This window comes from Sporosarcina ureae DSM 2281 (assembly GCF_000425545.1).
GTDB lineage: Bacteria > Bacillota > Bacilli > Bacillales_A > Planococcaceae > Sporosarcina > Sporosarcina ureae.
Window position 1 is genome coordinate 230,686 of record NZ_AUDQ01000001.1, and the last position, 115,343, is coordinate 346,028.

The 115,343-nt window shown below is 42.7% G+C and carries 101 protein-coding genes and 2 pseudogenes (2 of these 103 only partly in view); 40 read left to right on the top strand and 63 right to left on the bottom strand.

Annotated features, from left to right (window positions below; translation table 11 throughout):
• The 7 genes from secA to flaG all read right to left on the bottom strand — a co-directional run.
• Positions 1-731, bottom strand: the 5' portion of a protein-coding gene (secA, locus tag H605_RS0101145) for a preprotein translocase subunit SecA (protein ID WP_029052506.1). The gene continues 1,768 nt to the left of window position 1, outside the view; the window shows 731 of its 2,499 coding nt (coding positions 1-731); it begins with the start codon at positions 729-731; its stop codon lies beyond the left edge, outside the window.
• 699 nt (positions 732-1,430) lie between these two features.
• The gene (gene hpf, locus H605_RS0101150) at positions 1,431-1,985 is read right to left on the bottom strand and encodes a ribosome hibernation-promoting factor, HPF/YfiA family (protein WP_029052507.1); all 555 of its coding nucleotides are present in this window, start codon (positions 1,983-1,985) and stop codon (positions 1,431-1,433) included.
• Between the two features lie 118 nt (positions 1,986-2,103).
• Positions 2,104-2,475, bottom strand: a complete 372-nt coding sequence (locus H605_RS0101155) for a PilZ domain-containing protein (RefSeq protein ID WP_029052508.1) — start codon at positions 2,473-2,475, stop codon at positions 2,104-2,106.
• A 67-nt stretch (positions 2,476-2,542) separates the two neighbouring features.
• Positions 2,543-2,896: a flagellar protein FliT gene (fliT, locus tag H605_RS0101160; protein ID WP_029052509.1), complete on the bottom strand. Its 354-nt coding sequence runs from the start codon at positions 2,894-2,896 to the stop codon at positions 2,543-2,545.
• Complete coding sequence (gene fliS, locus H605_RS0101165) at positions 2,893-3,294, bottom strand: flagellar export chaperone FliS (RefSeq protein ID WP_029052510.1); 402 nt, start codon at positions 3,292-3,294, stop codon at positions 2,893-2,895. Before fliS ends, fliT begins: the two co-directional genes overlap by 4 nt.
• A 34-nt stretch (positions 3,295-3,328) precedes the next feature.
• Positions 3,329-4,897, bottom strand: a complete 1,569-nt coding sequence (gene fliD, locus H605_RS0101170; RefSeq protein WP_029052511.1) for a flagellar filament capping protein FliD — start codon at positions 4,895-4,897, stop codon at positions 3,329-3,331.
• Between the two features lie 20 nt (positions 4,898-4,917).
• Entirely contained in the window at positions 4,918-5,292 is a 375-nt protein-coding gene (gene flaG, locus H605_RS0101175; protein ID WP_029052512.1) for a flagellar protein FlaG, read from the bottom strand.
• Positions 5,293-5,550: 258 nt separating this feature from the next.
• On the opposite strand from flaG, the gene H605_RS0101180 reads away from it, so the two are divergent.
• The 5 genes and pseudogenes from H605_RS0101180 (at position 5,551) to H605_RS0101205 (ending at position 11,310) form a co-directional block, all read left to right on the top strand.
• Positions 5,551-7,518: a methyl-accepting chemotaxis protein gene (locus H605_RS0101180; protein WP_029052513.1), complete on the top strand. Its 1,968-nt coding sequence runs from the start codon at positions 5,551-5,553 to the stop codon at positions 7,516-7,518.
• A 113-nt stretch (positions 7,519-7,631) separates the two neighbouring features.
• Positions 7,632-7,760, top strand: coding sequence for a YjcZ family sporulation protein (locus tag H605_RS18535; protein WP_081657803.1), 129 nt, complete (start codon positions 7,632-7,634; stop codon positions 7,758-7,760).
• 118 nt (positions 7,761-7,878) lie between these two features.
• A pseudogene (locus tag H605_RS19330) lies at positions 7,879-7,956 on the top strand (YjcZ family sporulation protein); the annotation flags it as partial.
• A gap of 138 nt (positions 7,957-8,094) precedes the next feature.
• On the top strand, positions 8,095-10,077 hold the full coding sequence (locus H605_RS0101195; protein ID WP_037561344.1) for a methyl-accepting chemotaxis protein: 1,983 nt from the start codon (positions 8,095-8,097) through the stop codon (positions 10,075-10,077).
• Positions 10,078-10,797: 720 nt separating this feature from the next.
• A complete protein-coding gene (locus H605_RS0101205) occupies positions 10,798-11,310 on the top strand; it encodes a sigma-70 family RNA polymerase sigma factor (protein WP_029052515.1) in 513 nt (170 codons plus the stop codon).
• 452 nt (positions 11,311-11,762) lie between these two features.
• On the opposite strand, the gene H605_RS17160 is transcribed toward H605_RS0101205, so the two are convergent.
• Complete coding sequence (locus H605_RS17160; protein WP_051210420.1) at positions 11,763-12,317, bottom strand: competence protein ComK; 555 nt, start codon at positions 12,315-12,317, stop codon at positions 11,763-11,765.
• Positions 12,318-12,791: 474 nt separating this feature from the next.
• On the opposite strand from H605_RS17160, the gene H605_RS0101225 reads away from it, so the two are divergent.
• From H605_RS0101225 to H605_RS0101235, 3 genes are all read left to right on the top strand, one after another.
• Positions 12,792-14,126 (top strand): sigma-54 interaction domain-containing protein, encoded by a 1,335-nt coding sequence (locus H605_RS0101225; RefSeq protein ID WP_029052516.1) that lies wholly within the window; start codon positions 12,792-12,794, stop codon positions 14,124-14,126.
• Positions 14,127-14,350: 224 nt separating this feature from the next.
• Entirely contained in the window at positions 14,351-15,673 is a 1,323-nt protein-coding gene (locus tag H605_RS0101230; RefSeq protein WP_029052517.1) for a GntP family permease, read from the top strand.
• 21 nt (positions 15,674-15,694) lie between these two features.
• On the top strand, positions 15,695-16,462 hold the full coding sequence (locus H605_RS0101235) for a 3-hydroxybutyrate dehydrogenase (RefSeq protein WP_029052518.1): 768 nt from the start codon (positions 15,695-15,697) through the stop codon (positions 16,460-16,462).
• Between the two features lie 91 nt (positions 16,463-16,553).
• Here H605_RS0101235 and H605_RS0101240 read toward each other — a convergent pair whose 3' ends face one another.
• From H605_RS0101240 to H605_RS0101250, 3 genes are read right to left on the bottom strand one after another with little or no spacing between them, the layout of a single operon-like run.
• Positions 16,554-17,345 (bottom strand): putative hydro-lyase, encoded by a 792-nt coding sequence (locus H605_RS0101240; protein ID WP_029052519.1) that lies wholly within the window; start codon positions 17,343-17,345, stop codon positions 16,554-16,556.
• A 20-nt stretch (positions 17,346-17,365) separates the two neighbouring features.
• Positions 17,366-18,592, bottom strand: coding sequence for an NRAMP family divalent metal transporter (locus tag H605_RS0101245; RefSeq protein ID WP_037561346.1), 1,227 nt, complete (start codon positions 18,590-18,592; stop codon positions 17,366-17,368).
• Positions 18,589-19,365, bottom strand: a complete 777-nt coding sequence (locus H605_RS0101250) for a LamB/YcsF family protein (protein WP_029052521.1) — start codon at positions 19,363-19,365, stop codon at positions 18,589-18,591. The genes H605_RS0101245 and H605_RS0101250 overlap by 4 nt, the downstream gene beginning before the upstream one ends.
• Before the next feature lie 307 nt (positions 19,366-19,672).
• On the opposite strand from H605_RS0101250, the gene pxpB reads away from it, so the two are divergent.
• Both pxpB and H605_RS0101260 read left to right on the top strand, forming a co-directional pair.
• Positions 19,673-20,413, top strand: a complete 741-nt coding sequence (gene pxpB, locus H605_RS0101255) for a 5-oxoprolinase subunit PxpB (protein ID WP_029052522.1) — start codon at positions 19,673-19,675, stop codon at positions 20,411-20,413.
• Positions 20,404-21,393 carry a 5-oxoprolinase subunit C family protein gene (locus tag H605_RS0101260; RefSeq protein ID WP_029052523.1) on the top strand — a complete coding sequence of 330 codons (990 nt, stop codon included), beginning with the start codon at positions 20,404-20,406 and terminating at the stop codon, positions 21,391-21,393. Before pxpB ends, H605_RS0101260 begins: the two co-directional genes overlap by 10 nt.
• 56 nt (positions 21,394-21,449) lie before the next feature.
• On the opposite strand, the gene H605_RS0101265 is transcribed toward H605_RS0101260, so the two are convergent.
• Positions 21,450-22,205 carry an IclR family transcriptional regulator gene (locus H605_RS0101265; protein WP_029052524.1) on the bottom strand — a complete coding sequence of 252 codons (756 nt, stop codon included), beginning with the start codon at positions 22,203-22,205 and terminating at the stop codon, positions 21,450-21,452.
• Positions 22,206-22,402: 197 nt separating this feature from the next.
• Here H605_RS0101265 and H605_RS17165 point away from each other — a divergent pair, with 197 nt between their 5' ends.
• Entirely contained in the window at positions 22,403-23,101 is a 699-nt protein-coding gene (locus H605_RS17165) for a YjjG family noncanonical pyrimidine nucleotidase (RefSeq protein WP_051210421.1), read from the top strand.
• Positions 23,102-23,202: 101 nt separating this feature from the next.
• On the opposite strand, the gene H605_RS0101275 is transcribed toward H605_RS17165, so the two are convergent.
• The gene (locus H605_RS0101275; protein WP_029052525.1) at positions 23,203-23,910 is read right to left on the bottom strand and encodes a gamma-glutamyl-gamma-aminobutyrate hydrolase family protein; all 708 of its coding nucleotides are present in this window, start codon (positions 23,908-23,910) and stop codon (positions 23,203-23,205) included.
• Between the two features lie 435 nt (positions 23,911-24,345).
• Positions 24,346-24,810 (bottom strand): Lrp/AsnC family transcriptional regulator, encoded by a 465-nt coding sequence (locus H605_RS0101280; protein ID WP_029052526.1) that lies wholly within the window; start codon positions 24,808-24,810, stop codon positions 24,346-24,348.
• Positions 24,811-25,088: 278 nt separating this feature from the next.
• Between H605_RS0101280 and H605_RS0101285 the strand changes: the two genes are divergently transcribed.
• Genes H605_RS0101285 through H605_RS0101305 form a run of 5 tightly spaced genes read left to right on the top strand, consistent with a single transcriptional unit; the run spans position 25,089 to position 31,022 of the window.
• Positions 25,089-26,444: a sodium-dependent transporter gene (locus H605_RS0101285; protein WP_029052527.1), complete on the top strand. Its 1,356-nt coding sequence runs from the start codon at positions 25,089-25,091 to the stop codon at positions 26,442-26,444.
• A gap of 56 nt (positions 26,445-26,500) precedes the next feature.
• Positions 26,501-27,640 (top strand): Glu/Leu/Phe/Val dehydrogenase dimerization domain-containing protein, encoded by a 1,140-nt coding sequence (locus H605_RS0101290; protein WP_029052528.1) that lies wholly within the window; start codon positions 26,501-26,503, stop codon positions 27,638-27,640.
• Positions 27,641-27,669: 29 nt separating this feature from the next.
• On the top strand, positions 27,670-28,734 hold the full coding sequence (gene pdhA / locus H605_RS0101295) for a pyruvate dehydrogenase (acetyl-transferring) E1 component subunit alpha (RefSeq protein ID WP_029052529.1): 1,065 nt from the start codon (positions 27,670-27,672) through the stop codon (positions 28,732-28,734).
• Positions 28,735-28,760: 26 nt separating this feature from the next.
• The gene (locus tag H605_RS0101300; protein WP_029052530.1) at positions 28,761-29,756 is read left to right on the top strand and encodes an alpha-ketoacid dehydrogenase subunit beta; all 996 of its coding nucleotides are present in this window, start codon (positions 28,761-28,763) and stop codon (positions 29,754-29,756) included.
• A 12-nt stretch (positions 29,757-29,768) separates the two neighbouring features.
• On the top strand, positions 29,769-31,022 hold the full coding sequence (locus H605_RS0101305) for a dihydrolipoamide acetyltransferase family protein (protein ID WP_029052531.1): 1,254 nt from the start codon (positions 29,769-29,771) through the stop codon (positions 31,020-31,022).
• A 244-nt stretch (positions 31,023-31,266) separates the two neighbouring features.
• Here H605_RS0101305 and H605_RS0101315 read toward each other — a convergent pair whose 3' ends face one another.
• Both H605_RS0101315 and H605_RS0101320 read right to left on the bottom strand, forming a co-directional pair.
• Positions 31,267-31,686 (bottom strand): PaaI family thioesterase, encoded by a 420-nt coding sequence (locus H605_RS0101315; RefSeq protein WP_029052532.1) that lies wholly within the window; start codon positions 31,684-31,686, stop codon positions 31,267-31,269.
• 33 nt (positions 31,687-31,719) lie between these two features.
• A complete protein-coding gene (locus H605_RS0101320) occupies positions 31,720-32,538 on the bottom strand; it encodes a choline kinase family protein (protein WP_029052533.1) in 819 nt (272 codons plus the stop codon).
• Positions 32,539-33,646: 1,108 nt separating this feature from the next.
• Between H605_RS0101320 and tnpC the strand changes: the two genes are divergently transcribed.
• Positions 33,647-34,408 (top strand): IS66 family transposase, encoded by a 762-nt coding sequence (gene tnpC / locus H605_RS17170; protein WP_051210422.1) that lies wholly within the window; start codon positions 33,647-33,649, stop codon positions 34,406-34,408.
• Positions 34,409-34,420: 12 nt separating this feature from the next.
• Positions 34,421-34,576 (top strand): annotated as a pseudogene (locus H605_RS18545) (transposase domain-containing protein); the annotation flags it as partial.
• A 133-nt stretch (positions 34,577-34,709) separates the two neighbouring features.
• Here H605_RS18545 and H605_RS0101335 read toward each other — a convergent pair.
• The 3 genes from H605_RS0101335 to H605_RS0101345 are packed head-to-tail and all read right to left on the bottom strand — an operon-like array spanning position 34,710 to position 36,680.
• Positions 34,710-35,114: a hypothetical protein gene (locus H605_RS0101335; RefSeq protein ID WP_029052535.1), complete on the bottom strand. Its 405-nt coding sequence runs from the start codon at positions 35,112-35,114 to the stop codon at positions 34,710-34,712.
• A gap of 50 nt (positions 35,115-35,164) precedes the next feature.
• Positions 35,165-35,569: a hypothetical protein gene (locus tag H605_RS0101340; RefSeq protein ID WP_029052536.1), complete on the bottom strand. Its 405-nt coding sequence runs from the start codon at positions 35,567-35,569 to the stop codon at positions 35,165-35,167.
• A gap of 37 nt (positions 35,570-35,606) precedes the next feature.
• Positions 35,607-36,680, bottom strand: coding sequence for a hypothetical protein (locus H605_RS0101345; RefSeq protein ID WP_029052537.1), 1,074 nt, complete (start codon positions 36,678-36,680; stop codon positions 35,607-35,609).
• Between the two features lie 407 nt (positions 36,681-37,087).
• On the opposite strand from H605_RS0101345, the gene tnpA reads away from it, so the two are divergent.
• Entirely contained in the window at positions 37,088-37,324 is a 237-nt protein-coding gene (tnpA, locus tag H605_RS17175; protein ID WP_037561349.1) for an IS66 family insertion sequence element accessory protein TnpA, read from the top strand.
• A gap of 138 nt (positions 37,325-37,462) precedes the next feature.
• Here tnpA and H605_RS0101355 read toward each other — a convergent pair whose 3' ends face one another.
• Together H605_RS0101355 and H605_RS0101360 are read right to left on the bottom strand one after the other, a co-directional pair.
• On the bottom strand, positions 37,463-38,122 hold the full coding sequence (locus tag H605_RS0101355; RefSeq protein WP_029052538.1) for a hypothetical protein: 660 nt from the start codon (positions 38,120-38,122) through the stop codon (positions 37,463-37,465).
• A gap of 298 nt (positions 38,123-38,420) precedes the next feature.
• Positions 38,421-38,648 carry a hypothetical protein gene (locus tag H605_RS0101360; protein ID WP_029052539.1) on the bottom strand — a complete coding sequence of 76 codons (228 nt, stop codon included), beginning with the start codon at positions 38,646-38,648 and terminating at the stop codon, positions 38,421-38,423.
• Between the two features lie 116 nt (positions 38,649-38,764).
• Here H605_RS0101360 and H605_RS18295 point away from each other — a divergent pair, with 116 nt between their 5' ends.
• The gene (locus tag H605_RS18295; protein WP_051210423.1) at positions 38,765-40,666 is read left to right on the top strand and encodes a hypothetical protein; all 1,902 of its coding nucleotides are present in this window, start codon (positions 38,765-38,767) and stop codon (positions 40,664-40,666) included.
• Between the two features lie 439 nt (positions 40,667-41,105).
• Here H605_RS18295 and H605_RS0101370 read toward each other — a convergent pair whose 3' ends face one another.
• The 12 genes from H605_RS0101370 to H605_RS0101425 all read right to left on the bottom strand — a co-directional run bounded on the left by H605_RS0101370 (position 41,106) and on the right by H605_RS0101425 (position 50,872).
• The gene (locus H605_RS0101370) at positions 41,106-42,602 is read right to left on the bottom strand and encodes a flagellin N-terminal helical domain-containing protein (protein ID WP_029052541.1); all 1,497 of its coding nucleotides are present in this window, start codon (positions 42,600-42,602) and stop codon (positions 41,106-41,108) included.
• 262 nt (positions 42,603-42,864) lie between these two features.
• Positions 42,865-43,086 (bottom strand): carbon storage regulator CsrA, encoded by a 222-nt coding sequence (gene csrA, locus H605_RS0101375; protein ID WP_029052542.1) that lies wholly within the window; start codon positions 43,084-43,086, stop codon positions 42,865-42,867.
• A 1-nt stretch (position 43,087) separates the two neighbouring features.
• On the bottom strand, positions 43,088-43,519 hold the full coding sequence (gene fliW / locus H605_RS0101380) for a flagellar assembly protein FliW (protein ID WP_029052543.1): 432 nt from the start codon (positions 43,517-43,519) through the stop codon (positions 43,088-43,090).
• Between the two features lie 79 nt (positions 43,520-43,598).
• Complete coding sequence (locus tag H605_RS0101385) at positions 43,599-44,153, bottom strand: DUF6470 family protein (protein WP_029052544.1); 555 nt, start codon at positions 44,151-44,153, stop codon at positions 43,599-43,601.
• Positions 44,154-44,220: 67 nt separating this feature from the next.
• Positions 44,221-45,096, bottom strand: a complete 876-nt coding sequence (gene flgL, locus H605_RS0101390; RefSeq protein ID WP_029052545.1) for a flagellar hook-associated protein FlgL — start codon at positions 45,094-45,096, stop codon at positions 44,221-44,223.
• A 16-nt stretch (positions 45,097-45,112) separates the two neighbouring features.
• Positions 45,113-46,675: a flagellar hook-associated protein FlgK gene (gene flgK / locus H605_RS0101395; protein WP_029052546.1), complete on the bottom strand. Its 1,563-nt coding sequence runs from the start codon at positions 46,673-46,675 to the stop codon at positions 45,113-45,115.
• A gap of 12 nt (positions 46,676-46,687) precedes the next feature.
• The gene (locus H605_RS0101400; RefSeq protein ID WP_029052547.1) at positions 46,688-47,194 is read right to left on the bottom strand and encodes a flagellar protein FlgN; all 507 of its coding nucleotides are present in this window, start codon (positions 47,192-47,194) and stop codon (positions 46,688-46,690) included.
• 8 nt (positions 47,195-47,202) lie between these two features.
• A complete protein-coding gene (gene flgM / locus H605_RS0101405; RefSeq protein ID WP_029052548.1) occupies positions 47,203-47,478 on the bottom strand; it encodes a flagellar biosynthesis anti-sigma factor FlgM in 276 nt (91 codons plus the stop codon).
• A gap of 127 nt (positions 47,479-47,605) precedes the next feature.
• Entirely contained in the window at positions 47,606-48,022 is a 417-nt protein-coding gene (locus H605_RS0101410; protein WP_029052549.1) for a TIGR03826 family flagellar region protein, read from the bottom strand.
• Positions 48,023-48,027: 5 nt separating this feature from the next.
• Entirely contained in the window at positions 48,028-48,642 is a 615-nt protein-coding gene (locus H605_RS19530; RefSeq protein ID WP_029052550.1) for a ComF family protein, read from the bottom strand.
• On the bottom strand, positions 48,639-50,009 hold the full coding sequence (locus tag H605_RS0101420; protein WP_029052551.1) for an ATP-dependent helicase ComFA: 1,371 nt from the start codon (positions 50,007-50,009) through the stop codon (positions 48,639-48,641). Before H605_RS0101420 ends, H605_RS19530 begins: the two co-directional genes overlap by 4 nt.
• 14 nt (positions 50,010-50,023) lie before the next feature.
• A complete protein-coding gene (locus H605_RS0101425; RefSeq protein WP_029052552.1) occupies positions 50,024-50,872 on the bottom strand; it encodes a DegV family protein in 849 nt (282 codons plus the stop codon).
• Positions 50,873-51,681: 809 nt separating this feature from the next.
• Between H605_RS0101425 and H605_RS0101435 the strand changes: the two genes are divergently transcribed.
• Positions 51,682-52,458, top strand: a complete 777-nt coding sequence (locus H605_RS0101435; RefSeq protein WP_029052553.1) for an enoyl-CoA hydratase-related protein — start codon at positions 51,682-51,684, stop codon at positions 52,456-52,458.
• Positions 52,459-53,515: 1,057 nt separating this feature from the next.
• Here the strand turns inward: H605_RS0101435 and H605_RS0101440 are convergent.
• From H605_RS0101440 to H605_RS0101485, 9 genes are all read right to left on the bottom strand, one after another.
• Complete coding sequence (locus H605_RS0101440; RefSeq protein WP_037561352.1) at positions 53,516-53,806, bottom strand: late competence development ComFB family protein; 291 nt, start codon at positions 53,804-53,806, stop codon at positions 53,516-53,518.
• Positions 53,807-54,166: 360 nt separating this feature from the next.
• Positions 54,167-55,612, bottom strand: a complete 1,446-nt coding sequence (aspA, locus tag H605_RS0101445) for an aspartate ammonia-lyase (protein WP_029052555.1) — start codon at positions 55,610-55,612, stop codon at positions 54,167-54,169.
• A 103-nt stretch (positions 55,613-55,715) separates the two neighbouring features.
• Positions 55,716-57,686 carry a S9 family peptidase gene (locus H605_RS0101450; RefSeq protein WP_029052556.1) on the bottom strand — a complete coding sequence of 657 codons (1,971 nt, stop codon included), beginning with the start codon at positions 57,684-57,686 and terminating at the stop codon, positions 55,716-55,718.
• A 123-nt stretch (positions 57,687-57,809) separates the two neighbouring features.
• Complete coding sequence (locus H605_RS0101455) at positions 57,810-59,363, bottom strand: fatty acid--CoA ligase family protein (protein WP_029052557.1); 1,554 nt, start codon at positions 59,361-59,363, stop codon at positions 57,810-57,812.
• A 670-nt stretch (positions 59,364-60,033) separates the two neighbouring features.
• Positions 60,034-61,968, bottom strand: coding sequence for an FtsX-like permease family protein (locus H605_RS0101465; RefSeq protein WP_029052559.1), 1,935 nt, complete (start codon positions 61,966-61,968; stop codon positions 60,034-60,036).
• Positions 61,940-62,719 carry an ABC transporter ATP-binding protein gene (locus tag H605_RS0101470; protein ID WP_037561354.1) on the bottom strand — a complete coding sequence of 260 codons (780 nt, stop codon included), beginning with the start codon at positions 62,717-62,719 and terminating at the stop codon, positions 61,940-61,942. Before H605_RS0101470 ends, H605_RS0101465 begins: the two co-directional genes overlap by 29 nt.
• Positions 62,700-63,722: a sensor histidine kinase gene (locus H605_RS0101475; protein WP_029052561.1), complete on the bottom strand. Its 1,023-nt coding sequence runs from the start codon at positions 63,720-63,722 to the stop codon at positions 62,700-62,702. The genes H605_RS0101470 and H605_RS0101475 overlap by 20 nt, the downstream gene beginning before the upstream one ends.
• The gene (locus tag H605_RS0101480) at positions 63,722-64,420 is read right to left on the bottom strand and encodes a response regulator transcription factor (protein WP_029052562.1); all 699 of its coding nucleotides are present in this window, start codon (positions 64,418-64,420) and stop codon (positions 63,722-63,724) included. Before H605_RS0101480 ends, H605_RS0101475 begins: the two co-directional genes overlap by 1 nt.
• Before the next feature lie 106 nt (positions 64,421-64,526).
• Positions 64,527-65,519 carry a lipoate--protein ligase gene (locus H605_RS0101485; protein ID WP_029052563.1) on the bottom strand — a complete coding sequence of 331 codons (993 nt, stop codon included), beginning with the start codon at positions 65,517-65,519 and terminating at the stop codon, positions 64,527-64,529.
• A 207-nt stretch (positions 65,520-65,726) separates the two neighbouring features.
• Here H605_RS0101485 and yhfH point away from each other — a divergent pair, with 207 nt between their 5' ends.
• Positions 65,727-65,852 carry a protein YhfH gene (gene yhfH / locus H605_RS18550; RefSeq protein WP_081657806.1) on the top strand — a complete coding sequence of 42 codons (126 nt, stop codon included), beginning with the start codon at positions 65,727-65,729 and terminating at the stop codon, positions 65,850-65,852.
• Between the two features lie 173 nt (positions 65,853-66,025).
• Here yhfH and hemY read toward each other — a convergent pair whose 3' ends face one another.
• The 3 genes from hemY to hemE are packed head-to-tail and all read right to left on the bottom strand — an operon-like array spanning position 66,026 to position 69,473.
• Complete coding sequence (gene hemY / locus H605_RS0101490) at positions 66,026-67,441, bottom strand: protoporphyrinogen oxidase (RefSeq protein WP_029052564.1); 1,416 nt, start codon at positions 67,439-67,441, stop codon at positions 66,026-66,028.
• A 28-nt stretch (positions 67,442-67,469) separates the two neighbouring features.
• Positions 67,470-68,405, bottom strand: a complete 936-nt coding sequence (gene hemH / locus H605_RS0101495) for a ferrochelatase (protein WP_029052565.1) — start codon at positions 68,403-68,405, stop codon at positions 67,470-67,472.
• Between the two features lie 24 nt (positions 68,406-68,429).
• The gene (gene hemE / locus H605_RS0101500; RefSeq protein WP_029052566.1) at positions 68,430-69,473 is read right to left on the bottom strand and encodes a uroporphyrinogen decarboxylase; all 1,044 of its coding nucleotides are present in this window, start codon (positions 69,471-69,473) and stop codon (positions 68,430-68,432) included.
• A gap of 295 nt (positions 69,474-69,768) precedes the next feature.
• Here hemE and H605_RS0101505 point away from each other — a divergent pair, with 295 nt between their 5' ends.
• The 3 genes from H605_RS0101505 (at position 69,769) to H605_RS0101515 (ending at position 72,719) form a co-directional block, all read left to right on the top strand.
• A complete protein-coding gene (locus H605_RS0101505; protein WP_029052567.1) occupies positions 69,769-70,278 on the top strand; it encodes an antibiotic biosynthesis monooxygenase family protein in 510 nt (169 codons plus the stop codon).
• A gap of 169 nt (positions 70,279-70,447) precedes the next feature.
• Positions 70,448-71,611: a M20 family metallopeptidase gene (locus tag H605_RS0101510; protein ID WP_029052568.1), complete on the top strand. Its 1,164-nt coding sequence runs from the start codon at positions 70,448-70,450 to the stop codon at positions 71,609-71,611.
• Positions 71,612-72,182: 571 nt separating this feature from the next.
• Entirely contained in the window at positions 72,183-72,719 is a 537-nt protein-coding gene (locus H605_RS0101515) for a competence protein ComK (RefSeq protein ID WP_029052569.1), read from the top strand.
• Here the strand turns inward: H605_RS0101515 and H605_RS0101520 are convergent.
• The 4 genes from H605_RS0101520 to H605_RS0101535 form a co-directional block, all read right to left on the bottom strand.
• Positions 72,682-73,059, bottom strand: a complete 378-nt coding sequence (locus tag H605_RS0101520; RefSeq protein WP_029052570.1) for a YhjD family protein — start codon at positions 73,057-73,059, stop codon at positions 72,682-72,684. The two genes, H605_RS0101515 and H605_RS0101520, sit on opposite strands and share 38 nt — an antisense overlap.
• 155 nt (positions 73,060-73,214) lie before the next feature.
• The gene (locus H605_RS0101525; RefSeq protein ID WP_029052571.1) at positions 73,215-73,781 is read right to left on the bottom strand and encodes a nuclear transport factor 2 family protein; all 567 of its coding nucleotides are present in this window, start codon (positions 73,779-73,781) and stop codon (positions 73,215-73,217) included.
• Positions 73,782-73,840: 59 nt separating this feature from the next.
• Complete coding sequence (locus H605_RS0101530) at positions 73,841-74,521, bottom strand: response regulator (protein ID WP_029052572.1); 681 nt, start codon at positions 74,519-74,521, stop codon at positions 73,841-73,843.
• Positions 74,522-74,549: 28 nt separating this feature from the next.
• Complete coding sequence (locus H605_RS0101535) at positions 74,550-75,698, bottom strand: sensor histidine kinase (protein WP_029052573.1); 1,149 nt, start codon at positions 75,696-75,698, stop codon at positions 74,550-74,552.
• 150 nt (positions 75,699-75,848) lie between these two features.
• Between H605_RS0101535 and H605_RS0101540 the strand changes: the two genes are divergently transcribed.
• Both H605_RS0101540 and H605_RS0101545 read left to right on the top strand, forming a co-directional pair.
• Entirely contained in the window at positions 75,849-76,481 is a 633-nt protein-coding gene (locus H605_RS0101540; protein WP_029052574.1) for a YigZ family protein, read from the top strand.
• A 144-nt stretch (positions 76,482-76,625) separates the two neighbouring features.
• Complete coding sequence (locus tag H605_RS0101545) at positions 76,626-77,657, top strand: LCP family protein (protein ID WP_029052575.1); 1,032 nt, start codon at positions 76,626-76,628, stop codon at positions 77,655-77,657.
• Between the two features lie 218 nt (positions 77,658-77,875).
• Here the strand turns inward: H605_RS0101545 and H605_RS0101550 are convergent, their stop codons facing one another.
• Complete coding sequence (locus tag H605_RS0101550; RefSeq protein ID WP_029052576.1) at positions 77,876-78,919, bottom strand: glycosyltransferase family 4 protein; 1,044 nt, start codon at positions 78,917-78,919, stop codon at positions 77,876-77,878.
• A gap of 288 nt (positions 78,920-79,207) precedes the next feature.
• Between H605_RS0101550 and secA2 the strand changes: the two genes are divergently transcribed.
• The gene (gene secA2 / locus H605_RS0101555) at positions 79,208-81,571 is read left to right on the top strand and encodes an accessory Sec system translocase SecA2 (RefSeq protein WP_029052577.1); all 2,364 of its coding nucleotides are present in this window, start codon (positions 79,208-79,210) and stop codon (positions 81,569-81,571) included.
• A complete protein-coding gene (locus tag H605_RS0101560) occupies positions 81,568-82,476 on the top strand; it encodes an accessory Sec system S-layer assembly protein (protein WP_029052578.1) in 909 nt (302 codons plus the stop codon). The genes secA2 and H605_RS0101560 overlap by 4 nt, the downstream gene beginning before the upstream one ends.
• Before the next feature lie 96 nt (positions 82,477-82,572).
• Here H605_RS0101560 and H605_RS0101565 read toward each other — a convergent pair whose 3' ends face one another.
• Together H605_RS0101565 and H605_RS0101575 are read right to left on the bottom strand one after the other, a co-directional pair.
• Positions 82,573-83,031, bottom strand: coding sequence for a C40 family peptidase (locus tag H605_RS0101565; protein WP_029052579.1), 459 nt, complete (start codon positions 83,029-83,031; stop codon positions 82,573-82,575).
• 999 nt (positions 83,032-84,030) lie between these two features.
• Complete coding sequence (locus tag H605_RS0101575; RefSeq protein WP_037561358.1) at positions 84,031-84,735, bottom strand: glucosamine-6-phosphate deaminase; 705 nt, start codon at positions 84,733-84,735, stop codon at positions 84,031-84,033.
• Between the two features lie 339 nt (positions 84,736-85,074).
• Between H605_RS0101575 and H605_RS19340 the strand changes: the two genes are divergently transcribed.
• The 4 genes from H605_RS19340 to H605_RS17180 all read left to right on the top strand — a co-directional run bounded on the left by H605_RS19340 (position 85,075) and on the right by H605_RS17180 (position 88,437).
• Positions 85,075-85,212 carry a cytochrome c oxidase subunit 2A gene (locus H605_RS19340; RefSeq protein WP_232321209.1) on the top strand — a complete coding sequence of 46 codons (138 nt, stop codon included), beginning with the start codon at positions 85,075-85,077 and terminating at the stop codon, positions 85,210-85,212.
• 26 nt (positions 85,213-85,238) lie between these two features.
• Positions 85,239-85,739, top strand: a complete 501-nt coding sequence (locus H605_RS0101585) for a cytochrome c oxidase subunit II (protein WP_029052583.1) — start codon at positions 85,239-85,241, stop codon at positions 85,737-85,739.
• 3 nt (positions 85,740-85,742) lie between these two features.
• Positions 85,743-87,395: a b(o/a)3-type cytochrome-c oxidase subunit 1 gene (locus H605_RS0101590; RefSeq protein ID WP_029052584.1), complete on the top strand. Its 1,653-nt coding sequence runs from the start codon at positions 85,743-85,745 to the stop codon at positions 87,393-87,395.
• A 352-nt stretch (positions 87,396-87,747) separates the two neighbouring features.
• Positions 87,748-88,437, top strand: coding sequence for a C40 family peptidase (locus tag H605_RS17180; protein WP_051210424.1), 690 nt, complete (start codon positions 87,748-87,750; stop codon positions 88,435-88,437).
• 70 nt (positions 88,438-88,507) lie between these two features.
• On the opposite strand, the gene H605_RS0101600 is transcribed toward H605_RS17180, so the two are convergent.
• A complete protein-coding gene (locus tag H605_RS0101600) occupies positions 88,508-89,245 on the bottom strand; it encodes an SDR family NAD(P)-dependent oxidoreductase (RefSeq protein ID WP_029052585.1) in 738 nt (245 codons plus the stop codon).
• Positions 89,246-89,447: 202 nt separating this feature from the next.
• On the opposite strand from H605_RS0101600, the gene H605_RS0101605 reads away from it, so the two are divergent.
• Positions 89,448-91,040, top strand: a complete 1,593-nt coding sequence (locus tag H605_RS0101605) for a SulP family inorganic anion transporter (protein ID WP_029052586.1) — start codon at positions 89,448-89,450, stop codon at positions 91,038-91,040.
• 537 nt (positions 91,041-91,577) lie between these two features.
• Positions 91,578-91,769, top strand: a complete 192-nt coding sequence (locus tag H605_RS18810) for a hypothetical protein (protein ID WP_155979449.1) — start codon at positions 91,578-91,580, stop codon at positions 91,767-91,769.
• Positions 91,770-92,236: 467 nt separating this feature from the next.
• Here H605_RS18810 and murJ read toward each other — a convergent pair whose 3' ends face one another.
• Together murJ and H605_RS0101620 are read right to left on the bottom strand one after the other, a co-directional pair.
• Positions 92,237-93,520, bottom strand: a complete 1,284-nt coding sequence (murJ, locus tag H605_RS0101615; RefSeq protein WP_029052588.1) for a murein biosynthesis integral membrane protein MurJ — start codon at positions 93,518-93,520, stop codon at positions 92,237-92,239.
• On the bottom strand, positions 93,517-94,614 hold the full coding sequence (locus H605_RS0101620) for a glycosyltransferase (RefSeq protein WP_029052589.1): 1,098 nt from the start codon (positions 94,612-94,614) through the stop codon (positions 93,517-93,519). Before H605_RS0101620 ends, murJ begins: the two co-directional genes overlap by 4 nt.
• 292 nt (positions 94,615-94,906) lie before the next feature.
• On the opposite strand from H605_RS0101620, the gene H605_RS0101625 reads away from it, so the two are divergent.
• Positions 94,907-95,818, top strand: coding sequence for a C40 family peptidase (locus H605_RS0101625; protein WP_029052590.1), 912 nt, complete (start codon positions 94,907-94,909; stop codon positions 95,816-95,818).
• 216 nt (positions 95,819-96,034) lie between these two features.
• Positions 96,035-97,696, top strand: a complete 1,662-nt coding sequence (locus H605_RS17185; RefSeq protein WP_051210425.1) for an N-acetylmuramoyl-L-alanine amidase — start codon at positions 96,035-96,037, stop codon at positions 97,694-97,696.
• Between the two features lie 1,030 nt (positions 97,697-98,726).
• Here the strand turns inward: H605_RS17185 and H605_RS0101635 are convergent.
• Complete coding sequence (locus tag H605_RS0101635; protein ID WP_029052591.1) at positions 98,727-99,896, bottom strand: pyridoxal-phosphate-dependent aminotransferase family protein; 1,170 nt, start codon at positions 99,894-99,896, stop codon at positions 98,727-98,729.
• Positions 99,897-100,123: 227 nt separating this feature from the next.
• Positions 100,124-101,404 (bottom strand): isocitrate lyase, encoded by a 1,281-nt coding sequence (gene aceA / locus H605_RS0101640; protein WP_029052592.1) that lies wholly within the window; start codon positions 101,402-101,404, stop codon positions 100,124-100,126.
• Positions 101,405-101,605: 201 nt separating this feature from the next.
• Between aceA and H605_RS0101645 the strand changes: the two genes are divergently transcribed.
• Positions 101,606-102,280: a LytTR family DNA-binding domain-containing protein gene (locus H605_RS0101645; RefSeq protein ID WP_232321208.1), complete on the top strand. Its 675-nt coding sequence runs from the start codon at positions 101,606-101,608 to the stop codon at positions 102,278-102,280.
• 75 nt (positions 102,281-102,355) lie between these two features.
• Here the strand turns inward: H605_RS0101645 and H605_RS0101650 are convergent, their stop codons facing one another.
• Both H605_RS0101650 and H605_RS17190 read right to left on the bottom strand, forming a co-directional pair.
• A complete protein-coding gene (locus tag H605_RS0101650) occupies positions 102,356-103,504 on the bottom strand; it encodes a polysaccharide pyruvyl transferase family protein (RefSeq protein ID WP_029052594.1) in 1,149 nt (382 codons plus the stop codon).
• Positions 103,505-103,626: 122 nt separating this feature from the next.
• Positions 103,627-105,903: an S-layer homology domain-containing protein gene (locus tag H605_RS17190; RefSeq protein ID WP_155979450.1), complete on the bottom strand. Its 2,277-nt coding sequence runs from the start codon at positions 105,901-105,903 to the stop codon at positions 103,627-103,629.
• 482 nt (positions 105,904-106,385) lie between these two features.
• Here H605_RS17190 and H605_RS0101660 point away from each other — a divergent pair, with 482 nt between their 5' ends.
• The gene (locus H605_RS0101660) at positions 106,386-106,670 is read left to right on the top strand and encodes a hypothetical protein (RefSeq protein ID WP_211225421.1); all 285 of its coding nucleotides are present in this window, start codon (positions 106,386-106,388) and stop codon (positions 106,668-106,670) included.
• A gap of 16 nt (positions 106,671-106,686) precedes the next feature.
• Here the strand turns inward: H605_RS0101660 and H605_RS0101665 are convergent, their stop codons facing one another.
• Positions 106,687-108,156 carry an O-antigen ligase family protein gene (locus tag H605_RS0101665; RefSeq protein WP_029052596.1) on the bottom strand — a complete coding sequence of 490 codons (1,470 nt, stop codon included), beginning with the start codon at positions 108,154-108,156 and terminating at the stop codon, positions 106,687-106,689.
• Positions 108,157-108,465: 309 nt separating this feature from the next.
• Here H605_RS0101665 and H605_RS0101670 point away from each other — a divergent pair, with 309 nt between their 5' ends.
• Positions 108,466-110,490, top strand: coding sequence for an S-layer homology domain-containing protein (locus H605_RS0101670; RefSeq protein ID WP_037561361.1), 2,025 nt, complete (start codon positions 108,466-108,468; stop codon positions 110,488-110,490).
• Positions 110,491-110,838: 348 nt separating this feature from the next.
• Here the strand turns inward: H605_RS0101670 and H605_RS0101675 are convergent, their stop codons facing one another.
• The 3 genes from H605_RS0101675 to leuC form a co-directional block, all read right to left on the bottom strand.
• Positions 110,839-113,124, bottom strand: a complete 2,286-nt coding sequence (locus H605_RS0101675; RefSeq protein WP_232321207.1) for an S-layer homology domain-containing protein — start codon at positions 113,122-113,124, stop codon at positions 110,839-110,841.
• Positions 113,125-113,376: 252 nt separating this feature from the next.
• A complete protein-coding gene (gene leuD / locus H605_RS0101680) occupies positions 113,377-113,961 on the bottom strand; it encodes a 3-isopropylmalate dehydratase small subunit (protein WP_029052599.1) in 585 nt (194 codons plus the stop codon).
• 13 nt (positions 113,962-113,974) lie between these two features.
• Positions 113,975-115,343, bottom strand: partial view of a 3-isopropylmalate dehydratase large subunit gene (gene leuC / locus H605_RS0101685; protein ID WP_029052600.1) — the 3' portion only. 44 nt of this gene lie beyond the right edge of the window; 1,369 of the gene's 1,413 nt are visible here — the last part of the coding sequence; its start codon lies off the right edge, out of view; it ends in the stop codon at positions 113,975-113,977.

Below are 115,343 nucleotides of genomic sequence, written 5' to 3' on the forward strand. Positions count from 1 at the left end.
AACGTGATCACAAAGCGGTTAGCTAAGCGATATAATTCTTGCGCTTTCGCCGCCTGACCGGAAATAATTAATGGTGTCCGTGCTTCATCGACTAAGATCGAGTCGACTTCGTCAATTACGGCAAAATGAAGCGGGCGCTGTACTTTATGTTCATTATACAACACCATGTTGTCACGCAAATAGTCGAAACCGAGTTCGTTGTTCGTACTGTATGTGATGTCAGCTTCATACGCTTCACGTTTCTCTTCTTTACTGAGACTGTTCAAGTTCAAACCTACGTTCATGCCGAGGAATGAATACAACTGCCCCATCTCTTCCGCGTCACGGCTAGCCAAGTATTCGTTGACTGTTACTACGTGGACGCCTTTGGAAGTCAGTGCATTTAAATAAACGGCGAGTGTAGAAGTCAATGTCTTCCCCTCACCGGTCTTCATCTCTGCGATATTCCCTTCGTTAAGCGCAGCAGCACCCATAATTTGCACGCGGAATGGGTAGAGTCCGAGCACGCGTCGTGAGGCCTCACGCACGACAGCAAACGCTTCAGGTTGCAGGTCTTCGATTGTTTCGCCTTGTTGGTAGCGCTCTTTGAATTCATCTGTTTTGGCTGTCAGTTGTTCGTCAGACAGCTTTTCCATATCGTCAGCCAATAGTTCTACTTGATCGGCAACTTTCTCAAGTCGTTTTAGGTCACGTTTGTTTGGGTCGAACATTTTATTTAATACGCCAAGCATTTATTGTCACTTCCTCATAGCTTCTTTAATTAGCAGGACGCGCCTGCTAGTTGTAAGTTCGTTGTCTAAGTATTTTTGAGTCACAGTCCATTTTAGCATTGTAAAAAGCTAGGTGCAAATGGTGCGCTGTATCTTTTTTCCTAAATTTGATTTGGGTTCAGCTGGAGGTGCTGTTGGGGTTGGGGATTGGTGCTTCGGAGGGGACGCTTTCCTGAGGGCTCGCGGTGAGCCAACCAGTTCGCGTTGCTCTCTTTGGTTGTCTCACCTGTCGAGCTGATCCTCTGGGAGTCGCCCCTCCTACGCGCCAATCCCTTGCAATCTGAGTGGGTGACACTAATTGTTGTGCATTGAAGTTAGGATTGTAATCGTTTCTATATTGGCTCTTGACCCGCCTTTGAACTAAACCAGGTTCAAGTTGTTTTACCCATTCCCATGCTATTAACAGTGAATGATATACGTCTTTCCACTATATTGTTAGGATTGTAACGGAAGCTGGGGGCGACTCTGAGAGGATCAGTGCGAGTTCGAGACCCCGCAGGGAGCGCAGCGGACGAGGAGGCTCGGGCCGCACCCATAAGACAAGCGTCCCCCAGCTGGAGTGGAAATCCTTTCGTACTCACTGATTGTGTTCCATAGTTATTATTTTTGTTCAAGAACAAAAAACAAGCCCAGCCTAAGCTGGACTTGTTTGGGTGCTTATTAATTTGTTTCGATTAGGCCGTATTTGCCGTCTTTACGCTTGTAGACGATGTGCGTGCCGTCGGAATCTGCATCTGTGAAGATGAAGAAACTGTGGCCTAGCATGTTCATTTGAAGGATCGCTTCCTCTTGATCCATTGGCTTCAAATCGAACTGCTTTGTACGTACTACGTCGAACTCATTGTCGTCCTCAAGCTCTTCGGTATTATTGCTTTCAACTGACTGGAAGAAAGCTGCTACGCCTTCGCGCTCACGTGATTTACGATTTACACGTGTTTTATATTTACGAATTTGACGCTCGAGCTTGTCGACGATTAAATCAACCGCTGCATACATATCGTTGTGACGCTCCTCTGCGCGAAGTGTCAAATTCTTCATTGGAATCGTAATTTCCACTTTTGTTTGTTTATCACTATAAACTTTCAAGTTAACATTAGCTGTAGCGTTTACACCTTCAGTGAAATAACGCTCCAGTTTCTCAACTTTCTTTTCAACGTACTCTCTGATCGCCGGAGTAACCTCGACGTTTTCACCGCGAATATTGAAGTCTAACATATGAACTCCTCCTTTGTTTAAACCCTCACTACCTTACTTCTTCATAGTACCCTTAAATCCCTTTCTAAAACTTATGAAATATGCGGAATTGTAAAGAAACTTCTGGTATTTGTTGATTTCACTCTGCTTCTTTCTCTTTTCGGGCATGATGTTTTAATTCTTCCGTAATCAGCGCATCTACTTGTTGATCTTCACCAAACTCGAATCCATACTCAAAGCCAAATTCGGTCTCATTTTTCCAAGCCACATTCCCTAAGATTTCAAAGGGGTGGTTAACGATTGTAAATACTAATTGCAATGCAAGAATTTCTGAACGAACAGGCAGATCTAGATGCGTCACAAACTTTACTCCGCCTGTGCTAATATCTAAAATTTCACATTGGCCTTCATTAGATAGGCTTTTCTCTTCATTATTTAATTGAATTCGGAATGTGGCCGGTATGTATGAATTGAATGAATACCGAAAGTAATCATGGCGATTATAACGCATAGGTTAATTCCCCTCTTCTGAATACCTATATGTAAAAAAACCGAAAGAGATTCCTCTCTTCCGGTCATCAGTGCTTCGAATCAAAATAGGCACCGTCTTGAGACATCTTACCATATGGATTTACATAGCTATTCATGTTTTCTTTTTTGGCTTGGGATTGTGAAATATTTGTGCGTATCGTATTGGTGAAGTGTTCCAGACTAGTCTGTACATCTTTCTCCAAACGAATCAATTCCTTACCAAATTCATCTTCTTCCGCTGTGAATGGCTGGACTATTTGTGACTGCAACACGTCTCGTTCATTCAGTATCTTGTCGATTTGTTCGATGACGTCATCACGCTTTTCTTCCTCTACTACTTGTACAAGCCCAATCAATTGAAGTGAACGGTCTCGCCACATCGTCATTGCAGGTCGAATCATATCTCACTCACGTTGGAGTATTGCTTCGTACGATTAATCTGGATGACTTGTTTCCACGTATCGCGAAATTCTGTAATGATCCCTGCTGCTTCCTCGAACATTGCTGGATCATTTTGGATATTGCCATCGATCAAGCGACTATTTACGAATTCATACAGAACAAGCATGTTTTTGGACACGTCATAGGATGTATCCAATGTCAGCATCAATTCAGTCACGATTGCTTGTGCTTTTTGAATCGCAATATTCTTTTGCTCCAAATTACCTTTAGCCAGCTCCATCTTCGCTTGCTGAATAAATTTGAGGCATCCGTTATAAAGCATTAATGTTAACTCACCTGGAGTTGAAGTAATTACTGAATTATTTTGATATGTTGCATAAGGGTTATTAGTAGCCAATTTATGTTATTCTCCTTTTTTCAAAAAAGTCTCGTTACATACCACCAAGTGAATTCATTAACTGTGTAGATTGGTCGTTAGCTCGTTGGAACGCCTTCTCCATTGCAGTAAACTGCTTCCAGTAACGGTCTTCCATCATCTGCAATTTCCTTTCAAATCGTTCAATTTGTTGATCCATACTTTTCATAGAACGACCAAGTGCATAATTATCATTCACTGTTGTTGAACTACCTGCTTTTACGGTAATCTTTTTTTGAGCGTCTTGTAATTCTGTACGGTACTTCTGTGCAATTCCATTGTCTTTTCCACCAATTAAATCATAGACTGCGTTTGGATTTTCTGAAATCTTAGCACGTAACTTATCTTCATTTATCGTCAATTTACCGTTATCTAAATAATTACTCGTTGTTTCAATTCCTAAATCATGTAGACTGATTGTAATTTGTTTTCCTTCTTTGTCGAGACTCTTACCGTCTTTATCAGTAGTGTTTACAGATGCAGACATAATAGAACGTAAATTATTTAACATAGAAGAGAGTGCTGGGTCACCTTTTAACGTACCGCTCATAGCTTTTTCTTCCCACAGCTCAATTTCCTTTTCTTTCATATCGGCTTTTTGTTCAGCTGATAGTGGATGGAAAGACTTGAATTGTTTCTCTTTAATTTTACTGTTCAATTTTTCAATCATTTCATTATAGTCATTGACGAATTCTACAACTGAATCAAGAACCTGATCAGTATCTGTAGAGGAACTAAATGTTACTGGGGATGTTGTAGCTTGTTTAAGTGAAACTTCAAATCCATTTATAGTGAATGTGTTAGAAGGTCGTGTTGTTTCCAAACCATTAAAGGTGAATTTTGCATCTGCTCCATACGATGCTCTAGGTCCTTCGGGTTCAAAAAGAGGAACTAAAGCATCTGGATTATCAGGATCAGGTGGCTTCGGAGCATTTAATTTTAGGTTCTCTACTAGGTTTGTTTTACTTGAAATCTTGATTATACCTTTCCCGCTATCTTTAGCACTCATGGCAATTTTTCCAGTTCCAGAGTCAAAAAATGCGCTAACTCCTGATTTCTCATTAATCTTAGCTAAGAGAGAATCAATAGTATCTGTTTCAAGTACTTCAATATCTACTGCATCTTTTCCAGGTGCTGTAATCGTTAATGTGTCTTTGCCTGAAATCATGAATTGGTCTTTTTTAATTTCCATATCTTTAAATTGTAATGTTTTTGCCTGTGCATCTGTAATTTTTTCATCGCCATGCTTCAGTACACCACTCTGTAAAGTAGCCTGCGTAGCTAACCGCTTCACTTCAATCGTCCCCGAAAAGTCAGAAGTAGAACCTTTCGCTGTAATACTAACCGCCTTCTCATCAGATACGCTGACGTTTTTCTTCATATACGTACTCTGCTTCATGACGGTATCAAATAGCTTGTCGCTTGATTTTCTTAAGTCACGGTTCGTGGAACGGTAGTCGTCCAGTTGCCATTGTGTGTATTGTTTCTTTTGTGTAATTTTATCAAGAGGGATTCGATGCGCTTTCATCATGTCTCTGATAATTGATTCTGTATCGATTCCCGATGCTAATCCACCGATTCTCATCGTACCTCACACCTTTTTCGTTAAATTTTATGATCAATTAGTAATCCAATGAAGTCTTTCATGGCTGCGTGTATGTCGAGCAATTTTTTTGGCGGTATTTCACGAACTACCTCTTCTGTATCTGGGTCCACAATCGTTACGTAATATTCATTCAGCTGTTCATGAAATTTAAATCGTAACTGGACATTCGCACTTTCAAGGAATTTGTTCATGCCATCCGTTAATTCTTTCGTTTCACTCTTTGACAACTCCGCTTTTCGTTCTGGTGTCGTCTGTTGAGTTGGCTGACCAATGGGTTGAGTGTTTGAAACTTCTCGTTTGTTTTCAACGGACCCACTCTCGTAAGATGTTTGCACTGGTTGCGTTGCGGGACCATCGCCTATTCGGCTGATCATACTGGTTCCCCCCGTCCTCAATGAACAATCGTTACGTATAGTATCGGATTAATTAATCGGATGTTGAGCATTGCACTAGTTTTTCTTCTATAGACTCATAGCTGATGTGTATTTTAGCTGATCACGATGAATGGAAAACCCCTACCATTTCCTTCTCGTGCGTATAAATATTTTCAACGTTATGAAAATCAGACTATTAGAATAGTCGAAAGTAATGTATGATAAGAACAATCTATAAGAGTAAAGGAGCACACACCCATGTTTCATTCCATTAAAACGAAAATGATTTTTCTTGTCGTCGTGCTAGTTGCATGCGGAGTTTTGACCATGACGGGTATTAGTAGCTGGCTAGTCAAGGAACGGACAGAGGAAAACCTCACAGAATCGAGCAGTACGCTGCTAGCTGAAATGAGTGCTTCCATTGAAGCGGATTTGCAGCAATACAGTAAAGGGTTAGAGTTGCTGACCGATTCGTCGGACTATACGAATGCGACCGCCACAAAAGGCGAAGCAGAAGTCGCGAAAGCACTCAATAATACGTTAGAAACGTACCCTGACGTATCTAGTACATATCTTAGCTTTGCGACTAAAGAAACGATGATTCGCCCTTACGTAGATTTGACAGAATTTGATCCAACGGGACGTGAATGGTATCAAAATGCCGTGACAGAAACGGAACAAGTGCATTGGACCAAACCGTATATTGACGAAGCGACAGGTAATTTCGTCATTAGTGCTTCAAAAGCCGTGATGAACGGCAACGAACTAGTGGGTGTAGCTGGAATTGATATTCAGTTATCGACCATGTCTGAAGATATCTCAGCGACTGCTATCCCCCACGGCGGTTATGCATTCATTCTCGATTCTGAAGGAACAGCTATCGCCCACCCTTCTCTTGTTGGAGAGAATATCATGGATCGTGACTATGTAGCTGAAATGTACAAAGAGTCAGCTGGTCATCATACGTTCGAGCAAGATGGTGTCAAAAAGGTCGATATGTTCACGACGATTCCGAATTTTGACTGGAAACTTGGTGTTATCTATGATCAGAAAAATATGCAATCCCTCGCAACAGGTTTACGAAACGTCATGATGATAGCGGCTGTTGTGACATTGGCAATACTAGCAATCATTTTATTCATTTTCATCAGTCGAGTACTGAAGCCAATTTTCCGTTTACAAGAGACCGTGCAGCAAGTTGCAGACGGCGACTTGACGGTTAGAGCTAATATCCATTCTTCTGATGAAATTGGAGATCTCGGTACAGGTTTTGATCAAATGCTCAACCAAATGAACGGTTTGATTACGACCGTCACGCATTCCGCTTCCAATGTACTTGCTAGCTCACAAAACTTGAGTGCAGTATCCGAAGAAACGAATGCGACCAGCGAAGAAATTGCAAGTGCTTTAGCGGAAATCACTAGAGGGGCTGTACAGTCTGCGGAAAATGCGGAAACGGTGACTACTCGTGCGGAGTTATTAAATCAGCAAATTCAAATAGCCAATGATACCGCGAGCGAAATGGCAAGCTTGGCAACAGAAGCTGTAACCTATAACGCAGAGGGCCGCGCACAGATGAGTATATTAAGCTCTTCGTTCAATAACTGGAATCAAGATTTGCAACAAATGGGCGGTATAATCGGATCATTGGAAGATAAAGTAAAAGCGATCAGTTCCGTTATTGACGCCATCACAACGATTTCTTCCCAGACCAATCTACTCGCGTTAAACGCTAGTATTGAAGCAGCGAGAGCCGGTGAACACGGGAAAGGCTTCGCTGTAGTAGCAAATGAAGTCCGTCAATTAGCGGAACAGTCTGCGAGATCAGCGGAACAAGTACGTTCGACAATCCAGGAATTGCAAAACGGTACGCAGCATGTCATCGAGCAGATGGACAATACGCGGAATACATTTGAACGCCAAAGCACCGTCGTACAAGACACAGAAGGCATTTTCGAAAGTATTTCTAGTTTCATTGGCGATATGCAATCCCGGATCAATCAAGTCACTACCGCTCTGCAAGAAATGGACGTTCATAAAAATGATGTGTCCGAGCAAATTCAAATTTTATTGTCGACGACAGAAGCATCAGCAGCTGCTTGCGAAGAAGTGAATGCTTCTTCTGATGAACAGCTCCACGCAATCGGCTCGGTTGCCGAAGCGGCTGAAGCCTTGACGCAGTTGAGTGAAGACTTGAGTTATGCTGTAGAACGATTCAAAATCTAACAAGATCCGCCTCTCCTTTTCGAAGGATTGGCGGATTTTTTTATAAAAGCCAAGGCACTCTGAGAATCTTTGCATAGAATAAGGGTAGTTCCACATTTGGAGGTGAAATCAATATGGGAGAATCAGTTAAAGGATATGGACACGGTGGCGGTTATGATGGTGGCTTCGGCTTTTCAATGATCGTTGTTCTGTTTATCTTATTGATCATTGTCGGTGCAGGATTTATGGGTCACGGTTGCTAATTACTTAAAAAATGGAGGTGGAGACATGTTTGGATTCGGTGGATATGGACACGGTGGCGGCGGCCACGGAGGACATGGAGGACACGGCTGTGAGTCTGGTGGATCGTACGGCTCAGGCGGTTCTTATGGTAACGGATTTGCATTAATTGTCGTACTATTTATCTTACTCATCATTGTAGGCGCAGCTTGTCTATAAAATGAGTAAAAGAAACCTGTCGATTTTCGACAGGTTTCTTTATTTTTCTTTATAAAACAATGAACATATAGGAATTTTAGCCGATATCAAGTTAGGCACAATATATCATCACACATCTATGAAGGAGCTGAACACCACGTGTTACGGTCAATCAAAACAAAGATTATCCTAACCGCTATCACTGTATTCATTCTAGGTATTGCATTAATGACTTGGATGACCAATGATCAAGCGAACAAACACTCCATGGCCAATGCCATTGATTCAAGTAATGCGATCATCAATGAAATGAGTTTCGGAGTTTATCAATTTATGGACAAGTATGAAAAAGGATTGGCATTGTTGGCGACAACCGATGCAATCACTGAATTTACCGGAGAAAACGGGAAAGAAGTATCTGTTACAGAAATAGAGGAACGTTTACAAGCTTTCTTGTCTATGTATCCCAGTGCAGATGCGGTCTATTATTCATTGACATCCAAATATACTGTCATCAAACCGGATGATGATTTAACGGATTACGATCCAACGACGAGAAACTGGTATAAACTAGCACAAGAAAACCCAGACGATGTGCAATGGACGGAGCCGTATTTGGATGATACAACCAATCAGTTTGTCATCACGGCTTCCAAAGCGATTACGAAGGACGGTATGTTTATCGGTGCTCTTGGACTTGATATTGAATTGAGTGCTTTGACAGACGAAATCGCGAGCCGTGATATCGGGTATAACGGCTATCCTGTGCTACTCGATGACCAAGGACTGGCTATCGTTCATCCTTCTAAAACAGGAGAAGATGTAACTAACGAAGTACTCTTTAAAAAAATGTACGATGCGGATAGTGGCGTCATCCAATATACCGACGATCAAGGTAACGACAAGCGCAATATCTATACGACAATTCCCAACTATAACTGGAAAGTTGGCGCAATCTATGAAGAACGCGATTTAAGTGCGATGGCGCGTGTATTACGTAACTCCATGTTACTCATTGCAGTCCTTACGTTGATTCTCACATTCGTCGGTCTATCTATTACGATCAGTCGGATGTTGAAGCCACTCGATACACTCAAAGATTTGATGGCCAAAGTGTCTAGCGGAGATTTGACAGTACGTTCAGATAACCAAAGTACAGATGAAATCGGTGAACTGAGTCGTGACTTCAATCATATGGTGCAAAATATGAACGACATCATCACAGTCGTCCACACATCAGCAGATCATGTCCGATCGAATTCCGAGAGCTTAAGTGCCGTATCAGAAGAAACGAGTGCTTCGAGCAATGAAGTCGCAATGGCTGTCGGAGAAATTGCACAAGGTGCCGCAAAATCTGCCGAAGACGCAGAAACCGTTACAGAACGTACTGACCTTCTCGGACAGGAAATCAATGAAATTCGAGAAAAAGCAGAAATTATGCTGGATATTGCGAGACAAACCGGCATTCAAAACACCAATGGCCAGCAACAAATGCATGCACTGAAGACTTCGTTTGCGACTACCGGTAAAACGCTAGAAGAGATGTCCAACGACATTGATTCACTCGGTGGAAGAGTACAAGCAATCGGTAGTGTCATGGAAACGATCATGAATATTTCCAAACAAACCAATCTCTTGGCACTAAACGCAAGCATTGAAGCGGCTAGAGCAGGCGAACACGGCAAAGGCTTTGCAGTCGTAGCAGAAGAAGTCCGCACTCTTGCCGAGCAATCCGCCCGTGCAACAGACGATGTCAAAGTAACTATAGAAGAATTACAAAAAGAATCATCCATCGTCTCTGAACAAATGCAACAAACGATCAACACATTCCGCGACCAAGGCGTAGTCGTCGGAGATACGGAAAATACGTTTGAAGAACTCTCTTCACTGATGGACACGATGCAAGAATCGATCCATACCGTATCACATGAAATCCAGTTAATCGTCACACATAAAGACGACGTGTCCTTAACCGTTCAAACCATGTCCGCCACTTCTCAAGAAACCGCAGCGGCATGCGAAGAAGTGAGTGCATCGTCAGATGAACAACTCCGCGCAATCCAATCGGTTACAGAAGCAGCCGAAACATTGACTGAACTGAGCGAGAAGCTATCCGAAGTGATTGCACAATTTAAAATGTAATTTTTTAGAGATGATCCCCGTCATGTTTGTGGCGGGGGTCTTCTTTTTTGTTTGTGCGCTCATAGTTTGGGTGCGAGCGCTCTATTGGGCATGAGATTCGCTCATAGTTGTTGGGTGGCCGCTTTATTGGGTGTGGTATCCGCTCATAGCTGTCGCGTGACCGCTCTATTGGACTTGGTACCCGCTCATAGCTGTCGCGTAACCGCTCAATCAAACGCGGCATCCGCTCTTACTTAACGCGCGAGCGCTCTATCCAACACGATATCCGCTCATACTCAACACGCAACCGCTCTATCCAACACGATATCCGCTCATACACTCCCCACAACCGCTCAATCTAACACGACATCACACCCGCTCATAGTCATCGCGTAACCGCTCAATCAAACGCGTCATCCGCTCATACACAACACGCAACCGCTCTATCCAACACGATATCCGCTCATACACACCCCACAACCGCTCTATCTAACACAACATCCGCTCATTCCCACCCCGAAAACGCTCTATCCAACATAATATCCGCCCAATCCCACCCATTAAAAACAACCAAATCCCAAAACTTCCACCAATCAAACCACATCCTTTCCCCTATCAAAAGCACCCGCTTTTCCCATATAAAGCAACAACAGAACGATTCGATATCTCCTTCAAAACTTTCTATTATAGACATACCCAGGGAATACAAAGTGTCGTGCACGACCTGAAGAGGTCGCTTTTATGGAAATCAGGAAGAATGAAAACTTTGAAAAGGTAATGGAACAATACGAACCGATGATCTCAGCCATCATTAGAAAATTACACATCTACCGTGACTTCGACAACTTCCGCCAAACAGGACGCTTCGCACTTTACCAAGCATGGACGCGATTTGACGAAACAAAAGGACACTTCACTCCCTTTGCCTACCGCTCCATCTACGGTGCCATGCTTGATGACCTAAAAAAAGAAAGCCGCTTCAGCGAAGTCAATACATCAGTCGAAACCGAAACCTTGGAAAACCTAACACAGAACGACTTCGCCGAAGACCCAAACAGCGAACTACACGAAATCCTTACCGCTCTCCCAACAAATGAACGCGAACTACTAATCAAACTATACGTAGAAAACAAAACCCAAGCTGAATGCGCCACCCACTTCGGCATATCCATTTCAGGAGTCAAAAAACGTCGAGAAAAGCTACTGAAGAAACTAAAAGATCAACTGACAGCAAAACGAAACGTAGTGATCTAAAAAAGCAAGAGCCGCCCTAATGGGTAGCTCTTGCTTTCGTTTGCTCTATTGAACTTGTCTTTGTCTCTACTCTTTAAAAATAATTTTATGTTCGAAAACGATTCCAGTTGAACGTAAGTAGTAGGCGAGGCCTCACTACTCACCCCTTCCACTTCCGAAACCCACGACGCTGTGCAAAACGCGCGCAAGACGAACACACCTTAATCTTCTTATCATTCGGCAAATAATATCCCTGATAAACAGACGTCCGCTTCTTACAATATTCACACTTCGGCTTAAAGAAATCAAACAACATACTCTTCCCTCCTGACCGCTGACGAACACAATTCCCAACCAAACGATTCATAATTACACTGATTATACCACCCCGCCAACCAAAACAGTGAATATTTCACAAAACCATTCGACAGAAAAAGCGCTCCTCCAAAGAGGAACGCTATGTATAATTCTATTTACTCATCCGATATTTCATAATTCCCACGCTTATGATTCTTTCGGATCAAATACGTCTTATATCCTTTCCTTACACCGAGCGCCATCTGCGTGAACCTGGCCGACAATCCATTCTTCAACATGCATGCCCGCTGGTATCTTGTCTGAAATACTGAATAACTACAATTCACAGTGAAGACATTCCCATCACGGAATATCACTTTTGTATGTTTTTTATCGAATGGCAAGAACGTTAGGATGTGTGACAATGAAAACCACACGCATTCATTACTAGAAGGCGAATTACTTGGGAAAAAGTACATATCCAATCGCTCATTGACCATCACGGGCGTCATATGGATTTTGCCCATCAACGCCTTACCACCGTCGATCCCACCACGCAAACTTGTCCCATAAAACTGCATACTCAAATCCACTATCTCAGTCGGACTTTTATCCACCCGTATAAAATCACCGTCTTTTAATAACACCGCACACAACTTTCCCTCATCATCATAATACGGATATACCAGACTCGTCCCCGGTGAAATCACTGACTTTGTTTCTTCATCCATGCCCCATTAACCCCCTCTTTTATAGAAACTTCTTTCGATTAGTAGAATAAAGGGGTATACTTACGATATGTTGGTATACACCAGCTATTAAATCCTCGAGTCTGTCTCCCATGACATGAAGCACTCGGGGATTTTCTCTATCCACTAGGTAACGCATTACGATCTCACCTCCCTTCAGATACTTACGTTAACGCACAAAAAACAGGCCAATAAATAGAGCTTTAGTTATCGACCTGCACTCATTCATTTTTAAAGATAGTAAGCGTTTACATGGCGCACCTCGTACAAAATACCTGTCTTAAGGACTAGTATATAGTACTATAATGATTTCGTCTACCTTCTTTTCCATTATTCTGATTTTATTGTTTAACTACTATATAATTTGACATATTCTGTATTTATATAGCCGGTTTTGTTGAAGCATTGTATATTATTTCTGAAGAACAATAAAAACTGACAGGACGGTGTTTTGTTTTGGATCGTTTAATCACTAATCTCCCTGAATATGTACTGACTCAAATAGTAGAAAATGCATTTCAATGGTTTGTTGTAGTGGACCAAGATGCGAGGATTCTTTACATGAATCAAGACTATTGTAAATTCCTTCATATTGATCAGCAAGAAACCATAGGCCGTCCTGTAAATGAAGTGATTGAGAACACCCGTATGCATGAGGTGGTGAAATCTGGTGAAGAACATATCGCCTCTCCTCATTATATTAAAGGAACGTATATGCTGGCGAATCGAATACCTATCAGGGTGGATGGTGTGGTGGTCGGCGCATTCGGTAGCGTAGTGTTCCGGGATCTACACGACTGGCATCATCTTAGTTCTCATGTAAAACAGACTTTAGAGAAAATTAATATGGGGGAAGTCGCACATGAGCCAAACTCCTATCAAATGACGGATATAAAAGGATCTTCGGCAAGTATTCTTTCGATAAAAGAGACGATACATATGATCGCACCGAGTGACTTGCCTGTGCTGATCCAAGGAGAAAGCGGAACAGGGAAAACATTATTCGCTCACAGTATCCACCAATTATCGAATCGTTCAGATGAGCCGTTAATTACAGTGAACTGTGCTGCAATTCCACCTGATCTATTGGAAGCCGAACTGTTTGGACAAGGAAGTACTAGTGATCGAAAAAGCAGAATTCAACTAGCTGACGGAGGTACCTTGTTTATAGATGATATCGGCAGCCTTCCCTTACCTGTTCAAGTGAAGCTTCTTCGATTATTAAATGATGGTGTTGTAGAATCATTGAATTCCCACCATGCAGAGCCAGTGAATGTTCGGATTATCGCTTCTTCTAGCCAGCCATTAACTGAACTTATCGAAATGAATCAATTCCGAACGGATCTCTACTACCGTATACAAGCGATCACTCTGAATGTGCCGCCACTGCGTGAACGGATGGAAGATTTCTCTGAGATCATCAGTTTCATATTCCATAAGACCATTAGCCAAACAGGAAAAAGAAGCTTAGAGTTTTCGAAAGAGACATGGGACTACTTGAACAATTACCGATGGCCAGGCAATATACGTGAACTTCAAAACGTCATTCAGGCGGCTGTTTATTTAACAAGCGGTGATACAATTACACCCGATGCCCTGCCGCCACAAGTTAAACAGCGCAAGATTAAGTATTCCCCTAGCTCAAGGACACTTGCCGAATCAGTAGAAGAAGTGGAACGAACGATTCTTCTCGAGACGTTAGCACAATGTCCGAATAAAAAAGAGGCCGCACTCATACTAGGATTGAGTAAAAGTACGCTTTACGAAAAATTAAAAAAATATGATATATGAACTATTTTCCAACAAACCGGAATTTATTCCGATAATCCGGACTACCACTCTATTATTTTCAAGCTATAATTCCGAATATCCGGAATTCATTTCAATAAAAAACATGCAAACCTTGCTATTTAGCGGTTTGCATGTTTTTTTATAATCTGTTTTAATACATGAAAGCGCTTCACTTGTAACATTTTAGACAAACTATTAAACAAAATGGAGGTAGACGAATGGGCATATTAGGGATGATTGGACTTATCGGTGGTTTGGCCTTGCTTATTGTTTTAACGATGAGAGGTGTGAACATTTTAATCGCTGGACCGGTTTCTGCTTTATTTGTAGCATTAATGAGTGGTATGACATTATTTCCTCAACTTGCTGGCGAAGGTGAAGAGAACTTCGTCACTAGTTATATGACAGGATTCACAAGTTTTATCATGTCGTGGTATTTAATGTTCCTGCTTGGGGCAATATTTGGTAAAGTAATGGAAGATAGCGGAGCAGCGGACGCTGTTGCAAAATGGTTCGTAGAAAAGCTCGGTATGAAGTTCGCTGTACTCGCTATTGTGATGGCCTGTGCAATCCTGACGTATGGTGGCGTGAGCTTGTTCGTCGTAGCCTTCTCTGTATATCCAATGGCTATTTCATTATTTAAGCAAGCGGATTTACCAAGACGTTTCATACCTGCGACATTAGGACTCGGCTCCGTCACGTTCACGATGACGTCTGCGGGATCACCTGAAATTCAAAACTGGATTCCAATCGAATTCCTTGGAACCAATGCTTATGCAGGCTGGGAAGTGAGTCTCCTTGTCGCATTGTTCATGGCCTTCTTCGGCTACTGGTGGCTCAAGCGAATCATCACAAAAGCAGTCAAAAAAGGCGAACGTTTCATTGATAGATCATCAGACCCTACATTCGATACGACTCGTGCATTGCCGAACCCTTTCCTTTCCATGATTCCGTTGGCAATCGTATTGATCATTTCGTATGTATTCCATGATAAACTAGCACAATCTGCATTAATTATAGCTTTACTAGGCGGGATCATCTCCACATATTTCGTTGGCAAAAGGTATTCACAGAACTACAGTGCAGCTGTTTCAGCGGGTACACTCGGCGCAATGGTCGCAATCGGGAATACAGCAGCTGTAGTTGGATTCGGTGGCGTAGCAAAAGCCGTACCAGCATTTCAAGACGCAGTCGCAGTGATGACCAATATCCCTGGATCTCCGTTAATCGGGACAGCGATCGCAGTATCTGTTATCGCCGGTATGACAGGATCCGCTTCTGGCGGGCAAGCTATTGCTCTGCCGCTGATCGCACCACACTATATGGATATGGGTGTTGATCCGGAAGCCCTTCACCGCGTCGTTGCAATTTCATCCGGAGCCCTGGATTCATTGCCACATAACGGCTATGTTGTCACGACGATTCAGTCTATCGCTGGAGAAACGCATCGTGCAGCTTACGGCGCAATGGCGGCTGTTACAGTCATTGTACCCGTCATCGGTGTCATCATCGCAATCGTTTTATTCTCACTAGGATTCGGTATTTAATAGATCAAGGAGGAAGTCATCATGGTAAAAGATCGAGTACTACTCATCACTGGCGCTGCTCAAGGAATCGGATTCGAAATATCAAAAGCTTTCGCTGAAGCTGGCGCCATCGTCGTGTTGACGGATGTGAATGAAGAAAAGGTAAAAGATGCGGCTGTCACGTTAGGTCGCCGCGCAATCGGCTTGAAATGTGATGTGACGAAAGAAGAAGATATTCAACAAGCAATCGATGGGGCGATCTCCCACTTCGGCAGAATCGACATCTTGATTAACAATGCAGGTTTGCAGCACGTCGCAAAGCTCGAAGACTTCCCTACTGCACGATTTGAACTGCTTGTAAAAGTGATGCTCACTGCCCCATTCATTGCGACTAAGCTTGTCTTACCTCATATGAAGAAACAGCAATTCGGCCGAATTTTAAATATGGCATCGATCAACGGGTTGGTCGGATTCGCAGGTAAAGCTGCTTACAACTCTTCCAAACACGGCGTCATCGGATTGACGAAAGTAGCTGCACTTGAAACGGCAGCTGACGGGATTACCGTAAATGCGATTTGCCCTGGCTACGTGGACACCCCCCTCGTCCGCAATCAATTTGAAGACTTAGCGGAAGTTCGTGGTGTGCCGCTCGAATCTGTACTAGAGGAAATTATTTATCCCCTAGTGCCACAGAAACGTTTGTTGGACGTAAAAGAAGTCGCGGATCTAGCGCTATATCTTTCAAGTGATAGCGCAAAAGGGATTACCGGCCAAGCCGTTGTGCTCGACGGTGGATATACCGTGCAATAGGGTCTAAATAAGTAGGTCTTGAATGAATACTAGCCAATAAAAACCAAAAAAGTTCTCAACCGATGACTAGTCGAGTTGAGAACTTTTTACATTACAAAACACTAAGCTCCGAATCTTTCCTATCACTAATAAACATACAACCTGGAGAATGCGTAATCATAATCGATGGCTTACTTTGCATCGCTACCGCTTGCGGCGTCACACCACACGCCCAGAACACGGGGATCTCGCCTTCATTAATCGTAACGGCATCTCCAAAGTCCGGTGCGGAAACATCATCAATTCCAATCAAACTAGGATCCCCGAGATGAATCGGTGCCCCATGAACGTCAGGGAAGCGCGTTGTAATTTGAATTGCTCGAATCGCGTCTTGCGCCTTCATCGGTCGCATGCTGACGACGGTCGGTCCTTCGAAAATACCAGACTTCGTGCAAGCAATATTCGTCTTATACATCGGAACATTGCGATTTTCTTCGATATGCCGAATAGGAATTCCGCCCGCCAGTAACGGTGCCTCAAACGTGAAACTGCAGCCGATTAAAAAGCCGACCATATCATCTTCCCAGTAGTCTGTAATATCATTCACTTCTTCAGCCAGCACACCATCTCTATAAATACGGTAACTCGGTAGTTCACTGCGAATATCTGCACCTTCAGCAAGCTTAGCCGGACGATACGAACCCGGCTCTGTCACATCTAGTAACGGACAAGACTTCGGATTACGTTGGCAAAACAGCAGGAAATCAAGGGCGTGCTCCTGTTTTAATATGACCAAATTCGCTTGCGTAAAGCCCGTCGCCATCCCAGACGTCTGCCCGGTAATGACTTGCTCTCGGATCAACTTCCGAACTTCTTGCGCTTTCATAGAACAATAGGCTTCCATTAATTACAACCTCCTACCCATCAATCAAAAAGTAATGGAATCTGTTCGATCAACGTGATGACACTCAACACACCCATTACGACGACAACGACCACGCCGCCAATCGTAAGCCATAGTGGATGTTTGTATTCACCGACAATATTCTTCTTATACGCCGCAACGAGCAACGTACCTAGTGCTAGTGGCAGAATCAACGCATTCAATGCCCCTACTAATAATAGAATCGTGACCGGCTTTCCAACGAATGCGAACGTTGACGTCGAGACGATGATGAATAAAATAATAATCCAGTTGTGATACTTTTCGATGAATGGGTGGAATGATCGGATGAATGAAACCGATGTATACGCTGCACCGACAACGGACGTGATCGCTGCTACCCACATGATGACACCGAATAATCTCAACCCAAGTTCTCCTGCACCTAGCTGGAACACAGATGCTGGTGGATTGTCTGGATCAATTTGCAAACCTTGTGAAACGATGCCGAGTACCGCTAAGAATAATGCCACTCGGATGATCCCCGTAACGACAATACCTGTAACAGAACTTCTCGTAACCAATGGAACGGAATCAATGCCTTTAATTCCTGCGTCTAATAAACGGTGTCCACCCGCGAACGTAATGTACCCACCGACTGTACCTCCGACTAACGTAACGATCGCGAAGAAGCTGATTTCAGAAGGATTAAACGTTCGGACGATTGCCTCTCCGACTGGCGGAGACGTTTTGAAAGCAACGAATACGACCAAGATAATCATGATCACACCCGCAACGGCAACGACCTTGTCCATTACCTTGCCTGCTTCTTTTACCATGAAAATCAAAATCGCAAAGACCGCACTGATGACCGCACCCATGATCGGATCGATTCCAACCATCGCGTTAAGCCCCAAACCTGCACCCGCCACGTTTCCTATATTGAATGCAAGACCTCCCGCGACAATGAGGAACGCTAACACGAAACCTAGACCTGGCAACACTTTATTGGCAATTTCCTGTCCACGTAATCCAGAAACCGCAATAACTCGCCAAATATTCATTTGAGCAAAGACATCTAGAATTAATGAAATTAAAATAACGAAACCAAAACTTGCGGCCAGTTGCTCAGTAAATACAGTCGTCTGCGTTAAAAATCCTGGCCCAACAGACGAAGTGGCCATCAGGAAGGCGGCGCCAAGCAAGACGCCACGGGTTACTTTTTTCTGTTCCTGCTCATGAGTCAATCCTAATTTTTCATTTTTCATACAGACTCCTCCCGATCAGCAATAGCCGTCACAGTAATTTCCTCACCGTTCAGCCGGTCTGTAATGTATTTTGCGAATTCGACTGCATGCTCTCCATCTCCATGGATGCAAATCGTGTCAGCGCGTAGAGCAACATCCGTCCCTTGTTGAGAACGCACTTTTCCTTCTTTTACCATCGTAATAACTTGCGCTGCAGACTGTTCTTGATCGGTAATCATCGCATCATCTTGCGAACGCGAAGTGAGCATGCCGTTTGATTGATACGTACGATCGGCAAATACTTCATGCGCCGTCACGAGTCCAATCGCTTCCCCTGCTTTTGACAATTCACTATCCGCAAGAGCGAACAATACAAGTGAAGGTGAGACATCATAGACAGCTTTGGCGATCGCTTCTGCAATTCCTTGATCTCTTGACGCCATCTGATACAGTGCGCCATGCGGTTTCACATGTTGCATCGGCTCTTGATGTACAGCGAGGAAGGCTTGCAGTGCGCCGATTTGATAAACAACCATATCGTACGCTTCTTCGGGAGTAATGTTCATATCTCTACGTCCGAATCCAACTAAATCAGGCAACCCCGGATGTGCGCCGATTCGTACTCCGTTATCGATCGCAAGTTGTACCGTTTCCCGCATCACGGAAGGATCTCCCGCGTGGAATCCGCACGCTATATTGGCAGAGGTTACATATTTCAATATCTCTTTTTGTTCCCCTAATGTATACCGACCAAAGCTTTCTCCTAAATCACTATTCAAATCTACTTTTACCATGTGTATGCCCCCCTTTATTTTTAAAAATGAATCAAACCCATCAAACTCTAAATGATTCATCTAATTTACCGACATGAAGTAAGCGTTTGCATATCGCTTAGTTTCGAAATTCGAAACCGAGGTTTTGAACTTGAAACTTAGTCTATCATAAAATTCTTTTGTTGAATAGACTATTGTCGAAATATGGTGAGTATTTTTATTAACTGAATAATAAGCTTGTATTTTCTTATTAGAAATCTATAATAGAACTACGATTCGTTTTTCAGAATAACGGTTTCGAATTTCGGAATTTGAAGGAGATGTTACGATGAGTGATCAGAAATCTCTCGATATAAAAGTACTTGGCGATTCGGCCATCATTATAAAACTAGGGGAAGGCATCCATCCTTCCATCCACCAACAAGTGAAAAACCTGTCTTTCCTTTTGGATAAATACCCATTTGACGGATTCATCGAGTCGGTTCCTGCCTATAATAGCTTGGCGGTATATTACTCTCCGTATCTCGTCTATCAATCAAAAAATGGATTTCAGATTGACGGCACACCTATTGAAAAAGTGACTCATTATATCAATACGCTAGCTACCCAAATATCCGAAATTCCTGTTACGGAAGGAAGGTTAGTAGAAATTCCTGTTCTTTACGGTGGAGAATTCGGTCCTGATTTGGAAATCGTGGCGGAGACCCATGGCATGTCTATCGAAGAAGTTATTGAAATTCATACGACACCTGAATACCTCGTCTACATGATTGGCTTCGCACCAGGATTTCCGTTTCTCGGCGGTCTCGATGAACGAATTGCGACACCGAGAAAATTGACACCACGGACATCAATTCCTCCTGGCTCTGTCGGGATCGCTGGCAAACAAACCGGTGTCTATCCACTCGAAACGCCAGGCGGCTGGCAAATCATCGGACGCACACCAACGGATCTATTCGTTCCGGATATGTCTCCCCCGTCTTTATTGCAGTCTGGAGATAAAATTAAATTTTGTCCGATGACACAAGAACAGTATGATGAGCAAAAGAAGGTGACGACATGTCAGTAAACGTACTAAATGCTGGACTCTTGACTACTATTCAAGATATTGGTCGGACCGGTTCACAAAAGTTCGGTGTTCTTGTAAGCGGTGCCATGGATAGCTATTCCATGCGAATTGCGAACTTACTTGTAGGCAATGATGAGCGTGAAGGCGTTCTAGAAATCACGTTATTTGGAACGAAGCTTGAGTTTGAAGAAGATACACTGATCGCGATTACGGGCGGCGATCTTCAAACGACGATTGACGGGATACCGGTGGCGAATTGGCGGCCTCTCATTGTCAAAAAAGGCTCGATTCTGAAATTCGGCTTTGCGATTGAAGGTTGCCGAGCGTATTTGGCTATTGCGGGCGGGCTAGACATTCCGGTTGTGATGGAAAGTAAAAGTACGTATATGGTGGCGGGTATTGGCGGATTCAAAGGTAGAGCTTTGAAACAAAACGATCAGCTTTCATTTGGTCAATTAACGGAATCAAACAAGAAAGTCTTTGCGTTGATTGAACAAGTAGGAACGCCAGACTGGGCTGTACCGCATCATCCGCTAATCAGTCTGTCATCTACGCAAACTATACGAATAATTGAAGGCACTGAATATAAGCACTTTGATGATGCCAGTAAACAACTACTTGTACGCGAGCCGTATGTTGTCACGCCGCAATCGAACCGAATGGGCTTACGACTCGAAGGACAAGCACTTGCATTAACAGAAAAACTGGAACTACTTTCGGAAGGCGTGACGTTCGGAACGATTCAAATCCCCCCTAACGGCAAGCCGATTATTTTAATGGCGGACAGACAAACGGCTGGCGGCTATCCGAAAATCGGACAAGTCATCACCGCCGACTTAGGCAGCCTGTCGCAAGTGAAACCTAACGCAAAACTCTATTTCAAGCTCATCACACATGCAGAAGCAGAACGTGAACTCATCGCAAAAGAAGAGCTGATCAACCAAATTAAAATCGGTGTCCAACATACACTTCAGTATTGAAGCATAATAAAAAACCTTGCGTTTCAGTATCACTCTACTGAAATACAAGGTTTCACTCATTCTGTATACCCGAGCTGCCTAGAAATCTCCAAGGCAGCTTCTTTCACTTTTGGAACGAGTATTTTTACATTCTCTTCCTGATAATTCGCTTCAATACCCGCGATACTAATCCCTGCAATCACATCACCACTAAAATCAAAGATCGGTGCCGCAACAGCAGATGTAAAATTCTCAAGCTCCGAATTACTAAGCGTATAGCCATTCCGTCGCGTCTCCTCAATAGATGCGAGCAGCAACTCCCGATCCGTAAACGTACCGTTACCAAACCGCTGTAATTCCGTCTTATCCAAATACTCGGCAATATAGCGATCTGAAAGATGGGACAAAATGATCCGCGAACAAGCCCCTGCATATAACGGACTACTTCTACCAATCGCCGTATACAAACGCACCTTCTGGAACGTATCGATCTTCTCCACATAAATCGCCTGATCCCCTTGCCGGACAATCAAATTAATCGCTTCCTTCACATCCTGGTGAAGCTCTTCCATAATCGGATACGCAATCTTGCGAATATCCAACCGTTTCGAAACGAGACTGCCATATTTCAAAAACAACAGACCTAGACGATACCGTGAATCCGCGCCCTTTTCGAGGAACTTCATTTCTTCGAGTGATGATAGCATGCGGTAGACAGAGGACTTTGGAATACCGGATAGGTCGATGATTTCTTGGAATGTTAGGGCTGGATGATCGACGAATAAGTTTAGTATGTCCAGGGAGCGGACGACTGTTTTGTTGTTTGTGCTCATTTTGGCTCCTTTCCAAACGTAATATTTTATATAGATTCTATGGACGAGTATACCATTATTATCCTACCTACGCATTACACTCTTTCGATCATCTCATTCCCTTGGAGCGTCATTTTCCATTCATAATCGGCAGTCCTTCCACCTATCGTTCACATCATGTTATACTAGTACTTATTGTAAAAAAAGGAGTTTTCTTTATGCCATACGACGTATTATTATTCGATCTAGACGATACATTATTCGATTTTGCTGAAACAGAAAAACATGCTCTTGGCAATACATTCAACACATTCGGCCTACCAAACGGCTTAGAAGCTTACCGCGATACGTACCGTGCGATCAGCTCCGTCATCTGGGATGATCTCGAACAAGGACGCATTACCATTGAAGAATTAAAAGTGGAACGCTTTCGTCGGTTATTCGCACATCACGAACTACAACTAGATGCAGCACACTTCGGTGAGCTATACATCGAAAACTTAGGCCATGAATCACATATGATCGACGGCGTAGAAGAGATGATTTCAAAGCTATCTGATTACAGATTGGCGATCTTAACGAACGGCTTCACAATTGCTCAACACGCTCGCATAGCTGGCTCGCCTTTACGCAATACATTCGAAGCGATTATTGCTTCCGAAGAAACAGGCTACAAGAAGCCACAACCTGAAATTTTTGACTATACGTTTCAGAAACTAGGCATCACCGATCCGTCTCGTGTACTCATGATCGGCGACTCTCTAACTTCCGACATTCAAGGCGGAATCAACGCGGGTATCGACACGTGCTGGTTCAACCGAGATCGTCGCGAAAACCATATAGGAATCCAGCCGACATATGAAATTCATTCATGGGCAGAATTCAGTGTTGGCCGTACAACAGTAAAGAACAACTAATCCAAAACGAACAACCCCTCCAATACATTTCGTTGGAGGGGCTTCTCATATATCTATTAAGCTAGCAATGAAATGACCCAAAGACTTCGACAGAAATCCCATCACCTTTTCTCTCTTGCCGCCTCAATAAACTGCTCAAATAACTTCAACGACAACGGATCTTCCCTCTTCACCATCGCTTCAGGATGCCACTGAACGCCTACGACAAAACGATGCGCAGTACTCTCAAAAGCTTCAATGACCCCATCCTTCGCAACCGCGGTCACAACAAGTGGTGCATGTACTTCCCTCACAGCCTGGTGATGCAGTGAATTCACGCGGACTTCCGAAGTGCCTGCCCACTCCGCCAACTTACTATCCCCTACTATATCTATTGAATGAAACGCAAAGTCTAAATCGGTCAGCTGATGATGCTGCAACAAATCCTCTGATAGCTGCGCATATATGTCCTGATAAATCGTTCCACCAAACGCCACATTGATCAACTGATACCCTCGGCAAATCCCAAACACCGGCTTATCTTGATCCGCCATTCTTTTAATTAACGCAAGCTCCGACTCATCCCGCTCCGGCAATACTTTTCCAAGCTGCCGATGTGGTTCTTCACCATACAAATACGGATCCACATCTTCCCCACCGATTAGCAATACCCCATCTATTCGATCGCACACTTCTTCAATTGCTTCCAGTCCTACCGGCAAAATGACGGGTACGCCACCTGCTTGTCGAACCGCCCGTATAAATCTAGTCTGAACCAGTATATCCCCGTTTTGATCTATATCTGACGTTACACCAATTAATGGTTTCATGTAATGCACTCTCCCTTTTACATTCCTACAAGTGATGAAATATGGTATACCCGAATTTGTGAGAAGTTACTCAGGGATCGTTACATTACTATACATGTAAACAGAAAAACCAGGTTTCGATTCATGTAGCGAATGGAAGTCTGGGATAGATGGAGTATGGTTATTATTTTGTTAAAAGATGTTTTTGTGTATATGTGAATTAAATTAAAAATAAAAAATCAGCCGGATCCCTGTTGAAATGATTGGTCTGCGTACTATTTTGTTATCAAACACAACGCTTTCACAAAGACGTTGATTACATAGTCTCTTCTAAAGAATTAATCGATATTTTTCTTCTATTCTATAATACTAGCCTCTAGTTTGAAAGCGCATACAAATAGAGCGTATACATATGCTTATATAGAAGAGATTCAACACATTCTCATCAGGTACCCGTTACAGCAAACAGTTTTCTTCTACTACCTCTTCTTCCGGCAGAATAATCGTATACGGAATAGGCGACGACAATACAATAGAAGTTGTTAACGTACCGAATGGGATTAGCCGGTCGATTAGCTCACTCATTTTGGCCATGCTAGACGTTGCGGCTTTCAAGATATAATTAGTCGTTCCGGTCACACGGTGACATTCAAGAATCGAATTTTCTACTTTAATTTGTTCCTCAAACTCATTGGGCCTCTTTTTCAATTCACTTACTTGGATGAATAGTAATGTGTCCAGTCCAAGTGCCTGCAATGATATTCGCGCAGTAAATTCTTCTATAATGCCTTTTTCCTGCAGACGTAGCAAACGTTCCGAAACACTAGGGCGACTGAGAGATAGTTGTTTAGAAAGATCGCTGATTGTCACACGGCTGTTTTCTTGCAATAGTTTCAATAATGTAATGTCCGTTTTGTTCAAAACCACACCTCTTTCCAAAATGAAGGATAAATGCTCTAAAGTTATTCAAAGTTGTGTCTCTTTTGTGAAAATCACTTTTTTCTGATATGTAAATAAATTATAACTTACTCTATTATTAAGTCAAAGGGAAAACAGCAACCGAGGGAGGTACGAAGCAGACCACTTGCATCCCAAAACCTATGTATAAATATTTTTTTACACGGTCTTGTAAGCGGTTTCAATTTCTAAAAAATTATCTTCCAATCAGTAAAAACTATAACACAAAAGGAACGTGACGCATGCATACGAACAATCAGTGGTCTTCTAAATTAGGTTTTATTTTAGCAGCAGCGGGCTCAGCGATAGGTTTAGGTGCCATATGGAAATTTCCTTATGTAGCAGGCACAAGTGGCGGTGGAGCTTTTTTATTAATCTTTTTACTTTTCACCTTCCTAATCGGACTTCCGCTACTCATGGGAGAATTCATTATTGGACGAAGTACTCAGAAGGATGCAATTGATTCATATAAAACAATCGCGCCAGGTACATCCTGGCATCTGATCGGAAGACTGGGAATTATTACGTGTTTCATCCTTCTATCATTTTACAGCGTGGTGGGCGGCTGGGTGCTCATCTACATTTGGAAAGCTGCAACGGGCAGTCTAAGTGGTCTAACGCAGGCTGACTATGGAGATTTATTCGGCAGCATTGTATCCAGTCCCTACGTGAGTGTAGGTGCTCAGCTCCTATTCATGATGATGACAACATTTGTCATAGCTAGAGGGGTTACAAGCGGTATAGAAAAGGCCAGTAAATATATGATGCCTGCACTGTTCGTCTTGTTTATCATCTTGACTATACGATCATTCACTCTCGACGGAGCGATGGCGGGTGTTAGCTTCTTCCTAAAACCTGACTTCGGCAATATTACTTCTGAAACCATTTTGTTCGCGATGGGGCAATCCTTCTTTGCACTTAGTATCGGTGTTTCCGTCATGGTGACATACAGTTCGTATTTATCCAAGAAGGAGAGTTTGCCACAATCCGCTATTTCCATCGTATTAATGAACTTGCTCGTGGCCGTTCTAGCCGGATTGGTTATTTTCCCAGCGGTCTTTGCATTCGGTCTCGAACCAGACGCAGGCCCTACATTACTCTTTAATGTATTGCCCACCATTTTTGGGCAACTGCCGTTTGGCACATTGTTCTTCCTAGCATTCCTGATTCTGTTCCTGTTTGCCGCGTTGACTTCTGCATTTTCCATGTTGGAAATAATTGTAGCAGCCACTTCCAAAGGGGATCACAAGAAGAGGAAACATCACGCCTGGATGATTGGCGCAGCCATCTTTATAGTCGGTGTCCCATCCGCGTTATCGTACGGCATATTATCAGACTTTACAATTTTCGGTATGATTCTGTTTGACGCCTTCGACTTTTTAGTAAGTAATATTCTCATGCCACTCGGTGCGTTGTTGATCGCCCTATTCATCCCAATAAAAATACCGAAAGAAAAGCTCTATAAAGAATTGAAGGCTGGCTCCAACATCAGCACAAAATTATTTTCTGCCTGGTTTTTATTAATTCGTTACCTCGCACCGGTAGCTATTCTCATTGTGTTTGCAGACGTACTTGGACTATTGAACTTCTTGAAATAACTAGATAGATTGCTGATGCCCTCTTATAGGTTCACAGCAATAAAATAGAGGAGGAAATGATTTTGGTAACTTTAGAACAGACTTTACAAGACGACAAGGCAAGTGTATTGGATAAAATGGTCGAGCATGAACAAATTCTATTTTGTCATGATAAAGCAACCGGTCTTCAAGCCATCATTGCACTCCACGATACGACGATGGGACCTGCACTTGGTGGATGTCGCATGGCGCCGTATAAAACGATGGATCTCGCATTACAAGATGTTCTTCGCCTTTCTAAAGGGATGACCTATAAATGCGCGGCAGCTGATGTAGACTTTGGTGGCGGAAAATCCGTCATCATCGGAGATCCGTTAAAAGATAAAACGCCTGAGAAATTCCGTGCTTTCGGGCAATTCATCGAATCACTGAACGGACGCTTCTATACAGGAACAGACATGGGCACAACGCTTGAAGACTTTGTGCAAGCTATGAAAGAAACAAACTACATCGTGGGCAAGCCGGTTGAATATGGCGGCGGTGGAGACTCATCCATCCCTACTGCACTCGGAGTCTTCTATGGTATTAAAGCGACAAACCAGAATGTGTTTGGTGACGACAAAGTAGAAGGTCGAACATACAGTATTCAAGGTCTTGGAAAAGTAGGTTACAAAGTAGCGGAACATATTATCAATGAAGGCGGAAACGTGATCGTCACAGATATTCATGAGCAAGCGATTGCAGATATACAGAAGCTCGGTGGAAGCGCTGTCAAGGTCGTCTCAAGTGATGAGATTTACAGCCAGCAAGCAGATATTTTTGTTCCTTGTGCATTTGGTGGCGTGATCAATGACGACACGCTCAACGTACTGAAAGTCCGAGGAATCTCGGGCTCCGCAAACAATCAGCTCGCAGAAAGTCGTCACGGAGAACTGCTTCGTGAAAAAGGTATTCTGTACGCACCCGACTATATCGTTAACGGTGGCGGACTGATCCAAGTGGCGGATGAACTGTACGGAACGAATCCTGCACGTGTACTCGCTAAAACTGAAAACATCTACAACTCACTGCTTGAAGTATTCCATCAGGCGGAACAGGATCATATTACCACTGCTACTGCTGCAGACCGTATGTGCGAAAAGCGTATTGCGGATGCCAAGAACCGCAACAGCTTCTTCACGCAGTCAAACCGACCGAAATGGAATTTTCATCAGTAATAAAAATAGCCGAATGAGGTGATGAATTCATGGAAGAATTATATCCAATTACACAATATGTGAATGAAGAAGGTAAGTTTACGGATGACTCGATTAAAGAAGAGATCACAGCCGAATTAGTTCATTCATTTTACTATAATATGCTGCGGATCCGAACGTTTGACCGTAAAGCGAAGAGCCTGCAACGTCAAGGTCGCCTCGGAACGTATGCCCTTTTCGAAGGGCAGGAGGCTGCACAAGTAGGAAGCGCGCTTTCTTTGAAAAAAGATGACTGGGTGTTTCCAACCTACCGTGACCATGGCGCTATATTGACGTTCGGCGCGAATATGCCGAAAGTGCTGCTGTACTGGAACGGGCGAGCGGAAGGTAATCTGCATCCCGACCGCAATATCTTCCCTCCAGCGGTTCCCATTGCTACACAGCTTCCGCATGCAGCAGGTGCTGCGTGGGCAGATAAGCGTAAAGGCAATAAAAATGTTTCTATCGCCTATTTTGGCGACGGAGCTACGTCTGAAGGTGACTTCCACGAAGGCATGAACTTTGCCAGCGTATTCAAGTTACCAGTCGTTTTCTTTAACCAGAACAATGGGTATGCTATCTCGATGCCAATCGAGAAGCAAATGAACTCCAAAACAATTGCTCAAAAAAGTGTCGCGTACGGCATGCCTGGCATCCGTATTGATGGGAACGATATTTTCGCCGTGTATTTCGAAACAAAAAAAGCATTCGACAGAGCGAGAAATGGTGACGGTCCGACATTAATCGAAGCCGTTACCCAGCGGTTCGGTGCGCATACAACAGCTGACGATCCGACAAAATACCGCGATCAATACGAAGTGGATTCCACACGTGACCAATTAGATCCCCTATTGCGCTTAGAACGTTTCATGAAAGAACAAAAATACTGGGACGGCAAATGGGAACAGGAAATCAGTACACAGATCAACAAGGAAATCGAAGAAGCCATCGTAGAAATGGAAAACTTCCCTAAAGCGAATGTAGAAGATTTATTCGACCACGTATTTGCCGAAATGCCGTGGCCATTACGGGAGCAGAAAGAACAGTATCTACAATCAGTTAGGAGGGATCAGTAATGAATCCAGTCGCTGAAACATCAACAATGGAAACCATTCAAACGACACGTTCATTAACGCTAGTGCAGGCTGTGACAGATGCACTAGGCACGATGCTTGCGGAAGACGACCGGGTCATGCTGCTCGGAGAAGACATCGGAAAAAATGGCGGTGTATTCCGCGCAACCGAAGGCCTGCAAGAAAAATTTGGCGAAGATCGTGTCATTGACACACCGTTAAGTGAAGCTGGTATTGTCGGCTCCTCTGTTGGGCTGGCAGTGAACGGGATGATTCCGATCGTGGAAATACAATTTCTCGGCTTTGTCTATCCGGCATATGAACAAATTGCCACGCATGTGACCCGTGTCAGAATGCGAACGATGAGCAAATATACAGTGCCAATGGTGATTCGTGCGCCGTACGGAGCGGGAGTGCGCGCACCCGAAATTCACTCAGACAGTCCGGAATCACTTTTCACACATATGCCAGGCATTAAAGTCGTCTGCCCTTCATCCCCTGCCGATGCTAAGGGCTTGCTAATCGCAGCGATTAAAGACCCCGACCCGGTCTTGTTCATGGAGCCGATGCGCTTATACCGCGCTGTTCGTGAAGAGGTTCCAGAAGGGATGTATGAAGTCGAAATCGGAAAAGGTAAGAAAGTGACTGAAGGTGATGATGTAACCGTCATCACCTGGGGCGCTATGGTACCTGTCGCGAAGAAAGCGGTTGAAAAAGCGAAAGCCAAAGGAATTCAGTGTGACTTCATTGATATGCGCACTCTATTCCCACTAGATCGAGATATCATCGCAGAATCTGTACAAAAAACCGGCCGCGTAGTAGTCGTGCACGAATCACATGAAACGACAGGCGTCGGAAACGATATTCTTTCTATTATCAATAAAACGTCATTCTTATATATGAAAGCACCGATTGAAAAAGTAACAGGATTTGATGTACCAGTACCCTTCTTCGCACTGGAAGATGAGTATCTGCCAACACCTAAACGGGTAGAAGAAGCAATCGAAAAAGTGTATACATTCTAAGGGGGTCTTCAATTGTTAGAAGTGAAACTGCATGATATTGGAGAAGGAATGACAGAAGCCGAGATTCTTCACTACTTCGTGAAGCCCGGTGACTCTGTTGTTGCTGATCAAGCACTTGTAGAAGTACAGACGGATAAAATGGTGGCGGAATTACCGTCACCCGCAACTGGAATTGTAAGAGAACTATTAATCGAACCTGCCTCTACTGTAGGAGTAGGGACCACGATCTTGCTGATAGAAGCGGAAAACCGTTCAGGGCGGGTGGAACATGTAGCCGCCACTGCTGCTGCCGAGACGGTACCAACAATTAAGGCTACACAGGTTGCAACGAAATTCAAAGGACCACACCGGGTCATGGCAGCTCCGTACACACGGAAAATTGCCAGAGAAAATGGTGTCGACATTACACGTGTCAATGGCACGGGTCCTGCAGGCCGTATTTTAGAACAGGACGTGTTCCACTTTATGGAAGAAGTCCATAACCAAACTTCCGTAGCACAGGAAACGGCTGCAACGGACACCACAGAGCCCGCTCCCCCTTCCCCTGCAGCTAAAGTAGCGTCGGTTCGGACAGAAGCAGAGACGATCCCTTTCACAGGCATCCGCAAGCAGATCGCGAAGAAAATGACACAGTCACTGACGACGATCCCGCATGTTACGCATTTCGAGGAAATCGATATGATGAATCTCCTTGCGCTACGTCAGGAATTAAAAGCAGACGGCGTCTCTATTTCCGCGGTCGCATTTTTCATCAAGGCTCTCGTCGTTGCCTTGAAAGACTTCCCTGTTTTCAACGCTAAGTTGGATGAGGAAAATGAAGTCATCATTTTGGAAAAAGACTATCATATCGGACTTGCTGTTGATTCAACACTCGGACTGCTAGTGCCTGTTTTGAAAAACGCTCACAAAAAAACGTTGCTAGAAGTCCACACTGAAATGAAAGAGCTGAATGAAAAAGCACGTCTCGGTACATTGTCTGGTAATGAAATGCGAGGTGGCACCATGACGATCACGAACGTCGGACCACTCGGAAGTACTGGAGCAACGCCGATCATCAACCATCCTGAAACGGCAATTATCGCATTCCATAAGACGAAGAAATGTGCAGTAGTCACGGATGATGACGAAATTGTGATCCGCTCGATGATGAATATTTCCATGTCATTTGACCACCGAGTAGCAGACGGTGCAACGGCGGTAGCCTTTACAAATCGCTTTGCAGAATTGATTGAAAATCCTAAAAAGCTTTGGCTGGAGTTGATATAATTAGTAGTAGGTGAAATCATCCTAGAAAAAGAGCTGATTATAATGGGTGGCGGTCCGGGTGGCTATACGGCTGCAAACCGTGCCGCTCAGCTCGTTGTGTATGCCACAACAAAGGACGCATCAAAAAATCTTTCCCGTGTTACCGGAAAAGATTTTTAGAAAGCGTTTTCACAACGCAATAAAACTGCTTAAATAATTTGTACATAAGGGCTAAGTTGACTTCTCTTTGCAGTACTAGTTCAACTTACTTAGCCAAAATCATGACAGAAGAAACGACGTCCCCGACTTTCTTATCCTGTTGATAAAGGCTAGCCACAACGTAAGCCATCTTGCGTCCGAGCCGCTCAACACGCGCTTCTACCTCCACCATCCCCGCGAATACAGGTCGGTGAAACGTCGTATGTATATCCACAGAAGCAAATGTCTGATCTTCGGTAATTTTTGAAGCCACCGCATAAGCCATCATAATATCTGCCGCAGATGTTAAAAAGCCGCCCATCGACACTCCGTTTCCGTTCATGAACTTCTCATCCACTGTCCACACACCACGGGCCACTCCATCCTCTGCTGACACTACTTCAATCTGCAATGTTCCATCACAATTCGGTGGAGTCGCTTCCCCCCTTACTACCTCCATTAAATCTACTGTTTTCGACTGTGCCATCCATTCATTCACTCCTTTCCTTTAATCTACTATCTAATTATTCCCATACACACGATAATATTGTTCCAACCCCTCGAGCAAGCGTTCCGTTCGCTTCGCTGTATACTGTTCAAACGAAGGATCTTCTATTTCTTTAACGAGCGACCATAACGACCAAAGAAAATCTGACTTCAACTTTTGCAGATCAAGCGACTGTTTCGAAGTAGCCGGCAAACCGTAATAACTGAGTAACTCTTGCTCCTGCTGCTCATTTAACTCACGTTCCAAAATAAACGCCGCCAAATCCCATTCTGGCAAATAATTCGCACTGTACTCCCAGTCGATCAACAACAACTGCTTCGCATCATTCTGAATAAAATTAGCCGTCACCGAATCCATATGACACGGCACATACTCCTGCCGCTCCCCTTGCATCAACTTCCTCAGCCGCTCCTCCAACAACACATACAGCGAAGGGATTTCAGTTAACGCAATCTTATACTTCTCCACCTCACCCCAATAGTTAAAACGATTCGGAAACTCCCTTTTCGACGAATGAAGCGTAGACAACACACCCGCAATCTTCTCCAAATACTCCGACGACACAATCAGATCTCGCGTTAAACTAGCCGTCGCATCATAATACGGAGTCATTTTAATGCCTTCATCGGTAAACACCACATTACCGACTGTTACCTCGATTTCAGCCGCAATTCGCTGGTTTTCTTTTTCATGGTGGCGGTTAATAATATCCTCAAACTCATGCGCTGGAAAACGTAAGACGTATTTTTGTCCTTTGTGTGCAACGAGGAAGTTTAAGTTCGTGAGACCGCCTAGTCTTTTGATGTATATTAGTTCTTCGATTAGAAACACTTTTCACACCTCTGTTTTTCATACTATAGTATGTACAGTTCTTCTAGTAGATTTCCGATTTCAACATACTGATTAATTATTCGGAAAATTAATCAGGTAATCCGTTATTTCAAATCAAACGTATTACCAAATATATCTTTTCTTATCATTCTATATATCAAGCATCCACTGACGAATGACGACACACCTATTACGTTATTATCTTTCAACACTCCATTTAAATCAATAGTAATACTAGATTCACGATAGTCCCATTGAATATTGGATCGGCAATATCTATTCACATAGGCTTGCAGAATCTACCGCACTCTGTGTGGATTCACTTTGCATGTCCTCTCTCACTTGTCATATAGAGCTTTTTTCCGAAAAGGATACACACGGTAACAATTATTTTTGAAATCGATATGATTTCTAATGTTGTCACTCACGTACTGCATAGAAAACTGTGCGACGTCGAGATTCATCTCGACACTATTCTTATTTCTTAAGATTCTTTAAGTTATTTGGTTATTGGCCTGGCAGGTTTAGGCAAGTGCACTTGCTCAATGTCGTCAGGTACACCTGTCGACTTTAGGCAGACCACCTGTAACTATTGGGCAGTGCTTTTTTGTTTATCTGTGCATCATACAACTCCAAAACAATGCACAGTAAATTATATTATTGACACATAATTCTTGACGATCTCATAACCTCCACCCCCCCTCTAATTGGATGGCCTTCGAAAATGTTTTATGTGATATGATTATAACGTATGCAACAAAGGAATTTATTTTTTAAAAGGAGGACTTCATCAACTTGGGCCTTATTGTAGCCATGATTCTCGTTATTATTGTTTTGGTTGTCGGACTGATTTTGACTCTCTCTATTGCTAATTCCAGTACGGATTCTAAGAAAAAAAAGTACAGCAGCAAAAAATCTTTTTCCAATTTAATGTGGATTTATGTTTTATCATTACCCGTGATTATTATATTGACTGTTATTGCTATATTTATATTTTATTGATACTGGAAGATGACTTGGGAGTAAAGAAAGTACATATTTTTTCGATCTTGTCTATCTATAAATCACACAATCCTGACACTATTTAGACTCGTTTCTAAGTTGTGTGATGCACAGGTGCTCAATAATTACGACGCGATGGCTCAAGCCGTTCTATGATGAACTCTATCAGCGCCTTCGTGAAGAAAAGGTGCTGCATGCGGACGAAACTGTCCTGCAAGTTCTAGACGAACCAGGGAAAAAGGCAGAATCAAAATCCTATATGTGGCTATATCGGACAGGTAGAGACTCTAAGACACCGATTGTGCTCTTTGATTATCAAGCAAGTCGTGCCAAAGAGAATCCGCAAAAGTTTTTAAATGGCTACCAAGGTTATCTTCATGTGGATGGCTATGCAGCCTACGAATCTATTCAAAACGTGGAGCTCGCTGGCTGTTGGGCTCATGCGCGCCGTAAATTTGATGAGGCACTCAAGGCATTAAAAGGTGCGCCAGCTAGTGCAGATCGAACGACGGTCGCTAAAAAGGGACTTAATTTCTGCAACCGATTGTTCGCAATTGAACGCAAAATGAAAGATAAAACGCCTGAAGAACGGCTTGAAATAAGGAAAAACGACAGTCAGCCTGTGCTGGATGCTTTTTTGATATGGCTAAAAGAACAGAAGGAAGTTGTCGCTCCGAAGACCGCAACTGGAACTGCCATCTCCTATACGCTAAAACAATGGCCTAAATTGAGGACATTTATGAAAGATAGTCGTATAGAGATCGACAATAACCGAGCAGAACTATCAATAAAGCCTTTCGTAATCGGTAGAAAAGCCTGGCTTTTCGCAGTTTCCACAAGGGGTGCGACTTCAAGTGCCATCGCCTAGAGTCTCGTAGAGACCGCAAAAGAGAATGGCGTCAACCCCTTCTTCTACTTGCAGTTCCTTTTCGAAGAACTTCCTCAACGCAATCTAGAAAAAATCGCGGAGTTTGACGACTTAATGCCTTGGTCGAAGACCTTACCAAAGAATTGTTATATCCAGTCAAAGAAATAGAATATGCCACGAAGAATCTTACGGTCGATCTTCGTGGCATTTTCATTTATAAGAAACAATGTGTTCACTATTTGACGCTTACAAAAAAATAAGCCCATCACCCTTTATTAAGGCAATGAGCTATATTACTATATTAAAGGGTTAATCCTGGAATACCAAAACCAAAGAAACTTGCTATAGTCATAAGAGACCCTGTGTTACCAATAAAGCTACTTAGCTTTTTTAGGCACGTTTTAATTTTTTCAGAGTCATTTTTTTGAATGTTATCAGTTAAAGATTGAAAATATATTTCCGCATCACTTTTTTCTTCGATGTCTTTCAGTTTGCTTATTTCTTGCTCAATATTCTTTAAGGCCTCTTTTATTTCAGTATTAGTTTGTATGTTAATTTGATGAACCTCATTGTTATCCCCAATAGAACTGTTCTGTGCTTCAACTTTAATATCTCTGTACTTATTTTTTTCTCCCACTATTAAATCCCCCATTATTTGTAAGGTTACTTTTTGATCCGCGCCCATCAGTTCAGCAATTTCATCCATAGTAAGGCTTGTCCATAATTTTGAATTACCTAGGGAGCCTTCATTAAGATCTACAGAGTTATTGCTCTCCTTAATCCGACTTTTTTTTTTACTTGAACATTTTTTTGTTGTTGCTTTTTATAAGCCTCACTTATATAGAAGACTGGAAAAATATTTTCTCGATTAAACGTGCTTTCTTCACCACAATATTTGCATATAATTTCATCGTTTAAAAAAGGAATTACATCCTCTACAGTTTTAAGAGTGCGGTAGCATTCTTCACATCTTAACTCCCACGATAATCTAATCCTTCCCTTTTTAGCCATTTCACTTAAATACTTAAAAGTAATATCCAGAGGGAGCGACGTAGCTTTTGAAACATAAGTTGGATAGAATTTGTTCAACCTACTAACAGCCAAACCATTGACGGTATTAAGTACCATGTCTTCTATTTGCCAATCTTCAAATTGTTCCATGCCATATCCCCTCCTTTAATTACTATATGCAGTAATTTTAAATAGTTGCTATTTTTTCTCTAACAAAATCTAATGCCTTTTCTGTTGCTGGTGTGTTAAATTTAACTGTTTTTGTTTTAATACCTACTTTTATAGAATACTCTTGTACAACACCATTTTCAACTACATCAAACAGAATTGATCCATTTTGCTTTTGGATATAGGGTTCTATATAATCATATAACGGCAACCCCCTCAACTCCCTGATACTGCCCAAACCTACAGTCTCAAGCCCACTCAATAGCAACGTAGTGAATGGTGTGGAAGAAAGAACTTCATTTAGCTCTTCATGATTTAACTTACTTTCAAGAGCATTTATGTCCTTATCGTTAAAGTAATCATCAAGTGCAGAAAGTACATTAACGATTGATTCTCCTTCCTCTTCCTTAAACTCAGTATCAGAACCTTCTGGTCTTCCAACTGTATCGATTAATTGCCCATCTAATGCATCTGCGAATCTCTCTACAGCATGTCCATATGGTGCTAAGGCATCCGTTTGTTCAAAAGCTATTTGTTGTTGTATTAAAATTGCCAAACTAGAGGCTACTTTCCTTGCATTTGTCGAGTTTGATCTTATTTCTACTATTCCTTCTTCCTCATCTATGTAAACAGTAGTAATTTCTTGTCTACTCCGTACATGTTGAGTATTTGCAAAATAACTTGTAGTTGTTCCGGTACTATGTATAAATCTTAAGTAATATAATTTATCATTCCCTAAAGTTGCCCCACATATAATCTTAGGCTCAGAAGTTATCTCATTCTCATTAGGAATTCTGACTTCGCTAAAAGGGTCAAAATTCATTCCGGCTACAATTTTGTCCTTTGTACCAACTAAACTTTCATTAGTACTTAGATGAAACCATGCAAGAGAAGTATTTCCTACTAAAGCTTGTTCTTTTAATTTATCAAAAGCTTCTTGAGGTATACGAGCATAATTTGACCATATTTTATTAGTTAAAACCCCTGATGAACCTGTACTGTCTATTCCAATATCAGTACATATTTCCCTCAAGGACCTGTTTGGTAATCTGTTTATATCTTGCGGAAATATTATATCTTTAACAGAGTTCATAGTAAAAACCACCTTTTATTTATATACTCATTTTAACAAAGATAGGCTAGGAAGTGTTAGTTTAATTATTAATTTTTCTGATTTATTTTACTCCTCTTCACTTTTAGGTAGTTCTAAGAAAATGAAATGGCCTATATGAAATCCTCAAAACTAAAATAAAAAATAACCCACCAAGCGGCTCATACATCAGCCTACTCAGTAGGTCTCTTCATTAAAAGCGTTACCTATGCATGACACAACTTAAGAACCATTCACGATAGTACCTAAGCTATATGATACACAGGTAGGCTATTTTTCAGTTTCTCATACAGGCACCATTTACGTAAGCGTCAAAACGTGAACACATATTAATAGAAGAAGATTCGTGAGATACTCCTCCCATAGAACATATTTTGGGAGGTATTTATTTGAAAAGAAAAGAGAAAGAAGCATACTGGTCTACGAAGATCGATGAATATCAAAAAAGTGGACTAGCACTTTCTGAATGGTGTGAAACTGCAGAGGTTGCCGTCCACAATATGAAGTATTGGTTAAGGAAGCAGTCACCAGTTAATCATACCGCACATCAGGAGACCCAACTTATTTTTTGTTTACCTGTGCACTACACAAATCTGACATTACTCAGAGTTTTTCTTATGTTGTAAGATGCACAAGTAATTTGTATCATCATATATAAATCACCTGTTGCAGTTTATTAATTTATTTTCCCAAAATAATAAATAACGAGCCTGTAAATGATATCTTATTAGCACAAGTAATTCTGCAACGACTCAATCGCCTTCTTAAATCTTATTTACCTGTGCATCATACAAATCTAGAACAATTCTGAATAGTGTCTGATTTGTTTGATACACAGGCAGACAAAAATTTAACATCTTATCTATTTCATTGGTTTTATAAGAATTAAACTTTCTCAAAGCCATTTGATGGCTTTCGTATAACCTTTTATCGTTATAATGTATATAACTTGATGTCCAACTATTATTCCCTTCTAGTGCCTGAGTATTAGATAAACGCTTTATTCTTCCGTTAAAACTCCAAGGGACCATCCAATTAAACTTATCTCTAATATTTTCATCGCAAATTGAATATGTATTTTTAATTCTTTCATTGGTGTCGAACCATTCACCTATAATAAGCACAATTGTTGCCCATAAGACTTGGTATTTAAAAGGGAAAGACACTTTAGGCCTCATCCTTACTTCATCGTTCGCCCCGTTCGATTTCGGGAAGAAATAAAGGTAACCTTTCATAAGCTTAATTTCTTGTAATAATTTCTCAGGGTTCTCTAGCAGTTCGTATAAATCATCAATATTCGATTTCAAATCTTTTTCAAATAATAGTATATCTACTGGATCCGTGAAACTCGTTTCTATAGTCACAAAATGCTTGGCTTTTTTATAGCCAAAGTACAAATAATCTATATATGTTCTTTTTTCCACAAGATGCCGCCCCCCGCTAACATTATTAGTTTTCCATAAAATTATCGCCCTCTACACACAGATAATAGTTAATTAAAATCTATATTTAAATAGACGGAAAATATCAAGCAAATAATTTATATTTATTTATGGAAATATATTTAACTACAAGATAACTAATTTGCAATTTTTTATTGATCATTTTAATAGGAATACATAGTACTAGTATTGTATCGGTTAGAAATGAATAAATTGAACTAATGCTCAAGTATTTAATAGTGCATTTTTTTAACTGGTTTATGTCCAAAACATTTAAGATTTAAGACTTCAAATAATTCTGCAACGACTCAATCGCTGCCTCATGCTCCCCTATCTGCTTCTCCAACTCCCGCGTCTCTTCCCCACTAAGCCGATACTTAGATGCATACTCCGCAATCTCTTTCATTTTATACAAACGCTTCTCTATCTCTTCCAAAACCCGATCCTGCTGTTTAACTTGCTCCAGTTGTTGTTTCAACCGCTCGATTTCTTCTGAGTTATCCCTCATTTGTTGTACCTCCTTTACACTTTCATACCAGTTCTGCTTTTTAATTATAATTGGCTATCTATCCTCAAACATAATATAATAAGAACACACATTCTTATCTTATAGGAGGGCTTACTATGACGATTGGAAAATTGATATACTCTACGAATTCACGATCTTACAGCTTTTTACTGGAAGATGGTAAAGCGGCAAAGGAACAATACACTGCTAATTGTAAGAACAGCGACCTGAAGATAAATTCACTACCTTCTTCCAATGTAAAATTAAATAGCCTGCTCTGCGCATTGCTGCTTAGCAGCGGGCGTATTATGTCTTCTGCAACTAACCACAAATATTTTCGATTCACTTTTCATACAAAACACAGTGAATGGGCTCATTCCTGCCACCGACAGTTACAATCCTATGTTCCAGACTTTCTTATAGAGAAGGAACAAACTACGGATTCACGGAGTAAATTCGGCTTTACAGAGCGCGTGGTGATTGAATCTGCCCCTTGTGCTAATGCTGAAGCATTATACTGCGATTGGTATAGGAACGGCTCTAAGGGCATGCCTCTGCAGTTTGTTGAACAGCATATGAACACTCAGACACTCGCTTGGTGGTACCAGGAATGCGGTCACTTGAAAGTTAAAGAAAACGGCACGCTGGAGAAACTGATTCTCTCCACCGAGCATTGGACCGAGGACGAGCTTCCGTTACTTCAATACGCACTAAATATCAATTTCAATTTCCTATTTGCAATAGATGGTCAACGAAGACTTATTTTGTATGACCAACTGCAAATCAAATACTTTATAGGTATGGTTGCACCTTGGATCCATCCTATGTTCTCCTATAAAATTAAGAATGTAGAAGTTCGAAAACCTGTTGCGAAGCGAACCACTATACGGCTTCCCAATCAGATATCTATTCCCTCTCCTACTGAAGAAATTAATCAAATGATTCAGCAATACGCTTCCTCTATAAAAGTAACAACAGAGAACTTTCAAAGATTCAACTACGCCAGGCAAGAGGACAATGAATCCAAACGCTATCAAGTGAGCCTTACTGAAGAAAATCGAGACTTTCTTTGTTCCGTCCAAGCATCAACAGGCTTAACTTTAGGTGAGATTGTACAAGAGTGTTTCCATCGGCAGAACTGCATTTCACCGCGACCACTGAATACATTGAATGATCTTTCTACTACACAGCAAAACATTATGCTTGGTTCTATTATTGGAGATGGCATGCTTACGCACATACAAACAAAATTTAAAGGGATCAGAAGTAATTACAGTGAACACTTTTCTATCCAGCAGAAGGATTATCGAGCTTGGAAAGTCATGAAACTCGAGCCATACCTTTCTTTTACCCTAAAAGGCAATACCATTAGTTCACGAGTTGACAATCTGTGGAGCGCGTTAGAAGCTGATTTTTATGGTGGTACTAAAAAAGGCAAATCCAGAGTTAAAATACTACCGAAAAATAGACTTTTCAATTTAAATGATTTGCACAGTATAGCAACTGTCTACATGGATGATGGGTCACTAATGCTTACAACCCGTGTGAATGACAATAATAAAAAAATATATATTACTCCTCACATAGCTCTGTATCTACAAAACTTCACATATGAAGAATTAAAATGCTTCATAGTACAAATCAAAAGTTTAACTCTAGCTGAATTTACACTTACGAAACGACCTGATGGAAATGGTTATTATTTGCGCACAAACCGTACTGCAGATACATTATTGTTTCTTCAAGACATTCAACCTGTTACAATCACATGCCCTGCAATGAGCTATAAAACTAACTGGCAATATCGCTTCTATATGGAAACTCAAAAATGGCTACACAAATATCCCGAATATGAACTTATTACTAGTTCTAGGGAGAGAATGCGACCTTATACACTAAAAGAAATAGCAACATTAATAGACATGAAACAAAAAGGCTCTACCATTCAACAAATTGCCGATCAGCTCGAACGTAGTTATTGGTCGATAGTTCACAAAACGAAAGAACTCCAAGATTAAATTTTTATGTAAGCAAAAGAGACTTCTAAAAAAGAAGTCTCTTTTATTTCAAAGGTCCTATTAACGTAATAGTTGTAGAACGCCCTGAGGCTGTTGATTTGCTTGCGAGTAGTCCTATTGTCTCTAATAGGCTCAGATTATATCTTCACCCACAGCATAACCTGTTTGGGGCTGGGCGCTTCGGACGCTGTTGCTTGTCCTACGGATTTCATCATCATAGCCGTGAAGCCTTAGACGGTATATCCTAGTCGTTGAACCTTCTCCAGGGTTTCCCCACAGGAGCTTGGCTGCTGATTATCCATTGTATCATCCTCATCATTTTCAAACCATCACGCTGACCGTTTCCAGTTACGTTGTGGTTGATGAAGCTTTAGGAAGTTCCAGCAATTCACCCAGTTGTGCTCTTACCCGTTACCAGATAAGACGCCCGTTCACAACATTACCGAAGAAGTTGTAATACTCCTTGCGGGGTTTGCTGTGCTTGAGCCAACATTGCTTGTGCTGCTTGAGAAAGAATTGAATTCTTTGTTTGTTCCATCATTTCTTTCGCCATATCTACGTCACGGATACGGGATTCCGCTGCAGTTAGGTTTTCAGAAGATGTACCAAGGTTATTGATTGTGTGATCTAAACGGTTTTGTATAGCACCTAGTTTAGAACGTTCAGCAGATACAGTTTCAATAGCTTCATTTATTTTCCCAATTGCATCACTTGCTGAACCTTGTGTTGAAACGTTAATACCAGCATTGGCTTTAGCTGCATTAGTTAATTTACCTGTTGAATCGAAAGTTGCTGCCGCTGCTTGATCACTGGAAACAGTTACACTCCCAGATAAACTAGTAGTAGTTCCTGCATTCTTTTCAATCTTCACTCCAGTATTATTGAAAGAAACCTCAGTAGCATTTAATGCAACTCCAGTAACAGTTTCATATGTTGTTGTATTTGTACTATCTTTCAAAGTAAATGTAAGAGAAGCATCATTTCCTTTGTGTTCACCAGTAGATAGTCCTAATCCAGTAAGAACGCCAGCATTTGAAGCAGATTCAATGGTGATGTTTTGAGCAGCGCCTGTAGCTGAACTTTCAAGTTTTAATTGTCCAGAATCTGGTGAAGCTAATCCAGTAAATTGAGCATTAATATTAGTAACTAAATCACCAATTTTATCAGTTGCAGCTACTGTGATGGTTTTAGTTACGCCATTCACAGTTAGCACTAGGTCTCCAGCTGCTCCAACTTCATCAGTACCAGCACCAGCCGCAAAGCCTGTAGCCCCAGTCACACTCGCTTTACCAGCGGAGACGTCGGCAGAAGCAATATTATATGTTCCATCAATAAGTGAAGCTCCAGCAGTAAGGGTTGCTCCACTAATTCCTGAAGCACCACTATCTAATGCAACTGATTTTTCATCGCGAGCAATCCCTAGAGATTTTGCATCCATAGCTTTGATATCTACTGAAATATTTTGATTAGAGTTTGCTCCAACATGAAACTTAACAGCACCTTTTTTTCCATCTTGAATACCACCATTGAGAAGGGTCTGTGTATTAAACTCTGTATTATTCGCTATTCGTGTAATTTCTTCAGCTAATTGATCAACTTCTTTTTGAATCTCACCACGGTCACTCGTTGTATTAGTATCGTTTGCTGATTGAGTGGCTAGTTCACGCATACGTTGAAGAATATCGTGAGTTTCATTTAAAGCACCTTCAGCAGTAGCAATCATTGAAATACCATCTTGAGCATTTTTAGAAGCTTGGTCTAACCCGCGAATCTGTCCACGCATTTTTTCAGAAATTGCAAGACCCGCTGCATCGTCCCCAGCCTTGTTAATACGAAGACCTGAAGCCAATTTCTCCATGGATTTTGATTGGTTAGTAGTTGCAGTGTTCAACTGACGATGTGTATTCAACGCCGCGATATTATGATTAATTCTCATTTTAATTTCCTCCTTGAGTGTGTGTAGGGTACACTTCCTTGTGCCCCTGAATTTTGTGGCGGTGTACAGAGCCGGCCGAACCCTTTCTCCCGCTTACACTAGTAATATCGGATAGGCGGGTAAAGAGTTTAGTATATTTTTCAAGTTATTTAAAATCCGTAGAATTAGGTAGCGTATATATGTCATAAGTTTGTCTAAACAAAATCCCACATAAAAAAGCACCGCCACAGAACTTCTATAGCGATACTTTACTAATTGAATACTATTCTTTTTTCATCAACTGCGTGAACAGATCCATGTCGATTGTCAGTGCCTCTTGATTCGTCTCTGTAATTGACTGAACTAATTCCCCTCTTAGAATTTCAATAGATTTCGGTGCGTCAATACCAATTCGCACAGTATCACCTTTGACCTCTAGTATCCGTATTTCTATATTGTCTGCAATTTGAATGACTTCGTTTACTTTACGTGACAAGACGAGCATGTCAGTTCCCTCCTTTGTCGAGTGGGTGTCTGACTGTGAAACGCGGGTCGTTCAAAATCATTTGTTTGGCCTTTTTATTTAGAACTTGAAAGATCAGTGGGGCCTGTAAGTTGATTGTCGACTGGTGATAGGGCTGTTTCATAGATAGGATGCCAAGCACCATGATTTCTTCTGGCTGACTAATATCAAGCAAGTCTATCGTCGCGTGATCGAGTTCAAATGTATAATCGGTTACTAGTGTATAGGGGCTAGCTACAATAAACGCCACTTCTTGCTGCTTCGTTGATTGCAATACTTGTAACGAGTCACTGCCTTCAATCGGTAGCAATACGAAATCGGTTTCGTTTTCAAAGCCTGGGATTCCTTTTGGAAAATACCACTTTTCTGCTGGATCTATTTCAATGGTTGCATGAAATTTAGTTTCAATTCTCATGGTGTACGTTGCTCCTCTACGTAATGTCTTGTTTACTATAATGTTATTGATTACAAAGATACTTTACGTTCATTCTTCGTTATACTTTCCAGTCGATTTCTATAGATGAATGTTGCTCCAGATTGGCGGTTACGGTCCCTGGCGTATAGTGATGGATTGGTTTGTTGATCTGCGCATCTATTATGGGCTTCTGTGGTGTTACGTTTATATTCACTTGACCTGGTGTAAAGCTTCTTTTTAATTGCAATGAATTCCCCACAAAGCGGATACCTAGCTCAGCTACTGGTCGATCAGTGTTTTGTTTAATAATATCAGCTAAGGGGTTACCGCCATTTTCAATTTTCACGAGCTGTTGCCCTTCCTGAGCTCTGCGCGCAATGCCTTCTTGCACTTTTTGCTGGCTGTACTGAGCGACTTCGTCTCCCCGTCTGAACATGCTCATTAAGTCTAGGGCCGCTCGATTTTCTGTCGTATCGATTGTAAGTTCCGATGGTGTAGTGGACATTTCAATAATCGCTGCAGGTTGTTCGATAGTCAGAGTAGCTTTCGGCTGCTCAATCTCTTGTATAGGTTTATTTATTTGTAAGCCTAGCTTAGCTGATGTCGTCTGGACTTGCAGCTGAGGGATATTCACACCTATCACCTTCCTTTGCTTTCCTATATAAAAATAGCGGACACTATCAACGTGTCCGCACTACTTTTCACCGCAAGAAATCCGTTAAAGAAGGCTGGATAATACGCGCTCCTACCGATAATGTGGCCCGGTGGATGGACTCTGAAGTAATCAAATCCGTGATCGTTTTTTCATAATCGATATCTTCGTTTTCGGAACGTTGCTTTTTCGCGGCACCTTCCTGCATTTGAAGACGATTATCCATAAGCTCTGCACGATTGGAACGCGCACCAATATCCGCGCGTTTTATTAAAACATCATCCAGCAACCCGTCAATTTTTTCTAGCGCAGAACTAAAATCATACTTGTCGTCTTTATCGTTTTTTATATCGGTGAACAATTGATTGATATTGTTAAACATATCTGACACATTCGTACTTACACGTAAGTCTACTCCATCAAATACTTCAATGGATACATTCTCTTTAAAAGATGCGCCCGATTGATATTTACCCGTTGTTTTATCGAATAACGGTTGATCGGTCATCTTCCCGCTGAATATATGTTTGTCGCCGACTTTCGTATTCGCTAGGTCATGCAGTTGATTTTGCAGTTGCTCTAATTCAACTTTGATCATCTTTCTATCATTTTCTGTCATCGCACCTGTATTCGCAGCATTTGCGGCTAATTCTCTGGCACGATGAAGGACTTGACCTACTCCGTCCAACGCGTCATCTGAACTATCCAGCCAGTTATTGACTTCGCCTAAGTTCTTCTGATATTGCTCTACCCTGTTGACCTGCATACCGTAGCCGAGGCTTTTCATAATGACAACGGGATCATCAGATGGACGAGTAACTCTTTTCCCTGTATTTAGTTGTTCTTGTAATTTTCCCATATTGTTATAACTGCTTGATAAGTTCCGCAGCATATTTTGAGATAGCATAGATTGTGTTACACGCATGAAGATTCCTCCTAAATTATCTGCCGACTGTACCCATTCCATTAATGATTTTATCTAATGCTTCATCCATTACGGTGATCATGCGGGCAGAAGCGTTATATGCTTGTTGGAAACGGATCATGTCGGTCATTTCTTCGTCTAGTGAGACGGAGCTGATGGAGTCGCGACGATTAGAAACCGCAAGTAGAAGTGTTCCTGAGCTTCCGGTCATTTTTATTGCTTGCTGTCCGGATACTCCCAGTTCCCCAATGATTTGAGCGAAGAATCCTTGGACGCTTGAACCACCTAGTCCGTCAGGTCCACTGAGTTTGTTGAACAGTGCATTACTTAGGTTTTTGGCATTTTGTCCATTCCCTACTTCGGGATTAGTGTCTGGATCGCCTACCTGCTTGGAAGTAGACGCCGCCAATTTATTCGGTTCTTTAGCTATACTCTCGTTTACTTTGATGTTGCTTGCAGAAATACTTCCGCCATTGACCACTACAAAAAAATCAGCACCTGTATTTCCCTCTAGATCCGTACCCTCTTTGTGAATTTTATTGAATTCCGTAGCAAAAGCATTCGCCATCTTGTCCAATTTCGCGAGCATGTCAGGATAAAGACCTTTCACATCTCCGCCTGGTGCATCACTATAACCATACGAATCTACGAGTGACTTTAATTCCCCACTTTTCTTCATTTCTGTCATCGTTAGTTTTGCGTCTTCAGCAGGTGCACCGCCGAATGTAAAGCCTGTGATGGCAGCCGGGAGTTCGCCGGTTGCTAAGTCTTTTCCATCTATCGATATTTCCGAGAATTGATCTTTCTGTAAAACGGTAATCGAATCACCATTTGTCTTGATTTTAATCGTAACGGTACCTTCAGCTATTGCCAGTGCACGTCCGCCAGTTTTATCGTAACTGACTTCAATGGGCAAGTAGCCGGATAATTGATCTAGCAAACCATCACGTGCATCATAGAGGTCGTTTGGCAAATAACCATTCGGTTCGACCTCTGCAATTTGTTTATTCAGTTCAGTAATTTGGCTGAAAATTGAGTTGATATTGATTGCGGAGACATTTATTTCGTCTCCCAGGTTTGTTTTTATTTCAGAAATGGATTTGGAGATATATTTGAATGAGTCAGCTACCGCCACGCCGCGTTCTACGACAACTGCACGCGCTCCACCGTTTTCTGGACTCGTCGCAAGCGTCTGCAATGATTGCCAGAAATCTGTCAGAGTTTGCTGTAAGCCAAATTCAGAAGGCTCGCCTATTGCATCCTCCATTTGAGAAATCGCTTTTGTCTGAGATTCCCAATACCCAAGCTTCGTCGATTCACTACGAAACTGATGATCCACAAACGTATCACGAATCCGCTGAATACTTCCCGCTTCTACCCCTGTCCCAAGAAAGCCAGGAGTCGTTCCAGCATTTAATCCTACCCCAGGAAATCCAGAAGTCGCTTGCATGTTCACGCGCTGGCGTGAGTAGCCGGGTGTATTTGCGTTCCCTACGTTATGCCCAGTCGTATAAAGAGCGGATTGCTGTGTGTACAATCCGCGTTTGCTAGTTTCTAGTCCCATGAATGTCGAGCGCATGTTGTGTCCTCCTTATGCTTGGGAGTCGAATGAGGAGAGCTTCGTTTTGGCTCTGCTTTGTGACTGCCCTTGTACTTCGTTTTTTGAATAGTTGACGGTTTCCGGACGCGGACGGACCATGTCCAGCGATAGATTCACAAATTGAAGAGATTGATAGGTCAGTTGCTGATTGAGTTCATTCTGTTGTTTCAACTCATGAATCGCATGCAGGAGACGGTCCCTCGCCTCTGCTAACTGTTCTTTGTCCGGTTCGTTTGCTACATCGATCAATTGCGTCATCGTCGGTTCAGCAGGCACTGCACTTCCTTGTGCGATTATATACTGCTTCACTTCCTGCAGGCGCTTCTGGTCCATTTGTACGATAGCTGCTAGGTGAGCTTGCTCCTCCTTCAACAGTTGGTCAATCCCGTCGACGTCACCGCTTTTTAGCAGTGCGGTCTTGTCGTTCGACAGACGGAGCAAGCTCGTATGCAGTTTTTCTAGGTGATTGAGCGTTGTCAAAATTGGTTCAATGGACATGTATAACCCTACTTTCCTTCTGGCTTATTAAAATACGACAGCATACTGGAAGCGAGTTTGCTCGCATCTACTTGATATTCTCCAGATTGCACTTGCGCTTTCAATTCCTGTACACGCTGTTGTCTTGCCGATTCAATCGGTGAAGAGGCGGATAATTTTTTCGCTTCTGATGAAATTTCGAGCTTATCCGTTTTCACTTGCGCGGCTTGCTTCGCCTGATCTACTTTCATTTGCTGATTGCGGTACGGGTTGACGGCTTGTGTTTTAAATCCATCTATTTTCATACGTCTCGCTCCTTTCAATTCTTCTGGCAGATTTGGGTCTTACTCTTTACTTCGGCAGAATTCAAGATTTTTTTAGAGGCTTTTGTACGAAAAAACGAGCAGTACGAACTGCTCGTTTCGTATGTCCTCATCTGCCGTCTTTTTGTGTGTAATATGTGCCTCGCTCTTGCGCCTTCACGGCTTCACGAAGCTCTTGTGCTGCATCAAATGTCCGTAAGTCGGATTGAATCTCATCCGTACATTTGGCACAGAGTTTACCGGTCGATGTTAATGCGCCACATTTATCACATGGATAGCCAAGATTCGGGAACAATGCCGGTTGCAGTCTCCCTTTACGCACCCAGCGATACAGTAATTCGGATGTGACGCCTGTTACTTCCACGATCCGATCGATATTCGCCGCACGGTTCTCCCGTTTGCGTAAAAATCGATAGACCGTTTCATACATTTGCTCTTCCGCTTGCGCACACGTACCACATACGTCTCGAAGGCCCGTGTAATTAAACATACCACCACATGTCGGACAATTTCTAACTTCCGCCATTTCTCTCACTTCTCTCTAATAGGTCTGAACAAAGTCACAGCTTCCACCCGTTGTACGCCGCGCTGTTTCAACGCTTCAGCTGCGTGACGCAATGTCGTGCCGGTCGTGTAAATATCGTCAACAAGCACGTAGACTGCTTCATTACTACATATATCGGCTGTAACACGAAATAGTTCAGTCATCGCAAGACGTTCGCTACGAGATTTTTCCCCCATGACCGATTCCGTCGTTTTTTCAAGGAGCGATTGATACGGAATCTTCGCTGCTTCTAGTAACGCATCCACTTGAGAAAAGGTTCGTTTCCTTTTATTGATTGGATGCATCGGAATCGGTACGATGATCTTTTTTGAGTCGTTCAGTACGCTACGTAATGAAGTCGCGAAGATTTGCGCAAGCGCGATGTCTTGCATGAACTTAAACTGGTGCAAGTACTCTTTCGCTGCTTCATTATATGCATAGAGTGAATGAACAGAATCAAGGACATCGTCTTCTATGACATGGTCGATGCGTTCGAATTTTTCAAGACAAATTGGACAGGCGGACATGTCCTTTTGAATACCGAGGAAGTGTTGCCAAGTGGGCTGGTCATCTAGGGCTTTATCGCAAAGTAAGCACGTCATTGCGGCACCTCGGTATCGTTCAGCTTGCGGATTTCTCGTTTCGCCTCGTCCATCGCACGTGTAATTCCTTGATGAAACAGTACGAAGTCACCTGACGTATTCGGTACAGAGCGCCCCACTCGACCACCGATTTGAATTAAGGCACCTTTATTGAAAATCGTTTGCTCTGCCCCCACAACCGCCACTTGCACGTTCGGTATCGTAATCCCCCGCTCAAGAATCGTCGTCGTCAGCAATCCAGGAGTTTCTTTTTGCCTCAGTAACTGCACTCGTTCTTTTCGATCATCATGTTCCGCATGCACTGCACAAATTCGCTCATCCAGTTTTTGAAATAACGGTTCGGCCAGCTCCATCAGTTCAATCTGATGAAAGAAAATGAGAAACGGCTGTTGTTTGTCGAGACGTTCGGTTGTCCAGCGCAGTAATTTCTCTGGAATCCGTTTCTTTTTTAGTTGCTTCTCGTAATTCCATAGCGCTTCGTTGCGTGGTACAGGTAGTGGCTGACCGTGATAACGTCTCGCTAGAATGGATATTTTGCCTTGCTTTTTATTCATCGCAAGCAACTGACTAGAAGGTGTCGCAGTGACGAAATGGATGGGTGCGTTAGGTTTTACGGCTTTCCTGACTGCTCTCTGTAACGTTTCGTCCGCAGTATACGGAAACGCATCGGCTTCATCAACGAAAACCGCATCGAACGCCTTGTGAAAGCGATAGAGCTGATGGGTCGTCGCAAGGATTAGCTGTGCGTCGAAGTGTTTTACTTCCGCCCCACCATATAACGCTTCTACTCTAGTATCTGGAAAGGCAGTCGTTAACCGCGGCAATAGTTCCAAAATAACGTCCACTCGAGGCGCCGCGAGACACACCCGCTTGCCTTCATTCAATACATAATGAATCGGCTGAAACAACATTTCCGTCTTGCCCGATCCGCACACCGCATAGAGTAAATGAGATATCCCTTGTATCGTACTGTCGAGCAACTCACGCGTCGCTTTCTCCTGAGAAGGCGTCAAATTCCCTTGCCAGTTCATACGGTGATCAGTCGGGAATGCGGGTGGCGTGCCTGTCCACGTGAGTAATTCTGAACAACATGACACGCGCCCCATGTTGAGACAGTTTCTACAATAAGCGCACGGTGCTTCACATTGTGCACACGCAAATACAGTGAAGCGTGTTGGATTTTCATTATGGCAACGCTGACAAGCATAGTGCGTGCCGTGCCACGTCTTTTTTGTCGTAACGCCTTGTTCTATATGGATATCACCTTGACGAATCGCTTCGTCAACGGTTTCTTGCGGGAATGGCAACAGATGACGCAACCAAATGCGCCCTGCCAAAAATTGCTTGAGTTGGTCTCGTTCGGACATGCAGTTCCCCCTGTTCAGGTTCCGCGCCGTTTCACCCAACCGAGTCCCATGGCCCCTTCGCCAAGATGCGTGCCGATAACCGGGCCAAAGTGGCTGATCGTAAAATCGACGTTCGGATGTTTTTCTTCTAAATGTTTCTTCCATTCTACTGCGTCGTCATAGCGATTCGCATGGATCACTGCTGCGTCGAGCAATTGATTCTTGGCATCTTCCGACAATAAATCTGAAATCCGCTTCATCGCTTTTCGTGATGTACGAATTTTTTCAAACGGTACGATGACTTTGTCTACGAAATGCAAGACGGGCTTTACTTGCAGCAGTCCGCCAACTAGCGCCTGTGCTCCGGATAAACGACCGCCACGTTGCAGATGCGATAAGTCGTCCACCATGAAATACGCTTTAACGTCTTTCTGCATTTCTTTCAATTCTTCAATGATCGCACGTGGTTCTACGCCTTCATTCGCAAGCTGCGCTGCACGGATCGCGTAAAAGCCTTGGGGATAGGCCGATATTTCAGAATCAAACGGTAGCACTTCTAGTTCTGGTACGAGCTCGGCAGCTTGAATTGCGCCCATATATGTTCCGCTGATGCCGCTCGAAAGATGAATTGTAATGACCGCGTCGTAGTCTTTTGCGAGTTCGCTAAATAGCGATTCGAAATCGCCGATTGCGGGTTGTGATGTTTTCGGTAGTGGGCCTTTGCCGCGTACCATGTCGTAGAATGCTTCGGTTGTGATGTCGGCGTCTTCTTTGAATTCTTTGCCGTCTATTGTTACGAGTAACGGGATGGTATGTATCCCGAGTTCTGCTTTTATGTCATCCGGCAAATACGCCGTCGTGTCTGTCACAATCGCTGTTTTCAATATGATCAACTCCTGTTACTTATTCTACCTGAAATTGGCGGAGTTGGCATCTGTGAAGGGGGAATTAGAAGAGTGAGGCAGAAATGCTGTACGGGTGGGGATTTGCGCTCTGGGCGGACGCTTTCCCGAGGGCGTGGCTTGAGCCGCTTCCTTCGCTTCGCTACGTCCAGGGTCTCGAGACACACGCTGATCCTCCGGGAGTCGCCGCCCTCCGCTCCAATCCTACATTCAGTGGGGTGGCACTTCGTGTTGCCCATTGAAGTTAGGATTGAGTTCAAGTTTAAGACTTAATTCAAGTGCAAACGTCAAGGGATGAACTGTTTAAGTGACTAAGTAGAAACTATAATGTCCCCACTTCCTATCGCTACAATGAACCCCAACAAAAACTAAAGAAACGGCAATCGGTAAGGGATGGGGGTGGAAGACGGTCGACTCTGGGAGGATCAGACCGATCAGGTGAAACAACCAAAGGGAGCGCAGCGACCTGGTTGGTTCACCGCGGTCCCTCCAGAAAGCGTACCGTCTGGAGCCCCCATCCCCTTCCACTATCCCACGTGAAGCTACTCTTCAATTTTAGAATCCACACCAGTGAAGCGGAGTGGAAGGCGGCGACTCGGGGAGGATCAGCCCGACAGGTAAGACAACTAAGAGAACGCAGTGAACAGTTGGCTTACCTCGGGCCCTCCCGAACGCGTCCACCTGGAACGCAGCGTAACGATGCCCATCCCCTTCAACTCTCTAAAACTGACGAAGTAACTCTTTCATGCTATCTTGTAACTAGACTGAGCACTTTAAGGAGGCGTTTAATTATGCAGGAAATTATCTATGAACAGCGGGACGCGGTAGCGTATGTGACGTTAAACCGACCGGAGTCGATGAATGCGTTTAACTTCCAACTGCTGCTAGAGCTTGGGCAAGTAGTCGAAGGTATTAGAATCGACCCCGATGTGCGCGCTGTCGTATTTACAGGCAGTGGCGACAGAGCTTTTAGTGTAGGGGCTGATTTGAAAGAGCGGAAGACGTTGACTGAATCGATGGTGCGGAGGAATCTGAATAAGATTGGCGACGTCTTTACTATGATCGATCAGTTGCCTCAGCCTACGATTGCGGTCATTAATGGCTTTGCGTTTGGTGGCGGTATGGAACTTGCGCTAGCTTGTGATTTCCGGATTGCGGCAGACAGTGCAGTGATGGGACTGACAGAGACGGGGCTAGCGATAATTCCGGGGGCTGGCGGAACGCAGCGGTTGCCTCGGTTAATTGGTGAATCAAAAGCGATGGAATTGATATTGACGGCTCGACGCGTGTCGGCCGAAGAAGCGTTGCAGATTGGCATGGTGACGCAGAAAGCGCCTGTGGATTCATTGGATGAAGTCGTGAATGCGTTTGTGAATTCATTGCTCGCTAACGGGCCGATTGCGATTCAGCAGGCGAAGTTTGCGATCAAGCAAGGGATGATGGCCGATTTGCAGACGGGGCTTGCGATCGAGCGTAAGGCGTATGAAATGACGTTGCCTACGGAAGATCGTGTGGAGGCATTGATTGCATTTTCGGAGAAGCGGAAGCCTGTGTTTAAGGGGAAGTAAGTGTTTCTTGGGGATAAATTGTGATGGATTGAGCTTTATAGCGTGGTGAATTGGGCGTTCGATCGGCTTGATAGAGCGGTTGGACGTCTTTATTGAGCGGTTAAATGGTTGGATAGAGCGCTCAAGGTAAAGTATGAGCGGTTAACACAATTGATAGAGCGCTTGCCTAGCTGGATAGAGCGGATCTCGGCCAACTATGAGCGCGGACCGGCCACTGCCCTTTCTATAAGCACTGAATTCGTCCTAAGCTTCACAGCGTGATCGATAGAGCGGATAATCATCTTCATTGAGCGGTTAAATGGTCGCATAGAGCGCTCACGGTAAAGTATGAGCGGATACCACGCTAGATAGAGCGGTAACCCAGCTGCATAGAGCGGATCTCAGCCAACTATGAGCGCGGCCCGACAACCACCCTCTCTATAAGCACTGAATTCGTCCTAAGCTTCACGGCGTGGTCGATAGAGCGGATAATCGTCTTCATTGAGCGGTTAAACGGTTGCATAGAGCGCTCACGGTAAAGTATGAGCGGTTAACACGATTGATAGAGCGCTTGCCTAGCTAGATAGAGCGGATCTCGGCCAACTATGAGCGCGGGCCAGCCATTGCCCTTTCTATAAGCAATGAATTCGTGCTAAGCTTCACAGCATGGTCGATAGAGCGGATGAACGTCCTCATTGAGCGGTTAAATGGTTGCATAGAGCGCTCACGGTAAAGTATGAGCGGATAAGACGCTAGATAGAGCGGTAAACGAGCTGGATAGAGCGGATCTCGGCCAACTATGAGCGCGGACCGGCCACTGCCCTTTCTATAAGCAATGAATTCGTCCTAAGCTTCACGGCGTGGTCGATAGAGCGGATAATCATCTTCATTGAGCGGTTAAATGGTTAGATAGAGCGCTTACGATAAAGTATGAGCGGATAACACGCTAGATAGAGCGGTAACCAAGCTGGATAGAGCGGATCTCGGCCAACTATGAGCGCGGCCCGACGACTGTCCTCCCTATAAGCAATGAAATCCTCCAATAGCGTGAGTTTTCAAAAGAAAAAATCCTTCCGAATCACTCGGAAGGATTTTTCATATTATCGCATCGCGGGTTTTGCCCAACAACTCCAGCAGCCCACGCAACTTTCGTCAAAACGGCAGTAGCCCCTTGACGATCCGCTTCATGGACAGCACGGATATACGCACTGTTTGCTTCATCAACGACATATTGAGGTTTGACATTGTTCAACGTCATCGCCAGTACATCATTAAGACAATGCTCACACGTACACGGCAAATGCAACTCGTTTTGATATTTGGAAATCACGTCGCGTACCACGACTTCCATAATATTATGCACTTTCATAGTCAGATACTCCTTCTAACACAGAGTAGGTAGATATTGGAGATATGAATTACTTGGAAAGTAATCGTTCAATATGTGCTCTATGACTTCAGCACAACTTTCACCTAGTATGCCAGTGTATTCTTAATGTCTCCTCCACAATGTACCTAGGGAATGGAGCGGAAGACGGGCGACTCCTGGGGATTAGAGTGATCTTGAGACCCTGGACAGATGCCTTAATTTCTGCAAAGTACACAGAAATACGGCCAAGCGAACCCTTCGCTGTTCGCTTGGCTCAAGATTGCTCCCCCGGAAAGCGTCCCGTCTGCAGCCCCATTCCCCAAACCACTAGCCCCAGTCAAGCCTCTGCAAAGTAAAACCTTACTTAGAAAGAATAATCTTCTTCTTCAACAACTCTTTACCCGAAATACCAGGCTTCGTCATCTCGAACGGATGCAGAATCGTATCCAACTCTTCTTTCGACAAAATATCTTTCTCGATACAAATCTCGCGAATCGACTTGTTCGTTAACAACGCCTCTTTCGCAATCTCAGACGCCACTTCATACCCGACGTGCGGATTGATTGCCGTGATGATCCCAATACTCTTCTCCACATACTCATTCAAGTGCTCAACGTTTGCAGTGATTCCATCTAAACAGTAATCGCGGAATGCGCCGAAGACGTTCGTCATGATTTTCAATGACTGTAGCAAATTGAACACTAACACTGGCTCCATAACGTTTAATTCGAACTGCCCCGCTTCAGATGCCAATGCGATCGTCATATCGTTACCGACTACTTGGAACGAAACCTGATTCATCACTTCTGCCATAACCGGGTTCACTTTTCCTGGCATAATAGAAGATCCTGGCTGTCTTGCAGGTAATGCAATTTCAGATAGACCTGTACGTGGACCAGACGCCATCAAGCGTAAGTCATTACAAATTTTAGACTGGTTCAGCATCGTGCCGCGTAGTGCTGCAGATACTTGAACGTACGAATCTGTGTTTTGTGTTGCGTCTACTAAATGCGTTGAAGACTTTAATTCGAAACCACTGTTTTCTGACAGATAGCTCGCTACTTTTTTGATATACAGTGGGTCTGCGTTCAAGCCTGTTCCGACCGCTGTTGCACCCATATTGATTTCATATAAATAAACACGTGATACACGAACGCGTTCGATGTCGCGGCGTAGTACCATTGCGTACGCTTCGAATTCTTGTCCAAGACGAATTGGAACCGCGTCTTGTAAGTGTGTACGGCCCATTTTCAAGACCGATTGGAACTCGATAGACTTTTTTAAGTAGGTTTTATGAAGGGATTCCATAACACCGAGTAATTTATCTACTTTCATTAATGTAGCGATATGAATCGCAGTCGGGAACGCGTCATTTGTCGACTGCGCCATGTTGACATGCGTATTCGGGCTAATAATGTCGTATTCGCCTTTTTTGTGACCGAGAATTTCGAGTGCACGGTTGGCGATGACTTCGTTTGCGTTCATATTTACTGACGTTCCTGCTCCCCCTTGGATTGGGTCGACGAGGAACTGGTCGCGCAATGCGCCATTGATGACTTCTTCAGATGCCTTAATAATCGCTTCTGCAAGAGTAGCGTCCAATTGACCAATGTCGCGGTTAGCTTGTGCTGCAGATTTTTTGACGATTGCAATCGCACGAATTAAGTCGCGGTTGACGCGGTAGCCCGTGATGGGGAAGTTTTCTGCTGCGCGTAATGTTTGTATACCATAATACGCGTCTTGTGGCACCTTCTTCTCTCCGATAAAATCCGACTCTATTCTGTACAGTAATTGTTCTTCCATCATGCAGAACCTCTTCTCAAGTAGTTTTTATAAGTTTAATTCGTATCCCATTATACACACAATATGGTCCATGTATAGCCGTTCGGGCATACAAATTCATCTTACCTTATAGATAACGTTTAAACCACCCGGTAATCTCTTCTAATCTCGCAATTCGTAGGTTTGGTTTCCCTGTTCTTGACATATTATGATCGGATTCGGGGAAGCGCACAAATTCTGTCTCTTTGCCTAAATCTTTTAATGTAATAAAGAGTTGTTCCGCTTGCTCGATCGGACAAACGAAATCTCGTTCTGCATGAAGGATCAATAGAGGTGTCTCGATATTCTCCGCATATTTTAATGGCGACTGCTTCCATAGCGTATCGACATCTGTCATCCCTGCTTTTAAATGCCAGTCGGTGAAGTAATAGCCGATATTCGATACACCGAAGAAGCTGACCCAGTTGCTGATAGAACGTTGTGTGACGGCTGCTTTGAAACGATTCGTATGCCCAACAATCCAGTTTGTCATGAAGCCACCGTAGCTACCGCCCGTTACGCCAAGGCGCGTTTCATCGATCCAGCTTTCGGTTTTCAACACTTCATCTAGCCCTGCCATAATGTCTTCATATCCACCGCCACCGTAATCGCCACGCACCGCGTCAACAAATGCTTGACTGTAACCGTGACTACCACGCGGATTGAGATAGAGAACACCGTAACCTTGCGCCGCTAGCACTTGCATCTCATGGAAATACGTATAACCGTACATCGCATGCGGTCCGCCATGAATTTCCACAATGAGCGGATACGTTTTACCTTCTGTAAATTTCGTTGGCTTCATGAGCCACCCTTGAATATTTTCATTACCATTCGTATAATAAATCGTTTCGGGTTCAACTAACTCCACTTTCTTCAACCAACCTTCGTTGAATGAAGTCAATTTTGTCCGTTCGCCCGTCGCAATCGTTTGGCGATACAGTTCTCCAGGATTCGTCATTGTGCTTACGGTGAGCAATGCGAATTCAGCGTCTTTCGCAACGTCATAACCATAAACATGTTCTTCTTCACCAGTCGCAGGATAAATCGCACCGTCAAGTGTAGCCGCATATAAACGTACTTCCCCCATACTCGATAATTGGAAATACAGTTGCTCGTCTTCTGTCCAAACTACACCAGGCGCAATCGTTTGTTGCAAGTGATCGGAAATACTTTCGTCCCCGATCGGTGCATCAATCCCCGCTGTTAGATTCATCGCCTGACCATTCGTTTGATCATAGACGAAGACATCTGCCTGCGTGACGTTTTGGAACGTCATGTCATATCCTGTATACGCGATATAGCGGTCGTCTTTAGAGAAAGCGACATTGCCGAAAAAGCCTTGTTCATCGAGAATGACGGTCTCTTTTTTCGTTTCAATATCCACTAGTACTAACGGAACACTGAAGTCATGATCCGTCTGCGCGTTGCGATTGACACCGATGACCAATTGCTTGCCGTCATGCGAAACCGCTTCTAATGAATGATCAAATGGTTCCTTTGTGAAATTACAAACAGTGCACGTGGCCACATCGACATAGCCAATTTGTGTATATTGATCTTGTGGTAATACACCGATGAAGTCTTCTTTGTATTTCATTTTCGTCACACGGATTGGTTGTGGGAATCGTTCTTGCTTCTGTACCGTAGTACAAAATGTTTCGCCTGTTTTCAGCTTGCCCGTAAACCAGATTTTCTTGCCGCACGCTGACCATTCAAATGAATCAATCGCTTCTTTACAGTCCGTCAGCGCACGTGCTTCCCCGCCCGCTTTCTGTATAATATACAGTTGATTCGTTTCATTTCGATTCGATAAAAACGCTACTTGCTTACCATCGGGAGACCATTTCGGCGCACTCACTCGTTGCTTGCCATATGTCCACCGCGTTACCTCACCCGTCTGTAAATCGATATGATGGATGGCTGAATGATACGCATTATCCTCTTTATTTAATTCCGTCACCGTACACACCGCTTCTCGATCGTTAGGTGCCAACACCGGATTCGTTACCGACTTCGTTTCAAATAAATCGTCCATCGTTACACATCGTTTATTCATCTAACCCCTCCTATTTTCTTACTTTTCTCTCTAAACCATAACAAGACCGCACTTGCTTTGGCAATACATGCGTAAAAAAACGAGTGACGGGCTATCATTCCCCATCACTCGTTCCTATGATCTTTAACTTTTAACTTGATCTTTCAATGAACGTCTCAAAATTTTACCTGTCGTATTTTTCGGCAACTCGTCTAGAAACTCAATCGATTTCGGTACTTTATACTTCACGAGACGCTTCGCACAAAATTCATGCAGCGATTGTTCCGTAGCATCCGAACCTTCCTTCAACACAACATAGGCTTGTACTTCTTCACCGAAGTTCGTGTCTGGTACGCCAACGACTGCGGCTTCCACAATATCGTGGTGGCTAAACAGCACTTCCTCTACTTCTCGAGGATACACGTTAAATCCGCCGACGATAATCATATCTTTCTTACGGTCTACGATATAAAAGTAACCGTTTTCATCTTGTCGCGCCAAGTCGCCTGTATAGAGCCAACCGTCACGAAGTGCAGCTGCAGTTTCTTCAGGCATTTTATAATACCCTTTCATGACGTTCGGCCCGCGTACGATTAATTCACCGACGTGATTGTCAGGAACCTCTTCGCCCATTTCATCGACCACTTTATTTTCGACATTCATAATATTTGTTCCGATTGATCCAGGAACACGCTCACGATCTAACGGATTGAAACACGTAACCGGTGAGGCTTCAGATAAGCCATAACCTTCCGAAACCCGCACATTAAATTTCTCTTCAAAGTTATGAAGCAAGGAGACAGGCAGTGAGGATCCACCTGAAATCGCTAGTCTAATGGACTCGAAGTCTTCTGTTTTACCTTCCGGATATTGATAGAGGAAGTTATACATAGTAGGAACGCCCGCAAATACTGTCGCCTTCTGCTCGCGAATCATTTGGAATATCTCGCCCGGGCTAAAGCGTGGTTCAAGTAAAATAGTGGCGCCTTTCACGAGTGGTGCATTCGCTACAACCGTTAATGCGAATACATGGAATAAAGGCAATGTCGCTACGATTTTATCATTCTCGGAGAAACCTAAATAGTCCCCTACGTCACGCGCATTCGAGTAAATATTCTTATGTGTTAACATCGCACCTTTAGGATGTCCAGTCGTTCCAGACGTATAAAGAATGATAGCGCTTTCATCTTCGTCAACTTCAACCGCTTCCGTCATCGGTTTAGATTTCTTAATGAGCATGCTAAATGAATGCACTTTTTCCTTCACCGCTTCGTTCAGCGTACCTAACTTCTGTCCTGCATCTGGACTCATTTCACAGATGACATAGTTCTCAATCGTCGGGAATGACTGGCTTGCTACTTCTACCAGTGGCAGTAATGGATCGATCGCAATAACGGCTTTGGCATCACTGTTTTCTAGAATGTATGAAATTTCGTCAGGTGTATAGAGCGGATTGATCGGCACAGCTGTCGCTCCGATCCGCATAGTGGCATAGAGTGAGATCAAGTAGTGCGGCGTGTTGCCGAGTAAGAATGCGACTTTGTCCCCTTTATTGACCCCTAGGTTTTGTAGTGCGTTGGCGAACATGGATACGGACATATCAAACTGTGCGTACGTCGTGTCTTTCCCCATGAAGTGGTAGGCGATTTTACTTGGCTTGCTCTGTGCGGTTTGCTGAACACTAGAAACTAAATTCATGCTTTCATCTCCCTAACAAGTGAATGAATAACCATTCAGTAATTCGTTAATTATACTGATAAAACAATTAATTGGCAAGAGTTTACTGGGAATTTTGTTATTTTAGTTTATTAGGATAGGCTGGATGGGCTAAAGGGTTAGGGATTTGCGCTCTAGGCGGACGCGTTCTGGAGGGCACGCGGTGAGCCCTCTAGTCGCTACGCTCCTTTATCGGTCTCACCTGTCGTGCTGATCCTCCCAGAGTCGCCGCCTGCCGCTCCAATCCCTTGCAATCTTAGTGGGTGATACTTATTGTTGTGCATTGAAGTTTGGCTAGTATTCAGTGAATAACTGAAACATGAATTAGAATTAAACTTGAACTTGAACTTGAACTACATAAAGTGTAAAGACAACAACAGTTCATACACAATCTACAATGATTGACCTACGTACCTCCACTATAAACGTAGGATTGAAGCGGAAGCTGGGGCGACTCCGAGAGGATCAGCGTGCGCCTTGAGAACCTGGACAGATGCCTTAATTTCTGCAAAGTACACAGAAATACGGCAAAGCGAACCCTTCGCTGTTCGCTTGGCTCAAGCCACGCCCTCCGGAAAGCGTCCCCAGCTGGAGCTTCAATCCCCTTGCACCCACCATGCACCTCTCCGTTCATAAGAAAAGACACCCCTCCCTAAGAAGTAGGTGCCTTGATGTGTGAAATATAACGCCAGCGGATTAGATAGAAATAGAATATCTGCATCAGCGCAAAGCCCGCCAGCACAAGCGCTAGCTCCTTGACAATCGAAATTTCAGCGAGCGCATCCCAGATCACCTGCAGGGACATAAACGCAAACACACTGTGGATGAACGACACACCCCACGGGAAGAAAAACTGCGGAATCAATTGCCGATTGACGATCTTTGTAAACTCCCTATCCGTCATCCCAATCCGCTGCAACACCGCATACTGCCGTCGATCGTAGCTGAGCGACGTATACAAACGGAAATAGATAAAACTACCAGACGCCAGGAAAAATACGCCTGCCAGCAATAATCCGATAAACAACAGCAACGAAAACGTCATACGGATATGCGAGTAATTCAACCCTGGATTCTCAAACTCATAGCGCACCGGATCGCGGTGTTCGAGCATGAGCCCCGCCAGCACTTGGGCATGGATAGACAATCCGATTTCCCGCGTCTCTTGCCAGTCCCGTACGTTAAACGCATAATAATTAAACGCCAGTGCATCGACGCCCGCTTGTTCTTCAATTCGGTCGAAGTCCAAATGATTGACGACGATCGTATTAAGCCCAAGCGCATTTGGCGGAAACAGTTTATACGGATAGACGCCTTCGATTTCGAGTGAGACGCTGCTATCAGCCAGTTCGGTGTTGACTGACTCTGTCGACAACTGATTAGCGGCGGCTGCTGTTGCAGGTAAGAACAACGCGTGTCCACTTTGTAAGGAAAGCGGCTTTTCCCCGAAGGTTGCGGCCAATTCATTCAGATCAGATAGCTTGACGATATTGACTTTATTCTTAGTATAAGAAGATTGCTGTTCCAGCACACGAAATCGTACAGCCCAGTAATCAAGACCTTGTTGGTCGAGTTCATTGGTCAATTTCGCAATATGTTGATACTCGTAATCATTATGCGGCAAGCTTTTATAAATAAGCCCGAGTGGATTCACTTCACGGTATTGCGAAGCGAATGACGTTAACGACGCCAGAATACCGACTGACATGAACGCTATTGTCGAAACGATCGTCACGATGAAGAACATCCGTGCATTTTCTTTTAACCGAACGATGCTTTCCGAGATCGAGATCATCCAGAAGTCCCGCCAAAAAATTTTCTTTTGCCGTCGCAGTGCATGTAAAACGAGTGGTAAGGTGTCTGTAAAAAAGTAATACGTTCCGACTGTGAGGAGTGGCGGTAGCAAGAAGAACAGACTAATGATGCTCGAGCGTGAGACGAATGCAGCCATCGCGTAGGCGAGCAATAATAGCACAACGCCGAAGATCCCACGGCTTTTCGAGTACGAATAAACCGATTGCACGGCCATATCCCCATTTAATAAGTCCGATACTTGCCCTTGCTGAATGAATACGGGTGCGATATATGAAATGATAGCGAATAAACTAAGGAATGCACCCATCGTCAGCACGAATGGTTTCCAAGATAAATAAAGCGGTAAAACTGGAATTTGTACAATCGCTTTGACAATCATGAAGAAGAACTTTGAAAACATGAAGCCGAGGAAAATTCCGCTGATGATCGATGCAAACCCAAGCAACATCGTCTCGATGAAAATGAGGCGATGCAACTGGCGCTTTGCCATTCCGAGAAGCAATAACACACCGAACTCTTTTGATCGCGCCTGCAAAAATGCACGCATCGAATAAAACAGGAAAAACAGTGTGAAGATAAATAGAATGATTTCCGCTATGCCCATACCGAGCGTTGAAATCTCTTTTAGAAAGGTGTTTTCAATCGACGGATGGAACAGCAACATCGAATAGAGGAAAAACACCATGACGGAAAATACACTCGCCATGAAGAATGCGGCGTAGACTCGGCGGTTACGAAGGACGTTACGGTAAGCGAACTGTCGAAAAGTCATTCACATTCCCTCCAAGTAACGACAACACATTCAAGATCCGCTGGAAAAATGTTTGCCGGCGTTCGTCTTTATAAATTTCATTGAAAAACTCACCGTCTTTAATGAACAATACGCGGTCACAGTAACTCGCAGCAATCGGGTCGTGCGTCACCATAATGATTGACGTCTTTTCATGCTGGTTAATATGCTCGAGTAATTCGAGTACATCTTTCGCTGATTTGGAATCCAGATTTCCTGTCGGCTCATCCGCTAATACAATGCTCGGCTGATGGATGAGCGCCCGTCCTATCGCGGTACGCTGTGCTTGTCCACCTGATAGTTCATCAGGTCGGCGCTCCAAAATATCTCCCAAGTTCAGCTTTTGTGCCATATCTTCTACCCGCTTTTTCATCTCTTCAACAGGTAATCCATCAAGCGTTAACGGCAATACAAGATTTTCTTCCACCGTCAGCATTTGCAGTAAATTGATTTCCTGAAAGACGAAACCAATTTGCCGTCTGCGGAATAAAGCTATTTGATTTTGACTGAGCTTTTCTGGTTCCACGCCTCCAATGACAATCTTGCCATAGGTTGGAATATCCGTCGCCATCAATAAGTTCAGCAACGTCGTCTTGCCACTACCCGACGGACCCATAATGGCAACGAACTCCCCTTCTTGCACATCGAAGTCCAATTGATTCAGTGCACGATGTATAACTTTTCCTTCATAGATCTTCGTTACATCTTCCATCTTAACGACCGGTTGTGTCATTTGGTTGTTCACCCGCCTCTCCGTCTGTAAATAGTAATGCAATCGTCGTGCCTTCACCTTGTTTGGAAGATATCGTCAGTTGGTGGCCCAGTTTCTCACAGACTTCGGACGCAATATACAGCCCCATGCCCGTCGATTCACCGGACAATCTGCCGTTTTCTCCTGTGAAGAATGCTTTCGTCACACGATGTAAGTCGGATGCCGGTATTCCGATCCCTTCATCGATGATCTCAAGACACAGCCCTTCTTGAAGCTGCACTGCATTGACATGAATTTTCTTGCCTTTTTCAAATGTATATTTCACTGCATTCGTAATGAATTGATTGAGCATGAACTTGATCCATTTCCGGTCGGTCGCAACCGTTAAGTGCTCCTCGACGTTCAGCACGGGAAACAGGCCGTTTGCAATGAAAAGTCGTTTGTTGTCATTGAGCACTTCTTGCAACACTTGCCGAAGCAATAGCCGCTCAATTTGCATATCTTCTTCAAACGTTTCAAGCCGTGCATTGACCAGGACGATTTCCAATCCGTTTTGGATGCGCCCCACTTCCTGCTCGATACTCTTCTTATCGACTTCATCTTCTTGTAATAATAAATTAATGACCGAGATCGGCGTTTTCATTTGATGTACCCATTGATTCATGAAATGCAAATGACGATTTTGTCTATTATATAATGTCTGTACTTCATGCTGGTACAGGCGATATAATTCACGCGTAAATTCTATCGTCTTTTTATGTTCAGGAGTCATGACGTGCCGTATCAACGCATCTTCCATCTGCTTCGGTTTTTCAACGATTCTCGCATAATACGTACGCCGCATGATGTATTTCGCTCCCAAATAGCCCGCCGTAAGTAAGATACTCATCGCGACCGAATAGATCGCCGTGTTCGGACTGCGGAAGCCGTCAAGCCAAAACAATAGTAGAATGAACGATACGAGTCCGATTTGAAACAACATGAACGGTACATGCTCTTTAACGAACAGTGTGAAAGCTTTCATTAGGCTTCCGACTCCGGCATGAAGCGATACCCCGCACCACGCACCGTTTCAATCCAAGACCGCACATCATAATCGGTCAATTTCTTGCGCACTCTGGCCATATTGACGTTGAGTGTATTTTCATCGACGAATGACTGGTCATCCCACAGTTCTTCGAGTAACCTTTCGCGCGACACAACTTTCGGAGACTCGCCCATTAGCAATTCCAAAATGACACACTCTTTCTTCTGAAGCGGAATTTCTTCCTTGCCTTTTTGTAACGTCATCCGTTCTATATATAACGTCAGATCACCTGATGCAATCATGCGCTCCGACTGATTCGGTGAGTATTCCCCGAACGAACGACGCAAATGGCTTTTAATTTTCGCCAATACAATTTCATAATGGAATGGCTTCGTAATGAAATCATCGCCACCATTTTCGAGCGCAAAAACTTGATCCATATCACCAGAGCGTGCCGAGATGAATATAATCGGACACATCGTATGTTGACGTAGCTGACGGCACCAATAGTAGCCATCGTAAACCGGCAAGTTGATATCTAAAAGCACTAAATGCGGATTATACGCGTTACATTCTTCGACGACTCGGTCAAAGTCCTGAATAATTGCGACTTCATATTGATATTTTTCAAGCGTTCCCGCTAGCAGTTGGGCAATTTTCAAATCATCTTCTACAATAAATATTCGATGTTTCACCGTAACTCCTCACTTTCTCGTTATATTCAGTATAACGCATTTCACAGCACACATAAATAAATCCTCGTATACAAAAACGCATGCCCCGCAAGACATGCGCTGTTCTTTAATAGATTACATCCACAAATTCTTCCAGCTTAATACCACCAAGGATTTTCTCAACGTCCATTGACTCGAGTGCTTCCGTGATCGCCTTACGTTCGTATTTCACACCTACTAAACGATTTTCGATTTCTTGGACTTCGCCAACACCAAAAAAGTCACCGTAGATATTAACGTTTTCTATACTGCCTTTTTCGACTTGCAAACGAACATCAATGCCACCGACAGGAAAACGTTTGGACTGTTGCAAGTTGAATTTTGGTGAACGTCCGTAATTCCACTCCCAGTTACCATAGCGCTCCGCAGACAATTCACGGATTTTCGTCCAGTCTTCATCGGTCAGCACACGATACTCAATATTTTCTTCCCCATCGAACATCGAGTTCAAGATTTCCTGTCTAAACTGTTCAATGGAGATAGGCTCTTCCAAGAACTCGGAAATGTTCGCGACACGACTGCGAATCGACTTGATTCCTTTTGACTCGATTTTGTCTTTCCTCACTTTAAGTGAATTCACGACACCTTCCATATCTGTATCAAACAATAACGTCCCATGACTAAACATACGATCCTTTGTAGCAAACTGTGCATTCCCTGAGATTTTACGTCCATCAATCAAAATATCGTTACGACCAAGCAATTCCGCTTTGACCCCCATTTTAGCCAGCGCATCTGTTACAGGCTCTGTGAACTTCTTAAAGTTACGGAATGATTCCCCATCGTCTTTCGTAATGAAACTGAAGTTTAAGTTTCCTTTATCATGATACACCGCACCGCCACCAGACAGTCTACGTACTACGTGAATGCCTTGACGATCGACAAACTCTGTATTGATTTCTTCAACTGTATTTTGGTTCTTTCCAATTATGATAGAAGGTTCGTTGATATAGAACAGTAAATACGAATCTTTGTCTACGTCCATCGTATTGAGTACATATTCCTCAATAGCCAGGTTAATACGCGGGTCTGTAATGCCTTGATTATCGATAAATTTCATATTTTCTTCTCTCCTCACAAAATTGCTGCATTTATTTTCAGTTAATTCTTTCAATTCCAAACAGCTAAAACTGCCTGAAAGCCCGTCACAAAAGGCTTGAATCCATTTTAACAGATAGTTAAATGAATTGTTGACTTTCGGCATCTGTTATAATACAATGAGTATATAACAAAGAGTTATACAACAAACAGAAGGGGATTGATAAATATGGTAGAAAGCATCGTAGAATTTTTCAAGAACTTGCCGGCGAAGGTTTGTGTGACATGTGGAACTGAAATTGAAGAGCAGCACGAGTGTTACTCTAATCAATGTAATCATTGCAACGTAAAGTAAAACAAAACTTTCATTCGGCGAATATTCCTATATTCGCTTTTTTTGTGCGGAAATACATACATAAATTGAGCAGCTCGCCCATTGTGCTAGGCCAACCGCGCTTTCCAGACAAATCCACTCGCCATACAACATAAAAAAATCCGCACAACAATTGTTGTACGGATTTTTCTAGGTTATTTAAACAGCTTCGCCAATACGTGATCTTTCGCGGCGACTCCTTGATCGATACAGTCAGGTAGACCGACTCCATTATAGGAGGCGCCAGCCAGCTCGACCATTGGAAACTCCGATTGCACTTCTTCCCGCGCACGTAAAACCTTCTCTTTATGACCTACGCGGTATTGCGGTCTGTCCTCTTTCCAGCGTGTAATAATACAGAAATCAGGTTCACCTTCGAGCCCAAGAATTTCTTTCATATCTTGGCGAACAATCTTTTCGATCTCAGCATCCGGTAAGTCGACAATCGCTTCTTCCCCAACGCGTCCAACGAATGCTCGCACCATGACTTTATCGTCTGGTGTTGTCGTTGGCCATTTACGATCGACGAGTGTACATGCGGTAATCGAATGATTACTACTGCGTGGTACTAAGAAACCTGTTCCATCGATATCGCTCTTCATCGCACTCTTCGGGTAACCTAGTGCGACCGTTGCCACAGATGTCATCGGAATCGTTCCTAGTTCTTTCAACAGTCCATGCGGCTCAAATAAACGGCTCGCTACTACGTGGCTAGTCGACATGATGACTGCATCTGCTACGACTTGCTGCTGATCATTCAATGTCAGAACGGCACGGTCGTCTTGTTTCACTATTTTCGTGACACGCGTCTGTTTCATAACGTGGACATCAGTCAGTTGCTCTTCCAATGCTTCGATCAATGAATCCAGACCATTTTTAAATGTATGGAAAGCACCCATTTTCTTCGAACTATGACTATTTTTTTGCGGTAGCTGTTTAGGAGTAGTCTTCCTCATTCCTAAAATTAAGCTACGATAATTTTTTTCCACTTCATAAAACTGTGGGAAAGTCGATTCCAGGCTCATATGATCGATATCGCCGGCATAGACGCCCGACAATAATGGCTCTATTAGATTTTCCACCACTTCTGTACCAAAGCGTCGACGGAAAAACTTACCGAGCGACTGATCTCCAGTTACTTCAGAACGTGGTAATACAAAGTCACCTGCCGCACGTATTTTACCGCTTAAACTGAATAAACCTGACGTAACGAAGGGTTTGATTTCAGTCGGTACACCCATGACAGCACCTGCTGGGATTTTGTGCATCTGATTATGCAGCAATATATAGGCTTGCCCTGTTGCGTTACGCACAAGCTGATCATCTATACCCAGGTCAGTCGCTAATTGGTCTACACTTTTTTTACGGATCAAAAAGGAATCGGGACCGCGTTCGATTACATAGCCGTCTCGACGGACTGTTCGGATTTTTCCACCTAGTTCTGTTGAAGCTTCAATCATGATGATGTCTATGGGAAGTCCTTGTTCACGGGCATCTTTTTGCATATAATACGCTGCAGCGAGACCTGTGATGCCGCCGCCGATTATGACAACTTTTTTTCGTTCACTCATGTCCTTTTTCACTCCGATCCAATCGAATTCATTTTGTTGCGTGCAATTGATCCATTACCGCATCTGCCATCGCATCAATGAATAAAGGATCGGTGTTCGGCATAGCAGGTCTGTGGTACGCTGCGCCGATATCATCACATACTACTTTACACTCGTAGTCGTTATCGTACAGAACTTCCAAGTGATCTGAAACGAATCCAACTGGTGTGTAAACGAATGATGTATATCCTTTCGTTTCAAACAGTTCACGTGTGAGATCTTGTACGTCCGGACCTAACCAAGGATCAGGGGTTTGCCCTTCACTTTGCCAGCCGAGTGCGTATGTTTTTACGCCTGCTGCTTCCGTAATCATTTCTGCAGTTTCTTTCAACTGATCAGCGTATGGGTCACCGTTAGCCAGAATCTTTTCCGGTAACGAGTGAGCCGAGACGATCAAGCATGAATTGTTGCGCTCAGTCTCGTCCATCGCGTCATAGGTTTGACGCAATTGGTTCGCCCAGTACTCGATGAATTTCGGTTGCTTGTACCAGCTTTCAACTGAAGTAAGTGTAATCCCGTGCTTGTCTGCTTCCTCTTTCGCGCGACCGTTGTATGATTTAACGGAGAACGTAGAGAAATGTGGTGCCAATACAATGGATGCAGCTTCCGTAATACCATCTTCATGCATTTTTTGTATGGCATCTTCCACGAATGGTGCAATATGCTTCAGACCTACATATACTTTGAATTCAATTTCGTCTTGTGCTTCGTTCAAACGCGCGCCTAGTGCGTTCGCTTGATCGTCCGTAATCCGCGCAAGTGGTGAAATGCCTCCGATTGCCTCATAGCGATTGCGAAGATCTTCTACTTGTTCCGGAGCCGGCGGACGGCCTCTACGGATATGCGTGTAATACGGTACTAGATCGTCATAGGAGTTTGGTGTACCGTACGCCATAACGAGTAAGCCCATTTTCTTTTTCGTCATCATTTTCACCTCATGGTTGGATTGTTATTTCGAACGTAATTCTCTACTATAGTCATGTACGAAAGCTGTTAAGCGTTTCAATGTTGCAGGTTTTACGTCAGGGAACACACCATGGCCTAAGTTGAAGATGTGGCTACCGTGTTCTACACCTTGTTCAACAATAAGCTTTGCACGTTCTTCGATGACGGACCAGTCTGCCAGTAACATGGATGGATCCAAGTTTCCTTGCAATGGCTTTGTCAAACCGCGTTCACCCGCTTCTTTGATAGACAAGCGCCAATCCAGTCCTACTACGTCGACTGGTAGGTCATGCCATTCATTCGCCAAGTGGCTTGCGCCGACTCCGAATGTAATCAATGGAATATTTAATTTACGCAGTTCCGAGAAAATACGAGTCATTGTAGGTTTAATGAAGATTCGGTAATCCGATACATTCAATGCGCCTACCCACGAATCAAATATTTGCACAGCTTTCACGCCTGCGTTAACTTGTGCTTGGATATAACTAATCGTCATATCAGCTAACTTATCCATCAATGCGAACCAAGCTTGTGGCTCAGATACCATGAAGGACTTTGTCAGGTTATAGCTCTTTGAAGGACCGCCTTCGATCATATAACTCGCAAGTGTAAACGGTGCGCCTGCGAAACCGATTAGTGGTACATTCAATTGCTCCTGTGTCAGCAATTTTATCGTATCCAACACGTAAGGAACTTGCTCTTCTGCTGAAAACTCACCTAAGTTTGCGATGTCTTGTGCAGAACGAATCGGATTTGAGATAACAGGACCTACGCCTGATTTAATCTTTACGTCTACTCCGATTCCTACAAGTGGTGTAACAATATCTTTATATAAAATAGCTGCATCTACATCATATTGATCTACAGGAAGCTTTGTTACATACGCACACAATTCTGGCTGATGCGTAATTTCTTCCAAGGAGTATTTCTCTTTGATTTTAAGATATTCCGGCTGTGAACGTCCTGCTTGACGCATAAACCAAACGGGCGTGTGTTCAATTTCCTCGCCTCTCGCAGCACGTAATAACGTATCATTAAAAGTTGACATATTCAGAGATACCTCTTTCCATTATTTTAATTTCTTTCACGTAACTCATATACGTTCTCATGATAAACCGTTGACAAGTCAATGTATAGTGAATTGCGCCTTTGTCATAATTTTGTGCTAGGACAACTCACACTTCTGCCACGCTTTAGACAATCATTCCTAACTTGCTTGCAACAGACGTGTTTGATTCGGAGGAATTAAGGGAATTACTACATGTAGAATCATACACTAGTAAAGAGTGTTGTTAAGTTAATTAAGTACAGACGATCGTTACTAGCCAAAGGAGGAACTTTACATGAATATTTATATGACAACTGGAACGCTGGGTTTTATGGAGAAGATCAAAGACCAGCACACTGATGAATCTATACTTTTGATGAATGGCGGCGGCAGTACACTGTTGCTACATGAGACAAATGGCAAGAGCGTATTTCAAACACCAAGGAAATTTGAAGTAGTAGGTTCTTACGGTAACCTGACAGAACCTGGATTCTTTGCAATGGATAACGTTGCAGTGACAGATGAAGGGAAACCAATTTTCGAACATCAATACAAGCACCTGGGCGAACAACTGCAAAACATGCCAGGTTTCGTAGCCTTCCGCTTATTGCGTCCTATCGGTTCTGATACGTATACATTGCTGACAGAATGGACAGATCGACGCTTGTACGATATTTGGTATAACTCTCCAGGTAATCAATTATCCGATAAAACGGTTTTCAAAGATGCCGGTGGTGCTACGCAACATATCTTCACAAGCGCTCCATACACTACACATTATAAAACACCTACTGAAGAGGTTTGACGTTTCGACGTCAGACCTTCTTTTTTTTGTTAAACGACGTCTAACCTACCATTTTTCATTCGTTTCAGTTGCCAGAAATTTCAAAACTCGTAGTTTGCGATATGGCTGACCCCTTGCTATACTAAACGAATTGATTGACTTATTTGTCTATTAGAAAGGGGTTTTATTAATGAGAGAACAATTATTTCAGAAACTCGAACAATCTTATGACGATATGGTAGAGATTCGCCGTTATTTGCATATGAATCCCGAAGTTTCATTTAAAGAAACGAAAACCGCTGCCTATATCGCTGACTTTTATAAACAACTGGGAGTGGAAGTACGTACTGGAGTAGGCGGCAATGGTGTCGTCGCAAGAGTCAAAGGTGCGAAGCCAGGAAAAACGGTTGCTTTGCGAGCAGACTTTGACGCGTTACCTATTCAAGATCAAAAAGATACACCCTACGCTTCCACTGTACCGGGCGTCATGCACGCATGTGGACATGATGGCCATACCGCCACACTTCTCCAATTGGCAAAAGCTATGAATGAAATGCGCGAGGATCTTACTGGCGAATATGTATTTATCCATCAACACGCGGAAGAATTAGCTCCAGGCGGCGCGATTGCGATGATCGAAGACGGCTGTCTAGAAGGTGTCGATGTCATTTTCGGCACGCATTTGTGGTCTCTATTTGACTCAGGCGTGATCTATTACGCTCCAGGTCCAATTATGGCTGCAGCGGACCGATTCAATATTACCATTCAAGGTGCTGGCGGACACGGCGCTTCTCCACATCAAACGAAAGACGCGATCGTAATCGGTTCACAGCTCGTGATGAACTTGCAACAAGTCGTCTCAAGACGTGTGGATCCCATTGAATCAGCTGTACTATCCGTCGGCTCATTCGTCGCAGAAAACGCCTTCAACGTCATCGCCGACCAAGCTGTCCTAGAGGGAACTGTTCGCACATTTACTAATGACGTACGCAATCTAATGGAACAAGAAATAAAGCGTGTAGCTGAAGGCACGGCCTTGACTCATGATTGCCAAATTACTGTAAACTACTACCGTGGATATCCGGCAGTGATCAATCATGAAAAAGAAACGAACTACCTAAAAACTATTGCTGAATCTATTCCGAATCTACAAGGCGTAGAAGAAATGCAACCTCAAATGGGTGGAGAAGACTTCGCCTACTACCTTGAAAAAGTTCCGGGTACTTTCTTCTTCACGGGCGCCAAGCCGACAGATGCATACCCTCACCACCATCCACGTTTCGACATAGATGAAAAAGCTATGATCGCAGCAGCTAAAACATTGTGTGCTGCGGCTATTGAGTATCAGAACTAAAGATCAGTACGATGCTGAAGAACGTCCCTATTCTCTTGGGATGGTCTTCAGCTTTTTAACTTTTCTATAGATATAGGGTTGTGGTTTAGCTGGCAATGTAAGTGGCAAGTTCATTACCCCCACTACGGCGCTGATGGATGGCTTTCGCGATGTCACTGATCTTCTCTCCATTAGAACCGCAACCTAAAGAAATACCACTTAGTAGCGCAAGCACCACTGCGGGGTAGGCCGTGGCCAGGAGACAACTGGCGGCACTTTGCCAGCTGGCTCCTGGCTGGAGGCAATACCCCACGTGCCTGCGTGGGTCCAGAAAGCAGACAATCAGTCACTTCGATGCCCAACAACCAGTCGAGCAACGACCCGCAGCCGCATAGTCTATCTGTCAAAAGCGTTTAGTAGTCGGGTAACAGACGTAATCTTTCAATTTATTCGTTCTATTAAAACCACAACCATTCGATAAAAATCATCATATTAATAGAACATTTACTATTTTCCAACATTACAGTTGATTTTCGTTTTTTCTATACTATAATTAATACGTATATGGTCCTATTAAACGGGAGGGAACAACATGGCTAATCCACATTATCTATCGTCTTACATCGTTACATTTCATACTTTTGCATTACTCCATGGACAACATGCGAATCCATACTATACAAAAGTAGTGGAAAGCGACCGGACTTTTATTGTCGAGAAAACACCATTAGAAATTATGAGAGAGTCTTGTGCGCATTACCGTTCCAACTTTGAGTCCATTATTAACAGTTCCAAAATGGATTTGAAAAACCGACCAAAGCCACCAATTATGCTGACTCATTCGAATGATCGGCCGTTATTATTTTTCCCTTTACTGTCCCCTACCTTACATAAAAACTCATGGGTGGCTTATCATGCAGTAAAAGACGCTTTTCAGCACGAGGATGGTGTAACCGTGATTCTAAAAAACGATACGCAGATGCATCTAGATACGTCGTTAGCAACTGTTTATCGCCAAATGGCATTATCGCATATTTTGTCTCAACGATTTGAAAATGCTCAGGAAGAATTGCGAAGTTCTTATTATATGATCATGGACCCGAAGAGTTCTGATTCGACAATTTCCTAATATACAGATTCAGTAACTCTTCCGATCGGTTACGCAAGCGAACATTCAAGTAGCGTCGCATATCTTGATAGCCATCATGTAAAAATACATATTCCGTAAATAGTTCATCTGTTGAATGGCGTATCACTTTCATTTTATGCTTTCGCAAATACAAAGAAGTTGTTTGTAGATCAGCAGAAACTGTGTTCATCGTCTCGTCCAGCAAATTAAGGTACGGACTTTTCAGTTTAAACGGTACCTTCTCTAATAACTGACGGTCACGTTCCATAATCGTCAATAGCATAGGAAGATAAATATAGTTCTCCAAATACGGCATTGCCTCTGCGGGGATCAAAGGCATTGAATTCGCCTCCTTACAGAACGTGTGTTCTTAATCTAATTATAATTCCTTTAACGCAGAAAAGCAAGTACTCGTAGTATGGCTTTTTTTCGCATAAAAAAACTTCCAGTTGTACTCACTGGAAGTTTTGTCGCTAAATCAACCTATCAAGCGGTTTATTCTTTTACTGGTTCATCACCTATAAAGTGGATTGAAAACACTTTCCATGCGCCATCTTCTTTATTGAATACAGTCACTTGGCGACCTTCATGTGTATTCTCTACCTCTGTCTCAATATCCGTGAATGTCGTTTTCAATGTAGAAAATAACTGTGCGCTATCACCTGAATATTTTACGATCGTTTCATGATCTGTTTCACGTTTCATCGTAGAATTCTCAAGCATTTCTTCCGTAGCCTGACGCTCTTCTTCGAGATCATAGCCTTTAGTAGAAAGTGTAGTCAGATAACCTTCTACGTCTTGATTGTTCAATGTTTCGATGTAGTTATCAAAAGCAGCTAGAATTTCTTCTTTATCTTCTTTTGGTACGTCTGTAGCTTCTTCGACTTTGTCACCTGACATGCTGAATCCTACTTTATTTTCATCTACTCCATGATCGATGGCGCCACTGCCTGGTGCTGGTTCGCCAGTTTCAGGATTATTTTGATTCGTTTCATCTGCGTTACCGCATGCACCTAATACGAGCACTAATGCCATGGATGCGACTGCTAATTTTTTCTTCATATGCCCCTCCTACGTAGAGAAAAAGGCCTTCAACATGCAAAGACCTTTTCTTCTATTAATTATTTTACTTCTACCCAACCATTTTTGATCGCTGTCACAACAGCTTGTGTACGGTCATTTACACTCATTTTTTGCAGAATGCTGGAAACGTGGTTTTTCACCGTTTTTTCTGAGATGAAGAGCGTTTCACCGATTGTCCGGTTGCTCTGACCATCTGTCAATAATTGTAAAACTTCACATTCGCGCTTCGTCAATAAATGGAGTGGACGACGAATGTCGTTCTGCTGGAAGGATCCTTTATGTTCTCTCTCACTCAAACGACGGAATTCTGTTACTAAATTATGCGTAATTTTTGGATGTAAGTATGAGCCACCATTTGCTACTACTTTGATCGCCTGAATAATTGCGTCTGCATCCATTTCTTTTAGCATATAGCCGAGAGCACCTGTTTTCAAAGCGTGTGTTACGTAGGATTCGTCATCATGAATGGATAGCATGATGACGCGTGCATCGGGAAATTCTTTTATTAATTGCTCAGTCGCGTCTACACCATTCATGCGTGGCATATTAATATCCATCAGCACTACGTCTGGCTCATACTCTGTGTACAATTCAACTACTTCGACTCCATCGTCGCCTTCTGCTACTACGTTAAATGATTCTTCAAAATCCAAAATCCGTTTAACTCCTTCACGGAATAATTGGTGATCATCTACTATCAAAATTTTTGTCGCTTCCATATCCTATTCCTCCCAGTAAATACCTTACTTACAGATCTTCGTCCAATGGAATTTGAAAAAGTATCGAAGTGCCTTCTCCGACTTTCGAAGTGACCTTCATTTTCCCTTTCAATAACTCCACACGTTCTTGCATTCCAATTAAACCAAATGATTTCTCTTTTACTTCATTTGTATCAAAGCCCAGACCTTGGTCTTTGATTACTATATTAACTGATTCGCGTAACCATTCGATTTTCACCCATATTTCATCAGTTTTCGCATGTTTAATACTGTTATTAACTGACTCCTGGATGAGACGGAAAATACCTACTTCAAAATTGGAAGCAAATCTCTCTTCTGCTCCGTTGCTTTGAAAATGAATGATTAGCGGCGCCTCGTATTCACTAATGGTCAATAAATACTTTCGCAATGTCGGAACTAGTCCTAAATCATCCAAAGCCATAGGTCGCAAGTTATAAATGATACGACGTACTTCAGATAGCGCACCTCTAACCATTTCTTTTAAGTAAGATAGCTCTTGCATCGCTTCTTTTGGGCCATGCGTAACAAACGTTTTTTCGATTAAACCCGAACGCATCAAGACATTGGCCAGCATTTGCGCAGGTCCATCATGAATATCACGTGATAAACGTTTACGCTCTTCTTCTTGGGCCTGAATGATCTGAACCGCAAAATCTTGTTTATGGCGAGCCGTTTCCAGTGCTGTACTTACATTTTTCAAATCAGATGTTAAATATGTGATCACAGTGGTTACTTGGTTTACAAGTTGGTCCGCTCTTTCAATTGTAGAGAGCAGCAACATCAGTCGACGTTCAAGTTCATCCCGTCTTTCACGAAGTTGTTTCTCCTCCATTTTATTGATGGAGGCGCGTACAAGCAAGTCATTCGCTACACTATAAGCTTGTTTAACTTCATCTTCACTGTATGTTTCAAAGTCTTTTGATACAGTAGCCAGACGTTTTCTTGAGTGACGTGACATATCCTCTAAGGAATCGCCTTCTGTTATCACATGAGAAATACTTTCTTTCACTTCTGCTAACTCTTTTTGCATCTCTTCAAAACTTCGGCGGCTTTGTTCACTAATTAAGAAAATGTCGCTTTTTGAACGATCCATTACATTTACCATGTTGCCAAAGATTTTCTCCATCTGTTGAATGTCAATTGCCTTATCGTTCAAAGAACTCCCTCCCGCACCCGTTTATGTGAAAATTCGCAAAGCGAGCATTATTGCAGTTTAGCCTAAATACTTATACACTTCATATATAGTATATCATTTTAATGATGAATAAGTATTATAAGTATATTACAAATGTAGGGGGTACGACAAATGCGAGCTAATTATAAAACCGTAAATCTATACGGAGAGAGTGAATTCGTCATCCAAAAATCCCGTTTTCTGTCATTTGTCAAACGAGTCGAGACAGAACAAGAGGCACTGGACTTCATACAGGACATCAAAAAAAGCCATCATACAGCTACTCATAATTGTTCTGCCTATATCATAGGAGAACATGACCAGATCCAAAAAGCGAACGATGACGGGGAGCCTTCAGGTACAGCCGGCTTTCCTATTTTGGAAGTTCTCAAAAAGCAACAGCTAAAAGATACCGCGATTGTCGTGACTCGCTATTTCGGCGGCATTAAACTCGGTGGTGGCGGATTAATCCGTGCGTATGGCAAAGCAGCTTCTGAAGGCATTGCCGCAACAGGTGTTGTGGAAAGAAAATTACACACACTAGTTAAAACTTCTATTGATTACACATGGCTAGGCAAAGTAGAAAATGAAGTACGGCAATCCGATTACCCGTTAAAAGAGATCGTCTATGAAGAGGACGTTGAACTCTTTTTATATGTTCCTGAAGAAGATCAGGGGATTTTTCAGGAATGGATGATGGAGTTAACGAACGGTCAGGCGATCATCGCCACAACCGGACATAAATTTCTAGAGTTCGACATCTGACTATACGTCCAATCAAAAAGCGGGTATAATGATAGAAGGTAAACTTTATGAGCAGTAGGTCTGATTTCACTACATCACTACGAGTTTTCATGTATTGATTTGCCACTGACGGTTTTTTTCTGCCGTACACCCTGGAGGTATAAAATGAAAAGAGCAGAATATAAGAAAAAGAACGCGTCCAAAACGAAACGCTTCTTGAAAATAGCATTTTTTACGTTCTTCATAGCGATCATAGGCGTTGTCGCTTATGCATTCAAGCTGCATAATCAAGCGGTGAACGTACTAGATCGTTCTTATGAACCCATCGCTAAGACAGAACGGCCAGAAATATATGTAGAACCCGCAAAAGATAAAGTATCAATTTTGTTGATTGGCGTAGATGAACGCGAAACGCGGCAAGAAACAGGAGAAAACGGTAGGTCAGATGCACTGGTACTCGCAACTCTCAATCCTAAAACAAAAAGTGTCAAACTCGTCAGCATTCCCCGTGATTCATTTGTTTATATTCCACAGGTAAACTATAAAGATAAAATCACACATGCTCATGCCTACGGCGGTACTAAAGCCTCTATTGATACAGTCGAAGAACTATTCGATGTTCCCGTCAACTATTACGTCAAAATGAACTTTAATGCATTCATAGATGTGGTAGATGCACTTGGCGGTGTAGAAGTCGAAGTTCCATACGAGCGTATAGAGAAAGATGAAAACGATAAAAATGCAATTCATCTTATGCCAGGCTTCCAACGCCTAGACGGACGCCACACGTTAGCCCTAGCACGTACTCGGAAACTTGATAATGATATCGAGCGCGGCAAACGTCAGCAAATGATACTTCAGGCGATGATCAAAGAAGCGACATCGATTACATCCATTACAAAATACGGAGACGTGATCAATGCGCTTGGCGATAACATGAAGACCGACATGACATCCAAACAAATGTTGTCATTCATACAGTATATAAAAAGCGGACTTCCGGATGTTGATACCATCACGTTGACAGGTTATGACGACATGTCGACAGGTATTTACTATTACAAGTTGGATGAGCAAAAGCTAGAAGAAGTAAAGCAGATTTTGAAATCCCATCTAGGGTTGATTCCCGACTCTTCTTCTTTAACCGAGCTAAACACGGACCAATCCTCCGCGTCTTCCCAAACCGATTATCAATAGTTCATTCGCAAGCGATGAGACCTTAACTGGTTTCATCGCTTTTTGGGATAGATAGAGAAAGAAAAGTATCAGTTAGAGAGTGGATGGGATTTGCGTTTCAGAGCGTCCGCCTGGAGCGTCGATCAACGGCTCCCTCCCCTACCCGGATCTTTCCATTTCAGTTTAATCACAACAAAAAAGCCCTCATCCGCTTTGCAGCAGACAAGGACTCGTTTTACTTATTTACCTATCATGCGTACTAAATTTAACAACGGACGATAATTCGCCCCTGCCAAACCAATCAACTCTACAAACAGCTCAATCACGATCAACATAACGAAGATCAGTAGCAACGCACCCCACACTGTAGCTTGTGAGAACAATACAGCGGCTGCTCCGAATAAAATCGCAATACCATAAATCGTAAGCACAGCTTGTCTATGCGAGAAGCCTACACGCAATAAACAGTGATGCAAATGCGACTTATCTGCTGCAGTAATAGACTGCTTCATGCGAACTCGTCGAACAATCGCAAAGAACGTGTCTGAAATTGGAACACCTAGCATGATAATTGGAATAACTAGTGATACAACGGCAACGTTCTTAAAGCCGAGCAATGCCAGTACCGAAATCATAAATCCAAGGAAGAGTGATCCAGTATCGCCCATAAAAATTTTCGCTGGATGGAAGTTGAAAAATAAGAATCCAAGCGAACTAGCTGCCAATATAGAAGCCGTTGCAGCAACAAAGACATCTCCCATTAATAGGGCCATTACCGTAATAGCAATAAGCGCAATAGTGGAAACACCTGCAGCCAAACCATCCAATCCGTCAATCAAGTTGACGGCGTTCGTGATGCCGATGATCCAAATGATCGTGATCGGAATACTTAAATACCCAAAGTCGAGCTGACCAAGAAACGGCAAGTTGATGAATTCAATTTGTAATCCGCCCCATAGTACAACAACCAACGCAGCTGCTAGTTGGCCTGACATTTTTGCTTTTGCTGTTATTTCCAGCATATCGTCTAAAAAGCCAATCATGACGATCAGTACTGCACCGATTAGGATGCTGACTGCGTGCTCGTCTTTTGGCAATAATATAGCATATCCAATAATAAACGCTCCGAAGATTGCGAGCCCGCCGATTCTAGGCATGATTCTCGCGTGGACTTTCCGATAATTGGGGCGGTCAACCGCACCGATCCGATACGCGAATTTGATGACTAGCGGTGTTAGTATAATTGCAGCGATAAAAGCTACAGACATTGCAATGAATAACATGTCTTTCCTCCCCAATTAGCATTACGTACATATCACCTTTTAGTATAACATGATTGTTGCTAGATTTCATCATTTAGAATGCATTACTCATCTATTCCCTTACTTGCTTACATGCATACACTACTAAACACCGACACAACAAGGTTTTGTCCATTTTACATGTGATCAGTCGTGATACATCTATCGTTCTTCTCTTTCAATATATAGATAGTCTTTTGTCCACCCTTTTGGTAAAATAGATAGGAATCTCTCATTATAGATAGAGATTTATAAAGGAGCGTCTAATTCATGTTGAAAATCTTTAAACGTAGAACTGGAACGAGTGAACGTCAGTTGCGTAAATACCGCAAAATTGTGGAGCAGATTAATTCACTGGAACCTAAATATATCGCTATGTCTGATGAGGGTCTTTCTGGAATGACAGATCAATTCAAACAACAGTTAGCAGACGGCGCAACCGTCGAAACCATTATGCCGGATGCATTCGCAGTTGTGCGTGAAGCATCTAAACGGGTTCTCGGTATGCGCCATTTTGATGTGCAACTAATCGGTGGTGCTGTATTAACGGAAGGCAATATTGCTGAGATGCCGACTGGTGAAGGTAAAACACTTGTTGCTTCTCTACCTTCATATGTACGCGCACTTGAAGGTAAAGGCGTTCACGTCATTACAGTCAATGATTATCTGGCAAAACGGGACTTTGATCAAATCGGTCAAATTCATCGTTTCCTTGGATTGACTGTCGGATTGAATGTGCCCATGATGCAAGGACCAGCTAAACAAGCCGCTTACGAAGCAGATATTACGTACGGTGTAGGTACAGAATTCGGCTTCGACTATTTACGGGATAATATGGTGCAGCACACTTCTCAAAAAGTGCAGCGGCCTTATCATTTCGCTATTATCGATGAAGTCGACAGTGTCTTGATCGACGAAGCGAAGACACCATTAATTGTAGCAGGCAAAACGCAAGCTGATGCGGACCTTCACCATATCGCAGCCCGCCTAGCCAAACGCTTTAAAGTCGAAGAGGATTTTGACTTTGACGAAGCAACAAAGGCCACTTCCCTCACGGAACAAGGAATCGAAAAAGTCGAGAAAGCATTCGGTATCGACAATTTATATGATTTAGATCACCAAACACTCTATCACTACGTTATCCAAGCTGTCCGTGCCTTCGTCATCTTCAAGCGTGATGTCGATTACATCGTCCGCGACGGAAAAATTGAATTGGTAGATATGTTCACCGGCCGAATTATGGAAGGTAGAACATTATCAGATGGTCTTCACCAGGCAATTGAAGCTAAAGAAGGCGTCGATATTACAGACGAAAATAAAGCACAAGCTCAAATTACCATTCAGAACTACTTCCGCATGTATCCAAAGCTTTGCGGAATGACAGGTACTGCGAAAACCCAAGATAAGGAATTCCGTGAAGTTTATAATATGGAAGTAATTCAAATCCCAACGAACCGTCCACGTGCACGTATCGATGCACCAGATTTTGTTTTCAGAACGACAGAAGAAAAGTATAAAGCAGTAGCAAAAGAAGTAGCCGCTCGTCATGCGAAAGGGCAACCAGTATTGGTTGGTACAACATCCATTCTTCAATCCGAAGCGGTCGCCAAGTATTTACGTGATGAAGGATTGAAGTTCCATCTATTGAATGCGAAAAGTGTGGAGCAGGAAGTTTCATTGATTTCCGAGTCTGGACAAGCAGGCAATATTACTGTTGCTACTAATATGGCAGGACGCGGAACAGATATCGTTCTTGGTGAAGGCGTGGAGGAAAACGGAGGACTATTTGTATTAGGTACAGAAAAACATGAAAGTCGCCGTGTTGATAATCAGTTACGGGGGCGTTCTGGGCGTCAAGGAGACCATGGTGAAAGTCAATTCTATCTTTCTTTAGAAGATGAAATGTACATGCGCTTCTCTCCAGAAGAACTCGAGAAATTCTTGACGAAAGTCCGTACTGATGACAATGGTAAAGTACTCAATCCTGAAGTACATGAACTGACGGAACGTACACAACGTATCGTTGAAGGCGCACACTTCTCTATGCGTGAATATAACCTAAAATTAGATGATGTCATCAATGATCAACGTGAAGTCATTTATTCCTTACGTAACCGCGTACTAGAAGGCAAGGATATTTTCGAAAAACTTAAGACCATGTTGTCAGAAACGGTTGAGTTCGTTGTTCTAGATAGCTGCCCTGATAATGAAATCGCCGACAACTGGGATTTCGAGCGTATTGAACGGACTATGAACGCGCTATTACTGACGCCAGTTAAGCTCCCCCATTCATTAGATAGAACCACAGATATAATGAAAGAGTACGATGAAGAAATGGCAGAGTTGTTTGCATTTATCGACACTTTCACTGATAATGAACAAGTGAGTCAACTGTTACCACAAGTCATGTTGAGCTATATTGACACGATGTGGGTTAAGCATTTAGAAGTAATGACTCGCCTAAAAGAAGGAATTGGATTGCGTTCATACGGACAAGAAGATCCTATGCGTATTTACCAGCGTGAAGGCTTGCAGTTATTCGCCAAGCACTATCAACGCCTGCGCCGGGATATTGCGTCCGAAATTATCGCATTCATGAAGCAACTCAATACACAACAGGAGGTTTCCCAATGAAACTCTTCAATTTATTCAAAAAAACCGATAAAACGGGATTGGACAGTACAGTTGAATCCGAAGAAATTTTAGAAAACGGCCAAGCAGGCTTAGGCGATGAAGATATCGAAACAGAACTATCTCTTCATGAGCAATGGAGTCTAACACAAGAGCAGGAATATGTTTTCCGTTTCCTAGCAAATGAACTTGAGCCATTAAAACCCAATCAAATTTCCCTATCAGGTATCGATATTGATTTGGAACCTGCAAACGGTAGCTGGTTAGTCAAAGCATTCTTCCGCTCTTCACTTGATCAAGCGATCACTGTAGGCGAAATTGAGTTATTATTACTTGATGAAGAAGGCAATACCGCAGCATCTGCAGAGTTTGATTTGAACGAGTTAGGTGAAATCCCAGCGCGCAGTGCACGTCCATGGGTATTTGTTTTTGAAAAGAAAGATCAATTGGCAGAAGAAATTCCTGCAACGAACTGGAAGCTCGCATTCAACGTTCACTCGATGATGCCGCATCAATTGGAACTTGCACCTACATGGGAAGAGCAACTCCCTGCCGAGCAAAAGGAAGCGTTGGCTAACATTGTAAGCGATCTTCCGAAATTGAAGCCACGCGAAGTGAATATCGCTGGTTTCCAAATCCAATCACAAGATGACCAAACTATCGCAGCGTCTGTATTTGTTCGTAACGGTCACTCTAAACAAATCAACATCGAAAAGTTGCCGCTTGAATTGATAGATGCAACAGGAGAATTGGTAGCTCGAGGAACATTCGACCTGAATCCTCCACTTTCCGTAAAAGCAAACAGCACGACTCCTTGGACATTCATCTATCCTAAGGAATTAGTAAAGAAAGATGAACCGGATTTCTCTCGTTGGACAATCCGCGTTCCACAAGACGCAACGAATTAATACTCACCGGATAAGATTGGGGCATCCCCCTCTCCTATCCGGTATTTTTTCACAAAAAATCGATCTTCCACTTAAGGAAGATCGATGTCTCTTCTATTAAATACCTGCAACACGCTTGGCACCTATATAACGCTTACCCCAATACGAGTCATTTACTTTGTCTACACGCACACCCTTTGATGTAGAAGCATGTGCAAACTTGCCGTTTCCAACATAGATTCCAACGTGAGAAACACCGCGTCCTGTTGTGTTAAAGAATACTAGATCGCCATTGCGAAGGCTTGATTTCTTAACAGCGCGCCCGGATGCATACATTGCACGAGAAGTTCTTGCTACTTTCAAACCATTTTTCTTGAATACATAACCAACATAACCTGAACAATCAAATCCTGCTCTTGTCGTACCGCCATAGCGATATTTGATACCCGTTAAGCTAGTAGCTGTTTTAGTGATATTTGTTGTTTTGCCAGCTGCGTCTGCTTGTCCTGCAAATGGTGAGACGATCAGAAGTGTGGAAAGTGCTAAGACTGAAATGATCTTTTGAAATAGATTCATAAGTTCCTCCGATGATAGTATGTATTTTTACTAGTTTGCTTGTCTGTTTATGTCTATTTATCTTATCATTTACCAAACTATTGAATTATTACAGTAATGTAACAAGAGTGTTTCAATATTAAATAATATATTACACTTCGAAATATTTGTGTCTTAAATTGACAAATGGAGATGTTCAGTTAATTGTATACTGCGACGATTACTTTGCTTTGTATGGTGTTAAGGCGCTAGGAGTTGTATACAGTATCCAACCTAGAAACGCGGTTGGTGGAAAGACTAGGCGGCTGCGGGTCTTTGTTACTCTTTGTTGGGGCGTGGCTCGACCGGCTGTTGGGTACTGGAGTTAGCGAGTGTTCGTTTTCTGGACCCGCGCAGGCACGTGGGGGATTGCCTACAGCCAGGAGCCAGCTGGCGAAAGTTCGCGCCAGTTGTCTCCTGGCCACGGCCTACCCCGCAGTTGTGCCTGCGCTACTAAGTGGTATTTATTTTGGTTGTGGTTTTAAGTAGGATAGCAACATGATAAAGTGCGTTCAGTACCCAACCTAGAAACGCGGATGGCGGAAAGACTAGGCGGATGCGGGTCTTTGTCACTCTTTGTTGGGTACGTTACTCGACTGGTTGTTGGGCACCGAAGTTAGTGAGTGTTCGCTTTTTGGACCCGCGCAGGCACGTGGGGGATTGCCTACAGCCAGGAGCCAGCTGGCAAAAGTTCGTGCCATTTGTCTCCTGGCCACGGCCTACCCCGCAGTTGTGCCTGCGCTGCTGAGTGGTATTTATTTTGGTTGTGGTTCTAATAGGAAGAAGATCTGCGACTTGGTGATACTGATTTTCGGCTTTTGAAAAAGAAGCATACGAACGGCCCTACACCCAATGAAGACTGCTACCATAGCACCGAATTGATGCCAACAACCGCACCAATCAAAACTACTTCACACAAAAAGGCTATCCCGGAAGTCAACTTGCACTTCCAGGATAGCCCCTCATCTTACTCTATTCTACTCAATCAAGCTGTAGATCTGTGATGACAATTACATCTTCATGATGCAATAACTTGGTAATCGGCCACTCTGCCGTTACCTCTCCAGCTTTTAACTTCTCCATCGCTGCACGCTTCTTCTCACCAAATGCAACCATGATTAACTTCTTCGACTTTATGATAGAAGAGATTCCCATGGTCAATGCGATATTCGGAATCTTATCATCGTTTTCGAAATACTGACTATTAACCCCCAATGTAGAGTCTGTCAGTGTCGCAACATGTGTGACGGAGTCGAATGATGTTCCTGGTTCGTTGAAAGCGATATGACCATTCTCTCCCACCCCAAGAAGTTGAATATCTAACGGGTGAGAATTCAATTGATCCTCGTATTCTTTACACTCTTTATCTAAATCTTCAGCCATACCGTTTGGAATATACGTTTCTTTAAATGGCTTTTTGCTGAATAGATGTTGATTCATAAAGTATGCATAGCTATTCGGGTTGTCAGCATCAATACCGACATATTCATCTAAATTGAATGCTGTAATGTTTGAAAAATCTAGAGACGAATTAGTCCATTCATTATATATCGGAATCATCGTGCTGCCTGTAGCTAATCCAAGTACATGCAATCTATTATGTTGAAGTTCTTCAGAAATCAGATTAAATACTTCCTTCGCGCCTTCTTCAGGATTTTTCACTACAATCCATTTCACATTTTCCATTTCATACACCAGCTTCCTAGGTTTTACCTTATTATATTATAATTTTAATTAAACATACGGTCAACATTGAATACATGTTTTCTCACTTAGTATTCCTTACTCTACTCACTGTTACGCTAGAATTTCCATGTGCATCTGACGAGCTATTCAGACAGTACCTTCATACTAGTCTGAATCATAATTACAGCGAGATGTGTATGACAAAAGCATGTAAAGTGATTGAACATATTGTGAACAATACTCTTTATCTACTATTCATAGGGATTTCCCTAATTCTTTATTCCCCTAGCAGGACTATGATGAAAGTATGAATTCTATCCAGACAAGGAGGTGGCCGTATTGAGCAAGAAGATATCTTCTACAAATCAACCAAAAGAAGAGACGAATTTAAAAGGTACTTTGATCATGGTGATGATCGTCGGGATCGCCATTCTTGTCATGTGGTTCGGCGCTTACGGATTATTCTTATCTAGATAATAATAAGCAGTAGAGGAGGAAACATTATGCATTTGCATAAGTATGAAAAAGTATGGCTTGTGTTCGGTTTAGCATCATTGGTTTTATTCTTACTCATTATCGGCTTTGCAGCGTTCTGGAAAGGAACACACCCACAAAGTCACATCGAAACAATTGATCCACAAAACGTCGAAGCGAATGAATCATTCCAACCTGACAATCTTGGTCTAACAGAAGTGGCTGACGGGAAATACGTTGTCAATATTGTCGCTTCCGCTTTCAACTATGACTTCGGCAAAGAAGAAGACGGAACCGCTACTAAGACGATTCGCGTTCCAAAAGGTTCCACAGTCCTTTTCCAAGTAACGAGTAAAGACGTCGTCCACGGATTCCAAGTGGCAGGCACAAATGTCAACATGATGGTCGAGCCTGGACATATCAGTCGCTTCGAATCAGTTATGAAAAACGACGGCGAATTCACAGTAGTCTGTAACGAATATTGCGGCATCGGTCACCATTTGATGTTCGGCACAGTGGAGGTGTACTAACTCATGGAAATATTTAATTTCTCCAAAAAAGAATCCAGACTGTATATGGCCTTTATGCATGTCACATTCATCTCCCTTTTAGTCGGTGGATTGATGGGACTGCTTCAGACATTAGTACGTTCCGGTAAATACACGTTACCATTCAACATTGATTACTACACGATCTTAACAACGCACGGTGTGATACTCGGTTTAGTATTGACTACGTTTTTCATCGTCGGTTTCCAATTTTCTCTTATGGGGAAAACAGTCGGAATTTCAGATAAACAATTAATGTGGGGCTGGATTTCATTCTGGGTCATGTTGGTGGGTACAGTATTATCCGCATGGATGATTTTAACAGGCGAAGCGTCTGTATTGTATACATTCTATACCCCACTTCGCGCGCATCCTATTTTCTACATCGGCCTGACATTAGTAATTGTAGGTAGCTGGATTGCTGCATTCACTAACTTCCGTCAACTATATGTATGGAAGAAAGCCCATAAAGGTGATAAGTCTCCTTTACTAGCATTCATGGTAGTCATTAATATGATTATGTGGTTCGTCGCAACACTTGGTGTAGCGTATTCGGTCATCGTATTGATCTTGCCTTGGTCACTTGGTTACGTCGCCACAGTCAACGTATTATTAACACGTACATTATTCTGGTATTTCGGTCACCCGCTCGTATATTTCTGGTTGTTACCTGCTTACATGGCTTGGTATGCCATCATCCCGAAAATCATCGGTGGAAAACTATTCAGTGATTCGTTAGCAAGACTGGCATTCATTCTATTGTTGATGTTCTCGATTCCCGTTGGATTCCATCACCAATTGACCGAACCAGGTATTGATCCGACTTGGAAGTTCATTCAAGTAGTCTTAACGTTCATGGTAGTCATCCCTTCATTGATGACTGCGTTCTCTTTATTCGCTACATTTGAAATCACAGGCAGAAGAAAAGGCTATAACTCTCTATTCGGTTGGTTTAAAAAGCTTCCTTGGAAAGATGTTCGCTTCTTAGCACCATTCGTTGGTATGGCAGCGTTCATTCCGGGTGGGGCAGGCGGTATTATTAACGCTTCTCACCAAGTAAACTCTCTTGTCCACAACACGATTTGGATTACAGGTCACTTCCATTTAACAGTTGCAACAACAGTGATTTTAACGTTTTTCGGTATTGCCTATTGGTTGATTCCTCACTTGACGGGTCGCCGGTTGACTCCTAGATTGAATAAATTGGGAATCATTCAGACATTCATCTGGGCAATCGGAATGACGATTATGTCTACTTCAATGCACATTCAAGGTTTGATTGGTGGACCACGTCGTTCAGCATTCTCCAAGTACGCAGGTGGCGATCAAGTGTCTACTTGGATTAGCTATCAAATATGGCAAGCTATCGGTGGCACGATTCTATTCATCGGTATCCTCTTGATGTTTTATATCTTCATTCAATTGGCATTCTTCGCTCCACGCGGTTATGAAGAATATCCAATCGCTGAAGAAGAAGTAGATGCTGAGAAATCACCGAAAATCTTGGAGAACTGGTATTTGTGGATTGGTATTACGATCGCATTGATTCTATTCGCGTATACAATACCGATGATCGATATCATTAAACACTCCCCTCCTGGGTCCATTCCATTCGACTGGCCAATTGGACGTTCTTAAACAACAAAAAGCCCATGAAGAATCCCGATTATGACCTCGGATTTTTCAGGGGCTTTTTTTATAACTTGGTTACGATAATGAACATAGCGTATGACAACTACCTATAAGATACATAGTGACTTGCTACATGCAGTAGTTCTTTAGCATCAACAACTTATAATAAAAATGAAATCTGTAGTGCTTTTATATATTATAAATCTAATTAACTAGTAAACTATTTACTTAAAATAAGTCTAAATATACATTTAATATCCAATAGTGTATTGTATGATAGGTTCATAGGTTTAATTATTGGTTAACACTCAGTAGTATAAAGTACCAAATCTACCATACTAAAAGGAGATACGTCGAAATGAAGAAAATTGCCCTAGCCACGGTTGCTTCTCTTATGCTTGCAACCAGCATCTCAGTTGGCAGTGTTGCAGCTGCAACCAAAACACATGTCGTGCAAGCAGGAGAAACTCTTTACAAAATTTCCACTCAGTACAAGATTACGGTAACTGAACTGAAACGTCTGAATTCTCTTACTTCTAATACTATCAAAGTTAAACAGAAACTAATAGTAGAAAATAAAGCGAACTCTTCAAAAGCTGTCTCTTCTACTAACTCATTTGGTACATTATCATCAAGCAAGCCAGTGGTACAGCCAACTGTTGCTGCTACTAGCCAGGCTCTAGGTAAAAAATTAGTAGACATCACACAGCCATTACTAGGTACTCCTTATGTATGGGCAGGCGTGACACCATCAGGATTTGATTGCAGTGGATTCATTTACTACGCATTCAACCAAGCAGGTGTTAAAGTTCCTCGATTGGATACAATCGGTTTCTATAACCGTTCACTGTTCATAAAAAATCCGGTAGTAGGAGATTTATTATTCTTTGAAAATACATATCGTCCGGGCATCTCGCATATCGGTATTTATCTCGGAGACAATAAGTTTATTCATGCAGGAACGAAAGCAATCGAAATAGCTTCACTAGATTCTTCATATTGGAACTCACATTTTATGGGCTTCAAGCGCTTTGTAGATGTAAAATAATTAATGAAAAATGGGTTGTCCTGTAAGTCATCATGACTTGTAGGACAACCCGTTTTATTTATTGTTTTGATTATCGTGCAGAATATCCACCATCAATGACAAGCTCTGCGCCTGTAATATACGATGCTTCATCTGATGCTAAGAAGAGTACGGCATTCCCTACATCTTCCGGCTGACCCAAACGTTGTAGTGGCGTCATTTTCTTCAATATATCAAGTTGAGCTTTCGACTCTTCAAGATTTGCAACCATTGGCGTCTGGATCACGCCTGGGAATACTGTGTTCACACGGATTCCTGCATGTCCATATTCCGCCGCTGCGGCTTTAGAGATCGCACGTACTGCACCTTTTGAAGCAGAGTAAGGATTCAAGCCCATACCAATCAAAGCAGTATAAGATGAAATATTGACGATTGCACCTTTTTTCGCTTCTTTCATATATTTTGAAGCATGCTTCATACCAAGGAATGTACCGAAGCTATTGATATCTGAAAGTCTGCGCCAATCTTCAATTGTGATTTGATCCACAGTTTTTTCCGTTGAGATACCCGCATTATTCACAAGAATATCAACTTTACCAAAGTGATCAACCGCTTTTTTCATTGCGTCTTCCCACTCTGCATCTTCAGTTACATTTAATTTGATCGTGAAGATATTGTCCTGCCCGCCCCACTTTTCTTCAAGTGCCGCTGTATTGATATCCGCTGCAATTACTTTTGCACCTTCTGCCGTGAATTGCTTTACCATCATCTCACCCATACCCGATGCTCCACCTGTAATGAATGCTACTTTATCTTGTAATCTGCTCATAGTATATCTCTCCTTTATTGTTATTACTGTAATATACTTTAACACTAAACTATATGCAGTTCAATTATTCTGTTTGACATAATCTGTATCGAATACTGTACGTTTCTACACCTCTCACTTTATACATACCTTGTATAGACCATATGCATACGATATAATAAGAGATGTATATATACTCTATAAATGGGAGAAGTGAACAGTTATGTTCAAAGATCAACGTTATCTTCATTATAATGCAGCGGGTTTCCGGCAGGATTTAATTGCAGGGATTACTGTTGGAATTGTAGCCATTCCGCTTGGGATGGCTTTTGCAATTGCTTCCGGTGTGAAACCCGAATACGGACTGTATACGACGATCATCGCAGGTCTTTTAGTCGCCTTGCTAGGTGGTTCACGTTACCAAATTGCGGGACCTACTGGCGCATTCATTCCTATATTACTGGCTATTGTGCTGCAATACGGTTATGAAGACCTTCTGATCGCTGGATTTCTCGCTGGTATCCTCCTCGTCATCATGAGCTTTCTCGGTGTCAGTAATCTCATTCATTTCGTCCCCCGATCAGTGACGATAGGGTTTACCGCTGGGATAGCTGTCATTATTTTCACTGGACAATTTCAAAACTTTTTTGGATTGACAGGAGTGGAGAAAAAAGAGTTTTTCCATGAAAGTATGATGGAAATCGCCCGTCATTTTCATACCGTCAACACATTTAGTATTTTGACTGCCGCAATCGGCTTAGTCGTCATCTTCCTTTTGCCTAAAATCGCTCCAAAGGTTCCATTGTTACTTATTGCACTGTTAGTTCCTACTATTTGCTCGATTTTGTTTTTCCCAGGTAAAGTGGAAACGATCGGCACAGCATACGGTGGTATTCCGCAACATTTTCCTAGTTTTCATTTTCCAGAGATCACACTCGCCAAACTGGTAAACCTATGGCAACCCGCTTTAATCATTGCCGCACTCGGTGCAATCGAATCTTTACTATCCGCGGTCGTTGCAGATGGAATGAAAAGTAAAGTACCGAAACATGATTCCAAGAAAGAATTATTCGGGCAAGGGATTGCGAATATCGTTACACCGTTATTCGGTGGAATCCCAGCAACAGGTGCCATCGCCCGTACCGCCACAAATATCGGCTCAGGAGCAGTCAGTCCGATATCCGGCGTCGTGCAAAGTTTATTTGTATTAGCGTTCTTATTACTATTCGCACCTTACGCTTCCTATATACCGTTAGCCGCAATGGCGCCGATTCTTATGTTCGTTGCGTGGAATATGAGTTCACGGAAAGCCTTTGCTCAGATCGCTTCGTTACGCTCTGGGGATTCACTTGTGTTACTGACAACGTTCCTGTTGACGATATTCGTGAATCTAACGATCGCAGTCGAAGTCGGAATCTTACTCGCTGCCCTGTCGTTCTTACGCAAGATGAGTGGCTCTTTACATATTAAAAAGAGTAAATTGACCGACGTCGAGAAGTTCAAGTTGTCTCCAGAAAATGAATTCGAGCTAGTCAAGTTCAAAATCTCCGGTCCTTTGTTCTTCGGTACGGCGAAGTACTTTGAAGATCGGTATCCTGAACTATTAAATCTTGAACAGAAAACGATCATTTTAGACATGAAAAATCTAACAGCTATAGATGCAACAGGCGAAGCGGCCCTTTCTGCCATGCTCGACGAAGCAGGTCGCCAAAACAAGCGACTCATCTTTAAAAAAGTGCCTCCTGAGAAAGTGAGCTTGTTCAAACGTAGTGGTTTGTATGACAAGATCGGTGAGGATAATTTCTTTGTGCTGTGAGTGAAGGGATGATTGGGGCGTTGCTCGACTGGTTGTTGGGGACTGAAGTTAGTGTGAGTCTGCTTTCTGGACCCGCACAGGCACGTGGGGGATTGCCTACAGCCAGGAGCCAGCTGGCAAAGTACCGCCAGTTGTCTCCTGGCCACGGCCTACCCCGCAGTTGTGCCTGCGCTACTGAGCGGTATTAATTTTGGTTGTGGTTTTAAGCGGTAAAGCAAAGCAAGAGATAGCGTACAGTACCCGACTAACAAACGCGTTTGGCGGAAGAGACTATGCGGCTGCGGGTCTTTGTGACTTTTTGTTGAGGGCGTTGCTCGACTGGTTGTTGGGAACTGAAGTTAGTGCGTTTCTGCTTTCTGGACCCGCACAGGCACGTGGGGGATTGCCTACAGCCAGGAGCCAGCTGGCAAAGTGCCGCCAGTTGTCTCATGGCCACGGCCTACCCCGCAGTTGTGCCTGCGCTACTGAGTGGTATTTATTTTGGTTGTGGTTCTCAATGGAAGAAGAGCAGCGACTTGTGATACTACTTTTGTACAATTGAAAAAGATGTATATGAACTGCCTTACACATGATGTAACGAAGGCGCCTGCTGTGGTAGGCGTAGCGATGAGACAGAGACAGGCGCACTTTCCTGTCTGTGGTTCATCGCGAAAGCCATCCACCAGCGCCGAAGTGGAGACAATGAACTTGCCACTTACATTGCCAGCTAAACCACAACCTCCTGATTAAACAGGAACAGAAAAAGCACGTGCAAGAACCACAACCTAACGCCGCTTATTAGGCATGCTAAATAGAAACGGAATACAAAAGCACTTCGACGATTAAAACAACTAGACGAACTGCCCTACACCCAATCCAACGAAGGCGACTGCTTTGGTAGGCGTAGCGATAGACAGAGACAGGCGCACTTTCCTGTCTGTGGTTCATCGCGAAAGCCATCTACCAGCGCCGTAGTGGAGGCAAAGGACTTGCCACTTATATTGCCAGCTAAACCACAACCTCCTGATTAAACAGGACAAAGAAAAGCACTTGCGAGAACCACAACCTAACGCTGCTAATTTCGCAAGCTTAATAGAAATGTAATCCCAAAATCACTTAGTCCCTAATTGGTTTTAAGTAACAATTCCCCCACGCCGTCACTTAAAACCACAAAAAAGCTTCCACTCAATTAACTGAGCGGAAGCTTTTTACTATCATTACAACTTCCATTTAAATCGAGCATACCCCGATAGTAATAGGAAGTTCACTGCGGCACTGATCACCGTACCGTACGCTATGGCCTGCGCACCAATCTGATCAACAAACGCATAAATAATACCGATATTAATTCCAAACACGCTGATCAAACTAAAAATGATTGGCGTAATCGAATTACCTTTCGCATAATAAAAACGAGTGACATATGTATTTGCCGCCAGGAAGAACATTGACAGAGCGAATACTTTAAACACCGGCACCGTCAGCATAATGGACTTCTCATCGAAGTTCCCATAACCGAATACCAAACGGATTAGTGGCTCAGCTAGGAAGTAGCAGAACACCGTCGCGGGTAATAGTAACGCGACCATGTAGAGCATACCTTTCTTGTAGAGCGCCTTGACCGTATTCGTATCCCCTTCGCCTTCTTTCTTCGCGAGCATTGGATAGATCACTGTCGTAACGGCTGTCATGAGAATAGCTTGTGGAAAGCCTGTTAGTTTCGAGGCGTAGTTGATAGAAGAAATCGCACCTTCCCCTAATCCCCCCGCTGCAATTCGGTGAATAACGAAGTAGAACTGCAAGGATGCACCACCGAATAAAATAGGAAGTGCCAACCACCACATTCTCTTTATATCCGTCGGCATGCCAAATGAGGGTTTCAGTGAGGAGAGATCTGCACGTTTGATCCCCCAATATAGGAAGAGTCCCATTAGGATCGCACTGACCATCGCACCGACACCGTATGATTCAGGTCCAAGCCATTTCGTTAGTGCAAAGCCCACTCCAACAAATGCTGCGTTATACAACAAGATCGCGAGGCTCGATAACTGAAAGCGATCATTAATGTTCAATAATCCGCTCATCCATGTCGACATGACCAAAACAATAGAAGAAGGCATCATCCAAAGGAAGAGGTTTCTTACTAATGTGTAGTCTTCATCACTTAATTCTTTAAAGAATAGATGTAGAATCGGATTCGTCAATGCGATAATTACTAATGTAACGAGCGTGGCAGTTATGACAACTGTCGTGAATGCCTTGCGCACAAATAATGGTCTATCCATATTCGAAGAATGGTAGATCGATATAAAGGCAGTCGTCAACGCACCGCCGAGCACTAGATAAATAAAGTTCGGTATCGTATACGCTGTTGCGATGGCATCCGCTACTGTTGAGGTACCGTATTGTATGCCGATTACGACTTCGCGCCCGAAGCCAAACAATCTTGCTACAATATTAATGATGGCAACAGTACCAATGATCTTGAATAATTTACTCATTTGGAAGATCCCTTTCCATTCTGCTCATAGATATCGTTCAACCTTTTGACGATTACTATTGAAGAATGTTGCTGAATCACTTGTTGCGTCACTTCATGCTGCTCTCTTGTCACTTCATTCGCAAGCGCTTCCTCGAGTCCATCAGCTAAAGCTTGCGCATTACGTGGCTCAACTAGGGTCCCGACATCATCTTTCAATAAATAAGGAAGACCTCCAACATTGGTCGCTACGACTTTGGCTCCTGATGCGAGCGCTTCGAGTGCTACTAAGCCGAAACCTTCATGATAAGAAGGAAGAACGAGAATATCCGCTGCCGACATCCATTTCGCCAGTTCAGTCTGGCTTACGGGTTCTTTAAAGCGTATGCCCGTATTGTTAGCGACTTTCCCTTTCACTTCTGCCGCAAAACGCTGGTCCTTTTGTGAACCTACTATATATAGAAGAAGATCGTCATGCGTCTCTTGTAACTGTTCAAATGCATCAGTCAATTCTATAACGCCTTTTGCTTCAATGACGTTTCCTACAAAGAGTAGGACACGTTCATTTAAAGGCACGTCCAATAAAAGCCGAACTTCTTCCTGGCCCATTGGTTTGAAAATACCCGTATCGACCCCCATACTCATAACTTCTACTTTACCAGGGGCTATACCATAGTCATGGATGACATCATTTCGCAACTTCTCCCCGACTGTAATCACTACTGAAGATTCTTGTAAAATACGTTTAGTGAGTTGTGTGATTCGCGGACTTTTCTTAGCCATTTTATCTAGATCTCCACCATGCACTGTCACAACGTACGGTATCTTCCATAATTTCTTTACGAGCAACGACACGAGTCCAGTCGGAAACGCATAATGCGCATGTGTGATGCTGATTTTCTTTTTATGTTGTAAGACATATAGAAGGGATTGAATTCCCCATGATAGATATTTGGTTATTTTTCCGATTTTACCTTTACCCGGATCATGAATGGCGATAACTTTAACGTCTACACCCTCATTTTTTACTTGTTCCACTTGGTTTTTCACAAAGATTCCATAGGTTGGATGCTCAGTGGAAGGATACATATTACTAAACACTACTACTTTAGGCACTTATAACTCATCCTTTATTACGTACTGTCATAAACTACTATGCTTTTTTATATGTTGAATGATTATACCACATACCACGCGGATATAAAGTCGCAATAACCATTTACTGACTATTTTATCTATTTAGATTAATATAAATACTATTAGTTATTTATACTAACATTTCATTCGTGTGTCAGTGTGTAATTCTCTTGTAATATAAATGTAATAATTTCTATGTTTATCCGTGCTAATATATTCCTAGATTACAAAGCACAACAGTGATTGTGCGAAAGGGGAATTTGAGAACAGCATGAAACGTCTATTAACTCTGGTCATGGCAAGTCTACTATTCTTTTCATTTGTACCAGAATTTGCTTCCGCAAACTCACCAACTTCATTAGTAAACACAGCGAAAAATTATATGGGAACACCTTATCGTTTAGGTGGGACAACCCCTACAGCTTTTGATTGTTCAGGATTCACACAATACGTATTCAATAAAGAAGGTCTTTCTATTCCAAGAACGACTGGTCAACAAATTGGTGTCGGCACTTCCATTTCTAAAAGCAATCTAGAAGTTGGAGATTTAGTATTCTTCAATACATCAGGTCGCGGCGTATCACACGTTGGCATCTATATAGGATCTAATAACTTCATCCATGCTTCTGTGAGCAAAGGTGTCATGGTATCATCATTGGATGATCCATACTACTGGAAGAGCCGTTATATCGGTGCACGTCGCGTAGCGAACTTCACTGATAACGTGGCAAAAGAAGAGAAAAAGGTTGCTGCGTCTGCTCCTGTTAAAGAAATTGTTTATGCAACACGCGGTGAAATAGCGCAGGTACTAGCTGAAAAGTTAGACCTTGATATGACAACAGTTAACACAACATTTAAAGACGTAGATGAATCAAATCCTCACTACAAAGCAATATCCGCAGTCGCTGAAGCGAATATCTTCTCTGGCGATGCAGGTAACTTTAATCCAAATAAAGAATTAACTCGCGCTCAAATGGCAAAAGTTTTAGTAAGTGCATTTGAACTAAGAGGTTCTGCAATCGCGAATTTCTCTGACGTTCCGAATGGTCACTGGGCAACAGAATATATTAACATCTTATTCTATCATGAAATTACAACTGGCTACCTAGACGGTACATATGGTTTGTCAGACAAAGTATCCGTTGGCCAACTAAATAAATTCATCGATCGTATCCATAATTGATGACCTTACCGAATGTTCAAACTAGAGCATTCGGTTTTCTCTGCGTTCAGCTCTTTCTCCCTCTTCAGTACCACGCTTCCTTAAGTAGTAATGAAGAATCATAACCATAATATTGCTATATTACGAACCATGTCGAAAATATCTAGTAATTAGTTTTCATAACTGGTAAAATGAACCTATGAGTCTAGTAATAAATTATATTTTAAGGAGGATCTCATGAAACAATTTAAATGGGCAACAGTCGGACTGTTGCTGCTAACCATCTTAGCTCTCGCACCTCTCCAGTCATTTGCAAGCTTCAAGTTTTCCGACGTCCCCGCCAAAAGTGAATATTTTAAAGAAGTTCATTACATAGCTGAAAAAGGAATTATCAATCAAACTCCTAAATTCAACCCTCAAGATAACTTACGACGTTCACATGTTGCCAAGATGCTCGTTATTGCAACTGGCACTCAAAACACACAGTTAAAAAACATGGAGATTAATGGTTTGAAGCCAACTAGCGAACAATACAAGTTTGCTAACATCGCACTTCAAAAAGGATACTTCCCTAACACTGACGCGAATAACTTCAAACCGAACGAAGAAATTAAACGGGATGAAATGGCTTATGCGATGTCAGTAGCGTTTAACTTATCCGAAAAAGTAACGAGCCAAAAACCTTTAGGTATGGATGATGTGAAAAACCATAAATACGCTGACCGGATCAATGGCTTGTATTATGCAGGTATTACACAAGGTGACAACAAGAAATTCTTACCGAATAATTTGTTAACACGTAAACAATTTGCCTTATTCGTTGCACGTGCGATGGACAAGCAGTTTGCATTAACTGTTAAAACACCAGACCAGCAATCCAGTGTAAAGTATGTACGCGTTGCAACGGGTGATGATACAGATCCATTGAACGTACGTAGCGCACCTTCCGAGTCCTCTGCTATTATCCATGTGTTGCCTAACGGTACAGTGGTAGAAGTAATAGGAAATCAAGGCATTTGGTTGAAAGTAAATATTAATGGTGTAGAAGGATATATTCATGAATATTTCACGACACCTAATTTAAATGACGTTAAACCGACGCCAAAACCACCTGTCACTACACCAAAACCAACGCCTGTTGCGAAAACAATGGGTAAAGTTACTGTAAATAATTTAAATGTACGTTCAGCAGGTAATTCCAGTGCCTCTACTGTGGGTAAGCTTCAATCAGGTCAGAAAGTAGAAGTCCTCTCCATCTCTGGATACTGGGCTAAGATCCGCACGGGCAGCACGACAGGTTATGTGCACAAGACGTATTTGAAATTCTTGAATCAAACAGGTAATCCATTAAAAGATCGTATCATCGTGGTCGATGCTGGACACGGTGGACATGACCCAGGTGCAGGTAAGAATGGTAAATCTGAAAAAAACATCACATTGAACGTTTCAAAGAAAGTGGAAGCGAAACTAAAGAATGCTGGCGCTAAAGTTCTCATGACACGTTCCAACGATACGTATTATACACTTCAAGCACGTACAGATTTCGCTAAGAAGAATTTTGCTGAGGCATTCGTATCGATTCACGTAAACGCAGCAGGTTTTGCTGCAAAAGGAACGGAAGTTTTCTATGATTCTTCTTCTAACGTAAACGCAACAGAAAGCCGCGATTTAGCTTCATTCATTCAGCGTAACATTGTTCAAAAAGCGAACATGTCTGATCGTGGCGTGAAGAATAAGGGCTTCTATGTAATTAAGAATAATAACGTGGCTGCTGTTCTTGTGGAGTTAGGCTTCATTACTAATTCACAAGATTATGCAAAGTTGACAAGCGAGAAGTATTTGAATATTTATGCTGATGCGATCTATACAGGTCTGTATCAGTATTACAGCAAGCAATAATGTCTTCTCCCCTCCTAGATATGTTCTAGGAGGTTTTTTTATGGAATGAATGCGGTTGAGTGGTCATTCTTTAGGTTGTGATTATAAGTAGGATGGTGAAATGATGAATTGCGTCTAGTACCCTACCTATAAACGCGGTGGGCGAAAAGACTATGCGGCTGCGGGTCTTTGTCACTTTTTTGTTGGGGCGTTGCTCGACTAGTTGTTGGGGACTGAAATTTCCGAGTGTTCGTTTTTCTAGACCCGCACAGGCACGTGGGGGATTGCCTCCAGCCAGGAGCCAGCTGGCGAAAGTTCGCTCCAGTTGGCTCCTGGCCACGGCCTACCCCGCAGTTGTGCCTGTGCTACTGAGGGGTAGTTATTTTCGTTGTGGTTCCAATAGTAAAAAATATCAGCTACATCATGATATCTAGTATGTATTGCTTGCGAAAGAAGTCTACGAACTGCCCTACACTCGACGCAACGAAGGCGCCTGCTGTGGTAGGCGTAGCGAGGAGACAGAGACAGGCGCACTTTCCTGTCTGTGGCTCATCGCGAGAGCCATCCACCAGCGCCGAAGTGGGTACAATGAATTTGCCACTTAGATCGCTAGCTAAACCACAACCTTCTAATTGAACAGGAAAAAGAAAAGCACGTGCAAGAACCGCAAGCCAACTACGATTATTAGGCATGCTAAATAGAAACGTAATCCGACAGCACTTCGACGATTAAAAACAACTATATGAACTGCCATCCACCAGCGCCGTAGTGGGGACAACGAACTCACCACTTACATTGCCAGCTAAACAACAACCTCCTGATCAAACACGAAACAGAAAAAGCACGTGCTAGAACCACAACCCATTGCCGATTCTTACGCACGCTTAACAAAACGTAATCCGAATAGAACTTAATTACTAAATCTAGTAATAACAACTACCCGAACCGCCCTACACACTTCCTCGCTTCCCCGCTTATTTACTAAGACAAAATAAAAAGCAAACAAAAAAGACCGTTATAAGGAGCAAGCTCCTCATAACGGATCTTTATTTTATACAGTCAGTTGATTAACTTCTTTCGCAAAAACATTTTGCGCTTTAGAAATATCTACTTGATGACCCATCTCATTCAACGTTTCACCAATTTGCATAACGGCCTTTTCCAACATATCCGCTGTAGTATTCCCCATATGTCCGATACGGAACGCCTTTCCTGCTAAATGAGCGAGCGAGCCCGATAGAACCGTCCCCTTCTCTGCCATCGCCGCACGGAACTTTCCATCGTCAACACCTTCAGGATACAAAATACAGCTCAGCGTCGGTGCCGCCACTTCTTCTGAAGCGATTGCCTTCATTCCATAGACTGCTAGACTCTGTCTGACAGCACGACCAAATGCTTTATGGCGTCGAATACGAGTGTCTAGTCCCTCTTCCATTACGATACGTAGTCCTTCTTCTAGCGCATACACTAAGTTTACTGCAGGCGTTGCGAAGTATTTTGAAGGATCATGCATGACCGGAATCCAATTATAAATATCACAATAGTAAGCTTGCACACGTTCCATAGCGGCACGTGCATCCAAAGCTTTCTGATTGAACGCTACGAGCGCAATGCCTGGTGGAACACCAATGGCTTTCTGTGATCCGGTCAAGACGATATCGACTGTATTGCCTGCTCCACCATATTCTTTACTCATGTCCTCGTCCATCGCAGTAGTTGCACATACGCCGTCCACGATGACAAGAGCACCGTGCTTCTTAATTACAGGCACAACGGCTTCCAAATCAATTCTTACGCCCGTTGAAGTATCTGCGTGTGTCACAGTAACTGCTTTATAATGACCTTCAGACAATTTCTTGTCAATTTCTTCAGGTGATACTTGCTGCCCCCATTCGGATTGCAATACATCTACTTGAATACCAAATGCTTGTCCCAATTTGATGAAGCGATCTCCGAAGTATCCTTGGCTGACAACGAGAAGTTTTTCGCCTTCTGCAATCGTATTAACAATCGCCATTTCCATTCCAATCGTTCCTGAACCAGCTACTACAAATACTTCACCGTCTGTATTAAAGATTTCCCTCGTCTGATCGATAGTATGTTTATAGATTTTGACAAAACGTGGATCCGTATGTGACCATGTCTCACTCGCCATTGCATCATAGATTGAATCCACAACTGGTGTGGGTCCAGGGATTAACAACATTTCTTTATTTCTCATCATTGAATTCCTCCTCTTAATGAAGTACATGTCTCTTATACTATATAAACTATCTAAATTTTTCAAATAAAATAAAAAGCAGGAAATTGGATATTTTTTATCCAATTCCCTGCACACTACATTTCATCTATTAAAAGATGTTGCGATCCGTTATCATATGAATACCCCTTTGTTGAAGCGAACGAAACTTTCTCCCAAAAGTGACATTCGGTAAAGCAGTTATACTATTAGAACTGTGCTGTTTCAGTTGAACCAGACATAGCAGTTGTTGAAGATTGACCTTCAGAGATTACCTGTGTCACTTCGTCAAAGTAACCTGTTCCAACTTCACGTTGGTGACGAGTAGCAGTGTATCCTTTTGCCTCATTTTCAAACTCAGCTTGTTGAAGCTCTGAGTAAGCAGCCATTCCACGAGTTTTGTAACCGTGTGCCAATTCGAACATGCTGTGGTTTAATGAGTGGAAACCAGCAAGTGTTACGAACTGGAACTTGTAGCCCATCTTACCAAGTTCAACCTGGTACTTCGCGATTGTTTCTTGATCAAGATTCGCTTTCCAGTTGAATGATGGTGAACAGTTATAAGCAAGCATTTTTTCAGGGAATTTCGCGTGAATTGCGTCAGCAAATTCTTGAGCTTCTTCAAGTGATGGATGAGAAGTTTCACACCATACTAGGTCAGCGTATTCAGCATAAGCAAGTCCACGTGCGATTGCTTGTTTGATACCTGGTGTAGTTTTGAAGAACCCTTCGTTCGTGCGCTCTCCTGTGATGAATGGAGCATCGATTGGATCGATGTCGCTAGTTACCATATCAGCAGCGTCAGCGTCAGTACGAGCGATGATTACAGTATCAACGCCTAGTACGTCAGCAGCTAGACGTGCAGCTGTAAGGTTACGAACTGCGTTTTGAGTTGGAAGAAGTACTTTACCACCCAAGTGTCCACATTTCTTTTCAGATGCTAATTGGTCTTCCAAGTGAACACCAGCAGCTCCAGCTTCAATCATGCCTTTCATTAACTCAAATACGTTCAATGGACCACCGAAACCAGCTTCCATGTCAGCTACGATTGGAGCGAACCAATTAAATCCGTCTTCACGGCCTTCTGCATGGTCGATCTGGTCAGCACGTTGAAGTGCTTGGTTGATGCGCTTAACAACTGCAGGTACAGAGTTTGCCGGATATAAACTTTGGTCAGGATACATTTGTCCTGCAAGGTTTGCATCAGCAGCAACTTGCCATCCGCTTAGATAAATAGCTTGTAGACCAGCTTTAACTTGCTGTACTGCTTGGTTACCCGTTAGTGCACCTAGTGCATTAATGAAATCTTCTTCATGAAGAGATTCCCAAAGGCGAGCAGCACCCTTTTCAGCTAGTGTATTTTGAATTAGAAGTGAACCTCTAAGTTTAACTACGTCCTCAGCAGTGTAGTTACGTTTGATTCCTTTCCAACGACTATCCTCAGCCCAGCTTTTCTCCAATTGTGCAATTTGTTCTTGTCTTGTTGACATTATCTTCACACCTTCCCAATTTTTCAACGGCTAACTGTTACAACCTGTTTCATAACAGCTATCTTCGTTATGTATTACTATATAACAGCACTTCAGAATTGTCAGTCCATTTCGACAAAAAGGCTTTTTTAGAGGATGAAAGAATGATAGAATGGATGAAAGGGCATACATTGGAATATAACTATATAAAAAGGGGATTTTATGAAGATTATGGAAAATATCGATATCCCAAAGAAAATTCTGAATCAATACGCTTCTGTATTAGAAGACTGGGTTCCAAAAGACGCTTCTATAGCTATTGCAGTTTCCGATCACTATATCTATTACGTTCCGGGTATGCATGATATTCATTTGCGGGAAGGCCAACATATCCAGACCGGCAGTATCGCTGAAGTTACGATTAAAGACCAGCGCAAAGTAGAAGTCGTTATGGACAACTCTCTTTATGGTACATCCTACTTCGGTATCGGCTATCCTATTAACGTACAAGGCGAAAACGGCGCGTTAATCATTATCCTCCCCCCTAACTTCCACGTACTCAAGAAAGATCAGTTACAGTTCCTAACAGGGAAGAAAGATGATGAATGGTTTCCTATTCCATTAGATCAAGTCAGTTATGTAGAAAGTTTACATAAGAAAACGTGGTTTTACACAGCGGGCGATAATTACAATATTAGTTTCACACTGAAAGATTTACACCTTCGTTTACCGAGGTCTTTCTTACGAATTCATCGTTCGTACATCATTAATATGAATTGTATTGAAAAAATTTCACGTGACTTCTCTTCAAATCTTGTGATTAAGCTAATAGACGGTACGGAGTTACCAGTTAGTCAGACGTATTTGAATGAAGTGCGAGCACTTTTAGGATTTTGATATAAAAAACTGAAGACCGTTCCTAATTCAGGATCGGTCTTCAGCCGGAGCGTATGATTTATTTCATATGCTTTTTTATTTGTTCTTTTTAATGGCGTTGGTGAATTGTTTGGTCCCTTTCATTGCTTCTTCATATAATAAAGTGGAAAGGTTTTCAGTTTTTTTACACGTCTCTTTCCAGTCTGCCGCCAGTGAGTGGAAAGCTTTGGAGAAGTGGTCGTCCGCTTTATGCATTTCACCAATTGGAATAGCTACTTCCGATAGGTCTGCTAGCTTCATGAAGTCCGTCACTTTGTGGTGATAGCAGACGGCAATGACAGGTGTTGCAGTACATGTCGCTAGGATCAGCGAGTGTAGTCTTGTGCCAATTACAATATCTTGTTCAGCAGAAATTTGTAGTAAGTCTACCGGTAACAGATTACGATCGATCACTGTAGTTTTTTTGGCTTCCTTCATTAAGGATTGAATATCTTTCGTAACATCTGCGTCTTGAGGGAACTTGGTAGCGAAGAATGTGATTTCGACAGGATGCTTAGCCGCTAGTTCATCTAAATTTCTCGCCATTCCTTCTATATACTGTTGATAGATATCTTCCTTACTCTCCGGCCAATACCCCGCATGATAATAAGGTACAGCTGTAATACCGATTTTTAACGGACGATCAGCTGTTGCTTTGCGCTCACGTTTTAATGAAAAGGCTGGATCCCCTATCACTTCTACAGGTTTTTGTACGCCTACTGACTTCAATAAATCAGCCGATTCAGGATCTCTCACTGAAATACTTTCAGCATGTTTACCCATGTACCGGATAAACCATTTGCCTAACTCACTACTGAGGGGGCCTGCTCCACAGCCGTAAATCACATACGGAACGCCAGAATTCTTAGCCATCATAGCGTACGATCCGTATAAGGGTGCTTCGCGTTTATAAAGATCCATTAAAATTCCGCCACCGCCTATAATGAGCAAGTCAAATGTTTTCACGATCTTTTTGTTTTGAAGATAGGTGGCACCGAACGTTTTCACCGCGTTTCCCTTTTTATAATACAAAGGTGCACTCTTTACTTGATAGCGTTTCGCAGTTTGCTTCGGGTTATTGCTGAATACCGTAATGACGTCACTTGGGACATTGAAGGTCGACGTAACTTGTGAAATAAGACTCAATAAAATGGCTTCATCGCCGTTATTGTCATTTCCATAGTTCCCTACTATTCCTATTTTCAATTTTTACCATCCTCTACAGTTCATTTGCTATAAGTATAGCAGAGTGACCTTTTATAGTGTATTCAAAAGACAGGAAAGCCTTCCAATCCAAGGGCATGCCAGGGATTGGAAGGCTTCTCTAATTACTTCGCTATACTTCTATATAGGAATGCACTAAATTGGGCACGGTTAACCGGCTTGCCTGGCATGAATTCGCCTTTTTCATTACCAGTTGTAATTCCGTGATTTGCCAGAATATGAATTTGCTTATACGCACCATGTTGCGGTGAGACGTCTATGAACTTCTTCGCAGACTCCCCTTCTAAACTATAAGCTTTGACTAAAATCATTGCCATCTGCGAACGCGTCAATTGTCCTGTCGGATTAAATGTCCCATCAGAATGGCCGCCTACGATATTGGCATTGGCGATCGCACTGATTTCATTGTAATAGCGATGTGTTTTGGGTACATCACTGAACTCTCTACGTGCTTCCTCTGCCGGTGGTAAATTGAAAGCTCGGCTTAATATTAATGCCGCGTGCTCTCTTGATAAAGTATTACCTGGATTGAACGTTCCGTCCGTGTCTCCATTAATGATACCGCGATCACGTAAGAAATAGATTTCTGTCGCGTAAGCATAAGATAACGGTACATCTTTAAACAATTCTTTACTCGGATTATCTACAATAGGTGGCACAGGTCCTGGTTCTACTGGTTGAGTTGGGACTTCGGTGGATTTCACTTCAATCGGTATAGAAATCACTTTCTTGCCGAGAGTCGCTTGCACTTGTCCTTTTCCTGCTTTGGTTGCCGTAAACGTTCCAGAAGAAGTGATGGAACCAATATCATTTGTAACGCTCCATACTAATTGGTGCGGTTGATAGATGATTGGTTTCCCGGAAGCATCTGCCGGAGTAGCTGTAAATGTAATCTTCTCCCCTGGTTTAACGCTTGTTGCAGAAGATTTCACGTCGAGTCTTGCAGGCTGATCAATGACCGTGACCGGGAAAGATTGTTCTGCTAATCCGTAGTTGACGCTGATGCGATCTTCCCCTGCCTGAACCGCTTTATATGTCAGACCTGTTCCTTCTACCGTTCCTTTTGCAGATGTGGTTTTCAATTGGGAAGAGCTTGGCACAATGGGATTATAATGCGCATCCAATACATAATTAATTTTCAGATCAGCAGTTGCACCGACCAACATTTCTCCCACTTGAGAACGGGAAACACTTACGTATGCTGGTTGTCCTGTTGGTGCAGTACTTACCGCTTCAAGAATCGCTGAAATATTTCGCTGAGTAGAATTGGATGTACGATTAGCCAATACTACTTCGTTACTGCCATAGTTACGAATTCCCATCGTAGTGGACCCGCCACCGTCAAAGTTCAACGCGCGATCGTATCCTTTTGATACAAGATAATTTGCAAATTGGGTCAATGTCATGCCGTTACTGTATCCAGCTCTTGAATCAACCGTCACCATATGCACTTGCTTTTTATCTTTACTGATCGCGATAGCGGTTCTTGCCGTCTTTGCTGTGGCACGCCAGTTATTCGTATCCATTGTGATATGGCGTTGTCCATCTTTAACAAGCATCGGGCCGCTCGCCATCATGAATTCGGAGTCTTTCCATTTATCATCAATTGATAGATTCAATGAAAGTGGATCTCCAACAGCTACTGATTTGAAACGCTCCAACCCCTTCTTTCCATGGATGGATACAACAAAACCATTTTTCGGTATCGTCACTGCCTGTTTATCTCCATAACCACGCACGTTGACCACTTTACCTTGAAGTTGCTGGCCATAATGTGTCGATGTGATCGGTGCATTCGTTTCAACGACTAATTCAATACCGTATTCATTGGAACCGGTCGTGTTTTTCACATGCTGCGGAGTGAAGATGATCGTTTCATCCGCCTGACGTTCACGGTTAAGTCCTGTCATTTGAAAACTGTTACCATTGACACCGACTTCAATTCCTAGATTAAAATAATCAATTTCGGAAAGACCGTTACTAGTCACACCAAACGCAATCGGATGGCTGACATAGTAGGAGTTCGCACTCGAGATGACACCGCCATTTACGATTTCATTCCCTTCGGACAACAAATACATCGGCATACCTGTCTTCATATCGAAGAACGAAGTGTTTACTGCACCTACCACGCGATGGCCTTCTTTTGAATCACGGTTTGCCAAAGTCAATGTAGGTGCAGTCTTCGAAATGGGAGCAGGAAGACCCATTTTCAGTTTCGTGAACGGATCACTCAAATCAACGCCTATGTGATTGATGTGACTGCTTGCTGAATATGTATAGTGAGAATAGGTAACTCCTGAAGACACGGGGTAACTAGAAACAACTTTCGTGCTTGCTGCCGCTGAGAATGGCAATGAAATTAGCATGGCTGCTGACATAGCGGTAACAACTAAATTCCGCTTCGTGCGAGACAGCAAAGTATTCTGTACGATAACACAACTCCACCTTTTCTACTCATTATCAATATATAGTCTATCAAATAAGGCCTAGATTTTCATGTACCGTTTGAACGAAATAAGTAAAGAAAAGAAAATTTATGGAATTTGAGAGCGATTTTTGGTTTTCATGAAGTGATGGATTGGGTTTATGCGTTTTTTACTGGTTTTAGGTCGGGGGGGGATGGGTCTTGGGTTGAGTAATGAGCGCTTGTGGGGTGGTTATGGGCGGATAGCATGTGGCATTGAGCGCTTGCGAGGTAAATATGAGCGGATGGCAGGTCGCATTGAGCGGTTGCGAGGTAAATATGAGCGGATGGCGGGACGCATTGAGCGCTTGCGGGGTAGCTATGAGCGGATAACAGGATGCATTGAGCGCTTGCGGAGTAACTATGAGCGGATAACAAGACGCATTGAGCGAGCGCTTGCGAGGTAAATATGAGCGGATGGCGGGACGCATTGAGCGCTTGCGGGATAACTATGAGCGGATGGCAGGTCGCATTGAGCGCTTGCGAGGTAGCTATGAGCGGATGGCTGGATGCATTGAGCGCTTGCGGGATAACTATGAGCGGATAACAGGACGCATTGAGCGCTCACGAGGTAACAATGAGCGGATAACAGACGACATTGAGCGGATACACAAGAACTATGAGCGGTTAAGCCGTTACTATGATCACTTACACAAAACTACGCGCGGACAAGCCAAATAAAAAACCTACGAATAGATTAACCATTCGTAGGCTTCGATGTGTCTTGCTGCTTGCTGAACGCAACAAATGCGCCAAGCAAGATAAAGTAAAACAATGTATACATCTTCAGTTCCCAGATATTATAGTACATTCCGGAAACGCCTGTTGAAAACCATAGCGCAATCATAAACACACCGAAGTTCGTATGACGTGATTGCCAGAAGAGCCGCAGCATACTTAACAGGAAGAGTGCAAAAATCAGCACGCCAATTACACCGGTTTCTGCAATAACTTGAATATATTGATTGTCTGAATAGAAATATTTCCCACCATAGATATCCGAACTTATACCATAGTGATCATAAATCGGTGACCCATACGATAATGTGGCTGAACCGCCGAATGAACCGAATCCGGTACCCGTAATAGGATGATCACCGAAGATTTCAAAACCCTTACTAATATAGAAGAATCGTCCGCTCTCAGTCATGAGGGCTAAGTTCTTCTCATCAAACGTTTCGCCGAAGCGTCCCCCGATACTTCCGGCCCCGTCAGGTTTCTGTTCTACTTCTACGCCCAACGTTTGTATATATTGTACAGCCAAGTTTACTGGATAATATATTAGGATAATCGAAGCGACACCTGCAATCACCAGTCGTTTCAGGAGATACCATTTTCTCGTCATGAGGATAAAGACAATACCGAACACCACTGCTGAAATCCACGTTCCTCTTGAATACGTAAGAACTAGTATTCCGAAGAACAATACGAGCAATACACGGAATGTCCATTTGTATTTATTTTGCTGGTACACATGTTGCAAATAAATGATCCCGATAATCCCGAAAAATAAGGATAAAGCCAAAGAGTTTGGATTACCAGTAAGTCCGTAAATACGCACGGCATTAGTTGCGGATAAAACTTTATACTTCCATTCTTCAGGCAGTAGCCACTGACGCAGTGACAGTTTTTCCACCAAGCCATGAAGTGACATGACAACGTTCAACCAGACCGTCGCCCACGCAAGTTGTTGTAGCCATTTGTTCGTCAACGTCATTCTTGAAATGATGTAGTAAAGCAAATACATAATCAAAAATGTTCGAACTTGGAAAATGATAGACGTTGGTGTGACGTCATTTAGGAACCCTACGATCGAGCCAAATAAAATAAAGGCAAAGTAGGACCACTCAAACCATTTAAATGTAAATAGAGAACGAAGATTATGTCGGTAATGGAACAACGTCCACGCAAATACGACAAAGATGATTAAATCTCCTATTAACTTCATCCCACTGTTTACTTCCAGCAAAAATGGTCGTATGTTGACGTAAATCACCAGAAATAGAATACTTTGCTGTGGTTTAACAATAGTAAATAGGACAAAAAATAAGGTCGTTCCAAGCAAAGCTATTTTTGACGGTAGTAATAATGCGATGAGCATCACAGCTACTGCAATCAGTATTGTACTTATGGTTTGTTTTTCTAATCGCTGTTTCCATATATTCATTAGTCTATAAAACCCTTTCTACGCTTGCTAGTTCCTTGTTGCATTATATCACTATCTAGGACGGAATAGTGAAAGCTTTCGTTGCATCTTCTTGAATAATTGCAGATTGTCGTTTATTGCTATATTTGGCATTTCATCTTAGATAAGTATTTTACATAATTAGTATGCATTTCCACCCTAACGATCTATATGTACCATTCATTATATAGGAACTTATTATAATAATAGTCTATTAATATATCAAAAGTTGCTTACCAATACTAGTCCTTTCTGCTACAATAGTAGGAGATTTATATAGGAGGTTTTGATTTGAAACGTTTGATTACAGTACTGATACTATTGCTTTTAATTGCTTCTCCTATCTTCACACCGGTGGCGAGTGCAAATGATTTCACTAGTCATCAAATGCAACAAGAACTGACATTTTGGATAGATAAAGGGGTTATCCAAAAGGACGCAAAGGGGAATGTCTATCCGAATCGCGCAGTTACACGTGGTGAGTTTGCTTCGTATTTGGCACGTTCACTCGCATTACCTGCTTCGACAAGATATACCTTTAAAGATTTAAAAGCAAACCATTCCCGTACAATTGAAATTCAAAACGCTGCAGGTGCTGGAATTTTAGCAGGCTATCCTGATGGTACATTCAAAGCGAATCAGCAGATTACCCGACAGCAAATGGCAGGCATGATATTTAAAGCATTCCGTTTCCTTGACATCCCTGTCAATTCCAAGACCGTTCAATTTAAGGATAGTAAGAAAATCTCGACAAACTTCATACCGGCTGTATCAGCGGCTTCTTCATTGAATATCATACGTGGAGATCAAGGCTATTTTAAACCGACAAGTAACGCAACGATTGCTCATGCTTCTGCATTTTTATTCCGTATGTTCGCAGTTGCTGACGGAAAAGGTAATACCCGTCCCCCTACGAATGTTGGCGGTACGGACAATCCTAAAGTGCATAAAGTTAGCTCGATTTCCAACAGTCAGCTGAATGTAACGGATGAATCCTACATCACGTTTGAAGACGCATTAGCAGCATACAATGCTTCTTCCATCATTCAAACGATTTCCGTTCATAATAAAATCATCAAGATGAAGTCAGGTCAGGCGTTTGCTTCAGAAAATCCAAAGCAGTATACGTCACTATATAGTGATCCTGCATTGAAAAACGAAGTGACATATGTGCAGAAAGGTTATGAACTGGACTACATAGGAAGTAGCCCAGAACGCGTTGTAGTAGATGTAGGCGGCTATACCTATTATGCGAAACACGCAGAAATTGATCTAGTCCCTTCACTGTTATCTAAAGGTGCAAGCCAGTACAAAGTAACAAGTGATGGCTTACTAATTCACCAACCATACTATCGTACATACGATGCAAAAACGAAACAGTATAAAGGTAGTTACGCAGAATATACAGTAGGCCCAGCTTCTCCTGCAATGAAAAAAGGACAGACCTATACGAGTAACGATGGAGTTCACTTTAAAGAATTGAACGGTTCCGCAACGATTACCTATTATCCGTACTTTCAATTTCAATCGGTGCGCCAGCCTTCTACTTACACTGGGCAGGAACTAGATCGCTTTATTTCTAACGCATTACAAGCAAGACAGAAAACAGGTATCGCACGCTATAAAAATGCTACATCCAAGTCGAAATTAATTGGACTAGGTACGTATGTGAAACAAATGGAGAAACAGCATAACGTCAATGCGATGTTCATCTTAGCAACAGCTATACATGAGAGTGATTACGGAATGAGCGGCAATGCGCAGCAGAAAAACAACATTTTCGGTATCCGCGTATTCGACTCTTCACCGGATAAAGGTGAAGTCTATGGTAATCCTACAAGAAGCGTCGATGCATTCATCACTCGCTACATCAACTTAAACTATGCAAATCCCCTCGGCGCGTATGCCAATGGTGCAGCTCCAGGTAATAAAGCAGTCGGCTTCAATATGAAGTATGCATCTGATCCTTTCTGGGGAAGCAAGATTGCGGGCCATATGTGGCGTATCGATCAGTTCCTCGGGAATAAAGATGCAAACCAAGCGCAATTAGCTGTGATTTCATATACAGGCAATACAGCAGTGAATATTCGGACAAGCCCTGAAACGGTGAATAGGAATAATATTCTATTCTCGTACAAGCCTAAGCATCCAGGCAATCTGGCAGCATTCGGCTATCCGTTAATTGTTACAGATCGTACGACAGGCGCAGATGGCTTTGTTTGGTACAAGGTGCGTATGGATATCAATCCAGGTACGACACAAATCAATGAACCATACGGCTGGATCCGTTCTGATCTCGTTACGCTTGTGAATTAAATAAACAATGAAACCACCTATTCCAGAGACTTTGGAAAGGTGGTTTTTTAGTGTGAAGAAGCTTACATTTACAAACAACTTAGTGTCAATGGCTTTATGTGTAACGCTCATTCTTCCACGATATCCGCTCATAAAGTCTTTAGAAGTGCTCTATCATCCCTCGAAATCGCTCTATCTAACCAATTAACCGCTCAATGAACCTCTGCAAACGCTCTATGTCCGTTAGTAACCGCTCTATTAACCTTCCCGAATCCGCCTGGAACACCAATCCACATGCATCCCCTATCATTTCTCAGCAAAACAACAAAAACACCATCTCCCAGACTAACGGAGATGGTGTCTTCATCATTATAATGCGTCCGTATACTCTTTACCTGCTGGCAATAAGTTGGACATGTTGATTCGTTTCAGACCTTCTTTGATCTTGGTCGTATATCCTTTTTTCGTACTGTTCAAATAACCAGCCTTCGACTTAATCATCCGCTCGAATACTTTGGCTTTCGACTGATCAATTTGTGACCACTTTTCATAAGAGTAAATCAAGTCTTCCAATGTCAGATGAACATAATCAGTTCCTGAAAACTGACCATTTGGCGCACGTTTGTACCAAATGTCACCATTTGAACGAGTCCACTTCTTCTCTTCGAAGCGTATCGCTTTTTCAATGGCACTGGCATTCTCCAAATAGACCGGATCATTGAACTCTTGGAATGCGAGTAAGAGAATGTTCATGCCGCCAAGTAAATGGTTCATTGACGTATGAGTCTTCACCTGCGATTTTGCTGGGAAGTAATCCGGGATATAGTATGCAGTGGGAGACAAGAAGTTTACATTCCCTTTTCTATGCTGCTGTACAAGCAAGTTCGCATAGTTACGCAATCCTTCATTGTAGTCTTTATGATTGAATGCTTTACCACCATTATAAAGGAATAAGGCAATCTGTTCATTAAAGCGTGTATCAACGAATGGAGCAGTAAAGTTATATAAATGCGTCAAATACGTACTCGTCACTTCAGTTTCCCAATATGGCTTACTGCCTCTGAAGACAGCTAAGTTCGTAAAAGAGTTATGCAAAATATCTTCATAATAGCGTTCTTTTGTTTGGTTGTATAACAGCATGACACGATCTTCTTTTACTAGAAGTAAATTACGACCATATCCTCGCCCTGAAGCAGGCATAGGTTCGATAGTTGTCGCCATCTTATTGTATGGACCTTCAGCTGTATACCATTTGTTGCGCTTTTTATAGTTGGTAATGGATTCCCGAAGCCATGAATCCAATCTTTCCTTTGATGAGAAGAGTTTTTTATTGGATGAGAGATACCATTGATCCACAACATCGTATCCTCTAGAGTTTAACTCATACACTGATACACGATTATCGCCCATCAGAATATTGCTGTACGTTTCTTTCTCGTCCTGTAGTTCTCGTGTTCGGCTGACTGCACCATTACGATACTTTAACTCAAGCTCACGTGAACGATATGTTTTTGATATCATTTGCTGTCCAGTGCCTTGTTGTGAAATCGTTTCAAGCACACCCACTGGCGAAGTAGCAATATCGAATCCGAATGTATCATCCACATCTTTTTTCATTGGGAACTTGTCAAAACGTTCTATTGTGTTCGTTTGGATGCCTCCATCAATTCGTACCAAGTCGACACGAATCGGTAGACGGTCAGGGTTTCTCAACTCTACGAATGTAAAGTAATCACCGTTTGGCAATTCTCTTTTCGTTACAGTAACTTTTGTGCTTTTTCTTCCACTGACTCCATAGACATAAATATGATCCGTTGCATGAGCATGTGTTTTTACCCGTTTAGCTGATAAAGACAAGAAATGATTTGAACGCAAGTATGTCTGTCCTTCTTGCGTCAAAGGAACTTCCGTAATAAATTGTTCAAAACGAATGGGTTCAAATTTCCCCATAGTTTGTGTTTTATTGAAAACAATCGGTTGCTTTTTTTCGAGCATTCCTGCTTGAATCATTGCTCTATGTAGGAATACAGCAAATGAACCACGGTTAACAGAAAGTTTTGGAGCAAATGATCCATCCTCTTTACCTGTTGTAATACCGTGCTGCATAAGTACTTTTACACCGTATCTGTGAGATTCACTAATACTCTTTTCATCAGTAAAGTGTACTTTTTCACCTGTATCTTTCAATTTAAATGCATTGACTAACACACTTGCCATTTGTTCACGTGTTAATTCATCACTAACACCGAAATTACCATCGGGCTTCCCTCTAAATATGCCTGCTTGATAAGTAGACATGGCACCGCGTAAGTGGGAAGACTTTGCGCTAACATCTTTGAATATCGGCTGATAGGGAGCTTCAGGTAATTGCAATGCAGCAGTCAGCAAGTTTGCGGCTTGCCCACGTTTGATGCTGACACCTGGACGGTATTGTAAATCTTGATAACCGTTAATGATTCCTTCTTCGACAAGCTGTGTTACTTCATCTTTTGCCCAATATTCATTGCTGACATCGGAGAAACGCTGGTTTACTGTTTCTGCTTTCGCATGTATTGGCAGTGCAATAAAGCATACTAACACCGCGATCAGCAATGAATTAAAAATTGCGTATGTATTTTTCTTTGATGCGCTGAACATCTTTAAAATCAACTCCATTCTTTAAGTTTCTTGGTTATAGTATGTAGTTTCCTTCGACAATTATAGCATACCTAACTTTTCATTTGGACTATCATTGTAAAGGGGGAATTTTCCACGTGATCTAGCTATGATATTTACTCAGACCATCTTCCATTTCTCCATAATCGCACCGTACAGACGCAGAAAAACAAAATTAGTTTCAAAATTACACACTTTACTTTTAATATGTAAAAAACAGTTCATGCTTAGTAAGCGATGAACTGTTTTGAACTATGCATGCTTTTGTTCGTACTCTGAAATCTTGTCTTCATATTGGAATGTCAGGGAAATTTCATCCCAACCGTTCAACAACATCTTTTTATAATACGGATCGATATCAAAGTCGTACACCGAACCGTCTTCCCCTGCTACAGTCTGGTCTTCAAGACTAACTGTTAATGTATACGGAGCTTCTTTCCCTTTTCGTAGAAATTCATCAATTTCTGCAACAGATAGTGTAATCGGTAAAATCCCATTCTTAAAGCAGTTATTATAGAAAATATCTGCAAAGCTTGGAGCAATAACTACACGGAATCCGTAATCCAAAATTGCCCAAGGTGCGTGTTCGCGAGAGGATCCACAACCGAAGTTTTCATGTGCAACCAAAATAGTTGAACCGTCAAATCGAGGATCATTCATCACGAAATCTTCGTTTTTTGTACCATCTGCATTAAAACGCCAATGATAAAATAAATATTTTCCGAACCCAGTACGCTCAATGCGTTTTAAAAATTCCTTAGAAATAATTTGATCTGTATCTACGTTATTTTTATCTAATGGAGTGAGTACACTCTCTATTTTATTAATTGGTTCCATCTGAATACCCTCCTCAAATTTGCACAGTTGCTTCGATTTTACGAACATCTACGAAATGTCCGTGTAGGGCAGCCGCTGCAGCCATGGATGGGCTGACTAGATGTGTGCGTGAGCCTGCACCTTGGCGTCCTTCAAAATTCCGGTTAGATGTAGAAGCACAGCGTTCGCCCGCTGGAACTACATCATCATTCATAGCTAAGCACATACTACACCCTGACTCTCTCCAATCAAAACCTGCATCTGTAAAGATTTTATCAAGACCGATATCTTCCGCCTGCTTTTTCACTGTACGTGAACCAGGTACGACAATTGCAGTCACAGTAGGATGAACGTGCTTACCTTTTACGATATTCGCCGCTGCTTCCAAATCGCTAAGACGCGCATTGGTACATGAACCGATAAATGCGTGCTGAATTTCAATATCCGTTAACGCCATTCCTTCTTCAAGCCCCATATATTCCATTGCGGAACGAAGTGCAGATTTATCTGTTTCTGATACATAGTCTGCAGTTGTAGGAATAGTAGACGAAATTCCAGATCCCATAGATGGGTTCGTTCCCCACGTTACGAATGGTTCGATTTCATCTGCATGAATTTCAAGCACTTGATCATATGTTGCACCTTCATCTGTATTCAAAGCGAGCCAACGCTCTGCCGCCGCTTCAAATTCTTCACCTTGTGGTGCGTAACGACGGCCACGTAAATAATTGATTGTAGTTTCGTCCGGACCAATCAAACCCGCTTTTGCTCCCGCTTCAATGGACATATTACAAATTGTCATACGTTCTTCCATTGTAAGTCCGCGAATTGCTTCTCCTGTATACTCAACGATATGTCCAGTACCGACGCCAATTCCAAACTTCGAAATGATCGCAAGAATAATATCTTTAGCCGTGACCCCAAAGCCTATTTTACCTGTCACGCGGATCTCCATCGTTTTCGGTTTACCTTGCCATAATGTCTGTGTAGATAATACATGCTCTACTTCACTTGTTCCGATACCGAATGCAATCGCTCCGAATGCACCATGTGTTGAAGTATGGCTGTCACCGCACACAATGGTCTTCCCTGGTTGTGTCAATCCAAGTTCAGGACCGATAATATGCACAATACCTTGGTCAGGATGTTGCATATCCGCCAATTGAACGCCGAACTCTTCACAGTTTTTTGCAAGTGTAGTAATTTGTTTTTTGGCAATCGGGTCATTGATTACCGGTAAGTTTTTTGTCGGGACATTGTGATCCATAGTAGCGAAGCAAAGATCCGGACGACGCACTTTACGGTTCGCTAGACGTAACCCTTCAAATGCCTGTGGTGATGTCACTTCATGAATTAAATGAAGATCAATATATAGTAGATCAGGCTTTCCCTTTTCTTCATAT

Coding starts and splice junctions, on each gene's coding strand:
- hemH (WP_029052565.1), bottom strand. CDS start 68,405: ATGACGAAAAAGAAAATGGGCTTACTCGTTATGGCGTACGGTACACCA.
- H605_RS0101675 (WP_232321207.1), bottom strand. CDS start 113,124: ATGGAGTTGATTTTAAAGATGTTCAGCGCATCAAAGAAAAATACATAC.
- H605_RS0101340 (WP_029052536.1), bottom strand. CDS start 35,569: ATGGAACAATTTGAAGATTGGCAAATAGAAGACATGGTACTTAATACC.
- H605_RS17180 (WP_051210424.1), top strand. CDS start 87,748: ATGAAGAAAATTGCCCTAGCCACGGTTGCTTCTCTTATGCTTGCAACC.
- aspA (WP_029052555.1), bottom strand. CDS start 55,612: ATGATGGAAGAACAATTACTGTACAGAATAGAGTCGGATTTTATCGGA.
- H605_RS0101245 (WP_037561346.1), bottom strand. CDS start 18,592: ATGAAAAATGAAAAATTAGGATTGACTCATGAGCAGGAACAGAAAAAA.
- flgL (WP_029052545.1), bottom strand. CDS start 45,096: ATGCGTGTAACACAATCTATGCTATCTCAAAATATGCTGCGGAACTTA.
- fliW (WP_029052543.1), bottom strand. CDS start 43,519: ATGAGAATTGAAACTAAATTTCATGCAACCATTGAAATAGATCCAGCA.
- H605_RS0101335 (WP_029052535.1), bottom strand. CDS start 35,114: ATGGATGAAATTGCTGAACTGATGGGCGCGGATCAAAAAGTAACCTTA.
- H605_RS0101250 (WP_029052521.1), bottom strand. CDS start 19,365: ATGGTAAAAGTAGATTTGAATAGTGATTTAGGAGAAAGCTTTGGTCGG.
- H605_RS0101260 (WP_029052523.1), top strand. CDS start 20,404: ATGTCAGTAAACGTACTAAATGCTGGACTCTTGACTACTATTCAAGAT.
- secA2 (WP_029052577.1), top strand. CDS start 79,208: ATGTTGAAAATCTTTAAACGTAGAACTGGAACGAGTGAACGTCAGTTG.
- H605_RS0101560 (WP_029052578.1), top strand. CDS start 81,568: ATGAAACTCTTCAATTTATTCAAAAAAACCGATAAAACGGGATTGGAC.
- flgM (WP_029052548.1), bottom strand. CDS start 47,478: ATGAAAATAGATGGATTTAAAACACAAGCCGTCAACCCGTACCGCAAT.
- H605_RS0101440 (WP_037561352.1), bottom strand. CDS start 53,806: ATGAAAGTGCATAATATTATGGAAGTCGTGGTACGCGACGTGATTTCC.
- H605_RS0101360 (WP_029052539.1), bottom strand. CDS start 38,648: ATGAGGGATAACTCAGAAGAAATCGAGCGGTTGAAACAACAACTGGAG.
- H605_RS0101400 (WP_029052547.1), bottom strand. CDS start 47,194: ATGTCCATTGAACCAATTTTGACAACGCTCAATCACCTAGAAAAACTG.
- H605_RS17160 (WP_051210420.1), bottom strand. CDS start 12,317: ATGGATGAAGAAACAAAGTCAGTGATTTCACCGGGGACGAGTCTGGTA.
- H605_RS19530 (WP_029052550.1), bottom strand. CDS start 48,642: ATGACGTGCTTACTTTGCGATAAAGCCCTAGATGACCAGCCCACTTGG.
- H605_RS0101505 (WP_029052567.1), top strand. CDS start 69,769: ATGAATATTTATATGACAACTGGAACGCTGGGTTTTATGGAGAAGATC.
- H605_RS0101530 (WP_029052572.1), bottom strand. CDS start 74,521: ATGGAAGCGACAAAAATTTTGATAGTAGATGATCACCAATTATTCCGT.
- H605_RS17190 (WP_155979450.1), bottom strand. CDS start 105,903: ATGTCAGCAGCCATGCTAATTTCATTGCCATTCTCAGCGGCAGCAAGC.
- H605_RS0101520 (WP_029052570.1), bottom strand. CDS start 73,059: ATGCCTTTGATCCCCGCAGAGGCAATGCCGTATTTGGAGAACTATATT.
- H605_RS0101265 (WP_029052524.1), bottom strand. CDS start 22,205: ATGAGCACAAACAACAAAACAGTCGTCCGCTCCCTGGACATACTAAAC.
- H605_RS0101420 (WP_029052551.1), bottom strand. CDS start 50,009: ATGTCCGAACGAGACCAACTCAAGCAATTTTTGGCAGGGCGCATTTGG.
- yhfH (WP_081657806.1), top strand. CDS start 65,727: ATGGTAGAAAGCATCGTAGAATTTTTCAAGAACTTGCCGGCGAAGGTT.
- H605_RS0101300 (WP_029052530.1), top strand. CDS start 28,761: ATGGAAACCATTCAAACGACACGTTCATTAACGCTAGTGCAGGCTGTG.
- H605_RS0101635 (WP_029052591.1), bottom strand. CDS start 99,896: ATGAGAAATAAAGAAATGTTGTTAATCCCTGGACCCACACCAGTTGTG.
- hemY (WP_029052564.1), bottom strand. CDS start 67,441: ATGAGTGAACGAAAAAAAGTTGTCATAATCGGCGGCGGCATCACAGGT.
- H605_RS0101600 (WP_029052585.1), bottom strand. CDS start 89,245: ATGAGCAGATTACAAGATAAAGTAGCATTCATTACAGGTGGAGCATCG.
- H605_RS0101155 (WP_029052508.1), bottom strand. CDS start 2,475: ATGCGTTATAATCGCCATGATTACTTTCGGTATTCATTCAATTCATAC.
- H605_RS0101575 (WP_037561358.1), bottom strand. CDS start 84,735: ATGGAAAATGTGAAATGGATTGTAGTGAAAAATCCTGAAGAAGGCGCG.
- H605_RS0101645 (WP_232321208.1), top strand. CDS start 101,606: ATGAAGATTATGGAAAATATCGATATCCCAAAGAAAATTCTGAATCAA.
- pdhA (WP_029052529.1), top strand. CDS start 27,670: ATGGAAGAATTATATCCAATTACACAATATGTGAATGAAGAAGGTAAG.
- H605_RS0101485 (WP_029052563.1), bottom strand. CDS start 65,519: ATGAAATTTATCGATAATCAAGGCATTACAGACCCGCGTATTAACCTG.
- hemE (WP_029052566.1), bottom strand. CDS start 69,473: ATGTCAACTTTTAATGATACGTTATTACGTGCTGCGAGAGGCGAGGAA.
- H605_RS0101515 (WP_029052569.1), top strand. CDS start 72,183: ATGGCTAATCCACATTATCTATCGTCTTACATCGTTACATTTCATACT.
- H605_RS0101590 (WP_029052584.1), top strand. CDS start 85,743: ATGGAAATATTTAATTTCTCCAAAAAAGAATCCAGACTGTATATGGCC.
- fliT (WP_029052509.1), bottom strand. CDS start 2,896: ATGATTCGACCTGCAATGACGATGTGGCGAGACCGTTCACTTCAATTG.
- H605_RS0101665 (WP_029052596.1), bottom strand. CDS start 108,156: ATGAATATATGGAAACAGCGATTAGAAAAACAAACCATAAGTACAATA.
- H605_RS0101205 (WP_029052515.1), top strand. CDS start 10,798: ATGGAAATCAGGAAGAATGAAAACTTTGAAAAGGTAATGGAACAATAC.
- H605_RS0101240 (WP_029052519.1), bottom strand. CDS start 17,345: ATGGAAGCCTATTGTTCTATGAAAGCGCAAGAAGTTCGGAAGTTGATC.
- H605_RS0101625 (WP_029052590.1), top strand. CDS start 94,907: ATGAAACGTCTATTAACTCTGGTCATGGCAAGTCTACTATTCTTTTCA.
- leuD (WP_029052599.1), bottom strand. CDS start 113,961: ATGGAACCAATTAATAAAATAGAGAGTGTACTCACTCCATTAGATAAA.
- H605_RS0101345 (WP_029052537.1), bottom strand. CDS start 36,680: ATGAACTCTGTTAAAGATATAATATTTCCGCAAGATATAAACAGATTA.
- H605_RS0101435 (WP_029052553.1), top strand. CDS start 51,682: ATGCAGGAAATTATCTATGAACAGCGGGACGCGGTAGCGTATGTGACG.
- flaG (WP_029052512.1), bottom strand. CDS start 5,292: ATGATCAGCCGAATAGGCGATGGTCCCGCAACGCAACCAGTGCAAACA.
- H605_RS0101550 (WP_029052576.1), bottom strand. CDS start 78,919: ATGTTATTCATTGCAATGTCTGTAGCTTTTATCGCTGCAATTATACTA.
- csrA (WP_029052542.1), bottom strand. CDS start 43,086: ATGCTCGTCTTGTCACGTAAAGTAAACGAAGTCATTCAAATTGCAGAC.
- aceA (WP_029052592.1), bottom strand. CDS start 101,404: ATGTCAACAAGACAAGAACAAATTGCACAATTGGAGAAAAGCTGGGCT.
- H605_RS0101290 (WP_029052528.1), top strand. CDS start 26,501: ATGATTTTGGTAACTTTAGAACAGACTTTACAAGACGACAAGGCAAGT.
- hpf (WP_029052507.1), bottom strand. CDS start 1,985: ATGTTAGACTTCAATATTCGCGGTGAAAACGTCGAGGTTACTCCGGCG.
- H605_RS0101465 (WP_029052559.1), bottom strand. CDS start 61,968: ATGACTTTTCGACAGTTCGCTTACCGTAACGTCCTTCGTAACCGCCGA.
- H605_RS0101235 (WP_029052518.1), top strand. CDS start 15,695: ATGGTAAAAGATCGAGTACTACTCATCACTGGCGCTGCTCAAGGAATC.
- H605_RS18295 (WP_051210423.1), top strand. CDS start 38,765: ATGACGATTGGAAAATTGATATACTCTACGAATTCACGATCTTACAGC.
- H605_RS0101410 (WP_029052549.1), bottom strand. CDS start 48,022: ATGGCGGAAGTTAGAAATTGTCCGACATGTGGTGGTATGTTTAATTAC.
- murJ (WP_029052588.1), bottom strand. CDS start 93,520: ATGAGTAAATTATTCAAGATCATTGGTACTGTTGCCATCATTAATATT.
- H605_RS17185 (WP_051210425.1), top strand. CDS start 96,035: ATGAAACAATTTAAATGGGCAACAGTCGGACTGTTGCTGCTAACCATC.
- H605_RS0101540 (WP_029052574.1), top strand. CDS start 75,849: ATGCGAGCTAATTATAAAACCGTAAATCTATACGGAGAGAGTGAATTC.
- H605_RS0101545 (WP_029052575.1), top strand. CDS start 76,626: ATGAAAAGAGCAGAATATAAGAAAAAGAACGCGTCCAAAACGAAACGC.
- H605_RS0101565 (WP_029052579.1), bottom strand. CDS start 83,031: ATGAATCTATTTCAAAAGATCATTTCAGTCTTAGCACTTTCCACACTT.
- H605_RS0101525 (WP_029052571.1), bottom strand. CDS start 73,781: ATGAAGAAAAAATTAGCAGTCGCATCCATGGCATTAGTGCTCGTATTA.
- H605_RS0101285 (WP_029052527.1), top strand. CDS start 25,089: ATGCATACGAACAATCAGTGGTCTTCTAAATTAGGTTTTATTTTAGCA.
- fliD (WP_029052511.1), bottom strand. CDS start 4,897: ATGAGAATCGGTGGATTAGCATCGGGAATCGATACAGAATCAATTATC.
- H605_RS0101450 (WP_029052556.1), bottom strand. CDS start 57,686: ATGAATAAACGATGTGTAACGATGGACGATTTATTTGAAACGAAGTCG.
- H605_RS0101275 (WP_029052525.1), bottom strand. CDS start 23,910: ATGAAACCATTAATTGGTGTAACGTCAGATATAGATCAAAACGGGGAT.
- flgK (WP_029052546.1), bottom strand. CDS start 46,675: ATGCGCTCGACATTCATGGGACTAGAAACTAGCAAACGCGGATTGTAC.
- H605_RS0101315 (WP_029052532.1), bottom strand. CDS start 31,686: ATGGCACAGTCGAAAACAGTAGATTTAATGGAGGTAGTAAGGGGGGAA.
- H605_RS0101605 (WP_029052586.1), top strand. CDS start 89,448: ATGTTCAAAGATCAACGTTATCTTCATTATAATGCAGCGGGTTTCCGG.
- pxpB (WP_029052522.1), top strand. CDS start 19,673: ATGAGTGATCAGAAATCTCTCGATATAAAAGTACTTGGCGATTCGGCC.
- H605_RS0101455 (WP_029052557.1), bottom strand. CDS start 59,363: ATGAATTTAGTTTCTAGTGTTCAGCAAACCGCACAGAGCAAGCCAAGT.
- H605_RS0101470 (WP_037561354.1), bottom strand. CDS start 62,719: ATGACACAACCGGTCGTTAAGATGGAAGATGTAACGAAGATCTATGAA.
- H605_RS18535 (WP_081657803.1), top strand. CDS start 7,632: ATGGGAGAATCAGTTAAAGGATATGGACACGGTGGCGGTTATGATGGT.
- H605_RS0101370 (WP_029052541.1), bottom strand. CDS start 42,602: ATGAGAATTAATCATAATATCGCGGCGTTGAATACACATCGTCAGTTG.
- H605_RS0101510 (WP_029052568.1), top strand. CDS start 70,448: ATGAGAGAACAATTATTTCAGAAACTCGAACAATCTTATGACGATATG.
- H605_RS0101475 (WP_029052561.1), bottom strand. CDS start 63,722: ATGAAAGCTTTCACACTGTTCGTTAAAGAGCATGTACCGTTCATGTTG.
- H605_RS0101180 (WP_029052513.1), top strand. CDS start 5,551: ATGTTTCATTCCATTAAAACGAAAATGATTTTTCTTGTCGTCGTGCTA.
- H605_RS0101585 (WP_029052583.1), top strand. CDS start 85,239: ATGCATTTGCATAAGTATGAAAAAGTATGGCTTGTGTTCGGTTTAGCA.
- H605_RS17165 (WP_051210421.1), top strand. CDS start 22,403: ATGCCATACGACGTATTATTATTCGATCTAGACGATACATTATTCGAT.
- tnpC (WP_051210422.1), top strand. CDS start 33,647: ATGCACAGGTGCTCAATAATTACGACGCGATGGCTCAAGCCGTTCTAT.